Here is a 90,671-nt window from a genome sequence, read left to right on the forward strand (position 1 = left end):
CCCAGAACCTGGACGCCTCGGAAGTGGTCGTGCTGCCCGTGAGCATCGAGATCCGTGACACGACGTGCCGCCCCGCGAGCGGAACAACATAACTCATGCTGATTTTCGCATCACTGACACCCGAGGCAGCTATCAAGGGAAACCTTACGACGCCATTACATCGGCGCGGTTGATCGTCCTTGCTACCCGGCCGTAGCCATACGTTCACCTGTCACGGATTCCCACTGTGCCATGGGTGGGCATCCGTGGCCTCGATACCTGCGCGCTCGTCAACGTCCGACGACCCGCCGCAGCACGGCCTCGGCCGGGGGCCGACGTCGCGACGGATGGTCGCGACGGACAAGTGTGGCGGGTTGGGCGCGGTCTGGAGACCGTCAACCGTGCCTAGTACTCCAGTGACAGTGGCCGATGTGTGGTCTCTGTGTGGGGTGGCGGCGTGGCGTCCGAACGGGGGTGGCCACCCTGTGATCCTCCGTAGTTTGTGAGAACCAACAAAGAATCCGCGGTGGCCGCGGCGCGGAGTGTATCCGGGTCGGACGTGGCGGTGTGGGAGGCCGGTTTGGACCGAGGACCGGGATCGGTGCGCCGCGGCGGGGGTGCCCCGACGGCGGGGTTCGCGACGAAACCACTGCTGGCCCTGGACATGATCCGCCGGTTCTGGCTGGCTCATCGGGAGCTGGGCTGGGTCGCCGGTGACGAGGTGTACGGCGCGAACGCCGAGCTGCGGGACTGGTTGGAGGAGCAGATGATTCCGTTCAGTTCCAACGAAATCCGGCACGTCCTCGCCCTGTTCGGACAGACTGCTATCCCAGCAGCGATGATCACATGGTGGTCGGACTGGCGTCGTCGCCACCAGGCACGCGCCCGCCTCTACCACTTCCAAACCCGGATCCGAGCCAACCAGTCGGCCGTCGCCCGTGCCGCGACCACGTAAGGATCACTGTCACTGGAGTACGAGATGCCTGGCATGCCGAGGAGTTCCTCGCCCGCCGCCGCGCCGTCACCGACACCGACCTTCCGCTGCTAGATCGAGTCGCCGCGACGCTGATCCTGCTCTACTCCTACGCCTTGTCCGGTGGCCCCTGACAACCCCCGTGTCACAGCGTCGCTCCTGACAACAAGGAGCCCCTCGGCGTGACGCACCGTGACAGCTAACCCAAGAAGCGCTCGACTACAGACCACCCGATCAACGGTCGCTGCCAGTGTGGTCCCCCACGGACAGCCTCAACCCGGCGATGATCTGCGCCAGGTCGTCGAGGGACGCCACCGCGCACCGCGCCATCGGGCTGGCGGAGCGCTGCGAGTGGCTCCGGGGCATCCGGCCACGGAGCCTCTGGGAAAACCTGTTGGCGGATCACGGTGACCACTGCTAGCTTGCCGGAGGCCGTGCGAAAGAACGAGGAGGTGGTACCCGTGAACGCAGTATCGACATGGGTGCTCCCCTCCGGGGTCACGGTCGGGCGATAGGTCGTCCGGGAGCGCCGTTCACAAGCACTCCCGAAAGGCACGACCATGCGATTCACGTCTGAACAGCGCCTCGACGACGGTGTCCTCGAACGCGCATTCACCCTCGGCGAGATCCCCGGCATCCTGTGGACTCCCGCATCCGCATCCGCACCGGCCCCGCTGATCCTGCTCGGTCACCCCGGCGGACTGCACAAGATGTACCCCCGACTGGTGGCCCGGGCCCGGCGCTCCGCGGCGGACGGCTTCGCCGCGGCCACCATCGAGCTCCCCGGAAGCGGTGACCGGCCCCGTTCCGCCACCGCTGAGCAGGCCCGCGTCGACCTGCACCGGGCGCTGAAGGCCGGCGAGCCGGTCGACGAGGAGATCGTGGACCGGCTCGTCCTCCCGCTGGTCGAAAAGGCGGTCCCGGAATGGCAGGCCGCCCTGGACGCCTTCCTTTCGCTGCCCGAGATCGGCGGCCCGGTCGGGTACTCGGGGGGAGTGATCGCCATCGGGATCCGGCTGGCGGTGGTCGAGCCGCGCATCTCGGCCGCCGTTCTGTTCGCCGGGAGTTTCGTGCCCCACACCATGTTCGAGGAGGCCCGCCAGGTCACCATTCCGCTGCACGTCCTGCTGCAGTGGGACGACGAAGGAAACGACCGGCAGCTGGCCCTGGACCTGTTCGACGCCTTCGGCTCCAAGGAGAAGACGCTGCACGCCAATCTGGGCGGGCACACCGGCGTCCCGCAGTTCGCGGGGGACGCTGCGGCCCGGTTCTTCACCCGGCACCTGACGTGAGGCCCGGCCGTCCGGCCGGCAACAGACGATAGGAGCTGTCGGCCAGGATGCCGCTCATCGAGGACAGGTCCCGGCCCTCCTCGATGAGCGGTGGCCAGCAGATGCACGACCGCGCGGATATGCCCAACCTGCGTTGATCCCGAGCTACTCCCGGCGCCGCGGGCCGGACAGCACCTCGGTGGCCTGGTGCACGGCGGCCAGGCCCGGCTTGACGTAGCGCTGCACGCTGCGCAGCGACTTGTGCCCGGCCTTGTCCATGATCAAGTTGGCGGAGATGTTGGCGTCCCCGAGGTGGGTCGCTGAATCCTCGATGTTGAGGTGGAATTGCCAGCCGTGGACAGCGAGCGGCTGACCGACCGTATTTCGATCGGTGTGCTCGCCAGAATCGTTCCCCGGGATCTCGTCGATGAAGCGCTGGTGGAGACGAAACGGCAGGAACGGCGTACCAGGCTGCTGCCAGCCCGGGTCATGGTGTACTTCACGATTCGGGGTGGTCGGGGTGGTCCTCGATGAGTGGGTGGGGCCGGCCCTTCTGCCGTCACTGGACGTGCCGACCATCCTTGCGCGTCAGCTCGCCGAGCGGCTCGCCCCGGGCAACCGCCCGCGGCGCACCGCCGCTGCGTACCCCGGCCCCACCATCGACGCCGAAGGCGAGGACAACCCACTGCCGAACCCGTTCGCACTGGTCCTGGATCCATCGCGCACGGACGGTATTCGCATCCCGACCTTCGTCGGGAAGGCCCACGGCGACCTGCACATCGAGAACATCCTGATCCCGTCCTCACTGCGCAACGTCGACACGACGTATCAGCTGATCGACCTGTCGCGGTACGCGGCCGACGCCGTGCTCACCCGGGATCCCGTCCATCTGGTCCTGCACATCCTTGCCCGGAGACTGTCGGAGCTGTCCGCGGCGCAACGCACCGCCGTCATCGATCTGCTGCTCGACCCGGAGCAGGACGGAGACCTCGTGCCGCGGTGGCTGTTCCTGCTCATCGACCGGGTCCGATCGGCGGCGAAGGACTGGGCACGCCGGGCCGGTCTGGTCGACCTGTGGCGCGACCAGATCCCGCTGTCCCTGCTGGCCGTCGCCCTGACCTGCCTCGGACGGACATCCACCCGGCCGGGGACCGACGCAACCCGGGCGAGCGGCCCTGGACGCGGATGACCCGACCGGGTCCGCGTGCAGACTCGTCACCGTCCTGGTCGAGGCCTGTGCCGTGCCGGCCGCATTCGATCAGGCCTCCTCGGCCCACCTCGACCTGTCCAACCTGGCCGAGGCCGATGCCCGCAAGACGCTCCTGCGGCGGCTGGCTGGGCGCTGAGAGAAGGATTGACGTTTCCGGCCTGCACTGACTCCGGCGACCGACCCAGGGTGGCCGCCGCGGACAACGGAAAGGACAACGGAAAGTTGTGGAGGGTTGAGCACGGTCCGACGGCGTCAAACCATGCTCAACCCTCCACATTTCGCCGGCCCGCCGGAGCGACTGCTCCGGATTCGGGGTCGGGGTCGGCCGGGCCCGCCACGGACATCACCACCAGCAGCTGGTCCAGGGCGACGAGGTCGCCGGGCCGGACGAGTACTTCCTTGACGATCCCGGCGCCCGTCGCCGAGACGGTGTGCTCCATCTTCATGGCCTCGACGACGGCCAGCGACTGCCCGTCCGCCACGGTCATCCCCGGTTCGACCAACACCGCGGTCACCGTGCCCGGCATGGGGCTACGCGCCTGCCCGCCGGGCACCGGCCCGGCCCCGGTGCCCGCCACCGGAATCACCTCGGCCAGGCCCCACGCCCCACCGTCGCGGCCAAGCCAGAGGATCCCGTCGGCGGGCTCCCACGCGTAGGCCCACCGGGTGGTGACCGCACCGATCGTGACGAGCAGCTCGTCGCCGAGCTGACTGACCGATGCGGCGACCGGCGGCCCGTCGGCGATCCGGACCCGGGCCGCGTCGGGGGTGCCGCGCGCCGCGACCCGCAGCGTTGACACCGTCCGCTCCCCGCGTCCCGGCTCCACCCCATCCCCGTGGCCGTTCCCATCCCCGTGGATGTTCCCATCCCCGTGGATGTTCCCGGCCCCGCCCTCAACCCCGGCCCCGATCTCGGGTGGCGCGCTGCCACCAGGTTCGGCGCCGTCGGGGCCGCCGGACGGTACTGCCCCACCGGGCAGGGCGACCTCCCAGGTCAGCCACGCGGGCTCACCGGGCCGCCATCCGGAGGGGATGTCCCACGGGTCGACCACCGGACCGGCCGGTTGCAACGTCAGCAGCCTGGCCAGGGCGTATCCGAGGAACGCCTCGCCGGGCAGATCGTCCTGGGTGAGGGCGGCGAGATCACGTTCGACGAGACCGGTGTCGAGCCGCCCGGCGACGACGTCCGGATGGGCGAGCAGCGAGCGCAGGAAGCCGATGTTGGTCGTCACCCCGAGCAGGACCGTGCCGGCGAGCGCGGTGTCGAGGCGGGCGATCGCGGCGGCGCGGTCCGCGCCCCAGGCGATCACCTTGGCCAGCATAGGATCATACGTGGTGCTCACGATGTCCCCGGCCCCGATGCCGGCGTCGACGCGGATGGCCGGCCCGGCCGGTTCCCGGAAAGTCAGCACCCTACCGCCGGTCGGCAGGAATCCCCGCCCGGGGTCCTCGGCGTAGATCCGCGCCTCCACCGCGTGCCCGGTTAGGCGGATGTCGGCCTGACCGAAGCGCAACGGCTCCCCGGCCGCGATCCGGATCTGCTCGGCGACCAGGTCCACCCCCGTCACCAGCTCGGTGACCGGATGCTCGACCTGGAGCCGGGTGTTCATCTCCATGAAGTAAAACTCATCCGGCGCGTCGGCGGACAGGATGAACTCGACCGTGCCCGCTCCGACGTAGCCGACGGCGCTGGCGACGGCGACCGCCGCCCCCCCGAGCCGCTCCCTGGTCCGCGCGTCGAGCGCCGGCGCCGGCGCCTCTTCAACAATCTTCTGGTAGCGCCGTTGCAGGCTGCACTCCCGCTCACCCAGGTGGAGCACGCTGCCGTGCTCGTCGGCGAGGATCTGGACCTCGACGTGGCGGGGACGGGTGATGAACCGCTCCACGTACAGGGTGTCGTCCCCGAAGCCGGCGGCGGCCTCCCGGCGGGCCGACGCGATCGCCTCCGGCAGTCGGGCGGGCTCGCGGACGATGCGCATCCCCTTGCCACCACCCCCTGCCGAGGGTTTGAGCAGCACCGGATAGCCGATCTGACCGGCGGCCTCGGCGATCGCGGCATCGCTCATGCCCGGCGCCGACCGGCCCGGCACGACCGGCACCCCCACCTCCGCCACCGTCCGCCGCGCGGTGATCTTGTCGCCCATCACCTGCACCGCGGCAAGCGACGGTCCGATGAAGAGCACTCCGGCCGTCTCACAGGCCTGTACGAAGGCCGCGTTCTCGGCGAGGAAGCCATAACCGGGATGGACGGCCTCCGCCCCGGATACCCTCGCCGCCTCCAGCACGGCCTCGATGCTGAGGTAGCTCTCCTTCGCGGGCGCCGGGCCCAGCCGCACCGCGACATCCGCCTCCCGGACGTGCCGCGCCCCAGCGTCGGCGTCTGAGTAGACGGCGACGGACCGGATACCGAGATCGCGCAGTGTGCGGATCACCCGGACGGCGATTTCACCCCGGTTCGCGACGAGCACCGACGAGAACGTCAGACCCGACGTTCCCGGTGCCCTCGGCGGCACGACGCCCGCCGGCCGGGCCGGCGTGGAATGGCCATCCGGACCGTGGCCGGCACCGCCGCCGTGACCGGCGGAACCGGCGGAACCCGCGATGCCGGGATCGCCGCCTGCGTGATTCGTGGCGGACAGATCAGCCGTGGACACCCTTGATCCTCACGATTGGTTTCCTCACATCGGATGTTTCCGCACGCCAGGATGTCCCCCTCACATCCGGAAGACGCCGTAGCCCACCGGTTCCAGCGGAGCGTTCGCCGCCACCGACAGGCCCAGGCCCAGCACCATACGGGTGTCGGCCGGATCGATGACACCGTCGTCCCACAGCCGAGCGGTCGAATAGTACGGGCTGCCCTGCTCCGCGTACCGATTCAGGATCGGCGCCCGGAAGGCGACCTCGTCGGCCTCGCTCCAGGCGACCCCCGCGGCTTCCATCTGGTCCCGGCGCACGGTCGCCAGCACCGCCGCCGCCTGCTCCCCGCCCATCACCGAGACGCAGGCATTCGGCCACATCCACAGAAAGTGGGGCGAGAATGCCCGGCCGCACATCGAGTAGTTACCCGCGCCGAACGAACCGCCGATCACCACGGTGAACTTCGGCACCCGGGCACAGGCAACCGCGTTAACCATCTTCGCGCCATGCTTCGCGATGCCGCCGGCCTCGTACTCCCGACCCACCATGAAACCGGTGATGTTCTGCAGGAACACCAACGGGATACCGCGCTGATCGCAGAGCTCGATGAAATGGGTGCCCTTCAGCGCCGACTCGCCGAAGAGCACCCCGTTGTTCGCGACGATCCCCACGGGATGGCCATGGAGGCGGGCGGTCCCAGTGACCAGCGTCGTTCCGTACTCCTTCTTGAACTCCGCGAAACGGCTGCCGTCAACGATGCGCGCGATCACCTCTCGCACGTCATAGGGGGTACGCCCGTCCGTCGGTACCGCGGCGTACAGCCCGGCCGGGTCGACCGTCGGTGCCTCGGTCGGCTCCAGTTCCCACGGCCGCGGCCCGCGCGGCGCGAGGCCCGCGACGATGGAGCGCACAATCCGCAGCGCATGGGCGTCGTCCTCGGCCAGGTGGTCGGTCACCCCGGAGGTGCGGGAGTGCAGCAGCCCGCCGCCGAGATCCTCGGCCGACACCACCTCGCCGGTCGCGGCCTTCACGAGCGGCGGACCACCGAGGAAGATCGTCCCCTGATTCCTGACTATCACCGCCTCGTCGGCCATCGCGGGAACGTACGCGCCGCCCGCCGTGCACGAACCGAGCACCGCCGCGATCTGGGAGATTCCCAGCGAGGACATCCGGGCCTGGTTGAAGAAGATCCGCCCGAAATGCTCCCGATCCGGGAAGACCTGGTCCTGCAGCGGAAGAAACGCTCCCCCAGAGTCGACCAGATAGACACAGGGCAGCCGATTCTGTAGCGCCACCTCCTGGGCGCGCAGATGCTTCTTCACGGTCAACGGATAGTAGGTGCCACCCTTGACCGTGGCATCGTTGGCGACTACCATGCATTCCCGACCCGAGATCCGGCCAATGCCGGTGATGATGCCCGCCCCCGGAACCGGATCCTCGTAAAAGCCGTTCGCGGCGAGCGGGGAGAGCTCCAGAAAAGGACTCCCCCGGTCGAGCAGCGTGTCGACCCGGTCGCGGGGCAGGAGTTTGCCGCGAGCCACGTGGCGGGACCGCGCCTGCTCCGACCCGCCGACCGCCGCCACCGCCAACCGCTCCTGGAGATCGGTCACAGCGTGCCAATGCCTCTCGGCATTGCGCCGTCCCTGTTCACCCGCGGCATCGACCCGACTGGTCAGGACCGGCATGGCCGAGGACCGCCGGACCTCGTCGGACCGCCGACCCGCGATGGTTCCGGCGCGTGCTGCGCTCACAGTCACCCCCACGAGTGGACGTCGGGCCCCGAAACAACGCCCCCAAGTTAACGACCGCTAACCTCGTCGTCAAGGCAGACGGCGGCGGGGACCGTCGGGCAGACGGCCGATCCCCGTTGCCGTTGCCGGACCTTCACCCCTTCACCGACATTCACCCCTTCACCGACATTCACCCACGACCGAGACCAAGACCAGGATCCGGCGATCCGAAATACACCGGTTGCTCCCCGGTGGCTAACTTTAGCGATGCCTGACCGGTGGCGTCCGACCGGGACGGTCCGGCCACCCGACGGCACCGCGCAGGGCGCGGCGCCGTCGGGCCGGCGGGACTACCCGGCCCGCTCCCGGCCAGGCGGGCCCGAATCGGGAGTACGGCGCGCAGCCGTCACAGGTACATGCCGTGGCGGGCGTCCGTGGTGGTGGGCCGCGGCAGGCCCCGGCCGTCCCGCAGGGCGAACAGCTCCGCCAGCGTCATGCTCGACCGGACTCCCTCCGCGGAGCCCAGCCAGGACACCGCCTCGGTGTGTGGCAGGGCTCCCACCTCGATCTGGGCAAGACAGCGGCCGGGACGGACAACCGCGGGATGCATGCGCAGCAGATCCTCGTTCGTGGTCAGGGCGACCAACACCTCGCGGCCCTGCCCGACCAGACCATCGGTGAGGTTCAGCAGTCGAGAGAGCTGCTGGCCAGCCGCACCCCGGCCGTCCCCACGGATCAGGTCGTCGCAGTCCTCGATCACCAGCAGCCGCCACCGGTGGGCGGGTGGCTCGCCCATGCGGTCGGTCGCCGCGGCCTGGGCACCATGACTGTCCGCATCCCCGGACCCGGCATCGCCGCTGTCCGCATCCCCGGCCCACGCGATCCCGCCGTCGGTACCCCCGCCGTCGGTACCCCCGCCGTCGGTACCCCCGCCGTCGGTACCCCCGCCGTCGGCGCCGCGGGCGTCGGCGCTCTCCCCCTCCGGGTCCCCGTCGTCGTCGAAGCCGATCGCGACCTCCATCAGGTAGGCGGGATCGGCGAACAGCGCCTCGGGATCCAGGACGCAGTCGACCTGGCACCAGGATCGCCATTCGTTCGCCAGGGCCCGCAGCACGGTCGTCTTCCCGGTTCCCGCCGGACCATGCAGGAGGATCAGGCGGCCGACCACGTTGTCCCGGCGAACCGCCATGAGCCGGTCGAGCGGGCCCACGGCGGCCGACGCGTAGTTGGCGCGGATCGAAGCCCACGTCGTGGTGGCCGTCCGGCGGCTGGTCCGGATCGGACCACGTTGACTGGACAGATACCAGAAACCCATGTTGACGGCGTTGTCCGCACCGCTCTCGGCGACGGACGAGCGGAGCACGTCCTCGATCACCACCCGGGCGAGCTGTTCGCTCACCGCGGTGACGGTCACCTCACCACCCCCGCCGCGCCAGCGCACGGCTCGCACTGTCCAGCCCTCGCCGACCGCGAGACGTGAATCGCGGGACTCCTCGACAACCGCGCGCAGGACCCTTGCCCCTGACGGCAGCAGCGTGGCTCCCGGCCGGAGCCGGTCGACCCGGGCACTGCGGGCCCAGGGCTGCTCACCGGTTGTGAAAGGAGCCAGGGCGAGTGCGTCGACGACGTCGTAGGGCGTGTCCGAGTCGTCCAGGCCGACAACGAAAGGGAGCTTCATCCCTCCGCTCAGTGACTCGGAGACCATCCAGGACTTAGGCAGCGACGCCTTCTGATGTGGAACTGACACCTGTCCGATGGTCCCGGACAACTCAGCGCCCGGCCATCCCGTTGCGCGATTTACTCGGGCACATCGCGGGGGCCGTACACCGCCCGCGACCTGTCGCGTGCCTCCATCAGGGCCGATCCGAGGACGTTGCGGCCCGGCCAACCTCCCGGGGAATCTCCCGGCCCCACCAGCGGCGCGCCTACCTTAAGTAATCCATCAGCCACTCCAAGCTTCTTCCTGGGAGGTGGTCAGGATGCTAGGAGGGCTACTCATCCACCGTCGGCGCCGAAAGTCGGCGCAGCCGGAGCCGGACGACCATGCCGGCACCGGGGCCGGTACCGGGGCCGGTACCGCGGCCGGTAAGGGCGACGGTGACGCGAGGAAGCCCGGTGAAACGGGAACCGGTGCCACGGGAACCAGCGCCACGACGAGCGGGGGCGCCCGGCTGGGCCGGGGTCCGTTCGACGCGGTGGACGCGCCCGATGACGGCCGGGCGCGAGCGGATTTCGGAGCTCTCGTGGTGCCGCGGGTGAACGGCACCCGGATCCGGGTCTCGGCCTCCGGGCCGATGCCCACCCTGGCCGCGATGGACGGGACATCCGTCCTGGAGCTGTCCGTCCTCGCCGCCCCGCGCAGCGGCGGCCTGTGGGCGTCGATCCGCGAGGACCTGGTGCTCTCGGCACCGGAGGACACGGAATGGAACGACGAGGACGGGCCCTACGGCCCCGAGCTGCGCATGCCGCTCGACACGGCCGTCGGCCGCCTGCCCGCCCGCATCTTCGGCATCGAGGGGCCGCGGTGGATCCTCTGTGCGGTCATCACCGGTGCGGCCGCGGTCGACGTGACGGCGGCGCCGCTGCTGGAGGAGGTACTGGACGGGCTCGTCGTCGTCCGGGGGGACGCGGCGATGCCGGTGCGCGAGCCCATCCCCTTCGAACGTCCCGACAGATTCGACCGTCCCGACCGTCCCGACCGTCCCGACCGAACAACCGACACCGCCGCGGCCATTCCGGAGCAACCCCCGGAACGCAGGATCATGACGCTGGCGCTGCGGGGCGCCAACCGCGAGGCCCCCCCACCCGCGGCGTCGTGACCCGGCCCGTCCACCACCGGCCCGGCTCAGGCCCGTGGGGAGTCGGTGTACTCCACGAGGTCGACGAAGATCTGGGCTGCGGCCTGGTAGAGATCGGTCCGGAGATGTTCATGGGCAGCACGCGGAGCTATCCGGTCGACGGTCTTCAGCCCAACGCCGGAAGCAGACGTGCAACGGCGGCCGTTCAGAAATCGTCTGTAAACGGATTTATCAAGCCTGTTCACCATGCGGGAAGGATGGCGCGGTTCGGGTCGCCCGGGCCGGTCACCATCGGACCGGGGCTCCCCCGGAGAGCACCCGGCACGACGGGCGGAGGTGCGGAGTGTCGGCCACGCTAGCGCTGGGTCTGCTGCTGCAGGGGCTCGCCTTGGTCGTGGTGGTTCGCGGTCGGGGCCGGCACGCCGTGTCCAGTCTCGGGCTGATGTTCGTCGGTGCCGCCATCGTCTACCACGGGGTGACGGAGGTCCTGCAGGTCCTGGTGCCGTCCTACAGTGACAACCGGCTGTTGACCACGGAGTCCGACGTCGCGGCCTACACCGTTCTGGTCGGGTTCTCCCTGCTCGCGTTCGCTTTCGGTTATCGCTTCGCGACCCCGCGCACGCCGCCGTCCACCGGTTTCCGCCGGGAGGAAGTCTTGGACTTCTTCGACTGGCGGGTCCTGACTCCGCTGGCCCTGGCTGCGGTGGCCGTGACAGCGGTCGGCAGGAACACCTCGCCCGGCCACGCGGACCCCTCGACGGTCACCGGCAGTCCCTACCTCGTCAGCGGCTTCGCGACGCAGTTCCTGGTCGTCGGCCTCGCCCTGGGAAGCTTCGCCGTGCTCGTGCGGACGAAGGGCCGCGGATTCCTCCCGGTGCTCGGCGTCCAGTGTACGTTGCACACACTGGCGGGGCAGCGGCTGCCGGTGGCGATAGCCGCGGGCGCGGTGATCTACCTACTGTCCATCGTCGGGATTCCCATACGCCGACGGCAGCTCGTCTCGGTCGTCGCGCTCGTGGTTCTGGCCTACGTCGTCATCTACGGGGCACGCGCGGACGCGGGCCGGCAGGTGTTCGGGTACAGCGTGGGTCCCGGGCAGCGCCTGCAGGCCCTGGCCTCCGGTCTGACCCATCTGGAAGGCGGGATAAACCCGGGCGAGGTGGGAGACCTCGGGGTCCGCCTGGACGGGAACTCCTACCCGTCGATAATCCTGCGACGGCTCCGCGACGGTTCTCCGCCCATCGGTCCGGTAACCCTGTGGAACGACGTCAACATCGCCGTCCCGCGTTTTCTCAATCCCGACAAACTGAATTCCGACCTGGAGTCGCGTTCCCTCAAGACGCGCCTGTCCGACACCTACGGGATCACCAACGCGTTCGACCGCCTGCCCACCCAGCTCGGTGAGCTGCTGCCCATCGGCGGTCCGCCGTGGATGGTGACCCTCGCGGCTCTGGCAGGATTCGTCCTCGTCCGACTGGAGTACGCGCTGCGCGAATGTCGCCATCCAGCGGCTCTCCTGGGCCTGCTGGCGCTGGTGGCCGCGATCCTGCAGTACGAAGGCGGGATCGCGCTCTACACAATCAACGGCCGCGGTGTCCTGGCCATCGCGGCCGGACTGTTCGTGTGGCGGAAACGACGGATCTTCCGGCCCGCGACGGTTCGGGGGCTGACCACCCTACCGCCGCTGTACACCGGCACCCCGGCCACCGTCGCGCGGGCCGGCTCCGACGAGGACGGCACACCGACCAACCCGTCGCAGCCCGGCCCGTCGCCGGGTGACCCGGTGCGGACCGAGCCGGCGTCCGCTGGCAGGGACGAGGCCGCGGCGCAGGTCACGGCCTGCGGCCACGGCCCACGCCGCAACCGGTGAGGGGGTGGCGGCGCGGCGGCCGCGGTCTCTCTGACGTTCCGGAGGGCGGTGTCCGGCTTCCCGTCAGTGCGCGAGCAGCCGGATCGCGACGCCCAGCGACGCCCGTGCCGGAGCGTCCCCGAGGGGGCTCGCCGCCGCCGGCGTCCTGCTAGCGTGCCCGGTTGTGCCCAGCAGCATGCGCCGAGCGTCCGCCGCCCCCGCCGCCGAGCTGCCCGGAGACGTCCAGCTGCCCGGAGACAACCGGCGGGGGCCGGCGTGACCGTGCACTTCATCGGGGCCGGACCGGGCGCCGCCGACCTCATCACCGTCCGCGGCCGGAATCTGATCGCATCCTGCCCGGTCTGCCTGTACGCCGGCAGTCTCGTCCCGGTCGAGCTGCTGGCACACTGCCCGCCCGGGGCCCGTCTCGTCGACACCGCCCGGATGCCGTTGGACGACATCGTCGCGGAGCTGGTCGCGGCCGACGCCGCCGGTCACGACGTCGCCCGCCTGCACTCCGGCGACCCGTCGCTCTACAGCGCCGTCGCCGAGCAGATGCGCCGGCTCGACGCGGCCGGGATCGCCTACGACGTGACGCCGGGTGTCCCCGCCTTCGCCGCGGCGGCGGCGTCGCTGCGCCGGGAGCTGACGGTTCCCGGCGTCGCCCAGAGCGTGGTGCTGACCCGCACGGCCGTGCTGTCCAGTCCCATGCCGCCCGGCGAGGACCTCGCCACCCTCGGCCGGTCGGGGGCGACCCTCGTGCTGCACCTGGCCGTGCACCGTATCGAGACGCTCGTCGCCGAGCTCGTGCCGAACTACGGTACGGACTGCCCGGCAGCCGTCGTCGCCTGGGCCAGCCGGGCCGACGAGATCGTGTTGCGCGGCACGCTCGCCGACATCGCCGGTCGGGCGCGGGCCGCGGGGCTCACCAGGACGGCCGTGATCATCGTGGGTCGCGCCCTGGCCGCGGAGGGTTTCCGGGACAGCTACCTGTACTCCCGGGAACGCTTCGGACCGGACGGATGCGTGTCGTCCGTTCCCCCGGCCTCCCCGGTTTCCCAGGCCTCCCCGGCAAACGCCGCGCCGTGTGGCCCGGATCCCGCCCCTCGGGCTCGGTGACCGGGCGCCCCCGGGGCTCGGTGACCGGGGCACGCCGCCTGCTGCTGCTCGGCGGAACCGGGGAGGCGCGCCGCCTGGCGACCAGGCTCGGCTCCCCGGATCCCGCCGGCACGGAACGCATCGAGATCGTCTACTCGTTGGCCGGTCGAGTCCGCGAGCCTGCGCTGCCACCGTCTTGCCAAATCCGGATCGGCGGCTTCGGCGGGGCGGCGGGCCTGGCCGACTACCTGCGGGCCGAACGGATCGATGCGGTGGTCGACGCGACCCACCCGTTCGCCGCGACGATGACCACGCACGCCGCACAGGCCGCGCGCGCCACCGGCGTTCCGCTGCTCGTCCTGCGCCGGTCGAGCTGGCGCGAGCAGCCCGGCGACGACTGGCGCCGGGTCCCGTCGCTGGCCGGCGCGGTCGCCCTGCTCGACCGGTTCGTCCTACCCGGACCGCGCCCGCATTCCGATCCAGCCCCACGGGTGTTCCTGACCACCGGGCGAACCGACCTCGCCCTGTTCGCCGGCCTGCACCGGCCCTGGTTCCTGGCCCGGTCGGTCGAGCCGCCGACCGGCCCGGTACCGCCACGACTGACCGTCATCCTCGATCGTGGGCCGTTCGACGTCGCCGGGGAGACCGCCCTGCTGCGCCGGCACCGCGTCGACGTCCTCGTGACCAAGAACAGTGGCGGAACGATGACCGCGGCGAAGCTCGCCGCCGCCCGGGACCTCGGTCTGCCGGTCGTCATGGTCGACCGCCCGCCGCTGCCACCCGGGGTGGCCGCGGTCGACGATGTCGACGCCGCCGTGGCCTGGGTCGCACCACCATGGCCCAGGTGACCGGGGCCCAGGTGACCGGGGCCCAGGTGACCGGAGGCTAGGTGACCGGAGGCTAGGTGACCGGGTAACGACGTGGGGTGAACACGAGGTCCCGGCCGGGGCCACGGCGCACCACCCGGGTCGTCGACGAGCCGATGAGCAGCAGGCAGCGCATGTCGACCTCGGCCGGGTCGAACGCACCGAGGCTCGTCACGGTGATGCTCTCGGTGGGACCGCCGACATCCCGGCCGATAACCACCACCGTGTCCGAGGGGCGGTGTTCGAGCAGCACCTCGTGGGCCCGCTCCAGCTGATGGCGACGGGTACGGGAAGCCGGGTTGTACAGCGCCAGGACGAAGTCGCCCGCGGCCGCCGCCCGCAGCCGCCGCTCGATGACCTCCCACGGCTTGAGTCGGTCGGACAGCGACAGCACGCAGAAGTCGTGGCCGAGTGGCGCCCCGACCCGGCTCGCCACCGCCTGCGCGGCGGTCAGCCCGGGCACGACCCGCACCTCGACGCCCGCGAACCGCTCCGCCGCCGCGGCCTCGACGACGGCCGTGGCCATCGCGAAGACCCCGGGATCACCGGAGGAGACCACGGCGACGTTCGCGCCGCCGGCCGCCAGTTCGAGGGCGAGCTCGGCGCGCTCGGCCTCGACGGTGTTCCCCGAGGCGTGCCGGCGCTGGCGTGGATCGACCGGCACCCGGTCGAGGTAGGGGCCGTAGCCGATGAGGTCGTCGGCGGCGGCCAGCGCCTCGGCGGCCTGCGGCGTCAACCAGCCCGCGGCGCCCGGTCCGAGGCCCACCACGACGACCTCCCCCGCGCCGGGCGTGCCGCCGGTACCAACGGCGCCAGCCTTACCAACGGTGGGCGCCGTTGGTACCCAGCCCGCCTGCGACGCGCGCAGCGGCGCCGGATCGTCCGGCCCCCGGACCGGGCTCGGCAGTACCGCGAGCGAGAAGTACGGCACCGTGGCCGGGTCTACCGCACCGAGCGGGGCGATGCGCTGGCCGGAGGTGGTGGCCCGTTCCACGTACCAGGTGTCCGCGAGACGTCCCGCGGCGGTGAAGGCGTCCCGGACCCCCGGGAAGGTCCGTCCCATCTTGAGCACGACGGCGGTGTCCGTGCCGGCGATACGCTCGGCGAGGACCGTCGGCGGCAGCGTGCCCGGCAGCACGGTGAGGACTTCGTTGCCCTCGACCAGCGGCCGGCCGAGCACCGCGCACCCCGCCGACAGGGACGTCACCCCCGGCACGACCTCGGTCGGGTACCGGTCGGCGAGGCGCCGGTGCAGGTGGATGAACGAGCCGTAGAAGAACGGGTCACCCTCGCTGAGGACCACGACGTCCCGGCCGGCGTCGAGGTGGACGGCCAGCCGCTTGGCGCAGTCCTCGTAGAACTCGTCGATCGCGCCGCGGTAGCCACCGGGGTGGGAGGTCGTCTCGGTGGTGACCGGGTAGACCAGCGCCTCCTCGATCTGGTCGCCGCGCAGCTGGCTCGCGGCGACCGACCGGGCGATGCTGCGGCCGTGCCGGGCGCTGTGGTAGGCGATCACGTCGGCGTCACGGATCAGGCGGGCCGCCTTGAGGGTGACGAGCTCGGGATCCCCCGGTCCAACCCCGACTCCCCACAGCCGGCCCTTCGACGGCACCATTAATCCTCCTCGCTCGCGATCGCGTTGACCGCGGCGACCGCCATCGCGCTGCCGCCCCGCCGACCGTGCACGACGAGATACTCCAACCGGGCCGGATCATCCACGAGGGCCTGCTTGGACTCCGCGGCGCCGATGAACCCCACGGGCACGCCGAGCACCGCCGCCGGTCGCCCGGCTCCGGCCGCGACGAGTTCCAGCAGGCGGAACAGCGCTGTCGGAGCGTTCCCGACCGCCACCACGGAGCCGGCGAGTCGATCCGCCCACAGATCCACCGCCGCGGCGCTGCGGGTGGTGCCCAGCCGCTCGGCGAGCCGCGGCACCCGGGGATCACCGAGCAGGCAGAGAATCTCGTTCGCGGCGGGCAGCCGACGGCGGGTCACACCGGCCGCCACCATCTGCGCGTCACAGAGCACCGGGGCGCCGGCCAGCAACGCCGCGCGCGCCGCCGCGACCACGCCGGGGGTGAAAGCGAGATCGTCGACGAGATCCACCATTCCACAGGAGTGGATCATGCGGACCGCGACCCGGGCGACGTCACCGGGCAGTCGATCGAGACGCGCCTCGGCCCGGATCGTCGCGAACGACCGACGGTAGATCTCCGCGCCGTCGCGAACGTAGTCGTAACGTTGCACACCGCTCATGTCTGATGCGCCGTTCATGCCAGCCTCCTCGCCGACCTGACGGCCGCGGCCAGGTCCCGGTGACCGTCGACGGGGCTCGACGACACGACCGTCGCCTCACCGCCATCCGCTCCGACGGATGCGACGGCGGCGGCTCCGAGACCCGTCCGACGGATCCGGTAGCCGGACCCGGTCGCCACAACCTCCACCACCCGTCCTCCCGGTTGCCCGCAGCGCCGCTCGCAACCCGACCAGTGCACCGGCGCGAGGGCCGGGCCAACCGGGACGGGTGGGAGGGCTCGCGGCCTCCCGGCCGGGTGCGTCGGCGCCGACGGGTCGTCAGCTCGGATCCGCACGGACACCGCCGCGTCGCGGCGGACATCCGCCAACGCCCGGGCGCATCCCGGCCGACCGGCACAGCTCGTCACGCCGACCCAGGATGATGCCGGATCGACGACCAGGCCCGCGTCCGCCGCCGCCCTCGACCACCGGGTAGCCTCGGCCGGGTCGAGATCGCGGAGCACGACGGACCGCCACGGCGTCACAACCAGGACGCCGTCTTCGGCATCGCCCGCTCCGCCAGCACCGTCACCACCACCGGCCGCCGCGGCGGCGGTGAGCAGGTCGAGCTGGTCGGCGCTCAGCCGCCCCAGGGGGACGAGCACGGTCAACGCCCGGCGGCCATCACGCTGCGGATGCGGACCGGGCCACGCGCCGGCCCGAACGGTGGCGCTCCCAGCAGCCTGAGCGATTCCAGCGGCCTGGACGATCCCAACGACCCCGGCCTCGGTCGCGGCAGCCGCGAGCAGGCCGTCCTGTCCGCCCGGTCCGCCCGGCAACTCGGCGATCCGCCAGGCCGTCGCGGCGAGGAGCGCGGGTACGGCGACGTGGACGGGCAACCGCAGCGCGCGGGTCGCGCCCGCGACGGCCAGCAGCATCTCCCCGGAAGGCAGGGCGCGCAGCGCGAGGTCCGCGGGCAGCCCGGCCAGGTCCCCGCTGCCGTCGTCGACGGCGAACAGCAGCCGGCCGGGCAGCGCGGCGAGAGCCGGATCCGCGCACAGCCGGCGGTCCAGCTCGGCGACGACCGGCGCGATGTCCCGGCAGCCGGCCTCGCCGCGTCCGGACAGCGGCGAGCCCACGATGTTGCGGACCCGCTCGTGCGTCGTCGAGGGCAGCAGGCCAACCGCGCTCACCCGGGCGGCGAGCTCCTCGGCCGTGCCGTCGGCCAGGCCGCGTAGCTGCACGTTCGCCCGGGAGGTGAGCTCAAGGTGGCCGTCGGCGAACTCCCGCGCGCAGCCGGCGAGGGTCTTCGCCGCGGCGGCGGTCAGCCGGCCCCCGGGCAGCCGCAGCCGCGCGAGCGCGCCGTCCGCGGCCGGATGCGTCGTCAGCACACCGGGGCAGGCGTCGCGGACACGCTCCCGCGGACTGGTGGGCACCGGCGGAGCATACGTGCCGGACTCGGGCGATGCCGGTTGATCGTTTCTTTGTCACGACGACAGCGGAGTGCTTGACAACACCGCCCACCTCTCTGCGATCGTGACGGGGCCACGAGCGGCGAACGGCGAGGAAGTCCGGTGCGAATCCGGTGCGAATCCGGTGCGGTCCCGCCACCGTCACCGGGGAGTGCGCCCCAGGCACGGCCACCGACGCGGGGCGTGGACCCCCGGGAAAGGCATCACCATGTCGCCTGTGCAGACTCCTCCCACCGATCCGTCCGACGACCCTTCCGACGATCCGTCGACCGCGTTCGCCCGCGAAGCCGGGGAGACACCAGGAGCCGGGGAGACGGAGGTTGACGCGGTCGTCCTGCTGCTGTCGACGTCCGACACCGACCTACTCTCCGCGCGGGCGAGCGGAGCCAGCTACCGCCTCGCCAACCCGGCCCGGCTCTCCGTCGCCGATCTCCCGGCGCTGACCAGCGGTGCCGATGCGGTCGTGGTGCGCATCCTCGGCGGCCGGCGGACCTGGGAGGAGGGGCTCGACACGCTGCTCGCCGGCCCGCGCCCGGTGGTCGTGCTCGGTGGCGAACAGACCCCGGACGCGGAGCTCATGGCCGTCTCCACGGTGCCCGGCGGCATCTGTGCCGAGGCACACGCCTACCTAACCCAGGGCGGTCCGGCCAACCTCGGCGAGCTGCACCGATTCCTCGCCGACACCCTGCTACTGTCCGGTACCGGATTCGCCCCACCGGTGACCATCCCGGCCTGGGGGGTGCTCGACCGGGCCGCGGACGCATCAGCCAGCCGGGACGCATCAGCCACCCCGGACGCATCAGCCAGCCGGGACGTCCCGGACGTCCTCGCGGGGAACGCGGTGCGGCCGGTCGCGGTGCGGCCGGTCATCGGTGTCCTGTACTACCGCGCGCACCACGTCGCCGGGAACATCGCGTTCGTCGAGGCACTCTGTGCCGCGGTCGAGCGTGCCGGCGGGGATCCGCTGCCGGTGTACTGCGCGTCGCTGCGCGCCGCCGAACCCGAGTTGCTCGCCACCCTCGGGCGGGCGGACGCGCTGATCGTCACCGTGCTCGCCGCGGGTGGCAGCCAGCCGGCGCACTCCTGCGCCGGAGGCGACGACGAGGCGTGGGACGTCGGCGCGCTGGCCGCGCTGGACATCCCGATCCTGCAGGGACTGTGCCTGACCAGCGGCCGGGCGACGTGGGCGGAGTCGGACGACGGGCTGTCCCCGCTGGACGCGGCGACACAGGTGGCGATCCCCGAGTTCGACGGGCGCCTGATCACCGTGCCGTTCTCCTTCAAGGAGATCGATGCGGATGGGCTGACAAGCTACGTCGCCGACACCGAACGCGCCGACCGGGTGGCCGGCATCGCCGTCGCGCACGGCCGGCTGCGGCACGTCCCACCGGCCGAACGCCGGGTGGCGCTCATGCTCTCGGCCTACCCGACGAAGCACTCCCGGATCGGCAACGCGGTGGGCCTCGACACCCCGGCGAGCGTCGTGCGCCTGCTGCGGGCGATGCGCGCGGCTGGATACGACATCGGGCCCGACGACGGCCCGGACGCGCTGCCGGGGGTCACGGCCGAGGACGGTGACGCCCTGATCCACGCGATCATCGCCGCGGGCGGGCAGGATCCGGCCTGGCTGACCGAGGAGCAGCTCGCCGGCAACCCGGTCCGGATCAGCGCGGCGCGGTACCGGGCGTGGTTCGACACCCTGCCCGCCGACCTGCGGGAGAGCGTCGAACGGCATTGGGGGCCCGCGCCCGGCGAGCTGTACGTCGACCGGTCCGCGAATCCGGACGGGGAGATCGTGCTCGCCGCGCTGCAGGCCGGCAACATCGTGCTGTTGGTCCAGCCGCCACGCGGCTTCGGGGAGAACCCGGTCGCCATTTATCACGATCCCGGCCTGCCGCCGAGCCACCACTACCTCGCCGCCTACCGGTGGCTCGCCGGCGGCTCCGGCGGCTCCGATAGTTCCGGCGGCTTCGGCGCGCACGCCGTCGTCCATCTGGGTAAGCACGGGACGCTGGAGTGGCTGCCCGGCAAGACCGTGGGCATGTCCGCGTCCTGTCCGACCGACGCGGCGATCGGCAACCTGCCGTTGATCTACCCGTTCCTCGTCAACGACCCGGGCGAGGGCACGCAGGCGAAGCGCCGGGCGCACGCGACCCTGGTCGATCACCTGGTTCCGCCGATGGCCCGCGCGGAGAGCTACGGCGACCTGGCCCGCCTGGAACAGCTGCTCGACGAGCACGCCACCATCGCCGCCATGGATCCGGCGAAGCTGCCGGCCATCCGGGCGCAGATCTGGACGCTGATCCAGGCCGCCCGGCTCGATCACGACCTGGGACTGACCGACCGGCCGCACGACGCCGAGTTCGACGACTTCCTGCTGCACGTCGACGGGTGGCTGTGCGAGGTGAAGGACGCGCAGATCCGCGACGGCCTGCACGTGCTCGGCGAAGCACCGACCGGCGGGGCGCGGATCAACCTGGTGCTCGCGATGCTGCGGGCCCGGCAGATGTGGGGCGGGCGCGTCACCCTGCCGGGGCTGCGGGAGGCCCTCGGGCTCGTCGAGGACGACCGGGCGGCCCGCGGCACGGTCGACGCCGCCGAGGCGACGGCGCTCGCCCTGGTAACGGCGATGGAGGAACGCGCCTGGGACCCGTCGGCCGCATCCGACGTGGTGACGACCGTCCTCGTCCCCCCTCCCTCGCCAGCGACCATCCCCTTGCCCCCCTTGCCTATCCAGAGGGATAAACCGGACACAAAAGCCTCTGGAAAGGCAAGGAAAGTCCACGGCCCGGCAGGCATGGACGCGGACGCGGAGACCGACCCGGTCCGGGAGACGGTGGCGGCCGTGCTGCGGTTCGCCGCCACGGAGATCGTGCCGCGGCTCGCCCGGACCACCGACGAGGTCACCGCCGTGCTGCACGCCCTCGACGGCGGCTACGTCTCGGCCGGTCCCAGCGGCTCGCCGCTGCGGGGTCTGGTCAACGTGCTGCCCACCGGGCGGAACTTCTACTCGGTCGACCCGAAGGCCATCCCCAGCCGGCTCGCCTGGGAGACGGGCCAGGCAATGGCGACCTCCCTGCTCGATCGGTACCGGGCCGACACCGGCACCTGGCCCGAGTCGGTGGGCCTGTCCGCCTGGGGAACCAGCGCGATGCGCACCTCCGGCGACGACGTGGCCGAGGTGCTCGCCCTACTCGGCATCCGTCCGACCTGGGACGAAGCGTCGCGGCGGGTCAGCGGGCTCGAACCGATCGACCTCGCCGAGCTCGGCCGGCCCCGCATCGACGTCACCGTGCGCATCAGCGGCTTCTTCCGGGACGCGTTCCCGTACGTGGTGGCGATGCTCGACGACGCGGTCCGGCTCGCCGCCGGCCTCGACGAGACCGACGAGGACAACTTCGTGCGCGCCCATGCCCGTGCGGACCTCGCCGGGCACGGCGACGAACGGCGGGCCACCCTGCGTATCTTCGGCTCCCGGCCGGGGGCGTACGGCGCCGGGCTGCTGCCTCTGATCGACAGCCGGAACTGGCGCGATGACGCCGACCTCGCCGAGGTATACGCGACGTGGGGCGGCTACGCCTACGGCCGCGGGGTCGACGGCACCCCCGCCCGGGAGGACATGGAGTCGGCCTACCGGCGGATCGCCATCGCCGCGAAGAACGTCGACACCCGCGAGCACGACATCGCCGACTCCGACGACTACTTCCAGTACCACGGCGGCATGGTCGCAACCGTACGCGCGCTGACCGGCCGGGCGCCGGCTGCCTACATTGGCGACAGCACCCGGCCGGAGGCGGTCCGCACCCGAACGCTGTCCGAGGAGACCTCCCGGGTCTTCCGCGCCCGGGTGGTGAACCCGCGGTGGCTCGCGGCGATGCGCCGGCACGGCTACAAGGGGGCGTTCGAGATGGCCGCCACCGTCGACTACCTGTTCGGCTACGATGCCACCGCCGGCGTGGTCGCGGACTGGATGTACGAACGGCTCGCCACAACCTACGCACTGGACCCGGAGAACCAGAAGTTCTTCGCCGAGTCCAACCCCTGGGCGCTGCACGGCATCACCGAACGGCTGCTGGAGGCCGCGGCGCGCGGCCTGTGGGAGCACCCGGAGGCTGCGACCCTCGACGCGCTGCAGGAGCTGTACCTGCGTACCGAGGGCGACCTGGAGGACGGTCCCACCGGCGACGCCTGAGATCGCCGGGTCCGGCCGGTCCGGCCAAGTCGCAGGGCAGCAGGGCCGGCGGGCAGCAGGGCCGGCGGAGGACAGGTGGCGGGCCACCTCACGCGTCACGGCTCCCGTTCTCACGGCTCCCCCGCCACCATCGGGGAATCGGGCGGCGCGGCACCCGCCACCGCGGCGGACTCGACCGGGCCTCGCTATCCGTTGACGGATGACATGTCGGGATAGCGGGGGCCCGCCACGCCCGCCCCCGCCGCACCCAACCGCTCCGCCTCGGCGGCCGTCAACGTGATGCTGGTGGCTGCGACGTTGTACTCCAGGTAGCGGCGCCGCTTCGTGCCGGGGATCGGCACGACGTCGTCGCCCTGGTGGTGCACCCACGCCAGCGCGAGCTGCGCGGGGGTCACGTTCTTCTCCGCGGCAAGCTTCTCGATCTCGGCGAGCACGGCGAGGTTGGCGTCGAAGTTGTCGCCGTGCATCCGCGGCAGGTGCTGGCGGAAGTCGTCGGCGGCGAAGTCCGCGGCCGAGCGGAAGGTGCCGGTCAGGAAGCCACGCCCGAGCGGGCTGTAGGAGATGAACCCGATGCCGAGTTCCCGCAGGGTCGGCAGGATCTCGGCCTCCGGCTCGCGGGACCAGATCGAGTACTCGGTCTGCAGGGCCGTGATCAGGGCGACGGCGTGGGCACGACGGATGGTGGCCGGTGCCGCCTCCGAGAGCCCGAGGTAGCGCACCTTGCCGGCGCTGACCAACTCGGCCATCGCGCCGATGGTATCCTCGATCGGCGTCTTCGGGTCGACCCGGTGCTGGTAGTACAGGTCGATGTGGTCGACGCCGAGGCGACGCAGGGATGCGTCGCAGGCCGAGCGCACGTACTCCGGACGGCCGTTGATCCCCCGCGCCGTCGGGTCGGCGGGGTCACGGATGATGCCGAACTTGGTGGCCAGCACCACCTCGTCCCGGCGGCCGGCGATCGCCCGCCCCACGAGTTCCTCGTTGCGGTACGGGCCGTACATGTCCGCCGTGTCCAGCAGCGTCACCCCGAGGTCGAGCGCCCGGTGGATGGTGGCGACCGACTCGGCGTCGTCGCCAGCGCCGTAGAACTCCGACATTCCCATGCAGCCCAGACCCTGGACGGAGACCTCCAGGCCCTGGCTTCCTAGTGCGACCCTGCGCATCAGCGGACGACCCTCTCCTGGTAGATGTCCTGATAAATGCTGATTTTGACGTTGATGGCGGTGAGGTTGCGCTGCACCTCGTCGAGGCGCGCCAGGACCCGGCGGCGATGCTCGGTCAGCAGGGCGAGACGCTCCGCCTCGTTCCCCTCCCCGGCGCGCACCAGTTCGGCGTAGCGCGCCATCTCCCGGATCGGCATGCCGGTGAGCCGCAGCTTGGTCAGGAACGTGACCCAGCGGACGTCCTCGACGGTGTAGCGCCGATGGCTCGACGAGGCACGGGCGACCGGGTCCCGCATCAGCCCCGCCCGCTCGTAGTACCGCAGCGTGTGCGCGCTGACTCCGGTGGCCGCGGCGGCCTCGGCGATCGTGAGGGTCCCGGCGGCCTCTGGTGCACCCCCCGGACCGACCGCGAACGGATCAACGGACCGGTCGCATCCATCCGGGCGGACCGCCGGGTCCAACCGCGCGCACCAGCCCTGATCCGGCTCCGCCACCATGGCCGGAGACGGCGTCACGGCCGGAGGGGAGGACGTCACCGTGAGCGCCTCGATCGTGGCCATACGAAGACGTTAGGACTTGGAGTGCGCACGAAGTCAACGCGGCCCGCGGAAACTCGCTGTTCCGGATTCGCCGAATGCGTCATCGCGAACGGAGCGGGATGCGGCCGGCGGGACGGCATCCCAGCCGGCATCCCCGCCGTCGGGTTATCGCCGGGCACCGACCGGTAGCGGCCTCGTCTTGAGAGATCGCCACGAGCGATCCGGGTAACCGGGGCCTCCCGCCGCGATCCACCGCGCGAGCGTGCGCGGGTCAGGGGTGGAGCCGGTCAGCTCCCTGATCCGGACGCTCAGGGCCAGCAACGCCTCGGGGTGGTCGAGGTAGAGCCGGCGCTCCAGTCCCCCGGCCCGTCTGGCCAGCACCAGGGCCAGCCCCGCGAACGACTCCGCCCGCCCCGGACGGGCCTGCAGCTCCCGGCGGAACTCCTCGGCCGCGCGGCCGAGGTCTCCGCGCACGTAGAGCAGGTCTCCGAGGGTCGCGTTGACGGGCCAGGCCGCCGGATCGAGCCCGGCAGAACCAGCGAGCCCGGCGAACCGGTCGGGCATGGCGAACCGCAGCGAGGTCAGTGCCTGCCGGGCGTGGCGGTGCGGGCTGTACGGCTCGGTCTGGGGGACGAGGCGGGACGACGGCGCTACCGGCCGTCCGCAGGGCCGACCGGCAGCCCAGTCCCGCGCCCATCTCTCGATGTGGTCGCGGTCGGGCCGGCGGTTACGCAGCCGCCAGACGACGGCGACGTCGCGCAGCACGGTGGCGGCTGTGGTAGTGGCCGCGATCGGCAGGTCGGCGGCGATCCAGACGTCGATCCTGGCGCCCATGGCCGAGACGAACCGGCGGCCCGCCTCGGTGAGCCCGGCCGCATCCCGCAGCACGGGCAGCACCGCCGAGACCGCGTCCCGGCACCAGGCGAACTCGTACGCCGCGCCCAGATCCGACCCGGCGCCGTCCCGGGCCCACCGCCCCGCCCAGAAGGCCGCGATCTGGGCGAAGGCGAAGGCGCCGTGCAGCAGCGGGGCGAGTGGCCGGGGGTCGGGCCGCCAGGGAGCGTAGTGCACGGAGCCGTCGTGCGGGCCGACCAGGGGCGCAAGATCGCTCAGCATCTCCAGTCTGGTGTGCGCCGCCTCATGCACGACGGTGATGGCAAGCCACAGCGCGTCGGTCGGCGGGCTGACCATCAGCGCGCCGAGCGCGTCGATCACGGTGACGCCGGTGCCGGGCCGGTCCGGGACCTCACGCAACGGGACCAGCGCCGACAGGACCGCGGCGGCCTCCTCCGCCCGCACCCCGTCGTCGCCCGCGAGCACACTCCAGGCGCCGTCGAGCAGGCGCTGCCACCGGGCCGCCGCCTCGTCGCAGCGCGCGGCGACGGGCAGGGGAAGCGTGTCCGCGGCCCGGAACGGGTCGGTGTCCTCCAGCGTCAGTGCGATTCGGTGACCGTCGACAGTGCTCGACAGCATGCGCGCCGGAGTCCAGCCGTCACCACCGGCCGGTCCCCACCCGGCGCTGCCACGCAGCGTCACCCGCCGGTCGGACACGTGCGCGACGCCCCAACCGCTCGTGGCCCCCGACCCGACGACGCCCATCGTGGGGATCGACACCAGCCCGTCGATGATCCGCACCGGCACCCGGCACGGCATCCGGGCCCGCAGGGCGGCGGCCACCGCGATCCCACCCACATAACCGAGGCGGTCGAGGTCGGGTCCGGCCGACCCCTGCCAGCACCGCCGCAGGCTGCCGGCGAGCCAGGTCCCGATCGTCGGGTGCAGGAGCAGGTCGTGGACGGCGTCGCGGGCCCGCCGCTGAGCGTCCCCGAGCACCCGCAGCGCCTCATCTACGCAGGTGCGCGTCGCGTCGTCGAGGTCGGCGTTCTCAAGGCCGCGCAGCAACGCCCACAGCATCAGCATCCGTTTGCTGATCTGACCCCGCAGCAGCTCGCGCAGCGGTGCGGCACCCGGCGACCCGCCCGCCACGGCCTCGATGTCCCTCGGGGTGATCCGATGCCGGGCGACGGGTGGGGAGACCACCCGACGGGCGGATCCGGTAGGACGGACGAGCCGCCGAGAGGCGTGGGTCATGGCGCCACCCGACGTCATGGCGCCACCCGACGTCATGGCGCCACCCGACGTCATGGCGCCACCGGACGCGGGCCGTCCGCCCGAACAGGCGGCGACCCCGGGCAGACGCGGCGGCTTCGGGGGGTCGGTGCCGTCCGGCATCTCCCCGAAGGATGTGGTCCTGGGCAGGTAGTCGGTCAGGTCCAGATCCCCGCCCAGGGCCAGAGCTACGTCCCCGGGCAGCGGCCTGCCCGGGTGGCCGATCCAGGCGGCGATCCAGCGCTGCCATTCTCCCGAGGGTGGACCCGCGAGGGAGGCAAGCCGGTCGACGTCGACCTCGCAGAGATCCACCAGACCGGACGGCACGGGCATCAGATCGTGGGCCATGAATGTGGGGCCTCCCCACCAACGGGTACGCGTCGGCGCGACGCGGGGACCTGCTCGACGAAGAATACGCGAGGACATCGACAATGATCCCGTCCATCGACGGGATTCGCCTGGCGTCATCCGGCGCCTTTCAACAGCCGTACGAAGCCGTCAGTCGGCGGACGAGCAGCTGGAAGCGGCGGTCGGCTTCGGACACCCGACGCTGATCCAGGGTGACGCCCATCAGGAACTCGTCACGGCTGAGGCGATGAAAGTACAGCGCACCCTTCTCCACGTCGAGAACGGTGCGGGTCAATCGGCGGTTCAGGACCGATCGCAGCAGACCGTCGAGCAGATCGCTCAGGGCGAGGAACTTGGCGGCGACCTTGACGAGACCCTCCCGGCGGGCCTCCCGGCTCAGACCGACGAAGAATTCGTTGAGGTCGTCGTGGTCCATCAGGTCGGCGGCGCTCACCGTGCCGCCGCGCACCAGGGCCATGTACTGGAGGTCACCGGGCTTCAGGACGCTGACGGCCTGGGCCTGGAACTCCTCCTCCCGCGAGTCCCCGGCGGGTGACCAACGCCGTTTGATCAGCGATGCCCAGGGATTGGCGAACACCGGCGCCGACGGCCTCGGCAACGACACGAATGGATGAGAGCCGGTGTCCGGGCTACCGTCGGCGCGGGTGGGCGACGGAAGGAACGTGCCGTCCCCCCGGTGATAGCCGCCGTAGTTGGGGTCGCCGACCCCCCGGGCCGCCCGGATTTCCGTCGCGGTCCGCGAGAGCGTCAGGTCAGCGGACTCGATGGCGTCCGCGCCGAGGGAGACCCCGACGATGTACTGCCCCTCGTCGACGTCGAAGTAGAGCACCGCCCGGTCCTGCGCGGCGAAGACCGTCCGGATTAGCCGCCCGTTGGCGAGAGCGGCCAGCGAGGTGTTCAGCTCCGTCATCCGGTGGTTCAGCTGCCGGCCGATGATCTCGTAGTCCCGGCGGGCCCGTTCCACCGTGCGTGAACCACGGAAACAGTCGGCCAGCCGCGGATGGTGCAGAAGATCGGCCGACACCGTCGGCAATCCGTGGACGTAGTACTCGAGATACTGGGCACCCGTGACAGCCACCGTCCCGCGGAACTTCTGCCGGATGCCGTTGTATTCGTCGCCGACATGCGGCGCGGTGACGATGCGGGGTTCGACAACATCATCAGGAACAGTCACCATCAGCTCATCCTTCTGCCGCTCCCGGCGGGTGGCGGCCGACGCCGGACCGGAAACCCCGGTCCGGGCGGACCGGCCGCCGGCGGATTGCCACTGTGCACTCGTCGCTCGACCTCATCACGCTACTCAGATGCTGGAGATGTCGATGTCGACTTCTCGATGGCCACGCCCACCGCCGGCCTGCCGGCCGGTGAGGACCGCCAGGTTCTCCCGCATTATCGGGAGGTAGGGATGGCTGCTGTCCAGTGACATTTCGGATTCGCGCAACAGATCCTCGTCCAGCGCCCGGGCCGCCTCGGTCTCGCCGAGGGCCGCCAGGCTCGCGGCGTGGTTCACCCCGGCGGCCAGCGCGAACGGGTGGTGCTGGTAGAGCTCGTCGACCAGCGTGAGGTGGGCCTGCTCGGCCAGTGCGCGGGACTCCGCCAGCCGCCCGTCCGCGCGCAGGTAGATGGACAGATCCGAGCGGCAGATGTTCGTGAACGGATGCTCGGGGCCGTGGAGACGTTCGTACTCCCGCAGGCACGACTCGGCCTCGACGGACGCCCGGTGGTGCTCGCCCAGCGCGTGCAGGTGGCCGGCACGGCTCAGCAGGCAGGCCAGGGTGCCCAGGTCGGACGCCCCGTAGATCTCGGTGTAGCGCTCGAGCGTCTCACCGGCGAGGCGGCTCGCCGCGTCCGGGCTGCCCCGCAGGCGCAGGACGACCGCGAGATGCTTGTTGCAGCGCAGGGTCAGGTGCGTCGTCGCCCCCTCGATGCCGGCGAGGTTGGTCGCGGCCTCCCGCAGCAACCGCTCCGCCTGCTCCAGCTCGCCCAGCTCCCGATGGCAGATCCCGGCCCGCGCCTGCAGCCACCAGAACTGCGAGGTGCCCTCGGCCCCCGCCAGGCGTAGCCGCGCCATGGTGTCCAGGCTCAGGTGGAGCGCCTCGCGGGCCCGCCCGTCCAGGAAGGTGGACAGCGCGAGGTTGCTCGCGGCCATGAGGGTGTCGAGGTGGTTGTCGCCGAGCCGGTCGCGGAAACCGACCAGGGTGCTACTCTCCTCCGCGGCTGCCTCGGCGTACCGGCCGAGCTCCCGGATGTCGATGCCGTAACTCATCGCGGTGATCAATGTGTGGCGATGGAAAATGCCCAGGTGGCGGCGCTGGCGGGCGAGGGTGTCGGTGTTCAGGTCGTACGCCTCCTGGAACCGTCCCAGACCGCGGAGCACCATGGCCAGGTGGGCGGCCATCCGCAGGGTCAGCGGGTCGTCCGCTCCGAACAGGTCGCGCCATCTGCGCAACGCATCCTCGGCGATGCCGCGGCCCAACTCCAGCCGGCCGGACCGCCACATCACATACACCTGGGACACCAGCCACTGCCGAACCTTGGGTGCCGGGCTCTCCATCGCCTCGGAGGCCAGGATCTGACCCTCCAGCATCCGGTAGATCGGCCAGCCCGCGGCGGCCGAGGGCCGCGGAGCGGCCGCGGCGATGTCCGCGAAGATGCCGAGCACCGCCTCGCGGGCGGCGGTCCGCTCGGCGGGCTGCATCCGTTCGACGAGGAGCCGCTGCCAGCGCGCGGCGAGGCGGAACTGACCGTCGGGTACGGTGTCGACTTCGGCCAGCCGGGGCTTGCGGATCTCCGCCCACAGCTCGGGCAGCACGGTCGGGTCGGCGATCGCGTCGTCCCCCACCGCCTCGGCGAGATGGCGCAGCATCACCGGGGATTCCAGCAGGGCGAGCGGCACGCCCTGCGGGGCCAGGAAGGCACACAGTTCCAGCAGCCGGGCCGCCGCCCGCCGGGTCGCGCGGTCGCTGGTGCGCAGGGTCTCGAACGACACCGTCCAGGTTGCCTGCTCGGGTGCGACCCCGGCGAGCTGGGTGAGGTAGGCGTCGACGGCACGATCGTCAACCGGCACTCCCCGCCGGTCCTGGCGAAGCCGCCCGACCGCAGTGCGCAGGCCCGACGGCTGATGCCGTAGCCGCTCGGCGATCGTCGCCAGCCGGTCCTCACCGACCTCGGGCAGCCACCGGCGCAGGAACGCCCGGCTCTCGGCCGGGGTGAACGGGTCCACCCACAACGCGCCGGGTTCACTGTCCCAGGCCGGATCCGCCGAAGTCAGCAGGACATGGCCGTTGCCGGTCGGGACGGGCAACAGCCCGGCCAGCGTCCGCGGGTCGGCGGCGCCGTCGTAGACAAGCAGCCAGCGCGCCGAGGGGTCGCCTTGGCGCAGCGCGTCCAGGGCGACCCGTTCGAGCTGCTCGCTCGGGGAACGCTGCGCGTCCGGGACGTCGCTGCCGGGACGCAGCCGCTCGGCGAGGTCGCGCAGGCCCGCCCGGACCGAGGCGGCGTCACCCGCCGAGATCCAGTGCACGATGTCGTAGTCGGAGTCGAACCGGTGCGCGTACTCGGCCGCGATGGCGCTCTTCCCGACGCCGTCCGGGCCGAGCAGGGGACACAGCCCGCTCGGTCGGCCCCCCGGCAGCAGCCGGTCGCGCAGCTCGTCCAGCACCGCGTGCCGTCCGACGAACGGCTGGGCGAACCTGGCCGGCACCGACCAGAAGCGGGGCCGGCGGGCCGGGTACCGGGGTGCGACCACCCGCAGGTCGTCGAGTCGGGCCCGCGGAACGGGCAGCCCCAGCCCTTCGAGGACCACGACCCCCGCGTCCCGCTCGTTCCGCGCGGGCAGGGAGATGATCTCGGCTCCATGGTAGGCGGAGTCGAGCCGCATCGAACCCACCTCGACGACCACCACCCCCGCCCGCGAGCCGCGCTGGCGGATCCGGGTCTGGATCTGCTCGCGCACCAGGGACTCACCCGGGGTGTCCGGGCCCAGATGCGGTGATCCGATCACGATCAGTGACTCGACGGCGGGGAAGTCGGCGGGGGTCAGCGCCATCGGGGGCAGCGGTCGGATCCGCACCCCGGTGGCTCCCAGCACCGACACCAGCCAGTCCGCCCAGGGCCGGTCCTCGGGCGCCCCAAAGATCGCCACCGACCGCGGAGCGGGCGGTCCGTACTGCTCGAAGTCCCGCAGCACCCGCTCCCGATCCTGTGGCGGGACGGGGCGCGCATCGATCGGGGCGCCGGCAAGCTCTCCGGCGAGCATCCGGTAGGCGGCCTGGACGCCGAGCCGGCTGGCGGGATCCTCCTGGAAGGCCGCCAGGACCTCCTCGTAGGCGTAGACCGCCTTGTAGGGGATCTCCAGGCCGATCAGAAAGCTCCGCTGTGCCTCCGGGTCGGAACCGCACAGGTCGGCCAACACCGGGCGGAAGGCGTGGAACGCCGCGCGGCGGCGCAGTTCCTGCTTGCGCTGCTCGGTGTCCTCGACCCGCATCGGGACGGGCAGCACCCGGATGTCCCGCTTGCTGTTACGGATCTCGCGGGCCACCCCGGCGCCGCCGTCGATGGACTGGTTGTTCAGCGCGAATCCGATGACGACGGTGTCCGGCAGGAGCTGGGTGCAGACGCCGGCCGCGTCCGAGGTGCCGGTCCGGCTGTCGATGAGGACGTAGTCGTAGTCGGCGAACCGCATGCGCTCACGCAGCGCGGCGAAATACGCCCGGCCGTCGGCGTCCTCGAACAGCGTCGACCAGGGCACCGTGGCCACCAGCACCGCGCTCGTGGACGTCTGCCGGCCGGGACCGAGGAAGTCGATCCGTCCGACGCCCGGGAACCCGGGCCACTCGATGGTCTCGATGTTGTGCCGGAAGTCGCCGTGCAGGGCGATGATCTCGCGCACCGCGTCGGCGTCCGGCACGGAGGCCTGCTCCGCGGATGTCGACGGCGGCGCGTCCTGGAGCCGGTCGATCTCCCGGATGAAACCCTGGAGCATCTCGGTGACGCCGTCACTCGAGTCCAGCTCCCTGTTCTGCAGAAACGGGCGGAAATACCGGTGCAGGCCGGGAGACTCCAGATCCCAGTCGACGGTGAGAACCCGCTTACCCGAGGCGGCGAGCAGCCAGGCGACGTTCGCCAGTGCCATCGTGCGCCCCGAACCGCCCTTGTAGGAGTAGAAGGTGATGATCTGCGCCGGCCTGCCGGCGCGCCCGCCCGGCGTGTCGTGACCCGCCGGTTCCGGTGGTTGCCTGGAAAGTTCAGTCATCGTCATCGTCCAGTTCGGCGGCGCCGGCACGACGCAGGATGGGTCGACGGGTGTGCTCGGGATCGGCCATCCGCCATCGACGCTCCCGGCCACCGGCTCGGGCCGGAGCCATGGCCGCCGAAGCCATGGCCGCCGGGGTTGGAGCCGCCGGGGTTGGAGCCGTGCGAACCGTCGAGGCCAGGGGGACCAGGGGAGCCGGCGGGATCAGCAGCGTCGCGGAGCTGCCGGCAGACCAGCGGGTGCCCCGGCCCCGACCGGCCGACACCCAGTCCGTCCGCCCCGACCGCTCGACGAACTCCACGTCACGCGTGGACAGTGCCGGCGGCTCGTCGCCGCGGGCACGCACGATCAGTTCACTGACCCGTTCGGTCAACTGCTGGTACCAGACCGAGGCGGAACCGGTCCGGATCAGCTGCAACGCGCCGCTCGCCGTGTAGCCCGCGCCGAAGTCGCCGACAAGCATCCCCGCCTCCGCGATCTGAGCCGGCACGGGTACCGATCGGATGGACCAGGGAACACCGACCAGCGCCGGAGAGCTCCGACCGGTGAAATGGTGGTGCCACCGCAGCCGTTCCCGGAACAGCGACCACTCCAGCAGGCACTGGTGGTCGGTGAAGTAGGCGTCCGAGTACAGCGCCACCATCACCGGCGCCAGGAGCGCATCGGGATTGGACCGGCCCCCCGTCGCCGGCGAGGACTCCGCCGCGCCGGCCGCCTCGCCAGTGAACACCTCACGATAGCCGAGGCGCTCGTAAACCGCATTCTGTACATCTCCGAAGAAACGTTCGACATAGCTGCTGTCACCGCCGGCGAGCGCGTGATGGACCAGAAAGAACGGTGTCACAGGTCCCCCTCACGCCGTTTTTCGGCGCAGGGCCTCTGCCCTACCATCGCACCCGGGCCTCCCACGTCCACGGCAGCTCGCACAGGTCGGACCACATTCTTCACCGCGGGGATCCGGGTACGGCGGGACGGTCGCGGCGCGCTGCCGCCGGGTGCCGGCCGTGGGGTGTTCGTGCAGCTCATCACGGCTCCGTGCAGCTCACGGCTGATGGTGGAACGGGGAACGGACGAGCTCCGTCACCTCGGCGTCCAACGGCGGCAGCTGGTCGCGAGCGACATCCATGACCCGGTAGGCCAGCAGACTTACATACTCCGCGAAGGCGGCGGGATGGCGCATCAAATCCAGGACCGGAAGGTTGTCATACTGACGACCAAGCTCCATATGCGCGATGTGGAGTTCACGGGCCGCCTCGGGTACCTCGGCGTCCCGCCGCAGCCAGGGCACGGGAATGATCCCGGACGGCGGGTTCCCGCCCGGCTTGGTCGCCCGGCGGATACGTTCCTGAAAAACGCCGAACTCCCGGCCGCACCAGTCGCTCTCAAAGTAGTCGTCACACCACAGCGCGACCAGCACCGGAGCCGTGCGCACCGCGTCGCGCAGCGAGGTCGGCCAGTGCTCCCCGCCGCCCAGCCGGTCGGCGTCGAAGAATCCCGTCGGCCGGATCCGGCGCCGGACCTTGCGGCGCAGCTCCAGCTCGAGCTCCCGATGGAAGATGGCCACGCGATCCCGGTCGTCGCGGTGCGCGTGGCTGGTGAAGAAGTAGTAGGTCGGGGTGCCCGACGGCCCGTGGCTGGGCGGGGGTGAGGAGGGCACTCCAGACAGCAGCGGTGGCCAGGAGGGAAGCTGGTAGGCGGGCACCGGTGATGACATGCCGGGCAGCGCCGAGCCCGCGCCGCTCCAGTGGGATTGCAGCTCGGTCACCAAGCGCCGGAAGTCCACGACGGACCGGTCGTCGCGCGGCGCGACCAGGTCGAGGGCCTGCAGCAAGGCGTCGAGCATGCCGGGATCGGGCTGGCCGACCGCCTCGCTGACCAGCGTGGTCAGGCGGACCGCGACGACCGGGGAGGTCAGCGCGATCGTGCGACCGAGGATCCGTGTCAGCTCGTCGAACCAGTGGTCGAAACCGGCCAGGTCAGCGATGTACTCCACCCGCATCAGGGCCGCGACGAGCTCGTCGACCTCCCGGGGGGGCCAGCCGTGCTTGTTGATCACAGGAATCGATGGTGCCCGCGCCGCGTTGCGCCCTACCGGGTCACGTACCTCGCCTGCGACCATGACGGCGGCCCCGGCCCCGGCTGCGGCCCCGGACGCGGCCCCGGCGGGGGTTCCGGAACCACGCATCGCCTGGGCCCGGGACGACTGGTCACCGCCGGCGGCGTCCCGGACGGCCGGCGTCGGCCGCGACGCCGCCATCTCCAGCAGGCGCCGACACAGTTCCGGCGACACGACCGCCTCGCGGATCAGGTACCCGGCGATCTCCGCGAGCAGGGCGGGCCGGTGTCCGACCAACTCCCCCAGCTGGGCGGCGGTGGCCGGGTCGACCATCGGCGCCGCGCTGGTGAGCAGCATGACCGACTCGCGACGACGCAATGGCCCGATGGGCATCGTCCGGTCCCGCCAGGCGCCCACGGCGCGGTCGGCGATGATGATCACATGCGCCTCGCCGTCGGGCAGGAACTCCGCCACCTCGTCCGGACTGCCCACACCCGCGAAGATGACCAACCATCCCGCGGTGGACTCCGGCCCGGCGTCGGCCGCGCCCGGAGGGGGGCCGGGAAGTTCGGTGCGGGCCCGCTCGTAGAGCTCGCCGATCTGCCCGGGGACGGCGGCGGTCGTCGAGCAGTCCACCCACCACGAGACGTCGTAGCGCAGCTTGAACCGATGCTGGTACTCGCCGGCGAGCTCGGTCTCCCCGATGTCGGACTGGTCCCCCTCCGGCACCAGCACCACCCGCCGATGCCGGGTCAGGCCGTCCCAGATGCGTTCCAGCTCGTCGTCGCGACCGGCGAACAGCTCGTTCTCCCGGCGGCTGCGCCACACCGGGGGCGCATCGCCGGGCCGACGACCGGGCCGGGCGTAGGCGTTCATCGCCGGGCTCCCGCCCGTATCCCCGCCAGCAGTCCGTCGACCGCGGTCGGCTCGAACCGGCTCAGATCCAGCTTCGGCAGCGTCCGCAGCGGCTCGGGTAACGGTTCGCGGTCGATGACCGCCCGGATGACCTGATTCTCGAGCGGTCCCGCCAGCCCCAGCCGCTCCCACGCCTCGATCTCGGTCTCGCCGGGGTTCTCCGGGCGGGGCGGCCGGTAGTGCCGCGACAGCAGGGCCACGGTGACATCCGGCCGGCGCGCGGCGATGCGGTCAACCGTCTCGGCCAGCCGCTCACCTCTACTCTGCGCCCATCTGACCTGCACGACCCGGTGGGAGCCGCGGCGCAGCAGGTATTCGAGCCAGTCCGCCCACTCCTGGTCGGCGCCGACGTAGCTGATGGCGACCAGACGGGAGACCTCCGCCAGCGGCGTCTGCGGCGACGGTACGTCAGACGCCACCGGCGGCGTGGTTCGGCGGGAGGTGGTAGTCGGCGTGGGCACGGGGGGTGCCGTCCCGATCGAAGCCGCGCGCCGCGCCTCGTCGCCGTCGCCGTGGGTCCGGAAACCGGCTCTCCCGTTCCCGTTCACGTTCCCGTTCCCGTTCACGGACCCGGCCAGCGGAAGGAAGGGGGGCATCGCTTCCGACGGGTCCCCGGACGAGCCGGGGTGGGAGCCGAAGGCCGCGGCGGCGCGGCGCACCGCGAGGTCGGGCACCGGGTCCAGGGTGATCTGCTGGGCCGCGACGATCCGCGCCGCGAGCATGCGGACGAACCAGTAGTACCCGCCCGCCCCGAGCAGCATCTTGCGCATCATCCAGAGCAGGCCGCGCTGGCGATAGGTGTCGGGGAGTCCCGCGCTCGCGTCCGCGAGATCCCTCGTCGCGACCGCCGGGACGGGATCCTGCGTCGGACGCCACAGCACCCGGAGGAAACCGTCCTCCAGTCTGGTCGCACCGGCCTTGCTGAAATTTTCGATGCGCGAGTGGAAGACCTCCCACTCGCGCCCGCACCAGGCGTCCCTGAAAAAGGGATCGGAACAGAGCGCCACCATCACGCGGGTTCCGCCGGCGCCGGCGGCCAGGGCCAGGTCGGCGTCCATGCCGGGACGCGGACGGGTGTCCAGGATTCCGCCCACCGCGGAGCCGACCTGAACCCGCAGCTCGTACTCGAGATCGGCGTGAAAGCGCTGCACCCAGCGCCGATCCTCATCTGCCGCATAGGAGATGAAGAAGTAGTTCTTCATCGGGTACCCTCAAAAGCCAGCACCATGCGCCCCCGAACCTACCGTCACCCGGCGGACGGTGGCATCAGACGCTATCAGCCGACCGGCGGCATGGCGATGGCCACCCGCCCGGTTTCCTCAATGATCGTTCAACAACGATCGTTCAACACGGACGTGGCGGGTAGGCCGGTCCATCGAGCACGTCCCACGTTCCACGTCCCACGTTCTGTGGACGTCCACCGCCGGCCACCGGATGCCCCGGGCGGACCTCTCTGCTTTCCGTCAGATTTCCGTCAGCGCGTTTTCCCGGCGGCCTCCCTCAGCGCACTTCCCAGTGCTCGGGTTCGAGCCGAAGCCAACGATCAATCTCCGCTCGCCACCAGATCCGGGTCCCGCCCCAGGTGGCGGTGCGATTTACCACCGCGGCCGGGCTCGGCGCGGCCGGATCGATCCGGAGCCGATGGTCGACCGCCTGGCGGGTCAGACCCAGCGCCCGAGCGATGTCACCGGACCCGACAAGCAACGGTAGTCGATCCACGGTTGCCGACGTTAGCCAATTCGGGCCGGCCGATGCCGCCGGTGGCCGCGCTCCGTCCCCGGCCACGATCCTGGAGACTGCGCAACGATGCCGACACCAATCGGTCGGTGACCATTCCTCCCCAGTAGGCTACCGGTCGTCGGACACCCGTCGCCGCTCGCGACCAGCAGGACCGGCCGAGACCGGTCGGGACAGTCTCCTGGATGCACGCACCAGCGACACGCTCATGTGCTTGGGTAGTCACGTATCGCGAACATCGCACCGGCCGGGGCCGCCGGGCCGGAGAACGTCGTGGGATCGGAGAACCGTGGGCATTGACGTCGTCAAGGGTGGAAGCGTCGCGCTCACCGGAGCCACCGACGGCCTGACGCACATCACCGTCGGCCTCGGCTGGGATCCGAATGCTCCCGGATCGGAGGAGTTCGACCTGGACGCGAGCGCCATTGCCCTGCAGGCGGACGGGCGAGCTCCCAACCGCAGCTATTTCATCTACTACAACAACCTCAGTAGTCCGCGCGGCGAGATCGTGCACCGCGGTGACAACCTCACCGGTGAGGGTGCGGGCGACGACGAACAGATCGAGGTGCGTCTCGACCTGCTGTCCAGTGCAATAACGCGCATCGTCTTCCCGGTCAGCATCCATAACGCCGACTATCGACACCAGAGTTTCGGCGACGTGACCGACGCCTATATCCGGGTCGTCAACGCGTCGACCGATGACGAGCTGGTGCGGTACGACCTCACCACCGCCGCCGCGCGGGACACCTCGATGTTGTTCGGTGAGCTCTACCGGGATCAGGACGGCTGGCGCTTCCGGGCGCTCGGCCAGGGTGGGGTCAGCGGCCTGGCTGCGATCGCCCGCAGCTACGGCCTGGACGTCTGACGCGGCCTGGGCACCTCACGTGACCTGGGCACCTCACGTGACCTGGGCACCTGACGCGGCTTGAACGTCTGACACCGCCGGGCGCCGACAGGGGAATGGCGGGCGGCGCGGCCGCTGTCCCCGGCGCCGTGGGTGTACCGGGACGGACCGAACCGGCCTGGAAGATCAGCGTGGGATGGACGTGTGCTTGAACTCGTTCAACTCGGGCCAACCGGTCACCAGGTCGACGATGCGCTCCACCGCACGGATGGAACCCGCCGGGTCGGCACCGAGCGGCGCACGGTTCATCAGCCGGACGAACACGGCCTGATCACCGGCGATCCAGGTCGGCACGCCCCAGACGGTATGCGAGGCGACGTACTGCTCGTGCTCGGCGCGGACCTTGTCGAGAGCGCCATCGTCAACCCGGGCAAGCACCTCGTCGGCGGGCAGCCCCACCCCCGCGAGCGTCTCCTGGATGACCGCCCGGTCCTCCAGGTGACGGCCCTCGTCGTGACGCGCCGCGAACAGCGCCCGGTGGGCGGAGGGGAACAGATCCGGGTATTCGTCGCGGACGACGACGCCGGCCTGCAGGGCGAGGATCCCGGAGTCCTGCTCGGGCTTCTCCCAGACGGTGGGTTGCCCCTCCTCCACGTGCGCCTGCCCCAGCGAGAACGGGAGAAAGGTGACGTTCCAGTCGGCACCGGCCGCGAGACCAGTCAAAACGTGTTCATGTGCGTTGCGGGCGAACGGGCAACGGTAATCCCAGGTGATCGCGAAGGTGACAGAAGTCATGTCGCGGACAACACCGGGGCCGGTCCCGGTGTTCCAGCCAGCCCCGGTGTTCCAGCCAGCCCCGGCAGCCTGCTCAGCGGCAGCCTGCTCAGCGGGCACCGCGGCGCCGGCCTGATACCCGAGGCGGCGGAGGCTGCCGCGGCATCGGGTGGGGCGCCCGGCCGGGTGGATCGATCCCGGCCGGGTCCAGGCCCCGCCGCGCGGCGATCAGGCCACGCAGGTAGACCACGGTCGCGATGATCACGGTGATGTCGTCGATCAGGCCGATCGGCCCCAGCGGAATCTCCGGGACGGCGTCCACCGGGGAGATGACGTAGGCGAGGCCCGCCAGGGTCGCCACGAGGCCCCGCAACGGCAGCCGGTACTTCCGGACGGCGACCAGCGCGGCCACGGCCAGCGCCAGGACGATCATGACGAGAGCCCCGAGGGCGACGAGCAGCCCGATTCCGACGCTGTCACTCATCGCTGCCCACCACTCATCGCTGCCCGCTGTCGTTCATCGCTGTCCACTCCCGCAAGATCGGCTGGATCCGTCGGCTCATCGTGTCGTCCTCGAGGGATCGTCACCGATCCCTCGCGATGATCCTCGATCAGGATGCCCACCCGGCGCCATCTCGAACACCGGAACAGCATTTTCATCTGGCGGACACGCCGGTGGCCGCGCCGGTAGGCTTCGCCTTGTGTCCCGGACGGATTCCCCGGTTTCGCCCGGGCGGCTGCTGGCCGTCAGTGACGTGCATGTCGCCTACCCCGAGAACCGGCGGATGGTGGAGGACATCGCACCCGGATCATCCGACGACTGGCTGATCCTCGCCGGTGACGTCGCCGAGACGATCGCCGATATCGAGACGACGCTCAAGCAGCTCAGCGGGCGTTTCGCGAAGGTTGTCTGGGTGCCGGGGAATCACGAGCTGTGGACTCCCAAGCAGGACCCGGTGCAGCTGCGCGGCGAACAACGCTACCGGCATCTCGTGGAGATCGCCCGCGGGCTGGGCGTCGTCACCCCGGAGGACCCTTATCCGGTCTGGGAGGGCGCGGGCGGCCCCGTTGTCGTCGCGCCGTTGTTCGTGCTCTACGACTACACCTTTCGGCCCGCCGAAACGGCGACGAAGGAGGAGGCGCTGGCCCTGGCCCGGGAAAGCGGGATCGTATGCACCGACGAATGGGTGCTGCACCCGGACCCGTATCCCACCATCGACGCCTGGTGCCGGGCCCGGGTCGCGCAGACCCGGGCGCGCCTCGGCGACATAGATCCGACAATGCCAACGGTGCTCGTCAACCACTGGCCACTCGTCCGTCAGCCCACCGCGGTACTGCGGTACCCCACATTCGCGCTGTGGTGCGGCACCACGAGCACGGCCGACTGGCACACGCGGTTCCGGGCCAACGCTGTCGTCTACGGTCATCTGCACATTCCCCGCACCACCTGGTACGACGACGTCCGCTTTGAGGAGGTCTCGATGGGCTACCCTCGGGAACGCGCGGCGTGGGGCACGCCATGGTCCGGGCTACGGCAGATCCTGCCCTTCCCCGCACCGCCGGCCCGCCGGGACTGAGCGCGATGCCAGGATCGAGTTCCACGCCGGGATCGAGATTGGCGCCGGGGGCAGGCTCGGCGCCGCCGGGGGCGCCGGCTTCGACGTCAGGGACGGCTACCGGAGTAACGGGTACCGGAGTAAAGAGGGTGGATCCGCGCCTGCTCGCGAGCCTGCTGCCCGCCGCAGCCGTCGCCGTCGAGGCGTTTGAGGACGATCCCTCGGCTGTGCTGTTCCCCGAGGAGGCTGCGCTGCTGAGCCGCGCGGTCGACAAGAGGCGCCGCGAGTTCACCACCGCCCGGGTATGCGCGCATCGCGCGCTGGAGGGGCTCGGACTTCCGGCGGCGCCGATCCTGCCCGGTTCCCGCGGCGCACCCGGCTGGCCGGACGGAGTGGTGGGAAGCATCACCCACTGCGCCGGCTACCGGGCGGCCGCGGTGGCCCGGGCGGCGGAGGTCCACACCATCGGCATCGACGCCGAGCCGAACGAGCCCACACCCGGCGGGGTGCTGAAGGAGATCACCGTTCCCGCCGAGGCGGGCTGGCTCGCGGCCCTCACCCGCACCCGCCCGGCCGTCTGCTGGGACCGGCTGCTGTTCAGCGCCAAGGAGTCTGTCTACAAGGCGTGGTACCCGTTGGCGGAACGTTGGCTCGGCTTCGGGGACGCCGCCCTCGTGATCCACCCGGGCACCGCACCTATGGGCCCGCCGGCACCGAGCCCGGCCGCCCGGGGCACCTTCACCGCGAAACTCCTGGTGGCGGGACCACGGCTGGCCGGCGGTGAGCTGACCGGCTTCGGCGGTCGTTGGCTCTCGGCCCGCGGCCTGCTGGTCACCGCGATCACCGTGCCGCACCTGGACGGCATCCCCATGACGACGGCATCCCCCCAGACGCATCCTGCCTATCCAGAGGGATAAATCGGGCACGAAAGGCTCTGGAAAGACAAGGAACCGAATCCTGGTCAACGGCCGCCGCACGAACCCACCGGACGCGACGCTAGGCAGAGTCGTCCACGTCCACGACGATCTCCCCGCCCAGCACGAAGCCTCCGGACAGACGCAGGTCGTCACCGCTCCAGAACGGAAACGGCCTGCCCAGACCTCCACCGCCGCACGCAGGTCGTGCAACTGCACGCCGCGCTGATGCGTGCCCGCCCAGACGTCCGGCAACGATTTCCCCAGCTCGGCGTGCCACATCAGCGGCGGAAGATCGTCAACGACCACCGCCATGCCGACATGGTTCACCGGGCTGTTGGTCGTCGTCTGGATCGCCCGGTCCGCCGCCGTGCGGCCGCGGAACAGCCACAGGTCGCCGGTCCGCCTCAGTTCCAGGGCATCGGCCAGGCTGATCCGCGAATCAGGCATGCCGGTAGCATGCCGCAGCCGACGCCCCGCAAGCCGACGCTGATGGTTCGACTCCCACCTGACCGGGCTGGGGCTCGGGCTGGAGGCGAGCCGGGTCCGGTCGGAGCGTTCACGGCCCGTTCTGGAGGTCACGGACGGTGCAGCGGAGACCCGGAACGCGGTCGAGTCTCCGGTTGGCCGTGACAAGGTCGGCGTTCAGGGTTTCCGCGAGCGCGATGTAGGCGGCATCGTAGGGCCACATGTTGTGGCGTAGTTCCCAGATCCGGGGGAGGAGCGGGGCGTGGCCATAGCGTCGCAGGTTCATGCGACCAAGCAGTTCCAGGGCACGTGATGCTTCGCCCTCGGGCAGCTTCCCACCGCGGGCGAGGCCGCGCAGCGTCGAGGCGCATTCCAGGTCGACCGCGTGCGGCGCGGCGATCCGCTCCCGGGTGGCCAGGGCACGGACCACGTCGGCGACGTCATCCGTGCCGACCAGAAACTCCACCAGCGCGGAGGTGTCCAGGACGATCATCCACGGTCCGCGCGCATCCGCGCTATCGCGTCCACGACGTCGGTCGCGGTCACCGTGCCGCGGGAGGCGATCGATCGGGCCTGGTCCGCGGCTTCCTCGGCCGTGAGCGTCGCCGCCTCGCCCTCCAGCAGCTGCAGCACATACTGCTGCAATGACCGGCCCGCGCGCGCGGCACGGACCTTGAGGATGGTGAGGGTCTCCTCCGGCACCTCGCGGACATGAATCGTCGCCATGCAAGCATTTTAGTCCCACCGCAAGCGCCATGCCATCAGCGCAGCGGGACGGTGTTGAGCGCCCGGTGCAGGCTGCCGAACTGCTTGTGATGTTCGTCGAACGGCACCGCGACGGTCTGGATCCCGAACCGCGACAGCACCGGTTCGGTCCAGGGCGCACTCGCCGTGGATACCAGGGCGGCCGGCTCCGAGTGGAGGACCGATTCCGACCGGAGGACCGATTCCGGCGGCGCGAAGGCCGGCAGGAAGAACACCCCCGCGGCGAAGGCCGCGACCATGTCCGGTGCCAGCGGACAGACGGCGAGATTGATCGTTCGCAGGGCGTCGACCAGCGTCGTCTCCCGGCCGGCGACGCCGTCGCGTTCCACCACCGCCGGGGCGTGCAGCCGATCGGCGGCGACGAGGGCGATCCCCGGGCCGAGGCCGAGCCAGGAGTTCAGATGGGGCTGGCCGTCACGCCGCAGCTCGTCGCGGACCCGCACCACGTGACCGAAGCTGGCCAGCAGATGCGGACGCAACAGCCCCCAGACCGCCGGGCTGGTCCGCCAACCGGTGCCGAGGACGGCCACATCGCCGCAGCTCACCAGATCCCCGCCTTCCAGGAACAGCGGCTCCGGGACGCGGACCTCGGCCGATCGGCCCCGCAACCCGCGCAGCACGGCCGCCATGACGACCGTCTCGCGGGCCCGGTCCCGGCGCCGCAACCGGCCGACCGCGACCGCTTCACCGAGATCGACATAATGATCACGGGGAAACATCAACCCGGCCAGGGGACGCAGAGCGTAGCTCTCGTCCGCCTGGTCGGGACCGATCACGCCGCGGGCGGCGCCGGGGTCGAGCAGCAGCCGCGGCTGGCGCAGCACCACCGGCACCAGCGCCGGCGCCGACCAGTCGTGGAGCGCCTCGCGGGCGGCGGCCATTCGCAGGTCGTCCTCAGCGCTGACCGCGCGGACGGCGAGCTCGATCAAGACCTCCCGGGGCAGCGCCGCGAGGATCTCGGACGGGGCACAGGGACGGGCCCCGAGGTCGGCGAGCGCCGCTCGCACCGCGGCGGACTCGGCCGCGGCCCGGACCGGGTCGTAGGACGGACGGGGTGCCAGGAACACCGACGTCTCGGCCGGCTGCACCACCGTCGGATTCTGGATGAGAACCGTCGACCCGGTCATCCGGTAACCCCGGTCATCCGGTGACCAGGTCGCGACCGCGCCGGCCCGGCACCCCCGACACCGGCACCCCCGACACCGGCACCCCCGACACCATCACCCCCGCCGCGACGGCGGCACCCGCCACGGCGCGCCCTCGGCCCCCATCGGCCAACGAGGAGAAAGGCACGGAAAAGCGGAACACGGCCGCGGGGAGAGCGTGGAAGCAGCAGCCGCAGACAGATCGACGGCGATGTCCGTACTCACCCGCCGGACGCCGACCCACAGGCCAAGAATCATCTATCTGATTTCTCGCTGGTGCGTTCCACCTCGGCATTATGCGACCAGGACGCGGAGCCCGGGATAGCGCGGGTACGCGACGTGCCGATCGGGCAGGCGTTTACGTGTTCATAATCAGGGTGAGCGACGGCGGCAACGGAATTAGATCCGCATGACAGCCGCGCCGAACGGAGCCCCTGCCGCCGCCACGCGCACCAGCCCGGCGGCGCGTGCCGCCGTGGCCTCGGCATCCATCGGGGTCGGGCCGACCGCCAACACCTCGCCGATGCGGTCGCCCGACGAGCGCAGCGGCGGGATGGACGTGCCCGGGGTGACCGCCAGCGCCACCCGCCGCACCCCGGGCACCGCCCGCGCGACCTCGACGCCGTCGACCGCGTCGACCCGACCGGGTGAGGCACTCAGGAAGCGGATCGCCGCAGCGGCGCTCGCCACCGCGGCCGGCGCGGGCCGCCCCCCGGAAAGAATCTCCAGGTAGTCCGCGGCCAGCGAGGTTCCGTAGGCCAGGTCGATGAGTTCGACCAGACTGTCACCGGGGATCCGCCCGGCGCACTCGATGAGCACCGGGTCGTCCGGGCAGCGGGCGGTCAGCATCCATTCGGCGTGCAGGATGCCGTCCCGGAAGCCGATCGCCGCGATGAGACGCGTCAACGCGCGGCTCAGCACGGCGGTCCTGGCCGCGGGTCCGGGGGCCGGCACGACGTGCCCGGTCTCGACCGGGTGCCGCCCGGGCAGCACCCGCTTCGCCGTCACGTTGACGAAGCTCGGCACACCGTCGCGCACCAGCGCCTCCACGCTGAACTCCGCGCCGACCATCCGGCTCTCCACCAGGTAGCGCCAGTGCAACGGGCGGTTGGGAAGCGCGCCGTCGTCGAGGGCGGCGACCGTCGCCGACCAGATGGCCGCCAGGTCGAGCGGCCCGTCCTCCACCGCGTCGAGGATCTGCACGCCGAGGCTGCCGTGCCGGTTGGCGGGCTTGAGCACCACCGGGCTCTCCACCCCGAAGGCCGCGAGGTCATCCGGGCCGAAGACCTCCCGCCAGCGCGGGGTCGCGATGCCCGCCGCCGTCGCCGCCCGGCGCAGTTCGATCTTGTCCGACAGGCATCGGGCGGCCCCGACTCCCGCGCCCGGCAGGCCCAGTGCGGCCGCGGCCAAGGCCGCGGCGGGGACGCTGTACTCCAGGGCCGGGACGACGGCGGTAAAGGGTCCCCCGGTGGCCGCCGCGGCGAGCACGACGGGGAGGAAGTCCTCGCTCTGGTGGTAGGCCGCCGGGAGCAGGGCCGCCACGCAGGGCAGCTTCTCGACAGCCGGCCGCACCCGCCGCCGGTCGATCAGATCCGGGTCCTCGACGAGGGTGACACTGCCCGGCGGCAGCGCCGAACCCAGCTGGTTGAGCAACGCCTGCCCGAATCCGATCACCAGGACACGCACGGGACGGTCTCCTCTCTTGGCATCCTCCCCGCCCTCAAGGACGGAGCCTGCGCGCTACGTTTCCCGGTCACGTCGTCAGGCCTCGACCAGACCGCGGCCGCGGAACCCGGCGGCCGGCTGCCTCCACACGATCCTCGACGTCGAAGGGAAGGACATAGAAGGGAAGGACATCGGGGGAAAGAACGGACGCCGCATCGGCCGGTGACTCCGCGGGCGCGCCCGGTACCACTGCGGAGCCCCGGAGGAATGTGACATAAAAAGGAACCGCGACTTTGACCACGGCCACTCTGAACAATAATGGAAAAAATATCGTATAAATTTCTGAGATTTTCGGCAGGTCCGCCCCGGATCACTCATCCGGGGTTCGATCCGATAGCCCGGTGAAATTCGGAGTGGAACATTCGCCGTCCACCATTGAGATCCGTCAGGAGACGTTCCATCAGCATCACTCGGACGATGCTAACAGCCGCACACGACGGACGAGGCGGCAACCACGGAGCACCGGAAATGGTTACCCCTACTTAACATAGCGATCATGCGGCGGAGGGTGCCGTCGGGAGACCGGCCCACCAGGCTCGGGGCCGGTCGACTCCCCGGATCGGGACGCGCGGACTCCCGGCCCCCGCGGACTCCGGAAGACCAGAACCAGCAGCACGACGTCACGAATCGTTACGAATCGCCATGAGTCGTCACGTGTCATCACGCGACGAACTCGCCGACCAACCAGACGAGCACCATCGCGACGCCGGCGGCGAGCTCCACGACCACACCGACCCCGAAGGCGACGATCGCGGCCCAGGTCGTGCGGCCCGCCGCTCGCGCATCCCCCAGCCGCGCCAGCTCGGCCAGGTAGATCCCGACCACTCCACCGATCAGGAGCCCGACGACCGGCACCACAAAGAAGCCGATGATCGCGCACACCGCGCCGATGGCCAGGCTGGGCCACGGCACCCCCCGACCGGCCGTAGCCCGGGCCGGCAGGACGTACTTGGTGAGCGCCCCGATCACGAACAGCGCGGTCATGAGCGCCAGCACGATCCAACGGCCGACTCCCCCACCGTCCGCGATCACCCACCACAGACCCGCGCCCCAGACCAGGACGAGGCCCGGCAGTACCGGGAGGACGACGCCGACCAGGCCGACGGCCATCACCAGAGCGACAACTAGCAGCCCACCGGTACTTATGGCGCGACCTCCTTCACCGGCATCTCCCGATCTCCCGCGACGGTAGCGTTGCTTCCCACCGCCGCGGCAGCACTGTTCCCCGCCATATTGTTCTCCGCCATGCGCCGACCCACCTCGGCGAAGGCGGTGCGCAACTCGGCGGGGGCGAGCACCACGACCCCGTCCGCCAGGGCACACAGTTGGCTGAGCGCCACCTGGAGCCCCTCCGTCGCGAGCTCCACCTCCCGCCAGCCGTCGGCGTCAGGCGGGCCCGCCGCACGGCCTGCAGATGCAGGAGCAACGCGGTGAGTCGGCTCGATCGCACGTCTGGGAAGCCTAGCCGTGAACCAGGACCGCAGATGGCAGAGTTTTCAGGTCATGATGGCGCGGTGACGACATCCTGGCGCGACTTCGAGGCCGCACAACCCGCCCTCGCCGAGACCGCGCGCACCCGGTTCGCGGCATTCCGCCATCACATCCTGGCCACCGTGCGTGCCGACGGCTCCCCGCGCACGAGCGGAATCGAGACGAACTTCCGGTTCGGGGAGCTGTGGCTCGGGAGCATGCCGGATGCGCGCAAGTCCCGGGACCTGCGTCGCGACCCCCGGTTCGCCCTGGCCGCCAATCCCGGGCCGGGCCAGGACCTGGCCGGCGGCGACATCCGCGTCTCCGGGCGGGCCCGGTGGATCGACGATGAGGAGGTCCTGGCCTCCTTCGCCACCGAGGTCGGCCCGCCGACGCCGTTCGACCTCTTCCGCGTCGAGCTCACCGAGGTGGTCCGCACGAGCGTCGACGAGCCGGCCGGGGAGATCGTGCTGGCAAGCTGGCGACCGGGCTATCGAGGGGTGCGGGTGCAGCGCCGTGGCGACGGGCCGGTGCGCGAAACCTGGGCCGAGGAGTAGACCATCGCGAGCCGCGGGACGGCGTCAACATCGTTGACTATCATGATGCCATCGACGATGAGACCAACGATCCCACGCCACCCCGGTCCGACGACGAGAGCCCAGACTCCGAGGACAACCGGGAGGGTGACGCCGGCACGCACGATCCCGGCACCGATGATGACGAGCCAGAAGGCATCGGAACCGTCGACGCGGACACCGGTAGGCGGCGAGGTCGGCGGGTCGGTTCCCGGCGAACCCCACGGGGCACGCTGTCCCGGGAGGTGCTGCTGGCGGCAGCGATGGAGGTCGTGGACACGCACGGCGCGGGCGCGTTCAGCATGCGGGCCCTCGGCGCGTTCCTCGACGTGGATCCCACGGCGATGTACCGACATTTCGCGACGAAGAACGCGCTGCTCGACGCGCTGACGGACACGGTGATCCGCGGGGTGGAGGAGCTGCCGGAGACCGACGACCCCCGCCGGGACATCCGGGAAAACTTCCGTCAGCTCCGACGCTCCCTGCTGGCGCATCCGACCCTGGCGCCGCTGGTGCTGCGCCGCCCGCCCGGGGTGGGCGCCTACTGGGAGCGGGCTGATCACGCGGTCGCCCAGCTTCACCGCGCAGGCATGGATCCGGCCGACGCCGCCAACGTCTACCAGACGCTGCTCTTCTACACCCTCGGCCACACCCTCAGCGAGGCCCGCCAGCTCGCCCGGGCCGTGGAACGGGAGGGGGCCGGCGCCCGCGGCGGCCCGGTCGCGGCGGTACGCCCGCCGGCCGAACACCACCCGGATCTCTCCGATGCGGCACCCCATCTACGGGAGGAGAACGAGGCCCAGTTCCTCGCGGGCCTCGACCTCATCCTGCGCGATCTCCCCCGTTGACATCCTCTCCGCCCAAAGGGCGGAGATTCCCGCCGTCACGCGGGCGCTCACCGGCGGGGGCCGACCGGCGCGGGGCCGGGCTGTCATGCGCCGAGCTGGAGGCGTGGCCCGGCGAACGTCGCCATGATCTCATCAAAGGTTGCCTCCGGCCGGTAGCCGGCACCCGGCGCTTTTTCACCTCGCCGCCGGAGCGCGTCAAACTGCAAGGTCCACAGTTCGCTCTCCGTCGCCGGAAGCGCGACGACGACCGCATCGTCCTCGTCGTCCATCTGCCCGGTCAGCCAGGAGATCTGGTCCGACGGCAGCGCACAGACATACACCACCTCGCCCGCGGCGTTCGCCCGCACGGCGCGCAGTTGTTCCGCCTGACTGTCCACGCCCAAGGCCGCGCCCAGACGCTCGGCGACCAGCTGCCGTTCCCAGGCGTCGGCATCCTGCGCGATCCGGACGATGACACCGCGCACCTCCAGCTCAAGGTGGATCCGGAGGTTGACGTCGGGGTCCCCGTCGAAGTACCAGGCGATCAGGTCCGGCAACGCGGCACGCATCTCCTCGGCGGTCGTCTCGGCGGCCACCAGACCAGGACACTGCGGCGACCAGGCCGACCAGCAGGGGCCGTCCCGGCGAACCAGCACCGATACCACCTTAGACACTATCGATCACCTCCAAACGCCTCCTCGACCGTCAGCCCCACCTGCTTGACCAGTATCTGCCGGACGACCCCCGGCCCGACGGTGATCCGGTCATGAAAAGCAAGACGAAGTCGTGGACGTCCGTCCGCCTCCAGCCATCGATGAGCTGAACCGTCCTATTTTGTCACTCGATATCCCAATCGTCCAGGCACTCGCAGAAGCTGACGTGCCTTCAACGAGGGCAACTCCCCGGTCACGGAGAGCCGGCGGCCAGGAATGAAACCAGAAGAATCGCACGGATGGTCGTGCGGCGGATGACTTCATCTCGATACTCCACGTCGTGGTCAAGGACGGGACGTCTCCATGGTAGCCGAGAAGAGAAGCAGGACAATAAACTCGGGAAAATGGTGAAGGATATACCCTCGCTACCTACCTGACATCAAGTTCCGTGGACTCATCGCAGCAGGACGAATGTCGCATTCATATCGCTACATCCGGCAAGCCTGCCGGAGTTCCTGAGTACAGCCAGCGTGGCGGGTGGCTCGGGATGCGGCGTAGCGGGCACCGGACGCTTCCGGCCAGGTGCGTCGTTTCAGGTGCGTCGCTCCGGCCGTCCGTAGATGTCACAGCGAGGAGCGGGCCGCTACGTGCCGCGAGCGGCGGTCGACTCGAACGATCGCGAACGTCGACCGGCCAGCCCACTCCGCCGGACCGCACCACCTGCCACCATCACCCCGAACCGGGAAGATCATATCTAGTAATACACGGATTTCCGCTCGGAAATCGCCCACCTCGGCTGCACCACCGCACAGGGGCGGGCCTCTTCCGGAAGGCTTTCCCAGGGAGGATCCGTTATTCCGAAAATCCGAGGCACGAGAACCGACCGGCTTGGAACCGACCGTTCTGGAACCGACCGTTCTGGAACCGACCGTTCTGGAACCGAGCGTTCTGGAACCGAGTGCACCGAGCCGCCCTGGCGTGCTCCCCCGCGCAGGTTACCTGCCCACGCGCCTTGCTACGGTACAACCGTGCCCGCCGCCGCCCCGCTCGCTGCGCCGGCGCATCCCGGGCCTTCCCCAGGTTTGGCGTGGTGGGCCAGGACGGCATAACCCGCGCGAGTGCGGGAAAGGCCTGCGGACAGCGGTGACTTGCCCGTACGGAACGGCCCGGACGTACGGAACGGCCCGGACGTGCGGAACGGCCCGGACGTGCGGAACGGCCCGAACGGACCATTAGGACCGCAGGGCCACGAGAGCCAGACCACGAGAACGACGAGGATCGGAACGGCACATGAGGATGCTCGACGGGCGGTCGATGGCCGCCGAGATCGGCAGGTACGTGGTCGACGAGGCCGAGAGGCTGGCTGCGGCGGGAGTCACGCCGACCCTGGCGGTGGTCCTGCCGACCGCGGATCCGGCCGCGTATTCCTATGCCGAGATCATCGAACGGACCGCGGGCAAGGTCGGCGTGCGCTGTGTGCTGCATGAGCCGAAGGGCGAGCCGGCGGCGATCCTCGACACGATCGACACCGTCGCCGCCGATCCGACCGTGCACGGGATCATCGTCCAGACGCCGCTGCCAGACGGGCTGACCTCCCGCGAGGTCGGCGAGCACATTCCGACGGCCAAGGACGTCGACGGGATGAACCCGAGCAGTCTCGGCCGGCTCGCGCTGGGTCTGCCGAGCTTCGCGCCGGCCACCGCCGCCGCGGTGGTGGAGATCCTCACCCGGGCCCGCATCCCGATGTCCGGCGCCCGGGTATGCGTGATCGGCCGCGGCCCAGTGGTCGGCAAGCCGGTCTCGCTGCTGTTGCTCGCCGAGGACGCGACCGTGACGATCTGCCACTCCCGGACCAAGGGACTGGTGAGCATCGCCCACGAGGCCGACATCATCGTGTCCGCCACCGGCCATCCCCGCCTCGTCGGCGCCGGCTTCGTCCGCCCGGGTGCGGCCGTCATCGACGTCGGCACCGTCGTGACCGAGACCGGGCAGGTCGGTGACGTGGACGCCGCGGCCGTCTCGTCCGTGGCGGGCGCCCTCACCCCGGTGCCGGGCGGCGTGGGACCGGTCACCACGATGCTCCTGCTGCGCAACACGATCCGGGCGGCGCGCGCCGCCTGATCGGCACACCGGCCACCTGGCATCAGCGGGGCCCGCCGCCTCAGCGGAGCCCGCAGCGGCCTCAGACGGAGCTGTAGACCGGCCCGGCGAGCCGTACCCGGTTACGACCATCGGCCTTGGCCCGGTAGAGCGCGGAGTCCGCACGGGCGATGAGGCCGGCGAGGTCGCCGCGGGGGCCGTGATGTGTCGCGACTCCCACGGACACGGTCACCGACAGGGGAGGCCGGCCCTCCAGCCGGCAGTGGGTTCCGGCGACTTGGCGGCGGATCCGTTCCGCGACATCGGCCGCGTTCTCCAGCTCGACCTCGGTGAGCAGCACCACGAACTCCTCGCCCCCGAACCGTCCGACGAGATCCCGGGGGCGGGTCGCCGCCCGCAGCGCGTCCGCCACCGCGATCAGAATGACGTCCCCGATGAGATGACCAAACCTGTCATTGACCCGCTTGAAGTGGTCGATGTCGACCAGGAGCACCGACAGTGGACGCCCCACCTGGCAGGCCCGGTTGATCTCGCGTTCCGCGACCTGGCGCCAGTACGCCGGGTTGGCCAGCCGGGTCTTCGCGTCGGACCGCGCGGCATGCAGGAGCTCGGCGTGCAACAGGCTGCGTTGCAGCAGCAGGACGGGGGGTGTGATCGCCAGCATGAGCAACGGGTTCGCCGCCCACAGCACCGCGACCACGATCGACGAGCAGATCTCGGCGGCCTGCGCGGGCACGAGGTCGCGGCACGCATGCCGGAGCGGGGTCCGGGCGGGGATGACAGGTGACGGGACGACCCCGGTCCGGTCCGGCCGGTCCGGCCAGCCCGGCCGGGCTGGACCGGCCGCCACACCGGAGCACGAATCGAGGCTCTCCCGACCATCGGACGTCGCCATCCCCATCACGGTCAGCCTCATCCCCATCACGGTCAGCCTCGCCACAACCGGGTAAACCGCAACCGCGGCGAGGAAGGCCAGCACCGCGACGCCGGACCCGACGAGGTTGTCGACGGTGAACGGCCCTCGATCGGGGCTAAGCAGCAGATGGACGCTGGAGGCACAGAAGCCCGCGATGCCCAACGCCGCGGCGTGGAACACGCGCAGATGCGGCGGCTGTACTGGATCACGACGGCCGGCGAGCCAGCACAGCGGCAGGCTGACAACCGCCGGGTAGAACGGCGGCAGCAGGACCGCCGCCGCCACCGTCCAGGTGGACAGCAGGTCATGACGTCGGGCCCCGGGAACGGTCAGATCCTCACCCAGCCGTCCGGACGCCACCACGGCCAGCGCCCCGAGAACAACGAAGGTGGCGAAGGCCGCGAGGTCGGTCCATCGCGGACGCAGACCCGCCGCCGCGAACCCGGCCATGCTCAGCCAGCAGAAGACTACGATTAACCCCCGCCGCATCAACCCCCCGGGCGCGCGCCACAGCATCCAGCCGTGGCCGAGCAGGCGCAGCACGGCCAGGCGAGGGCCGGCCAGGCGAGGGCCCAACGGCGGAGGGCCGATCATCCAGGGGCCGACGGGTTCGGCGCTCGCGGGTGGGGCGGACGCTTCGCCTCGTGCCGCCCCGCGACCGGTCCGGGCAGTCGTGCCCGCTCCCCGCGTGGTCACCCCGCGGACTCGCCGCCAGCCACGCCGAAGGGTGCCCACCAGAACGGAACCCGCGCCCCGCGCCAGTCGTATGCGTAACGGCATTGGTGGATGGCCTTCCTCGTTCTTGTCCACGGCCGTACCCGGCCGGAACCGCCCGGTGAATCCAACCTGGTCGCTGCTACTTACGGTGAATCTTCGAGAACGAAGAGTACGAAGGCGCTTCGCCAATTCGCAACCGTCCGAATGCCGGTTCTTAGCCGTTCGCGGCGTCGCCGAGCCGTGTTTTCTCCCCGGCACGCGCGCGATAGTTGCCCAGGAAATGGCACCTGACCTGCGACGACGAATGCCGGGCCGAAGGAGGCGTCACGACGGGCCGCCCGGTCGCGTCGGCTGCGGGACACCGCCGAGAGACCACATCCGACACGCCCGGGAAACGGCACGTCCGCCGCCCGGAGACCAAGGACGGCCGAGGGAGGGACCGCCGAGGGACCAGCTCGATGCCCGCCGTCCGCTCCTGACACCTGGCGGCGGCGTAGGGACCGACGCGTCGGTAACGCGGACGAACCGGTGACGCGGACGAACCGGTAACGCGGACGAACCGGTGACGCGGCGATCAGATGGTACGGGCGACCGCCTCGACCATCGCGGCGGCCAGGGTGGCCACGTCGGCGGGGGAGATGATGAACGGCGGCATCGTGTAGACCAACCGTCCGAACGGGCGGACCCAGACCCCGAGATCCACCAACAGCGGCTGGATCACGGTCATGTCGACGGGCTCCCGCGTCTCGATCACTCCGATGGCGCCGAGTACCCGCACGTCGGCGACCCCGGGCAGGTCGGCGGCCGGGGCGAGCCCGGCGGAGAGCCCGGCGGAGATCTCGCGCACCCGAGCCTGCCAGGGCGAGGAGAGGAGCAGGTCGATGCTGGCGTTCGCGACCGCGCTCGCCAGGGGGTTGCCCATGAACGTGGGGCCGTGCATGAACGCGCCGGCCGGCGAGTCGCAGACGCCCGCCGCGACCTCGTCGGTGCACAGCGTCGCGGCCATGGACAGGTATCCACCGGTCATCGCCTTGCCCACGCACATGATGTCGGGGCTGATGCCGGCATGGTCGCAGCCGAACAGCTCGCCCGAGCGGCCGAACCCGACCGCGATCTCGTCGGCGATCAGCAGCACCCCGTAGTGGTCGCACAGCTCGCGCAGCCGCGCCAGCCAGCCCGGCGCATACCACCGCATGGCTCCGGTGCCCTGCACAACCGGCTCGCAGATGACCGCCGCGATCTCGTCGGCGTGCCCGGCCAACAGCCCCTCGATCTCGGCGACGTGAGCGTCCTCACACGGCTCGTCGAAGGCGCAGGCCGGGGCGGAGGCGAACAGATGGCGGGGCAGCAGGTGGCTGAACAGGTGATGCATGCCCGCGTCCGGATCACAGACCGCCATCGCGCCCGAGGTGTCGCCGTGGTAGCCGCGTCGGATGGTGAGCAGGCGCGTCCGGCCCGGCCGGCCCCGTCCGGTCCAGTACTGCAGCGCCATCTTGATCGCGACCTCGACGGCGACGGAACCCGAATCGCACGGGAAGACCCGCCGCAACGGATCCGGCGTGATCGCCACGAGGGTCTCGGCGAGGGCCACCGCCGGCTCATGGGTCAGACCGCCGAACATCACATGGGACATCGTCTCGAGCTGCCCGCGCACCGCCTCGTCGAGCACGGGATGCCGGTAGCCGTGAATCGCCGCCCACCACGACGACATCCCGTCGATCAATTCCCGGCCGTCGGTCAACGTCAGCCGGGTCCCCGCGGCGGATGCGACCGGGAAGAGCGGCGTGGAGCCGGACACCGAAGCATACGGATGCCAGACCACCCGCCGATCGCGGGCGACGAGGTCGCCCACGTCCGCCACCGGGGTCTGGGGCCGGGGGGTGAGCGCGGGCGGCGGGACGGCGATCGTCGAACGAGGGGTCACCTCCCCACTCTCGCCCACCCCGGTCGACGGCGGTGGCCTGGGTGGCGCTGGCCCGGGCCGATCGTCGTGCGTCTCACACAACTGCGGTCTCACACCACTGCGTCACCCGCCCGAGCTCGTCACCCGCCCGTCCTGCCCTCGAACCCCAACCCGACAGGAGTCCAACTCGCGGCTACCCCCACTCAGTCGGCGGCGTCGAGGACGGCGAGCGCGTCGACGAGGACGAGGAAGTCACGGGGCAGGTCGACGCACACGGTGGTCCGGGCCGGGAGGGGTCCTTGACCCAGGTCGCATAGAGCGTGTTGAACTCCTCGAGATGGGCGCTATTGGTCAAGCGGACGCGCATCATGATGATATCATCGAAGGTGACGTCGGCGGCGGCGACGCCAGGGGCACGACCGATGTCGTGCAGAAGCGCCGCAGCGACGACATCGGCATCCGCGCCAGACCGCCGTGCTTGCTCGGCGGTCTGGCGCGTGCTCCAGCTGGTTGACACCCTCGTCCTCGTACGGATTGCCTTCCAGCCCACGCAGTATCGCGAGGATGCCAGGAACTGTGAAGTGAGGTAGTGCGGATGGTTCGCCTTCCACGGTTCGCCGTCTCGGTCGACCGGCCCCTCGGCCAGGGTGAGGCCAAGTTTCCCAGCGGCGGCATCGCCCCGGTGTGATCTTCGCGGCGGAGGCAGAGGCCGACGACCCCTGGCTGATCGTCGGCCAGGAGTGCCAGGTAGGAGTAGTTGCCCAGGCGCATCGGGCAGGATGTCAGTGTGGTCATCCCGATTCACGACATCAATCCCCTGCGCCGCCGCCCGGTCGTGACCTGGCTGCTCATCGCGGCGAACGTGGTGATCTTCGTTTTCTTCGAACCGGTGGTCAGCTCGGTCGCCGGCACGGAGACGTCGGCGGCACAGAACATCTGTGAGCAGCAGCGGTTCTTTCAGGAGTGGGGTGCGATCCCGTGGGAACTGGTGCACAATGCGCAGCTCACCGCCGCGAACTCCGGCCAGATCGGGGTGGATGCGGCCGGCAACCCGGGATGCATCGTGGAATCACCGCCCAGCTTCGACAAGATCCCGGTGCTGTCGGTGCTGACCTCGATGTTCCTGCATGGAAGCTGGCTTCATCTGATCGGCAACATGCTGTTCCTCGGGGTCTTCGGCAACAACATTGAAGATCGCATGGGCAGGCTGCTCTACCCGCTGTTCTACCTGGTCTGCGGATACGCCGCCGGGTACGGCTTCGCCTTGTTGGAGGGTGGGTCGACGAACACCCTGATCGGCGCCTCCGGCGCGGTCGCCGGCGTGTTGGGGGCCTATCTGGTGCTCTTCCCACGGGCCCGCGTCATCGGCCTGGTCTCCGTCCTGTTCTTTCTGCCGTTCTGGCTGCCGGCCTGGATCGTCCTCGGTTTCTGGTTCGCGTTGCAGTACATCTACTTCACCGGATTCGGCGTCGCCGACGGCGGTACCGTGGCGTACGGAGCACATGTAGTCGGCTTCGCGGTCGGCGCGTTGCTCGTCATGCCGTTCATCAGCCGGCTGCGAGCCGCCGGCCCCGGGACGCCGCTCCGGGTGCCCCAACACGGCTGGATTCGCGGCACGGGGAACTCGTCGGCCCGCCACCGCCGCCCCTACTGAGCGATCCCGATCTTCCGCGGCCTGACCGTCGTGGCATCCCGCCGGCACCTGCCGGACGTGGACGCCGCGACGGCGGAAGCCGCCACGACGACAACGGCCGCCACGACGACAACGGCCGCCACGGCGGCGACCGTCACGACCGTCGAGTAGTCCCGAAGCCGCGAAGGCCCGCCCGGCGGTCAGGCACCCCAGCGGTCCGGCATCAGGACGCCGACGACCCGCCGACGATGGAGTCGGGGGTGGTGGAGTCGGCAGCCTCGGCCGCGGCGGCGTCGTCGCAGCCGCCCGTGTCGGCCGCGGATGCCACGGCCACGGCTTTCCCGGCGGGAACACGACGTCGCAACAGACCGCGCCGGGCTCGCGGACGGCCTGCGTCGGCCGACCTCCGGCCGGGCCGCTTCCGGCTACCCGTCACGACCGGCGCGTCCTCGGCCTCCGCTGCGGCCTCCGCCTCGGCCTCCGCTGCGGCCTCCGCTGCGGGCCTGACGGGCTGTTCCCCGGTTGTCGAGGCGACCTGCGCGGGCTGCGAGTCCACGGCGGGCTGCGAGTCCACGGCCGGCTGCGAGTCCACGGCCGGCTGCGAGTCCACGGCGGTCGAGAAGGCGGCCTCACCGGTCTCGACAGCCTCACCGGTCGCCTCGGGCAGGTCGGCCGGAGCGGCATCCTCCGCCTCCTCCGCGACCCGCACGTCGAGAGCGACCGTCCGCCAGTCCTCGAAGACCTCCTGAACGGCGAAATCCGCGGCGAGCAGGGCGTCACGGTAGCGAACGAGCTGCTCGTACGACAGGGTCGGATCCGGCTGCGGTCCCGTCACCACGGGGACCTCGGAGGCCGTCGCGGTGGCGCCCGCGACAACGGCCGTGGTCACCCGACAGGTAACGGACCCGGCGGAGTCGATCGTCTCCGTCAGCGTCCAGGAACGGCTGGCCGCCGCGGCGAGCCGCGGATCCGTGAGCGCCCCGCCGCCGGCCTGCTCCGTCAGAAGCGTCGCGATCCTCGCCGCGACCGTGGTGGTCGCCACGTCGCCCCTACCCCATCGCACGACCGCACGTCCTTTCCCTCGATCTCTGTCTGCCGCTACGCCGAAGACGCCCATGATCGGCCGACCCCGGAGAATGGCGCCGACGCCTGAGGGCGAGAACTGCATCTTGACGGACGGATCGGATGCGCTACGCAGCGGGGTGCTTTTTGCCACATGGCGGACATACGATACAAACACCGGACGGCCCCGATCGAGGTTCCCCTGCTACGGCCAACGGGCCGCAGCGCCGCGCCGGGGAGCAGGCGAAACCTCCGGGCTCGCGGACGGACTCTGCATCCGCCGTCGGCACGCCAATTGCGACCTGGCGTAATCACATCATGAAGTCGCTCGATTACACCTCACCGGACTTCGGCGGACGCCACCCGGACCTACCCTTTTCGGATGAGGCCGGAACCGGCGTTCACGGGTTCACCGAACGGCATCCGCCGAGACGCACGACACCGCTTCCGTGCGGTCGAGGTCACCGCCTCCAACAGCGAGCGTTATATTCTGCTTGCTGCAGGTGACAACAGCGACGGTCTTCTACGGCGTCAGGGTCGGGCGGAGTCAACGGTGTCAGACGAACTGGCGGACGGTTCCGGAGTCGGTGACGCACCGGGGCCTGCGTCGATCACCGGAACCATCCGGGTGTTCCTTCTCGACGACCACGAGGTGGTGCGTCGCGGGCTGCGGGATCTCCTCACCGACGAACCCGATGTGGAGGTGGTCGGGGAGGCCGGGCGGGCCGATGAGGCGGTCGCCCGGATCCTGGCTCTCCAGCCCCACGTCGCGGTGCTGGACGCACGCCTGGAGGACGGCAGCGGTATCGAGGTCTGCCGGCAGGTCCGGTCGAGCGATCCACGGATCGCCTGCCTCATCCTGACCTCGTTCGACGACGAGGAGGCGCTCTTCACAGCGATCATGGCGGGCGCGGCCGGCTACGTTCTCAAGCAGATCCGGGGAACCGCCCTCGTGGACGCGGTGCGCCAGGTGGCGGCGGGCAAGTCTCTGCTCGATCCCGCGGTGACGCCCCGGGTCCTGGTGCGGCTGCGGGAGGGACCGGCCGAGGACGAACGGCTCTCCGGGCTCACCGACCAGGAGCGGCGTATCCTCCGGCTGATCGCGGAGGGGCTCACCAACCGCCAGATCGCCAGCCGGATGTTCCTCGCCGAGAAGACCGTGAAGAACTACGTCTCCAGCATGCTGTCCAAGCTCGGGCTGGAGAGCCGGACCCAGGCCGCGGTGTTCGCCACCAGGCTGAACCCCTGAATCCCTGAGGCTCTTGAGGCCTCTGAGGCCCGGGGTTCCCCGCAGCCCCGCCGCACCCGCTAACCGAGGACGCCCCATCCCTCGCCGGAGTGCACGCGAAGCTCGGGCAACGGCGCGATCACTGGAACCTGCCAGGTCATGGTGGTGCCGATGCCGCCCGCTCCCGGGCCGAACTCCATCCGGCCGCCGAGGTCGAGCGCACGGTGTCGCAGGTTGGCCAGCCCGCTGCTGCGCGAGGCCTTGCCAGGGCCGCGGCCGTCGTCGCGCACCTCGACCAGGAGGTCGGCGTCGGTGACCCGCAGCAACACGTGGATCCGGGAGGCCCGCGCGTGGCGGGCGATGTTGGACAACGCCTCGCGCAGCGCCGCGAGCATGTGCGGGCGGATGGCCGCGGGGACCCCGCGGTCGATCGGTCCGTCCAGCCGGACCGTCGGGGTGATCCCCAGGGCCCGTTCGGCCTGGGCGATGACCGCTTGGATCTCGGCGCGCAGATCGGTCTCCTCAGCAGCGTTGGAGGTCAACGAGAAGATCGTCTGACGGATGTCGGAGATGGTCTGGTCAAGCTCGCCGGCGGCGGCGTCCAGCCGCTCGGCCGCCCGGCTGTCCACGGCCCGGGCGAGGCTCTGCAGGTGCAGACCGGTGGCGAACAACCGCTGGATCACGACATCGTGCAGGTCCCGAGCGATGCGGTCCCGTTCCTCGAAGACAGCCAGACGCTCCCGGTCGCGGTGCACCCGGGCCAGTTCGAGGGTGAGCGCGGCCTGCCCGGCGAAAGCCGCGGCCATCTCCAGGTCCAGACCACCGAAGGAGGCCGAACGCCCACCCGAGCCGAGGACAAGGATGCCCAGCGCCCGGCCACCCGCCATCAGCGGCACCACCATGCCGACCTTCACCGGGAGGTCGGCATGGTCCGCGCCGAACAGCGGACCGCCCGGGGAGTCGACGGGCACGAGCACGGCCCGGCCGGTGCGCATGGCCTCGTTCAGGCGGCGGTTGTCGGCGAAGACCCGGCCCCGCAGGTCGTCGTCCCCCTCCCCGTCGACAACCCCGACCACCAGGCCGACCTCGTCGGGGACGAGGATCGCGGCAAGCCGGGCCGCAGTCGCCTGACGGGCCCGCCGGGCCACGAGGTCGAGCGCCTTCTCGGGCTCCGCAACCGACAGCAGCGCGGTCGTGATCTCCGCGCTGGCCGAGAGCCAGGCCTGCCGGCGCCTGGTCTCCTCGTACAGCCGCGCGTTCTCGATCGCGAAACCGACCGCGGCCGCCAACGCGCACGCCAGGTCCTCGTCCTCCTGGGTGAACTCGCCGCCGCCGCGCTTCGCGCCGAGGAACAGCGTTCCGAACGCCGCGCCCCGCACCATGATCGGGACGTTGAGGAAGGTGTCGAACCGCGGGTGCCCGCTGGGAAACCCGATCGCGACGGGATGACGGGCGACGTCGGCCACCCGCAACGGCCGCGGGTGGCGCAGACTCTCCCCGATCAGGCCGCGCCCCTCGGGAAGCCTGCCGATCATGGTGGGCACCTCGTCAGGGAAGCCCACGTGGATAAGCTCCGAGATCTCCCCGTCGTCGCCGATCACCCCGAGGGCGCCGTACTTGGCCCCCACGAGCTGGCAGGCGGCCTGCGCGATCCGGCGCAGGGTGACCGGCAGGCTCAGTTCCCGGGCCACGTCGACGACCGCGTCGAGTAGGCCACGCATCCGGGTCTGCACGGACGCCACTTCGTTCACCTGCTCGGAGAGCTGGATCAGAAGCTGTTCGAGCCGCGCGCGATCGACATCGGGGACGGGTCCGCTCATCGGCCCAGGCCCTGGTCCAGGGCAATGACCGAACCTTCGTCCGGGTATCGACGGAATTCGACGAAAACCACCGCGCGTGGCACCTCATTTCCGGTCCCTCGCTCCAGCAGGGTGACGCGGGCGCCTGCCCAGGCGGAAGGATTGCCTGCCATGCAGGATATCCGGCAAACACCCACTCCGTGGAGCAGCGGGCGGAACGCCATGACGGGCACCGGCCGGGTCTCGGGAGGCCATAACGCGCCGGGCTACCTCCAACGTAGAGTATCGTTCATGGCAGTGCCCCACCTCTTCCTGCACCGCGACCGTGTGACGGACCTGAGCCGGGTCGTCAGCGCGGCGTGTACCGGGCGGGCCTGAGCCAGCGTCATCCTCCCGCGGCGCCACCGGCGGCGCCGGTGGCTCGTCGCCTGCCGTCCCTGGCTGGCTGATCGGCTGGTCCAGCTGGCAGTTCCGTCGCCCCGCCCCGACGATCCGTCGGCCGCGCGACGCCACGCTCAGCCCGTTCGCACCGTGATCTCCACCGCTTCGTGCCGTCGCGCTCCGTGCCTGCGTCGCGGCGGGCCAACGCCGGCAGGACATCACCATCGTGCTCATTCGACGCGGTGACCTGGCGCCTCAGTCTCGCGCGCGGCACCGCTTCTCCCCGCCCGGCCGTGTCCGGCAGTGTGCCGGCGAACGCCACCGGCACCACCCGCGTCCCGGCATCACCCGCGCCTTGGGAGTGACCCGTGCCCCTCCTCCACCCGGTCCTCATCGCCGACCCCACCCGCATCGCCGACCCCACCCGCCTCGCCGACCCCTTCGTGCCGGCCTCGTGCCTGAGCGATGAGCCGGGCCTCATCGACCTGGTGACCCTGTGCGAACTGACCGCCGCGCTCGCGGCGACACCCGAGGTCTGGCGTCCCGTCATCCGTCACCGTCCCGACCGCCGGTGGTACACCCGGCTGCTGCTCTCCGCGACCGTGGAGGTGTGGCTGATCGGCTGGTATCCGGGGCAGCAGACGGAGGTACACGATCACGGCGGCGCGCTGGGGGCGCTGACGGTCGCCGAGGGTTTCGTGGAGGAGGACCAGTACGACCGGAGCTGGACCAGCTCCCAGATGCACCGGCACGGGACCGGGGCCGTGGTCGGCTTCGACCCGACCCACATCCACCGGGTCGCCAACCGCGGCCGGCAGGTCGCGACGACGATCCACGCCTACTCCCCACCGGAACTGTCGATGCGGTTCGCGCCGGCGCCGGCCGATGGCGGCCGGGCGGAGGATCCGCGTGCCGTCGAGATCCCACCCGCGGCCGCGGCAGCCGCGACGGTCCTGGGCCCGGCCGTCACCATCGGCGCGGCCACCGCGCCGATGGAGGCGGGCAGGGGCGACCGCGGGGCTCCGACCCACGCGGTGGCCGGGAGCGGCGCATGACGGCAACCGAGCACGCCACAGCCACGCCACCGAGCCGGATTGACGCGATGCTCGCGGCGGCCCGGTCCCGGCTGCACCGACTCGAACCGGCGCAGGCCGCGCGTGCCCTGGCCGAGAACGGCGACGCGGTGCTGGTCGACATCCGACCCGCGGCGCAACGCGCCGCGGAGGGGGAGATCCCCGGCGCCGTCATAGTGGAGCGCAACGTCCTCGAATGGCGGTTCGACCCCACCAGCGACGCGTGCCTGCCACTGGCGACGGGGGACGATCTGCAGGTCATCGTGATCTGCTCAGAGGGTTACACCTCCAGCCTCGCAGCCGACTCGTTGCGACAGCTCGGCCTGTGGCGCGCCACCGACGTGATCGGCGGATTCCACGGCTGGGCGGCGACCGGACTCCCCACCTGCCCGGCCCGCTGACCGCCGCGACCCGCCGGCCCGGCCGAGGCCCCGACCGGCTTCGACCGGCTTCGACCGGGCCGGCGGGTTTACCCAGGGGGTCTACCCGGGGTCCCCCGGGGGATCCCGGTCGTGCCGGCCACGTCATCGCCGCCCCTGCACCCCGCAGAGGTCAGGGGCGCATGCAGCGGCAAAAGCATCGGATGTGGTTCTGCGCACATTTCTCTACCGAAATCATCCCCCGAGAACCGGGGTAAGCGGACCTTCGCGGGATCGTCACCCGTACGCAATCGAACCCGGGTACCGCTCCAACCTTGATCGACAATGCCCCGCCGACGCCCCTCCCGGGCCGCACCGGTCATCCGGCAACGATCTTCATACAGGCTGTTTCCGCTGTCCAGTAGCGCTTCCCCGCCCATCCGGCGGTACCCGGCGAGCCCGGACCCGGCCGCCGTGGCGACCGAGCCCGACCGACGGCAACACCGATCCCGCCCGACGGCAGTCATCTCGGAACGCGCACGGTGCGTGACCATCTACCTCGGCACACGCCGGTACGGAGCCCCGGACGTCCGCGTTCCGGAACCCTTGCTATCCGGTCGAGAGACGTCTACGTTCCTCGGTTAACGAGACGAGACGGGATCGTTTCCGAGCGGAGCTCCGGCCACGGTAGGCCAACCGAAAAGGCAGCGTCGACGGATTCCACCCGGAACGCCCGAGGGCTTCTCGGCTCGACCAGGTTGACCTGCCTGTCTGGGTGTAGGCAACACCGGATTCGGCGGTCTGGAAAAGCAGTGTGTCCGCCTTTGCAACGTCAGCAGGAGACGGTATGCCCAGTCAGCCCAGCGTGCTACCCGCTCGAAGCTTCGCCACGCTCAGCTCCCTGTCCGCCGCGTGTCACCACGTGTCCGGCGGTGCACGATGAGCGCCGGCGTCCCGGTTCTTCCCGGCCGTGATCTGCCGCCACAGCCGTTCGGAGCTGGTTGGCCCGCCTACTGGCGCCAGGAAGCGGCCTGCCGCGACGGCGACCCGGACGCATTCTTCCCGCCGGACGGCCGCAACACGAAAGCCCGGGCCGCGGCCGAGAGGCGGGCCCGCAAGATCTGCTCCGACTGCCCGGTGCAGCGCCCATGCCTGGCCACCGCGATCTTCTGTCAGGAAGAGCACGGGGTGTGGGGCGGCCTGACCTCGGACGAGCGTGCTTCCGTCGTCCCCCGCGGGCGGCTGAGCGCGGACGACGCCCTGGTCTTCGCCGACCGGCTGCTGCTGTCCGTGTCGGTCGCGAGCTGAGCGGACCGCGCCCGGTGACCCCGGGCGCGTCCCGCAGCGATGATCGCCCCCCTGGTCACGCGGTGGCTCCTCACGCCGGCCGATCTGCCCGGATATCGGCGGCGATGATCAGGATCATGGTTCCAGACGACTCGGCCGCGACGCCCTCGCTATCCGGTCGGGCCATATCTCATTGACGGACCCGGCCCATCCTGGGCAGTCTGCATGTCATCACCTCACGCCGCGGGGCGTGCGGCGCGGCGGCGCGGGGACCGGACGCGGGAGGGCGCGGTGGGCACGGGTATGGCTCCCGGCGGGACCGGATTCGACGATCCGGGCGGTGGCGGCAAGAAACCCCGGGCCGTGCTGCCACAGACAGACCCTGGGAAATTCACCGGAAAATTCTTTTCCCTGAATATCATACTTTATATCGAACCAGCCCTGCAGGGTCCTGCTCGCCGTTCCGCGCCCGCCACGCCAGGTACGGATTCCCGGCAACTCCGGCTGGAACGGCAATTCCGGCTGGAACGCGACGGACGTCGCGCCGTCGATTTCCTCCCCGTACGGCGGAGAGTTCGCTCGTGAAACCACGGCGGCGCCTTCTTCTGCTGCGGCACGCAAAGTCGGACTGGGCCGAAGGGTCAATCCACGACGCCGATCGACCGCTGTCCGGATCGGGCCGGCGGGGCTGCGAGCTCATCTCGCGCTATCTCACGGACAACAAGCTCGCGCCCGACCTCATTCTGTGCTCCTCCGCGCTGCGGACCCGGCAGACCGTCGAGGGCCTCGCGGATGCGCTCCCCCCGAACGTCCCGGTCCTGACCGAGGACCGGCTCTATCTGGCCGAGGCGCAGGACCTGCTGGACCGGCTGCGTGAGATCGACGACGGAGTGCCCAGCGTGATGCTCGTCGGGCACAATCCCGGTATCCACACGCTGGCCGTGGCCCTGCTGCCCCCGGCCGAGCGATACCGGATCTCCACGTTTCCGACGGCGGCACTCGCCATCCAGGATCTGACCGTTACGCGCTGGGCGGAGCTGGGTCAGGACTCGGCCCGGCTCGTCTCCTTCGTCACGCCGCGGGGCCTGCGGGAGGCCGTCGGACCGGCAGGGGCCCCGAAACCCGGCCCGCCGGCCTGAGTCGGGAACGCCGCCGACCTGAGCTCGGCCGGCGGCCGAGCGCCGCGGCGCGGCAGCCCGATGAACTGGTAGGTGCCGCGCCAGGCCTCGTGAACCAGATCGGCACTGCACTCAGTAGGCCTGCTCCATGATCTTGGATGCGAGGGCGAAGACGCCGCCAACGACCAGCAGTGCGCCAGCCGCGATCCACAACGGCACCGAGGCGAGCGGGAGGGCGAACGTCCCGACAACAAAGCCTACGATGATCAGAAGTACCGCGGCCCACGAACCCGTGTTGGCCTTGTGGTGACCGGTCTCACTAGCCACGTCCACTCCCGTCCGTCCTCATCGGGGCCGCCCGGCGACCCGATGCACATCGTTTTCCGGTGCGAGACTACCCGCGATCGGCATGTCCGATCCCGGATGGCGATGTACCTTTGCCCAATCTCGCCATTCTGCCCGATCTTGCCATTCCCTTCCCGCGCCGGGAGCCCGGTCACCCGAATCCGGCGACCCGCCGCAAGTCCACCAACTGGTCGTCGAGCCAGCGCCGCACGTCGTGGGTGCGGACCTGTCTGGCTGCCGCGGCGAGCCGACGATGGCGCTCCTCCATCGGCATCGTCAGCGCGGTGTACAGGGCGTCGGCCATCTGCTGCACGTCGAAGGGGTGCAGGGTAACGGCGAACTCGCCCAGCTCCTCGTGCGCCCCGGCCATCTCCGACAGCGCCAGCACGCCGCCACGCCGGTTGACGACCGCGACCTCCTTCGCGACCAGGTTCATCCCGTCGGCGATCGCGTTGACGATCAGAACGTCACAGATGGAGTAGGCCGCCACGGCGAGCGGGAAGTCCTCGACCATCCGCAGGTCGATCGGCTGGCGCCCCTCCTTGGTATGCCGGGCGTTGATCTCCGCGACGACCGCGCCGATCAGGGCGATGTAGTCGGCGTACTCCGGCACGTCGGTGCGGCTGGGCTGCAGCAGCGCCAGGAAGCTGACCTTGCCCACCAGCTCCGGATGCTGATCGAGTAGGGTGCCGAAGGCCAGAAAGCCACGCACGACGTTCTTGCTGGGGTCGGTGCGGTCCACCCGCAGGATGAGCTGACGGTCATCGTCGAGGAAGATGTAGCGCAGCATCGCCACATGCGCCGCCACCTCCTCGGAGGCCTGCGTAGCGTCCAGCGCCGCCGGGTCGACCGAGATCGGGTGGTACCGGGCGCGGACCACCCGATCCGCCACCGTCACCGTCAGCTGCTCCAGGTCGATCGGCAGGCCGAGCAGCTCCTGGGCGCACAGGACGAAGTTGCGGGCGTAGCGCCGGGTATGGAAACCGACCACATCACTACCGAGCAGCCCGCGCAGTAGTCGCTCCCGGATGTCGGCGGGCAGGATGCGCCACTCGTCCGGCCCCGGCCAGGGAATGTGGATGAAATGCGTGAGCACCGCATCCGGGCACTGCTCCCGCACCCAGTCAGCCACGAGGTAGAAGTGGTAGTCCTGCAGCAGGACGAGCGCCTTGCCACCCCGCGCGCGCACCTCGTCAACCACCGCGTCGGCGTAGGCCCGGTTGACCGCCGCGTAGCCGTTCTCGAAGGCGTCGTGCTCGGCCCGGGTGAACACCGGTGACAGCGATCGGCCGTAGAGGCCGTGCTGGATGAACCACAGGACCGGGTTGGACCACACGCTGTAGAAGTCGGCGTAGGCGGTCGGATCGGTAACGACGAGCCGGACCCGGATGGCGGGGCCGTCCGGGTCGCCCTCCACGAGCCGGGGCGAGGGATAGGTCTGGACGAGGATGGAGCTCCCGGCGCTCTCCCCGGCGACGGCGACGTCCTCCTCGCTGGCTGCGCCGCACACCCACACCGCGTCGTCGAGATGCTCGGCGAGTCCGGACAGGGCCGAGACGAGGCCGCCCGCCCCCCTGGTGACGGTACGACCGGTGGCGTCCCGGTCGAACCTGACCGGACCGCGATTGGACAGCAGCACGAGCGGCAGGTCGAGCGACAGGTCGAGCGGGTTGAAGTCCGACACGGCGGATGCGGCCTCCTGGTCACGGGCGGTACTCGGCGTCCGGCACCGCTGAACCCGAGCGCCCGAGCGCACGGGGACAATCCGGACTGTAGTAAGCCCGGCTTTCGGATGCACCGCGTTGCAACGCGGCTAGGACGTTGTTACCCAGACCTTCATCTGGTTACTGCTCTCACCCGAAAGGTGTCCTCCTGTAATCAGATGCCCCGGCAAGCCGCAACGGGGAGATCCCGTCCCACGTCGGGAGGCGTGCCGTGCCTCACCCCAGCCGTCTACAGACCGTCCCGGTAGTCCCGAACCTCCTGCACGGCCGATCCCAACGACGCCAGCGACGTCTGCAATGTGTCGCGTGTCTCCACCAGCGCGCTGGTCAACTGTTCGACCGCACGGTGCTCACTGCCGTCGGTCGCCGCGATCACCATCGCCTGCGCCTCCTCGATCATGCTCAGCGCGCCCTCCAACTGCCCGGCCACCTCCTCGGTGCGCCGGAACGCCTCGTCGAGCTGCGCCTTGACGTCGGCGATCGTGCCTGACACCCGTCCTCATCCCTTCCTGGAACCACCGCTTCTGGAACCACCGCTCTTCGATGCGCCGGCCGAAGCCTGCCCGCCGCCGAGGCCGAGACCGAAGCGGACCGCCACCGCGAGCGCGGCCAGCGACGCGATCACCCCGACCGGTTCCATCGGGGCGAGCCGGAACGTAGCCAGCACCATCACCGCGGCCGTGCCCGCTCCCAGGGTGCCCGCCCGCAACACCGCCTTCGCCCCATCCTCGCCGCCGGCCCCGAGGGCGACCAGAACGGCGGCGGCCACTGTCGACCCGACCAGGCATGGCAGCGCGGGCGCGGCGACGAAGGCCCGCAGAAGTCCGACGATCCCGAGGATGAGCAGGCAGGCGAGGGCCGTCAGCAGCCCGGCCGACGCCGGGCCGGTGCCCTTGGAGACGGCCCGCAGCTCGGCGGCCTTGCTCATCGCGTCCAGGCAGAGCTCGTATGCCTGGCGCGGCGCGGTCCGCGGGTCCACCTGCGCGGCGGACGGCTCGTGCGGGCCGCCGGCGCGGCCATCCCGCGCAGCCCGGCCCGCCCCCAGCGGCAGGCCATCCGACCGGTGCCGCTGCCGCGCGAGCCCCCGTCCCGTGCGGTCGGCCTCCCGTCCGGCCTGTGCCAATGATCGGCCCCGCCGATCGCCCGGTTCGGCCGGGACGTACCCGCCCCCGTCGCGGTAGAGGCCGCGATCCGCCGTCCCCTTCTTCGCCAGGCCGACCCGCGGGACGGCGGCAGCCGCTTCGGCCGAGGCGTCGCCGGCCGCCGAGCGCAGCTGGTCGAGCTCGGTGAGCCCATACTGGGCGAGGGGCTCGGCGACCTGGTCCCAGACACTGCGGACCCTGGCCCGGATGTCCTGGGCGGCGTCCCGGTGCCGACGCGCGGCCGCCCGGCCGTCCTGCCGTCGGTCGCGGGCGTCGCGGCCGGCCCGGGCCCGGGCCTCGTCGGACGCACCGAGCAGGCGCCGGTACTGCATCGCCGCCTTGGCCGGATCGTCAAGATCCGGGTCGCCAAGGCCCGCGTCGCCAAGGCCCGCGTCGCCGAACAGGTCGGCGAGATCGGACGCATCCACCGGCACAGATCCAGCCACGATCCCGTTCCGTCCTCTCCCGGCGCCTGCTCGGCCGTCGATCCCCACGTCGCCGACAGCCGCCACGTCGCCGACAGCCGCCACGTCGCCGTCGCTTCCCGTCCCGTCGTCGGTCCGCATCGGACTACCCCTGATCCAACGGCGCGAACGGCACCACGGTGCGCGGTTCGGCCTGGACGTGCCGGTCGAACAGGAGCGCCCGATTCGGCATGGTCCCACCGGTCACTGACCGGTGTCCGGCCAGGACGAACAGGTCGCTGCCGGGTACCCCGGCCGCCACCCACGCGGCGATGTCGTCCCGGTTACCCGGACCGAGGTCCTCGGCCAGCCGGGACACTCCCCGCCACCAGCCCAGCAGGTGCACGCGCTGCGCCGGTCCCCGGCGGGTGAGCGTGCGCAGGTCGTCCAGTCCGGTGCGACGGGTCACCGGGTCACGCGCCTCCAGCCCGGCCCGGCCGGCGTCCATCGCAAAGACGACGACGAGCCGCAGCGGCGGCGCGACCGGGCCCACGCTGCCGGTGAGTGCGGACTCCTCCCGGACACGGGTCTCGTCGGCGGCACCGGCCAGCACCGACCGCAGGCCGGTGACATCGGCGACCCGAACGGGATGCCCGGCCCGGCGCACGCGCGCCGCGAGCACCTCCGCGGCGGCGAGCGCCATCGGCTCCGCGACGATGATCTCGACCACGAGTCCACCGGCCGGGACCTGCGCGGCGACGCTGGCCGCCGCCGCCTGCAGGATGCCGACCGCCTCCCGACGCAGCGGACCGAGCACGGCGAGATGCCGGCCGGGCAGCGCGGCGAGCCGTACCCCGACCGCGGGCGGCGCGAGGTCCAGGGGCACGCCAACCAGCGCGAGGGGATCGACATCGTTCTCGGCACCGTCCCCTGAGCCGCTCCCGGAACCGCAAGCACGCCCCGGCGACGCACCGCCCGCCAGCAGGCTCGGACCGGTTTCGCCACCGTCGCCGATGATCGCTTCGGCCGCAACCGCCTCGACGGCCGTCGGCGCCGGACGCCCGTCCAACGCCTGGTAGATCGGGTTGTCGTCAAGAACCGCGGGGGCGTGACCAGCAAAGACCCGCGGGGGCCTCGCATTCGGCACACTGCGCGCGGTCGTGGCCGCCAGCCGCCCACGCAGCACGCCTATCGCCGCCGGATCCGGGAAGGCGACCCGGACGAGTTCGTTGCCCGCAGGATGGCCGTTGCGCCGGTTGACGATAGCCTCCCCGACGCCCGAGAGCGCGCCGGCAGCCTCGTTCGCCGTGGACAGCAGGACCCGTGACTCCGAGATCGAGGTACGCAGCGCCACGCGCAACGCGAACTGCCCGAAGATCGAACCACGCTTCCCGGCGGTGGCATCGAGCGCGTCGATACCGGACAGCGTCTGGCTGGCGAGCAGCAGATGGACCCCGTAGGCGCGGCCCTGGCGGGCCAGGACCTCCAGGTGCGCGACGGCCTCCCGCGCCACCGAGTCCATCGGGGTGAGCATCACCTGGAACTCGTCGACCACGACGATGATCCGCGGCCAGGCCGAGCTCCGGTCGGCCGCCCGCAGGCCTCGCAGGTCGCGGGCGCCGACCGCGCGCATCGCCACGGCGCGGCGGCGCATCTGTTCACGGACCGCCCGCAGCACCGCGACGCCGAACTCGCGATCGCTCTCGATGCCGACGGTGTCGGCGTGCGGCAGGTAGAACGGGTCCGTCGGACCGGCGGCAAACTGGGCGAACTCCAGCCCCTCCTTGAAGTCGAGCAGATGGAAGCGGACCTGGTCGGGCCCGTAACGCGCGGCGATCCCGTAGATCACGTCGAGGAGCAACGTCGACTTGCCCGACCCGGCCTGGCCGCCGACGAGGGCGTGCACGGTGTCGTCGTCGAAGGTGAACCCCACCGGCCCGTCGGGGCCCTGCGCCACCTCGACACCCACCCCGGCTGCGCTGTCGAACTCCCACAGGCCGCGGGGCAGCATGTCGCTGATGGCGGGCGGGCGGGCGGCCTCCCGGGTGGCCGCCGCGGCGACCTGAGCCGCGACCGCTGCGACCAGCATGGAGTGCGGCGGCGGGTCCAGCTCGACCCGCAGCAGACCGGTCAGCGACGTGCGCCAGCCTCCCGCGGCGGCCCCGCGCCATCCCGGCCGATCGGCGAGGAGCTCGACCGCGGTGAACACCACCGACCTCGGCAGGGGTTCCGTCACCGAGTCCTCGTCCTCGTCGGCTCCCAGACCGCTGACGTCGGGATCCAGCGGCGTCACCGCATCGGGATCGTCCCGCGAGCCGCCCAGGACCGGCTCCACGCCGGACGGCCGGACCTCCACGATGGAGATCACCACCACCCCGCAGGACGGGCCCTGGGCCGCGATGGCGGCGAGCGCCCGCGCGCCCTCGTCGTGCAGCCGGGGCTCACCAAGCAGCACCAGGACGCGCCAGGGCTCCGAACGCGGAAGCCCGGCCTCCTCCCGCTCCCGCAACGAGTCGAACCGGCCACCGAGCCGGTCCACGGTGATTCTTCCCACCTCCGCCGACAGCTCCGCGAGGACCTCCTCGAGCCGGGCCCGCGTCGTGAGCGTGGGGGTGGCCACACCGGCGGCACGCAGCGGCGCAAAGCCGGCGAGCCCGGCACCGAACTCGTGGGGATCGTAGACGACGAGTCGGACCCACCCGGCCGGCGCCGCGGCGAGGACGCGGGTCAGCAGGCCACGCACGAGGTCGACCGCGGCGGGCCGGCTGGACCGGGTCGTCTCGATCCGCAGGTTCAGGCCGTCCAGCAGCGGGATGGCCAGTGGCACCGTCCGGTGCTGCGCCGTGGGATCGTCGGGCGGCACGATGACCTGACCGACCTGCCACAGAGCGGGCCGGAAACGAGCCCGGTCGCCGACCGGGGCGACGCCGAAGGGACCGTGCCGCCAGTCGGGCGCCGCCCAGGACGCGCCGGCGAATCCACGCGCCCGGGAACGGGCGATCACGGCGGCCCGGGCGAGCTCCCCGGCAACGTCGAGCCGCCCCGCGCCGGACTCACCGGGGCCACCGGCCTTCCCCGAGGCACCGGCCTTCCCGGAAGCACCGGAGCCCACCTCGGTCTCGATCCGGTCCGCCTGCTCATCCAGCCGGTCGGCGAGCGCCAGTGCCGCCCCCAGCGAGGACTGGATGCCGGCCACGAGCGTGCGCGCCCGCCGGGTACCCGACACGTCGACCTCCCCACACTGTGTGTTGCCGTGCTCGGCGTCGAGCCCCCCGACGACCATGACACGTCCGACGGAGCAAACATCCCAGAACGCGCCGACCGGCCGAACTGGCCTGCCGGCGCGACGGTCTGGACACAGGGACATCGCCGGACGAAAGCATGCGACGACATCGGCGACGTTATCGGTACAACCACCCGCCGCCTGGCCGTTCCGGACGACGGCGACGCCGGGACCACCCGAGCGGGCCACCCCCGACCGGCACCAAACCAACGGCGCCGCGCGTGTTCAATGATCCGTCGGGGCAACCGTCCCGGTCAGGTAAGCCAGCGCACCGATCGAAGGGGCGAAGGTCGGCGATGAGCAGGTGGAAAGGGAACGTCGGTGACGGACGCGGCTGACACGGCTGACACGGCGGGCCGCACGGAGACGGCGGGTCCGGCAGGTACAGCGGCGAAACAGCGACCGCTCGCCGTCATCGACGTCGACGGGGTGGTGGCCGACGTCCGACACCGATTGCGCTTCCTGCGCGCCAGTCCCAGCGACTGGGAGGCGTTCTTCGCGGCGGCGCCCGCCGATCCCCCCCTGGCCGAAGGGGTGGAACTGGCCCGCAAGCTGGCCCGAGACCACGAGGTGGTATGGCTGACCGGCCGGCCGGAGCGTTCCAGAGAGGCGACGCGGCGCTGGCTGACCGAGCAGGATCTGCCGCCGGGTGAGCTGCGGATGCGTCCGGACGCCGACCGTCGGCCGGCTCGGGTGTTCAAACGCGCCGAACTTCGCGAGCTCGGCGCCGGCCGTCGGGTCGCCGTCGTGGTCGACGACGACCCCGCCGTGGTGGACCTGCTGCGCGCCGACGGCTGGCCGGTCCTGCGGGCCGAATGGCTCGCCTACGAGGCGACGCTGGGCAACGCCCAGGAGACCGAGGGCCGCACCTGACCATGAGCCGCCTCGGCGATGTCGGGTACGGCCCGCGTCCGGCGGTCGGGCCCGCCGGTCAGCGCGAGGCCGACCGCCGGTACACGCGCGCGGCGAACGGCCCGAACACCACCAACAGACCCAGACACCAGGCGAGGGACTGCAGGAGGACGGAGACGACCGGACCGCCGAGGAACAACGCCCGCACGGCGTCGACGGTCACCGTCACCGGCTGATGCCGGGCGAACGCCTGCAGCCAGCCCGGCATGGTCTCCACCCGGGCGAAGGCCGAGCTGGCGAAGACCAGCGGGAAAATCCAGATGAATCCCGCCGACTGCGCCGCCTCCGCGCTACTCACCGACAGCCCGATGACGGCGGACAGCCAGGAGAAGGCGTACGAGAACAACAGCATCAGCCCGAACCCGGCCAGCGCCGCCGGCACCGTGGTCTCCCCGAACCGGAATCCCACGGCCAGACCTACCAGAAGCATCACCACGACGATGAAGACGTTGCGGGCGAGATCGGCCAGGGTACGGCCGGTGAGCAGCGCCGACCGGCTCATGGGAAGGGAACGGAACCGGTCGATCAGGCCCCGCTGACGGTCCTCCGCCAGCCCCACGCCGGTCAACATCGACCCGAAGATCACCGTCTGTAGGAAGATGCCCGGCATCAGGTAGTCCACGTACTTGACCCCGTCACCCACGTTGATCGCGCCACCGAAGACGTAGGTGAACAGCAGGACGAACATGACCGGCTGGATGGTCGCGAAGATGACGAGCTCGGGTATCCGCCAGGTCTGGATCAGATTGCGCCGGCACATCACCCACGCGTCAGCGACGGCCCACGACAGCCGCCCGCGCCCCGCCGGAGTCAGCTCGATGGTGCTCATATGGTCACCATGTCCTTGTCATCCTTGTCATCCTTGTCATCCCGGTCGTCCTTGTCATCCCGGTCATCCCGGTCATCCCGGTCATCAGGGTCGCCGGTGTCGCCACGGCCGTCGCCGCCCGCACGTGCGGGCGGCGTCTCGCTGCCGGCCGAAGCACGCCCGGTCATGGCGAGGAAGACGTCGTCCAGCGACGGCCGGTGCAGGGCGACGTCGGAAATCGGCACCCCCAGCTCGTCGAGACCCCGGACCACATCGGACAGCACGCTCGCGCCCGGTACCGGCACACTGACCCGACGCGTCTCCCCGTCGGCCGTCGCCGCGCCGGATCCGAACCGGGCGAGCACCGCTTGGGCGGCCTGGACATCCTCGGCGGCGTCACCACCGACGACGATGTCCAGCCGGTCGCCACCGACCTGCGACTTCAGCTCGTTCGGGGTACCCCGCGCGATGACCCGGCCGCCGTCGACCACCGAGATCCGGTGGGCCAGCCGGTCGGCCTCCTCCAGGTACTGCGTCGTGAGCAGGACCGTCGTGCCGTCCCGCACCAGATCGGCGATCACCCTCCACATCGCCGAGCGGCTGCGGGGATCCAGTCCGGTGGTCGGCTCGTCGAGGAACAGCACCGCCGGGTTGATGATCAGACTGGCCGCGAGATCGAGCCGCCGCCGCATCCCGCCCGAGTAGGTACGCGCCTGCCGACCGGCCGACTCGGCGAGCTCGAACCGCTCGAGCAGCTCGACCGCGCGGGCCCGCGCGACGCGGCTGCGCAGACGGTAGAGCCGCCCGAACATCTCCAGGTTCTCCAGCCCGGTGAGCCGCTCGTCGACCGCCGCGTACTGGCCGGTCAGACCGATCCGGGCACGCAGCGCGTCCGCCTGCCGGACGACGTCCAGACCGAGGACCCTGGCCTGGCCGCCGTCCGGGCGCAGCAGGGTCGACAGGATGCGTACCGCCGTCGTCTTGCCGACTACCGAAGTAACATATTCCTCGCAGATACGGGTGCCCCCGCAGACGTGCGACCGTCTCGGGGGCGTGATCGAGATGGGGTCTCGATGTCTGGGAGCGTACGCGCCGAGGGTGAGCGGCGGGGGTCGGCGGCTCGGCGGGGCGGTCGTCGTCCTGGGGTGGGGGTGGAGCGTCCGGCGGAAGAGGGGTCGGTGTGGGCGTACCGGCGGATCTCTGATGATCGGACGGGGCGGATGGCGGGGGTCGGCCGGCAGGGCAAGGACATCACGCGGGAGGCCGGTCGGCAGGGGCATCCGGGTCCGATTCATTTCGAGACGGACAATGATATTGGTGCGTCGGAGCACTCGGCGCCGAAGCGTCGGGTGGGGTACGAGAAGATCCTTGAGGCGGTGAAGGCGGGCAAGGTCACGGATCTGTGGGTGTGGCATCCGGATCGGCTGTACCGTATTCCGCTGGAGTTCGAGGAGCTGGTTCCTGTTCTTCGTGCGCACGGGGTGCGGTTGTGGAGCGTACACGGTGGGCGTATTGACATCACGAACCCGGAAGGTGTTCTGCTGGCCCGCTCCCTGTCGATGATCAACGCTTTTTTTGTGGAGCACATGCGGGAGCAGGTGTTGGGTGCGAGTCTGGAGCGGGCGGAACAGGGCCGGGCGAATGGTGGTAACCGGTCGTACGGCTGGCGGTATGTGGGCGGTTCGGGTCTGCTGGCGCCGATCGAACGTGAGCAGAAAGTGATAGCCGAGATGACCCGGCGGATTCTGCGGTCGGGTGACGGTGATTCGTGCCGAGCCATCGCGTTGGATCTACGGAAGCGGAAGGTGAGGACCGCGGTTCGCTATCGCACGCTGCGGGTGGACGAGGGTCAGCTGGTGAGCCTGGAGAAGGCGGAGTGGACGGGGGAACGGGTCCGCAACGTCGTGTTGCGTGCGGCGAACGCGGGCCTGCGGGTGCATCACGGGGAGCTGCACCGTGCGCAGTGGGGTCGGATGATCCGGCTTCCGGACGGGTCCGAGGAGTGGGGTGCGGCGGTGACCGTGTCGGAGTGGGAGGCGGTGTGCGCGATTCTGAACGATCCGAAGCGGCGGACGACGTCCACCGCTCCGGCGGAGCGGTATCTGTTGACGGGTATCGCGAGGTGCGCCGATGGCCACGTGTTCCGGAGTGCGGGCATGAGGAAGGGCAGGCGGGTGTATGGGTGCCGGTTCATGGGTGAGGACAACAAGGAGCATGACCACCTGATCCGGCAGGCTGAGAAGACCGAGGATCTGGTGTACGCGGTGTTGTGTGGTACGCCGTCGACACCGGGCCTGTTGGCGCGGGAGGGTCTGCGGATGCGCACCGAGGACTCCGGTCAGGCTCTGCTCATCGACGCGCGCACGAAGCGGGACAGTCTTCAGGCGAGGTTGGAACGGTTTGAGGATGCCCTCGCCGGATTCCCGGACGAGGAACTGAAGGTGATGAGCCGTTCGGGTCTTACCCGGAATATCAAGCGGATTCGCGCCGAGTTGGAGGAAACGAACCACACGATCGAGTTGCACGCGGTGCCGGATGTGTTGGACGGTGTCAGCCACGACATCACCGAAGCGGATTTCCGGGCGCTGCCGATGGAACGGCAACGCGCGATCCTGCGACGGGTGTTGACGATCACGATTCACCCGACGCCTCGGGGCACGCGGTTCAACCCGGACGCGATCGTCATCGGACCGAGGTACGCGCCGGCCCCCTGAGCGCGGGCCGCACGCAGTCGAGGCGGGGGGCACCATAGGGCGCCACCCGCCTCGACTGTGCGGTGCGTCTACTCCTCTCGGGTGAGCATGGTCTCCAGCGCGTACCGGTGCTCGTCCGGTAGCGGTGGGAACCGTGCCAGCGTCTCCCGTACGTAGCGGTCAAGCGGACCGGGCGGGTCCGACTGCGACGGTGCGGGAGACGGGGTGAGGGTGTCGTCGGCGGGGGTGCTGTCGGGGGTGGGGCGGGGTGGCCACGGGGACGGGGCGGGGTCGTCGGGTGCGGCCGGAGCGGACGTGCGCGGTCCTCCTGTCCTCCACGGGCGTCGGGTCGCGGGCGGGGGGTCTACGGCGGGTTTCGGCGGGTGCGCCTCCTGTTCTCCGGCCGGGCCGGTGGGTGGGTTCTGGTCCGCCGCGCTGTCAGATCGTCATAGGCACTCCTGTTCTCGGGCGGGCTGCGGTGTCAGGCGACGAGGGGCAGGTGGGGGCCGGGTGGTGGTGTGGTGCCGTGGCGGGCGTCGGCCCACAGGCTCGTTGCGGCGGGGTGGGCGAGGTCGAGGAGGCGGCGGCGGCCGGTCGAGCCCAGGGGAAGCCATACGGGACCGGCGGGGCTGTGCCCGCCTGCGGCGATGAGGTCGGCGGCGGTGGTCGCGACCGGATAGCCCCGGGGCTGTGCTGCTTTGTGGTGCAGGTTGGTCTCGCGGGCGGTGCTGGGCAGGTGCAGCAGTACGCTCATGCCGAAATGGCGGTGGGTGTCGTAGGCGGTGAGCTTGTCGAGCAGCCGGCCCAGCGGTTCGGTGCCGGTATCGTGTTCGAGCAGGAAACTCACCGCGTGGGACGACTCGGCCCAGCGGCCGTAGGCGTCGGGGTGGACCCCGACGATCCGGAACCTGTCGGCTTGGGGCAGAAGCGTGTGGGTCGTAGGCTCGGAGTACCAGCTCAGCAGCCGGGCCCCGGGCCGGGGCGCTGCGTCGGCCGTCAAGGCGGTGAACAGCCCGTTGACGCCGAGGAGATGATCAAGCTGGCGGCTGCGCGCGAGACGCGCTATGGACAGATCGTGCGCGGCGCGGGTCGGTGGCCGTTCGGCGCGGGCGGCGGCCAGCAGCACCACCGCCGGATAGCCCAGCGTGTAGCGCCAGGGCTGTGAACCGGGCCGTACGCAGGCCCTGAATCTCGCGAGCACGCCGCGCTGCGTCAGTTGCAGAAGTCGACGTTGGGCGCGGTCGAGACTTGGGAACAGCAAGTCGGCGACCTGCTCGGCTGTCAGGACACGATGGGCCTCAAGAACATCCAGCAGATACAGATCACGGGCTGTCAGCGAGCCCAGCAAACGCACCGGGTCCGGACCGCGCCGGGCCGCCGATGATGGGGAAATACGAACCTCCAGGGCGGAGTCTGGGCAGGAACGCTGGCGCGGACAGGCCGGCTGACCTGCGCCAGCACCGCACCACGGCTATCGGTCTGACCCCCCGCTTCTCAGGCCGGTCCATACCGTCCAGGAACGTCCGTACACGTGCTCTGACGTCCACTTTCGGTCGCTGGAGTACCCCTCTGGCGGCCCGCGTTGCCACACGCACTGCCACACATCCGCCGCCTCCGAGAGGGCCAGCGACACCCCCGTCGCGCCTTCGCCGCACCCCTGTGTGGCAACCGGTGTGGCAGCGGGCAGGGCGGAGCGGACAGCCCCACCCGAGCGATCAGCCAGCGCCTGGCAGCCGACCACGGTCATGCGGGGTCCTCGATGAACCCCGAAGCGGCAACAGCCGCGGCCGCGCCGGACGGTCGTAGCGGCAACGGACCAGGCAGCTCCGCCGTCCGCGGCGTCACCGTGACGGCCGGAGCGCAGAATCAGCCAGCGGGCGGACATCGTCGGCACCGACAGACCCTCCTGCCGCCAGCGCCGGATCGTCACACGGACATACCCGGCTGCGAGGGCGGCCAGCCGTCGACGCGTGAGCCGGTCGGCCAGGAGGTGGTGGATCACATTCCGGTGCGAGGCCAGGGTCGCGGGCCGCCAGTGGTGCGGCGCCGCGAGGAAACCCTCGAGCAGCTCGCCCACCGTCATGCGGCCACTGACCGTCATGACGTCCAGCCGGGTGCTGCGGACCTCGGCTAAGGGCGGTTCCAGCCGCGGCTATTGTACTGAGAAATGTAGGTCAGAGCCTGCTGATACGGGGAGTCAACCGGGCCATTGGAATCAACCGCTCGGTCCGAGCCTGGTAATTTCCGTAAAACTCGGCCAGCTGGGTCGCCTGACCCCAGAGTGCGTGGCGGTCTTCCTCGTCCGCGATTGTGATGTCCACGTCGAAACGGTCTCCGCCGATCTCGACGGTGGCCGTTTTCGCCGCCCGCAGATTACGGAACCACAGGGGTTCCGCGGGCGCCCCGCCGAGGGAGCCACTCACTACGTAGTCTCCATTGTTGATGAAGTAGACAACTGGTTTCGTGCGAAGACGGCCCGACTTGCGTCCCGCGACGGTCAGAAGGAGTAGCGGCCTGCCCATCATGCTCTTCCACACCCGCCCTCTGGAGGCGCGGTAGATCCGCACGTTCAACGTGGTAATGACCCGCGTAAAGGTTCGTTCCGCAATGTTCGTCATCGTGTGCCCTTCCAGTCGGTGCTGGCGTTCATACCGATGGTTCGCCGAGCCAGCGTCCAAGCCCCGCCCGCAGGCCCGGCGCGTCGGGGGCGTCGGACGCCCAGCCGACGTGACCGTCCGGGCGTATAAGTACGGCCGCAGGCAGCCGTCCGGCAGAGCGGACATGCACACTGCACAGGTGGTCCGGCCAGAACGCTGCGGCGCTGCTCGCCCACTGGCCGTCCAGGGAGCGGTCCAGGAAGACCGGCTTGCCCGCGGCCAGCAGACTGAAAACCGAGGTGCGCTCACCCGTCGCCTCGGTGAGGTCCGTCTGAGGGAGACGGCGGCCGATCAGCGGGTGGGCGCCCTTGCCGTAGCGCATATGGGTGCCGGCCATCTCGGTGACCACGCCACGCTGAAGGTAGGGGAGGTAGAGAAGCTGCTTGACCGCCCACCGGGCAGCACGCAGCAGCGGCCCGCGCGCAGTGTTGAACCTGAAGACATTCTCGGTCTGCCTGAGAATCTTGGCAGCCAGCGGCCGCAGTTCGGCATCGTAAGTGTCCAGAAGACCGGGTGGGGCCCAGCCCTGGACGGTCGCGGCGAGCTTCCAGCCCAGGTTGACCGCGTCCTGGATGCCGAGGTTGAGCCCCTGTCCACCTGCCGGCGTGTGAACGTGCGCCGCGTCGCCGGCGAGTAGCACGCGCCCCACACGGTATCGCTCCACGAGACGCTGCTCGCTTCGGAAACGGTTGAGCCAGCGAGGGCTATGGATACCCAGGTCCACACCGAGGATCTCGACCGCGCTGCGGCGGATCTCGTCCAGGGTCACCGGCTCCGAGACAGGCACCTGCATGCGCAGGTGGTCCTGGATCATCAGCCGGAAATGACCGTCGGGGAACGGCATCACCGCCACCATTCCCCGCTCGGTGTGACGGGCGAACACCTGCTCGTCAGGAATGTGCCGCAGCTTGACGTCGGCGATGATGGCGGAGAACTGGGACGGCGTGCCGGGAAAGTCCAAACCGAGCAGACGGCGCACGGTGCTCTTCGAGCCGTCGCAGCCGACCAGATAGTCTGCCCGCTCGGTATGCTCTCCCTGGGCACCCCGGACCCGGACGCTCACCCCATCGGCGTCCGGTTCGATCCCGATCACCTCCGTGTTGCGCTCGATGATCGTGCCACGTTTGAGGGCCCAGGTCTCCAGGGCCTCTTCCGTGTTCACCTGCGGAAGAATCAGCATGTACGGGTGCGGCCCGTCGATATACCTGGTCATGTCGATGCCGCGGTTCTTTGAGCCGAGTGAGATAATGTGAGACCTGAGCCCCCGGGAAAGGAACTCGTCCACCTCCCCGCGCATGTCGAGGATCTCCAGACACCGCGGGGTCAGCGCGAAAGCCCGGGAATGCGGATAACGATCGGAGCGCTGTTCTAGGATCCGGCAGGGGAGGCCGGCGAGGCCGAGTTCGGCCGCCAGTGTAAGCCCGGCAGGTCCCGCGCCGACGATGAGAACCGTCACGATGCTTCCTTCCGCCGCGGGGTGCGGTCCGGTCGGGCAACTAGCCGCACGAAGCCGTCCGGCTCGGCCGTGATGCTGAGCGGACGCAGACCCGAGGCCCAGGTAAGGTCGGCGATGTCCGACTCGGAGTGATGCCGGACCATCCGGCCGTTCAATCGCAGCAACAGGCCGATCAGGTGGCCGGGGGGCGCATGCTCGACTACGACAATCAGACCATCGGGCGACAGGACGCGTCCGGCCTCGCGCAGCGCCTGTTCGTGGTCCGCCCAGTGGTTGAAGGCGGTCGTGCTCACCACCAGATCGACACTGCCGTCGGCCAGCGGCAGCCGTTCCGCCGTCGCGACCCACAGGTCGGCCTGCGGCAGCCGCCGGCGGGCAACCTCGATCATCCGTTGCGCCGGATCGACGCCCACCAGCCGCGCCTGCGGCCATGAGCGCGATACGCTGCCGAGCAGCGCCCCAGTGCCGCACCCGACGTCCACGACAGCCGCCGGCTTCATGACACGCTCGGTGACTGCGGCGACGGCCAGCTGGTGGGCGAGGCCGCAGGTCGCCCCATGGCGTTTGTCATAAGTCTCGGCGGACGCGTTGAACGCCGCAACGAATCCTGAGTCCTTCACTGGGCGCCCGTTCACGCCAACTCGACCGACCCACGAACCGTCCCGCTCAGGACAGCCCGATGATTGTCTCGACCCGCCCTGGAAACGGTGACGGGTAGCCCGTCGTCGGGAACGAGCGAAATTTTTATTTTGTGGTTGACCCTTGTGCCGTCCACAATGGAAAGTCGGTAACGCTGCAGGATGATGCTAAGCACGATCTTCATTTCCAAGAGCGCAAAGGAACGCCCCAGGCAGCTGTGCGGCCCGGCGCCAAAAGGCAGATACCCGTACGAGTCCGGCTTCGCGGTCTCCCACCGGTCGGGGCGGAAGCTGAGCGGTTCGAAGAACACTTCCGGAAGCCGATGCGTCACATAGGGGCTGAAGAAGAGCGTCGTCCCCTCGGGTATACCGTAGGAACCCAGGTGGCAGTCCTCAGCCGCGTAGCGCAGGCCCATTGATGCAGGTGGGAAGAGCCGCAGGCTCTCTTTAATCACTCGATCGAGCAACGGCAGCCTGTCGAGATCATCGGGTTCCGGCGCCGTGCCGTGCAGCACCGCGTCCAGCTCGTCCTGCAGGTCATTGCGGACGTGCGGATGCTGATCGAGCATCAGCAGCGTCCACGTCAACGACGAGGCGATGCTGTCATGGCAGAATGAGGTGTATCCCTCGCCCACCAGCTCGTCCTCGGTGAGGCCCTGGCCGTGATCATCCCGAGCAGCAATGAGCATTGAGATGATGTCGTCGCCAGGGTTCTCCCGCTTAGTCCTGATGATTTCGCGTAGCGCGTCATCCAGGTGCTCGGCCGCACGCAGTGTGCGCCGGTAGGACGTGCCCGGCAGGTCCAAGGGGAACAGCAGCGTCATGGGCCTCGTCGCCGACGCTAGCAGTCGCTCGATCAGACCGTTGATCCGGTCCACGTCCTCCGTGGCGGAGAGGTCGAACAGCGTCCGCATTCCCAGCCTGAGCATAAGCCGGGACAGATCCCGGTCGATCCGCCGTACCTCACCCGGCCGGAAGCGGGCGAGTTCCTCCACGGTCACCTCGACGATGGCGCGGTGGTGCCGGGCCACAGCACGCGAGTGGAACGCCGGCTGCATCAGGGTCCGGTGCCTGCGGTGCGGTTCGCCGTTCAGCTTGAGCAGCCCCCGAGTCAGCCGCGCCATTGCCGAGCGGGGCGGCATCCTGAGCTCCCGAAAAGCGTCCGCGATAAAGGTCTGCGGATTACCGAACAACTCGCGCTGGTACTCCGGCCCGAAGACGAAAACATGTGTGGGGTGCCGGGGCGTGCTGGTGCTGATCGCTCCATAGCGCCTGTGCATGGCCGCAAAGAAGGCGAGCGGATCCGCGAGCATTCGCAATGCGCGCAACTGCCAACTAAGCAGCGGGAGCTGCGGCGGACCCGGCATTCGAGGCGTTGAGATCGCGGTACCCACGTACCCTCCCAGAACCGAGGCTCAGTTGTCAAGTATTTACTATATGTCATGACAGATCGGATGACAAGCTTTGTAATTCCGCTTGTGGCAACTCGGCTCGTGGGCGGTCCGCGGCGACTAGGGGCGAGAGTCTGACTGCCACGCCGCTGCCCCTCCGTACTGGGATCGCCTCCCGGCCTGCTACCGCCCGTATCGGTCAGCCGCGGCGACGTTGACGTCAGTCGCCACGGCCGGCCCGCGCCTTTGGGCACCCCGTGCCCCTGGCGTGACCGAACCTGCGCATGTCGGACGCCCGGCGCATGACAGCAGCCGGTGGTGGACGGACGTACGGTCTGTGAGGCCGCCGCAGTCGAGGCGGCGGACCGACTGCGACAGCCTGGTTCCGACGCCGGCGCCAACCAGCTGGAACTGGCGGCCAACGGATGTCGGGCGACTCCAAGAGCTCCGAGGGCGATCGAAAGAGGATCTTCGCCGTGCCGTGCGGTTGCCGTGTGGCCTGGGGCCACGGGGGAGCAGATGTAAGGGGGCCGTTGGCTCCCTCCGTGGGGATCCGCTGGGTAAACTCTGTTTCGTGGGACACCACACACCAGTCCTAGTTGAGTGACAGACCTCTCAACATGCCTCACAGAGTGGCGTAATCGCGTGAGTAATACGGTGCGACGGCCCAATGAGAGCGCCCAGGTGCAGTCGTTCGGCGCACGCCTACGGCAGCTGCGCAGCGAGCGTGGTCTGCGCCAGCTCGACCTCGTCGGCGACAACATCTCGGCCAGTTACATCTCGCTGCTGGAAGCCGGCCGCCGCGTGCCGACCGACCGCGTGATCCACCACCTGAGCGAGCAACTCGGCTGCAGCCCGGACGATCTGCGGATTCCGACCGAGGACACGTCTCTCAGGTCTGCCGCCGTCCAGATGAAGCTGGCCCGCGCGGCGCTGCTGGTGGACGCGATCAGTGAGGCCGAGTCCTGGTACCGGCGCGTGCGCGTGGAGCACCAGGATAATCACGAGGTGAGCCAGGAGGTCGAGTTCGGGCTCGCCCGGGCGGCCGAGCTCGCCGGGCGCCCGGCGGAGGCCGCCGAGCGTTACCAGCGGTGCCGGCCCGCCGATGCGGATCTTTCTTACCCGCACCAACTCGGCGTAGCGCTGGGGCTGGTGCGGTCGCTGGCACGCTGCGGCGACGCAGATGGTGCACTGATCGCCGCCGACCACGCGCTGCGGCAGATCAGCGAGGTCGGGCTGGCCGTCTCCGACGTGGCAGTGGAAGTCCGCGCGGTGCTCGCTTCTGTGCTGTGCAAACGCGGCGACTACGCCAGCGCGCAGCGGCCCATCGCCGAGGCATTGGAGATCGTTCCCGCGATCGCGGACCACCGCGCCCTCGCCGACACGTACTGGCGCGCGGGGATGGCTGCCTACGAGACCGGGCGGATCGGGCTCTCGCTCGAGCTCGCCGGCTGGATCACCGACGCCGACGCCCACGACTACGGACATACCCTCGGCATGCTGCGTGCGGTCTACGGTGGCCTGTTGCTGCGCCAAACTCCGCCCGATCCGGAGAAGGCCCGGGAGATGCTGGAACTGGCGGTGACCGACCTGGACGCCGCGGGAACGGTCGCCGAGGCCATGCACTGCCGCAGCGACTTGATCCGGGCGCTGATCATGCTCGATCGGTGGCAGGATGCGCGGACCCTCGCGGACGAGGCTCTGGCCCATACCGCCACGCCGCCCGTCGAACGGACTCGCGCCCGTCTGCTGCGGGCGACCGCGCTGTCCCTGCTCGGCGATCTCGACGGCGCGCGCGCCGACTGCGTGTCGGTCCACATGGACCTGCAGGCGCAGCCGACGGGGTCACAGACCTCGCAGCTCTGGTCGCAGCTGGGCGAGGTCCTGACCCAGCTCGGCGACACCGAGGGCGCCATTCACGCGTACCGCTGCGCCATCAACGGCCTCAGCGTCGACGTGCCGCCCACGCTGCTGCCGTCCAGCCCCCGGCGCGGCGGCACCCGGCAGTCGGCCAACGGCACGCCGCGGCGCCCGCTCGAGTCGGGGAGTTGAGGGCGCCGCCGGGCGAGTCCCACATACGCAAGACGGCGCCGGAGGCCCGTGTCCAGACCTACGGCGCCGTCAGCTGAACTGCTCAGCTGGTGCGCACCGACTTTGGCCGCATATCCACCCAGGTCTCGTCGATGTACGCTAGGCAGTCGCGCCGCGGTCCCTGGAAGCCGCCATCCCGCCAGCCGTCCGGTACGTCGCGGTCAAGCGGCCAGAGTGAATACTGCTCCTCGTCGTTGACGACCACCCGGCACGGGTAGGTCTCGTCGTCGGACAGGAAACCTGACATCGGTCCTCCTTTGTCGCCCTGATGTCGTTGCGGAAAGCAGATCGTCAGCGCTTGACAGCGATCGTCAGCCCATCGCCGTACGGAAGCAGGCTCAGGTCAATGCGCTCGTCAAAATGGAGGCTCTCGTTGAACGCGCGCAGCGCGACGGCGTCTGGGTCGGCAGGATGCTCGGCCACGACCAGGCCAGACCACAGCACATTGTCGAAGGCCACGGTCCCGCCCGGGCGCAGCAGCTCCAGCGCCGCTTCGTAATAGGCCTGGTAGGAGACCTTGTCGGCGTCGACGAAGGCGAAGTCGAACGTGCCGGCCTGTCCGTCCGCCAGCAGTTGCTGCAGGGATTCCCGCGCGTCCCCGATCCGCAGATCGACCTTGTCGCTCACGTCCGCCCGCGCGAGGTACTTCATGGCAATGGTGGTCCACACCCGGCTGCTGTCGCAGGCCACCACGCGCCCGTCCGCCGGGAGTGCCAGGGTGGTGCTCAGCAGGCTGTACCCAGTGAAGACGCCCACCTCCAGCGTGCGGCGCGCGCCGAGCGCGCGGACCAGCGTCGCCAAGAACTGGCCCTGCTCCGCCGAGACCTGCATGCTCGCCAGCGGCAGGTGGGCCGTCTCCTCGCGCAGCTCACGCAAGAGCAGAGTATCGCGCAGCGAAACGCCGCGAACGTATGTCTGAAGGTCGTCGGAAAGCTCGATCTGGGTCAACATTTCTACCTCCAGCGGGAACGCGGCGCGCTCACTCAGGGACCTGCTGCAGACGCACGCGCTTGTAATGCGCGAGTACGCCCACCGCCGACTGCTTGGACTTCGGCGTCATCAGGAGGCTGCCAGCCTCGTCGCCGACAAACCGCGCGCAGACGAAGCGATGCGCGTCATAAGTGGCCGCGTACGCCTCCCTGAACCTGGCCCGCAGCGGGACGAGAGCGGGGTCCAGCCCGGCCAGCAGCCGCCCAGACTCGGCAAGGCGTCGGATCAGGTACTCGTGGTCACGCCAGTGAAGACCACTCAACCCGGCCGGAGCGACCGGCGGTGTCAGCGTCGGCCGCACCAGGTTTTCGTACTCCTCGGGGGTGAAGTCTCCGGCGAACCGCAGCGCTGACTCCGAGGCAAGCATCAGCGTGACTGCGAGTTCCAGCGCGGTCATGGCCTGGTCCGCCGCGGCCCGCTTCACAGCATCGGCCAGTTCGTCCACGGCGACGATCAGGCCCTGAATGTAAACCATGAAGATGCGGTGGCCGCGAATCCAGCGCCGTAGCGCATCCGATGAGCCGGCGCCGGCCCGCAACGGGACTGGCCGGTGGCCACCCAAGACTGTCGCATCGAAGCCCGTGAGATGCGCCAGCAGGGCTGCGAAGCCCTCCCGTAGCCGGGTCCATTGAGCGGCGTCGAGGCCGCTGCCGCTGCGTAGCACGTCGTCCAGCAGCACCTCATAACCCGTGAGCACTGTGTGCACCAGCAGCCGGTGGCGGTCACCGTCGACCCGGACGATGGCGAATGCACCGTCGTTGTCGCGGTTGCCGGTGGACTCGGCGGCGTCCGGGCCGCCTTCGACGGTGCCGGCGGGCAGCGGCACCAGGGCGAGCGCCTCGCGCACGGCGGCGAGCACCGTCCCTTCGCTCTCCTGGAGCGTGGCCGCGAGCGTGGCGCTCACATCGGGCACGGCGGCCAGCATCAACTCACGCGTCGCGGCCGGGCTGGGGAGGTGCTCGGGACGCAGCAGCCGAAAGACCGGTTCGGCGGTCATCAGCGGCTCGCCGCGCCCTCGGCCCTGAGCGACCGGCCGGCCGGCAGGAAGTCGACGTCGACCAGGTAGTCGAGGCAGCGATGCGCCATCTCCTCCGTCATCGGAGGGCACGTGACCCCAGTGCCGGCAAGTGCGTCGAGCACGTTGCGGCACTCCTCATCGGGTCTGAGCTCGCCTATGAAAGCGGGATCCAGCGACGGCTGCGGCGCGGCCTCAGCATCACGGATCAGCGGCACCAGCGGATACAGGGAGTGGTCCAGGCCCACCTCCATCGCCCGCCGGCGCGCCTCTTCAAACGGCACGATGTCGAAGTCGTAGCCATACGACTTGATCCACTCGCAGAACCGCCGGATCGAGACGGGCGCCGGGTTGAACAGATGGAAGAAGCGACCGATCGCGGCAGGATTCCGAGAGATCCGAACGATCGCCTCGGCTACGTAGTCGACCGGGACCGTGTCGAAGATTCGCGGGTAGTCCGGCAGGATACGCATCGGCAGGTAGCCCCGCAGCGCCACCAGCAGATAGTCGCTAGTCTGCGTGGCGCCGGTGCGGCTGTGCGACATGATCAGCCCCGGCCGGTAGATGCTGACCGGGACTCCTCGTTCCTGGGCCAGGTATATCGACTTCTCCGCCACCCACTTGCTGCCCGTGTAGCCGCCCGGCACCTCCACCGGGCTCAGCAGCGGCGCCTCGTCCTCGACGAACGGACGGGGCGTGTGGGTGGCGAGCAGGACGTCGATGGTCGATACGTAGTGCACCGCCTTCACCTGCGTGGTGCAGGCCAGCCGCAGCACCTCGTGGGTACCGCGGACGTTGGGGCCGCGCAGCGCCGAGTATGGATAGACGAAGTTGACCAGCGCGCCGTTGTGGAGGATGACGTCGACCTGCCGGGCCAGGTCCGCCCAGCGGGCCTCGTCCAGGCCGAGCCGAGGCAGCGCCAGGTCCCCGGGGAGAGCCTGGATCCGGCCGCGGAACTCCTCGTCCCAGATGAGGTACTGCCGCATCGATTCCTCGATCCGGCGGAACGCGGCCTTACCGTCCGGCGCCCGAACCAGGCAGAGCACGTCTGCCTCGGTCTGACGCAGCAGCTGCTCTAGGAGGAAGGCCCCGAGGTAGCCGGTCGCGCCGGTCAACAGCACCACCCGAGGGTCGTGGTGGCGGCCGGCGGGCAGGCCGGCGGCGTCGACGTCGTCGCTGAGCAGCGCGTCCTCGTCGAGCCGAGTGGCATGCTGCTGGGACATGACTCCTTCCACTCCGAAGCGGTTGTAGACCTCGATGACCGAGGAGACACCAGCCACGGTCGGCACCCGAAAGAACTGGTGGACCGGAATCTGCAGCTGGTATTGGGCCAACAGCCGGGAGGCCAGCCGAGCCACCATGATCGAGGTTCCGCCGATCTCGAAGAAGTCATCGTCAAGACCGATCTCCTCGACGCCGAGCACGGCGGCGAACGCCCGCGCGACGTCCATCTCGAGCGGGGTGCGCGGGGCTGTGCGGGCGCCGGTCGGCTCAGGCGCCGCGGGGGGCTCGGGAAACGCCCGACGGTCGACCTTCCCGTTGACTGTCAACGGCAGCGCGTCGAGCTGGACCCAGACCGAAGGCACCATGTATGAAGGCAGCATGTCGCCCACGAACGCGGCCAGGCTCGCCGGGGTCGGCGCGCCGCCCCGCGGCTCGGGCACGACATACGCGACGAGCCGGCTGCCGTTCTGTCCATCCGGGCGCGCGACGACCGCCGCCTCGCGCACCTGGCTCGACATGCTGACCACCGACTCGATCTCGGCAAGCTCCACCCGGAATCCTCGCACCTTGACCTGCTGGTCGGTCCGGCCCAGGAACTCGATCGCGCCGTCCGTGCGCCATCGGCCCATATCACCGGTGCGGTAGAGCCGCCCTCCAGGCTTGGAAGAAAAGACGTCAGGCAGGAACCGGTCTGCGGTCAGGCCCGGCCGGCGGTGGTAGCCACGGGCCAGACCGACGCCGGCCACACAGATCTCCCCCGGCACGCCCGGTGGCACCAGCTGACCGTCCAGGTCGAGCAGGTATACCCGGAGGTTGTCGACGGGCCGACCAATCGGCGCCGCCTGCGGGTCCGTGGTCCGGGGGCATTCCCAGTAGGTCGCGTCGATGGTGGTCTCGGTGGGACCGTAGAGGTTGGCGACCGACGCACTGAGGCGTTGGAACACCGCCTGCTGGAGCCCGCCTGTGAGCGGCTCCGCGCCCGACAGCAGATGGCGCAGCGAGGTGCACTCCCCCATCTCCGGTTCCTGCATCAGCACCGCATTGGCCGAGGGCACCGCGCCGTAGAGCACGATCTGCCGCTCGTGGATCAGCCGGACGAGTGCGCGCGCGTCGAACTGCTGCGCGGGGGGACTGATCACGCATTCAGCGCCGACGATCAGCGGCCAGAAGGTCGCCCACACCGAGGGGTCGAAGCTGAACGGGTGGTTCTGCAGGACACGCTCGCCGGGCCGCAGCGGCCAGGTGCGCTGACGCCAGGTGAGGTTGTTGACAATTCCCCTGTGCGTCACCAGTACGCCCTTGGGCAGCCCCGAGGATCCCGAGGTGTAGATGAGGTAAGCCAGCGACCCGCCGCTGACGCCGACCTCGGGGCGCGTGCGCGGCTGGTCGATAATGTCGCCCCACGTCGCGTCCAGGAGGACGGTGTGCGCCTGATGCGACGGTAGCCGGTCCACCAGAGCGGTCTCGGTGAGCAGCACCCGGGTGTCGCTGTCGGCGAGCAGGTAGCCGAGACGCTCCGCCGGGTACTGCGGGTCCAGCGGCACGTAGGCCGCGCCGGCCTTGAGGACACCGAGCATGGCAACGACCATCTGCGCGGACCTGCGCAGGCAGAGCGCGACCACGGTCTCCGCGGTGACCCCGAGCGTCAGCAGATAGTGCGCGAGCTGGTTCGCCCGCTCGTCTAGGTCCTGGTAGCGCAGCTCCTCCTCCTGGTCGCTGACCGCCACCGACCGCGGCGTCCGCGAGGCCTGCTCGGCCACCAGCTCCGCGAGGGACCGGTTTCTCGGATAGTCGTGGTCCGTAGCGTTCCAGGTCGAGGTGATCAGCGCCGCTTCCGCGTCGTCCGTGAGCGACACTGTGGCGAGCGGCGCCTCCGGCCGTCGCGCAATCCTGCGAAGCAGCGTCCGCAGATGAACCAGCAGGCGCTCAGCGGTCGAGCCGTCAAACAGGTCCTCGTTGTAGGTGAGCCGGAGGGAGCGGCCGGTCGGGCCGCCGACGGTGGTCAAGGCGAGGTCGAAAGGGCTGGTGTCGGCCGCCGACGGCACCGGGCTAATGGTGAGCCCGGGCACCGTCATCGGCTCAATGGCCTCACGCGCCGTGAAGAGCACCTGGAACAACGGTGTTCGGCTGAGGTCCCGGACCGGGTTCACCGTGTCCACGACCCGGCTGAACGGGATCCTGGTGTGCGGCGCCACGTCCGCCCGGATCTCCCGCACACCGTCGACCAGTTGGCCGCCGGTCAGCTCCGCAAACAGCAGCGTGCGCATCACCGCGGTGCCGGCTCGGGGGCCGAAGGCACCGGCCGGGCCGGGCATGCGGACGCCGATCGTGACGTCATCCTGCTGGGCGTATCGACCGAGCAGGGCCTGGAAGCCCGCGAGGATCACCGTGTCGACGTCGGTGCCGTACCGGTGGGCCAGCGCGACGAGGGCGTCGACCAGCTCGCGTGGCAGCTCCTGGTGCAGGGTTCCACAGCGGTGCGTCTTCAGCTTAGGCCGGGCGCGGTCCGCCGGCAGCCGAAGCGCCGGTACACCGTCGAGCACGCGCGTCCAGAAGTCCAGCGATCGCTCGGCCTCGCGGCCCGCCAGCCAGGTCTGCTCGGCCTCGACGGCGACCGCGAAGTCGTCGGCGGGAAGCTGCGCGTCCTCGCCAGCGAGGAGAGCACGGTACCCGTCGAACAGAGCCCGGCACAAGAGGTCGGGTGCCCACTCATCCGCGATCGTCTGGTGCAGCGCGATGGCAAGGAGGTGGGTGGTCTCGTCCAGCCTGCCCAGGGTGAGCCTACCGAGCGGCCCGCGCGTGACGTCGACCGACTGGGTAAGCTCCGCGGCGCAGACCGCGTCGAAGCGCGCCTTGCGCCGCGCCTCGTCCTCGCCCGCCAGCTCGACGACGACCAGGGGGATCTCGGAATAACCGCCGACGACCCGCACTGGGCGGCCACCGAACTCTGCGAACGTGCTGCGCAGCAGGTCGTAGTGAGCACTGACCTCGGCCAACGCCTGCTGCAACGCCGCCAGGTCCAGCGCCCCGGCCAGCCGATAGACCCCCAGCACCATGCCGGGCGCCTGGCGGTCGAGTTCGTGCAGCATCCAGGTCCGCTGTTGGTCGGCGAGCAGTCCAGAAGCCGTACCGCCATCTAGCGAGAGGCGTTCGGCCAGCGCTCGGCGTACGGCTTCCCGAGCTGACGGGTCCTCGATCGTCATTCGTCTGCTCCTCTCGCTGGCGCCGTCAACGACGGGTCGACCAGCATCGCTTCGAATTCGCCTACGGGCAGCCGTGCCAGGTCGTCCAGCAGGCTGTCCTGCATGCTCATAACCGCCTCGCTCGCCACCGCCGTGCCCAGGCCGCGCTCGACGCTCGCCGCGACTGCCTCCACCGTCGAGTCCAGGAACACGTCGCGAATCGGGACGTCAATCCCAAAGAGCGCGTGGAGCTCGTCGACCATGCGGGCTACCAGCAGGGAATGACCACCCAGATCAAAGAAGTTGTCTCGCAACCCCACCCGCTCGACACCGAGCAGCTCCTCCCACACCAGCGCCACGCGACGCTGAACGACCGAGGCCGGCGCCACAAACCGCGCCACCACACCTCGCGCCGCCCCCGCATCCGGCAACGCCCCGCGATCCACCTTGCCGTTCGGCGTCAACGGCAACCGCTCCAACGCCACCCAGCCAGACGGCACCATGTACTCAGGCAATCGCCCCCGACAGAAATCCCGCAAAGAACCGGCCAGACCCTCACCATTCACACCGTCAACCGGCACCACATACCCCACCAGCCGCGCCGCCGGTCCAGCCCCCACCACCGACACCACCCCCGCACGCACCCCCGCGTGCGCCCGCACCACCGACTCCACCTCACCCAGCTCGATACGAAAACCCCGCACCTTCACCTGGTGATCAATACGGCCCACGAACTCCAAACACCCATCCGAACGCCACCGCACCACATCACCCGTCCGATACAACCGGCCCCCACCACCAAACACATCCGGCAGGAATCGCTCCGCCGTCAACGACGCACGACCCCAATACCCCCATGCCACCCCCGCGCCACCGATAAACAATTCACCACACACCCCCACCGGCACTGGCGCCAAACCCCCATCCAGCACGAACACCCGCGTATTCGCCACCGGCCGGCCCACCGACACA

68 protein-coding genes and 3 pseudogenes are annotated in these 90,671 nt (G+C 70.6%); 24 read left to right on the forward strand and 47 right to left on the reverse strand.

Going from position 1 to position 90,671, the window contains the following annotated elements; translation table 11 throughout:
• Positions 1 to 560 precede the first annotated feature (560 nt).
• The 4 genes and pseudogenes from BMG523DRAFT_RS10935 to BMG523DRAFT_RS10950 form a co-directional block, all read left to right on the forward strand.
• Positions 561 to 934 (forward strand): annotated as a pseudogene (locus BMG523DRAFT_RS10935) (transposase); the annotation flags it as partial.
• Positions 935 to 1,512: 578 nt separating this feature from the next.
• Positions 1,513 to 2,244: a dienelactone hydrolase family protein gene (locus BMG523DRAFT_RS10940; RefSeq protein ID WP_011435969.1), complete on the forward strand. Its 732-nt coding sequence runs from the start codon at positions 1,513 to 1,515 to the stop codon at positions 2,242 to 2,244.
• A gap of 303 nt (positions 2,245 to 2,547) precedes the next feature.
• Positions 2,548 to 2,730 (forward strand): annotated as a pseudogene (locus tag BMG523DRAFT_RS10945) (transposase domain-containing protein); the annotation flags it as partial.
• A gap of 4 nt (positions 2,731 to 2,734) precedes the next feature.
• The gene (locus BMG523DRAFT_RS10950; RefSeq protein WP_235463066.1) at positions 2,735 to 3,412 is read left to right on the forward strand and encodes a hypothetical protein; all 678 of its coding nucleotides are present in this window, start codon (positions 2,735 to 2,737) and stop codon (positions 3,410 to 3,412) included.
• Positions 3,413 to 3,696: 284 nt separating this feature from the next.
• Here the strand turns inward: BMG523DRAFT_RS10950 and BMG523DRAFT_RS10955 are convergent, their stop codons facing one another.
• The 3 genes from BMG523DRAFT_RS10955 to BMG523DRAFT_RS10965 form a co-directional block, all read right to left on the reverse strand.
• Positions 3,697 to 5,946, reverse strand: a complete 2,250-nt coding sequence (locus BMG523DRAFT_RS10955; RefSeq protein WP_235463081.1) for a biotin carboxylase N-terminal domain-containing protein — start codon at positions 5,944 to 5,946, stop codon at positions 3,697 to 3,699.
• Between the two features lie 201 nt (positions 5,947 to 6,147).
• Positions 6,148 to 7,755, reverse strand: coding sequence for a carboxyl transferase domain-containing protein (locus BMG523DRAFT_RS10960; RefSeq protein WP_023840478.1), 1,608 nt, complete (start codon positions 7,753 to 7,755; stop codon positions 6,148 to 6,150).
• A 451-nt stretch (positions 7,756 to 8,206) separates the two neighbouring features.
• Positions 8,207 to 9,547 carry a DUF5925 domain-containing protein gene (locus BMG523DRAFT_RS10965; protein ID WP_035941288.1) on the reverse strand — a complete coding sequence of 447 codons (1,341 nt, stop codon included), beginning with the start codon at positions 9,545 to 9,547 and terminating at the stop codon, positions 8,207 to 8,209.
• A gap of 232 nt (positions 9,548 to 9,779) precedes the next feature.
• On the opposite strand from BMG523DRAFT_RS10965, the gene BMG523DRAFT_RS10970 reads away from it, so the two are divergent.
• From BMG523DRAFT_RS10970 to BMG523DRAFT_RS10990, 4 genes are all read left to right on the forward strand, one after another.
• Positions 9,780 to 10,619 carry a DUF3710 domain-containing protein gene (locus BMG523DRAFT_RS10970; RefSeq protein WP_134350938.1) on the forward strand — a complete coding sequence of 280 codons (840 nt, stop codon included), beginning with the start codon at positions 9,780 to 9,782 and terminating at the stop codon, positions 10,617 to 10,619.
• Positions 10,620 to 10,941: 322 nt separating this feature from the next.
• Positions 10,942 to 12,468, forward strand: a complete 1,527-nt coding sequence (locus BMG523DRAFT_RS10980; RefSeq protein ID WP_011435963.1) for a hypothetical protein — start codon at positions 10,942 to 10,944, stop codon at positions 12,466 to 12,468.
• Between the two features lie 255 nt (positions 12,469 to 12,723).
• Entirely contained in the window at positions 12,724 to 13,566 is an 843-nt protein-coding gene (gene cobM, locus BMG523DRAFT_RS10985) for a precorrin-4 C(11)-methyltransferase (RefSeq protein WP_011435962.1), read from the forward strand.
• 20 nt (positions 13,567 to 13,586) lie between these two features.
• Positions 13,587 to 14,393, forward strand: coding sequence for a cobalt-precorrin-6A reductase (locus tag BMG523DRAFT_RS10990; protein ID WP_011435961.1), 807 nt, complete (start codon positions 13,587 to 13,589; stop codon positions 14,391 to 14,393).
• Between the two features lie 52 nt (positions 14,394 to 14,445).
• On the opposite strand, the gene BMG523DRAFT_RS10995 is transcribed toward BMG523DRAFT_RS10990, so the two are convergent.
• Genes BMG523DRAFT_RS10995 through BMG523DRAFT_RS11005 form a run of 3 tightly spaced genes read right to left on the reverse strand, consistent with a single transcriptional unit; the run spans position 14,446 to position 18,082 of the window.
• Positions 14,446 to 16,026: a precorrin-2 C(20)-methyltransferase gene (locus BMG523DRAFT_RS10995; RefSeq protein WP_023840482.1), complete on the reverse strand. Its 1,581-nt coding sequence runs from the start codon at positions 16,024 to 16,026 to the stop codon at positions 14,446 to 14,448.
• The gene (locus tag BMG523DRAFT_RS11000) at positions 16,026 to 16,685 is read right to left on the reverse strand and encodes a precorrin-8X methylmutase (protein WP_051623831.1); all 660 of its coding nucleotides are present in this window, start codon (positions 16,683 to 16,685) and stop codon (positions 16,026 to 16,028) included. The genes BMG523DRAFT_RS10995 and BMG523DRAFT_RS11000 overlap by 1 nt, the downstream gene beginning before the upstream one ends.
• A complete protein-coding gene (locus tag BMG523DRAFT_RS11005; protein WP_043591071.1) occupies positions 16,682 to 18,082 on the reverse strand; it encodes a nitrite reductase in 1,401 nt (466 codons plus the stop codon). The genes BMG523DRAFT_RS11000 and BMG523DRAFT_RS11005 overlap by 4 nt, the downstream gene beginning before the upstream one ends.
• A 244-nt stretch (positions 18,083 to 18,326) precedes the next feature.
• Between BMG523DRAFT_RS11005 and cobN the strand changes: the two genes are divergently transcribed.
• Positions 18,327 to 22,310, forward strand: a complete 3,984-nt coding sequence (gene cobN, locus BMG523DRAFT_RS11010; protein WP_235463067.1) for a cobaltochelatase subunit CobN — start codon at positions 18,327 to 18,329, stop codon at positions 22,308 to 22,310.
• A 185-nt stretch (positions 22,311 to 22,495) separates the two neighbouring features.
• On the opposite strand, the gene BMG523DRAFT_RS11015 is transcribed toward cobN, so the two are convergent.
• The 9 genes from BMG523DRAFT_RS11015 to BMG523DRAFT_RS11055 form a co-directional block, all read right to left on the reverse strand.
• Entirely contained in the window at positions 22,496 to 23,473 is a 978-nt protein-coding gene (locus tag BMG523DRAFT_RS11015) for an aldo/keto reductase (RefSeq protein ID WP_011435956.1), read from the reverse strand.
• A complete protein-coding gene (locus BMG523DRAFT_RS11020) occupies positions 23,473 to 24,033 on the reverse strand; it encodes a MerR family transcriptional regulator (protein ID WP_235463071.1) in 561 nt (186 codons plus the stop codon). The genes BMG523DRAFT_RS11015 and BMG523DRAFT_RS11020 overlap by 1 nt, the downstream gene beginning before the upstream one ends.
• Before the next feature lie 144 nt (positions 24,034 to 24,177).
• A complete protein-coding gene (locus BMG523DRAFT_RS11025) occupies positions 24,178 to 26,469 on the reverse strand; it encodes an HEXXH motif domain-containing protein (protein ID WP_043591073.1) in 2,292 nt (763 codons plus the stop codon).
• Positions 26,470 to 26,599: 130 nt separating this feature from the next.
• Entirely contained in the window at positions 26,600 to 27,667 is a 1,068-nt protein-coding gene (locus BMG523DRAFT_RS11030; RefSeq protein WP_043591074.1) for a hypothetical protein, read from the reverse strand.
• A gap of 123 nt (positions 27,668 to 27,790) precedes the next feature.
• The gene (fxsT, locus tag BMG523DRAFT_RS11035; protein WP_051623840.1) at positions 27,791 to 31,744 is read right to left on the reverse strand and encodes an FxSxx-COOH system tetratricopeptide repeat protein; all 3,954 of its coding nucleotides are present in this window, start codon (positions 31,742 to 31,744) and stop codon (positions 27,791 to 27,793) included.
• A complete protein-coding gene (locus BMG523DRAFT_RS11040) occupies positions 31,737 to 32,588 on the reverse strand; it encodes a hypothetical protein (RefSeq protein ID WP_035910626.1) in 852 nt (283 codons plus the stop codon). The genes fxsT and BMG523DRAFT_RS11040 overlap by 8 nt, the downstream gene beginning before the upstream one ends.
• Before the next feature lie 198 nt (positions 32,589 to 32,786).
• On the reverse strand, positions 32,787 to 34,676 hold the full coding sequence (locus tag BMG523DRAFT_RS11045) for a toll/interleukin-1 receptor domain-containing protein (protein ID WP_043591076.1): 1,890 nt from the start codon (positions 34,674 to 34,676) through the stop codon (positions 32,787 to 32,789).
• Entirely contained in the window at positions 34,673 to 35,917 is a 1,245-nt protein-coding gene (locus tag BMG523DRAFT_RS11050) for a toll/interleukin-1 receptor domain-containing protein (protein ID WP_011435949.1), read from the reverse strand. The genes BMG523DRAFT_RS11045 and BMG523DRAFT_RS11050 overlap by 4 nt, the downstream gene beginning before the upstream one ends.
• A gap of 298 nt (positions 35,918 to 36,215) precedes the next feature.
• On the reverse strand, positions 36,216 to 36,434 hold the full coding sequence (locus tag BMG523DRAFT_RS11055) for a hypothetical protein (RefSeq protein WP_035730521.1): 219 nt from the start codon (positions 36,432 to 36,434) through the stop codon (positions 36,216 to 36,218).
• 307 nt (positions 36,435 to 36,741) lie between these two features.
• Here BMG523DRAFT_RS11055 and BMG523DRAFT_RS11060 point away from each other — a divergent pair, with 307 nt between their 5' ends.
• The gene (locus BMG523DRAFT_RS11060; protein WP_023840490.1) at positions 36,742 to 37,317 is read left to right on the forward strand and encodes a TerD family protein; all 576 of its coding nucleotides are present in this window, start codon (positions 36,742 to 36,744) and stop codon (positions 37,315 to 37,317) included.
• Between the two features lie 165 nt (positions 37,318 to 37,482).
• Here the strand turns inward: BMG523DRAFT_RS11060 and BMG523DRAFT_RS11065 are convergent, their stop codons facing one another.
• Both BMG523DRAFT_RS11065 and BMG523DRAFT_RS11070 read right to left on the reverse strand, forming a co-directional pair.
• Positions 37,483 to 38,091 carry a DsbA family protein gene (locus BMG523DRAFT_RS11065; protein WP_011435946.1) on the reverse strand — a complete coding sequence of 203 codons (609 nt, stop codon included), beginning with the start codon at positions 38,089 to 38,091 and terminating at the stop codon, positions 37,483 to 37,485.
• Positions 38,092 to 38,179: 88 nt separating this feature from the next.
• Complete coding sequence (locus BMG523DRAFT_RS11070; RefSeq protein ID WP_011435945.1) at positions 38,180 to 38,554, reverse strand: YkvA family protein; 375 nt, start codon at positions 38,552 to 38,554, stop codon at positions 38,180 to 38,182.
• A gap of 217 nt (positions 38,555 to 38,771) precedes the next feature.
• Between BMG523DRAFT_RS11070 and BMG523DRAFT_RS11075 the strand changes: the two genes are divergently transcribed.
• Together BMG523DRAFT_RS11075 and BMG523DRAFT_RS11080 are read left to right on the forward strand one after the other, a co-directional pair.
• Positions 38,772 to 39,647, forward strand: a complete 876-nt coding sequence (locus BMG523DRAFT_RS11075; protein WP_043591078.1) for a metallophosphoesterase — start codon at positions 38,772 to 38,774, stop codon at positions 39,645 to 39,647.
• Between the two features lie 140 nt (positions 39,648 to 39,787).
• On the forward strand, positions 39,788 to 40,543 hold the full coding sequence (locus BMG523DRAFT_RS11080) for a 4'-phosphopantetheinyl transferase (RefSeq protein WP_049761059.1): 756 nt from the start codon (positions 39,788 to 39,790) through the stop codon (positions 40,541 to 40,543).
• Between the two features lie 165 nt (positions 40,544 to 40,708).
• On the opposite strand, the pseudogene BMG523DRAFT_RS27335 reads toward BMG523DRAFT_RS11080, so the two are convergent.
• From BMG523DRAFT_RS27335 to BMG523DRAFT_RS23005, 7 genes and pseudogenes are all read right to left on the reverse strand, one after another.
• A pseudogene (locus tag BMG523DRAFT_RS27335) lies at positions 40,709 to 40,990 on the reverse strand (hypothetical protein); the annotation flags it as partial.
• Positions 40,991 to 41,099: 109 nt separating this feature from the next.
• Positions 41,100 to 41,501, reverse strand: a complete 402-nt coding sequence (locus BMG523DRAFT_RS11085) for a type II toxin-antitoxin system VapC family toxin (RefSeq protein WP_043591080.1) — start codon at positions 41,499 to 41,501, stop codon at positions 41,100 to 41,102.
• Positions 41,498 to 41,734, reverse strand: a complete 237-nt coding sequence (locus BMG523DRAFT_RS11090) for a hypothetical protein (RefSeq protein WP_011435940.1) — start codon at positions 41,732 to 41,734, stop codon at positions 41,498 to 41,500. The genes BMG523DRAFT_RS11085 and BMG523DRAFT_RS11090 overlap by 4 nt, the downstream gene beginning before the upstream one ends.
• Before the next feature lie 35 nt (positions 41,735 to 41,769).
• Positions 41,770 to 42,900 (reverse strand): arginine deiminase family protein, encoded by a 1,131-nt coding sequence (locus tag BMG523DRAFT_RS11095; RefSeq protein ID WP_043591082.1) that lies wholly within the window; start codon positions 42,898 to 42,900, stop codon positions 41,770 to 41,772.
• Between the two features lie 417 nt (positions 42,901 to 43,317).
• The gene (locus BMG523DRAFT_RS11100) at positions 43,318 to 44,604 is read right to left on the reverse strand and encodes an ATP-grasp domain-containing protein (protein ID WP_051623832.1); all 1,287 of its coding nucleotides are present in this window, start codon (positions 44,602 to 44,604) and stop codon (positions 43,318 to 43,320) included.
• Positions 44,605 to 45,303: 699 nt separating this feature from the next.
• A complete protein-coding gene (locus tag BMG523DRAFT_RS11105; RefSeq protein WP_083494794.1) occupies positions 45,304 to 45,753 on the reverse strand; it encodes a DUF456 domain-containing protein in 450 nt (149 codons plus the stop codon).
• A 32-nt stretch (positions 45,754 to 45,785) separates the two neighbouring features.
• Positions 45,786 to 46,127 (reverse strand): WYL domain-containing protein, encoded by a 342-nt coding sequence (locus tag BMG523DRAFT_RS23005; RefSeq protein WP_083494795.1) that lies wholly within the window; start codon positions 46,125 to 46,127, stop codon positions 45,786 to 45,788.
• Between BMG523DRAFT_RS23005 and BMG523DRAFT_RS11110 the strand changes: the two genes are divergently transcribed.
• Positions 46,128 to 46,670, forward strand: a complete 543-nt coding sequence (locus BMG523DRAFT_RS11110; protein ID WP_043591084.1) for a pyridoxamine 5'-phosphate oxidase family protein — start codon at positions 46,128 to 46,130, stop codon at positions 46,668 to 46,670.
• A 263-nt stretch (positions 46,671 to 46,933) separates the two neighbouring features.
• Entirely contained in the window at positions 46,934 to 47,536 is a 603-nt protein-coding gene (locus BMG523DRAFT_RS11115; RefSeq protein WP_011435934.1) for a TetR/AcrR family transcriptional regulator, read from the forward strand.
• A gap of 83 nt (positions 47,537 to 47,619) precedes the next feature.
• On the opposite strand, the gene BMG523DRAFT_RS11120 is transcribed toward BMG523DRAFT_RS11115, so the two are convergent.
• Entirely contained in the window at positions 47,620 to 48,189 is a 570-nt protein-coding gene (locus BMG523DRAFT_RS11120; RefSeq protein WP_043591086.1) for a hypothetical protein, read from the reverse strand.
• A gap of 1,269 nt (positions 48,190 to 49,458) precedes the next feature.
• Between BMG523DRAFT_RS11120 and BMG523DRAFT_RS11125 the strand changes: the two genes are divergently transcribed.
• Positions 49,459 to 50,289, forward strand: coding sequence for a bifunctional 5,10-methylenetetrahydrofolate dehydrogenase/5,10-methenyltetrahydrofolate cyclohydrolase (locus tag BMG523DRAFT_RS11125; protein ID WP_043591088.1), 831 nt, complete (start codon positions 49,459 to 49,461; stop codon positions 50,287 to 50,289).
• 61 nt (positions 50,290 to 50,350) lie between these two features.
• On the opposite strand, the gene BMG523DRAFT_RS11130 is transcribed toward BMG523DRAFT_RS11125, so the two are convergent.
• From BMG523DRAFT_RS11130 to BMG523DRAFT_RS25270, 3 genes are all read right to left on the reverse strand, one after another.
• Complete coding sequence (locus tag BMG523DRAFT_RS11130; RefSeq protein WP_235463075.1) at positions 50,351 to 51,760, reverse strand: GGDEF domain-containing protein; 1,410 nt, start codon at positions 51,758 to 51,760, stop codon at positions 50,351 to 50,353.
• Between the two features lie 715 nt (positions 51,761 to 52,475).
• On the reverse strand, positions 52,476 to 53,762 hold the full coding sequence (gene bioA, locus BMG523DRAFT_RS11135; RefSeq protein WP_051623841.1) for an adenosylmethionine--8-amino-7-oxononanoate transaminase: 1,287 nt from the start codon (positions 53,760 to 53,762) through the stop codon (positions 52,476 to 52,478).
• Positions 53,763 to 53,997: 235 nt separating this feature from the next.
• Entirely contained in the window at positions 53,998 to 54,321 is a 324-nt protein-coding gene (locus tag BMG523DRAFT_RS25270; protein WP_043591091.1) for a RidA family protein, read from the reverse strand.
• Positions 54,322 to 54,591: 270 nt separating this feature from the next.
• Here BMG523DRAFT_RS25270 and BMG523DRAFT_RS11145 point away from each other — a divergent pair, with 270 nt between their 5' ends.
• Positions 54,592 to 55,458: a rhomboid family intramembrane serine protease gene (locus BMG523DRAFT_RS11145; protein WP_035910646.1), complete on the forward strand. Its 867-nt coding sequence runs from the start codon at positions 54,592 to 54,594 to the stop codon at positions 55,456 to 55,458.
• A gap of 202 nt (positions 55,459 to 55,660) precedes the next feature.
• On the opposite strand, the gene BMG523DRAFT_RS11150 is transcribed toward BMG523DRAFT_RS11145, so the two are convergent.
• On the reverse strand, positions 55,661 to 56,479 hold the full coding sequence (locus BMG523DRAFT_RS11150; RefSeq protein ID WP_043591094.1) for a hypothetical protein: 819 nt from the start codon (positions 56,477 to 56,479) through the stop codon (positions 55,661 to 55,663).
• A 585-nt stretch (positions 56,480 to 57,064) separates the two neighbouring features.
• Here BMG523DRAFT_RS11150 and BMG523DRAFT_RS11155 point away from each other — a divergent pair.
• Positions 57,065 to 57,748 carry a response regulator transcription factor gene (locus BMG523DRAFT_RS11155; protein WP_049761058.1) on the forward strand — a complete coding sequence of 228 codons (684 nt, stop codon included), beginning with the start codon at positions 57,065 to 57,067 and terminating at the stop codon, positions 57,746 to 57,748.
• A gap of 59 nt (positions 57,749 to 57,807) precedes the next feature.
• On the opposite strand, the gene BMG523DRAFT_RS11160 is transcribed toward BMG523DRAFT_RS11155, so the two are convergent.
• The gene (locus tag BMG523DRAFT_RS11160; RefSeq protein WP_011435925.1) at positions 57,808 to 59,547 is read right to left on the reverse strand and encodes a GAF domain-containing sensor histidine kinase; all 1,740 of its coding nucleotides are present in this window, start codon (positions 59,545 to 59,547) and stop codon (positions 57,808 to 57,810) included.
• A 728-nt stretch (positions 59,548 to 60,275) separates the two neighbouring features.
• Between BMG523DRAFT_RS11160 and BMG523DRAFT_RS11165 the strand changes: the two genes are divergently transcribed.
• From BMG523DRAFT_RS11165 to BMG523DRAFT_RS11180, 4 genes are all read left to right on the forward strand, one after another.
• Positions 60,276 to 60,962 (forward strand): cysteine dioxygenase family protein, encoded by a 687-nt coding sequence (locus BMG523DRAFT_RS11165; RefSeq protein ID WP_011435923.1) that lies wholly within the window; start codon positions 60,276 to 60,278, stop codon positions 60,960 to 60,962.
• Positions 60,963 to 61,009: 47 nt separating this feature from the next.
• On the forward strand, positions 61,010 to 61,381 hold the full coding sequence (locus BMG523DRAFT_RS11170; RefSeq protein ID WP_035941325.1) for a rhodanese-like domain-containing protein: 372 nt from the start codon (positions 61,010 to 61,012) through the stop codon (positions 61,379 to 61,381).
• An 897-nt stretch (positions 61,382 to 62,278) separates the two neighbouring features.
• Positions 62,279 to 62,647 (forward strand): WhiB family transcriptional regulator, encoded by a 369-nt coding sequence (locus tag BMG523DRAFT_RS11175; RefSeq protein WP_011435921.1) that lies wholly within the window; start codon positions 62,279 to 62,281, stop codon positions 62,645 to 62,647.
• A gap of 560 nt (positions 62,648 to 63,207) precedes the next feature.
• A complete protein-coding gene (locus BMG523DRAFT_RS11180) occupies positions 63,208 to 63,765 on the forward strand; it encodes a histidine phosphatase family protein (RefSeq protein WP_011435919.1) in 558 nt (185 codons plus the stop codon).
• Positions 63,766 to 63,876: 111 nt separating this feature from the next.
• Here BMG523DRAFT_RS11180 and BMG523DRAFT_RS11185 read toward each other — a convergent pair whose 3' ends face one another.
• From BMG523DRAFT_RS11185 to BMG523DRAFT_RS11205, 5 genes are all read right to left on the reverse strand, one after another.
• The gene (locus BMG523DRAFT_RS11185; protein WP_023840511.1) at positions 63,877 to 64,077 is read right to left on the reverse strand and encodes a hypothetical protein; all 201 of its coding nucleotides are present in this window, start codon (positions 64,075 to 64,077) and stop codon (positions 63,877 to 63,879) included.
• Positions 64,078 to 64,240: 163 nt separating this feature from the next.
• Positions 64,241 to 65,773 carry a trehalose-6-phosphate synthase gene (locus BMG523DRAFT_RS11190; RefSeq protein ID WP_011435918.1) on the reverse strand — a complete coding sequence of 511 codons (1,533 nt, stop codon included), beginning with the start codon at positions 65,771 to 65,773 and terminating at the stop codon, positions 64,241 to 64,243.
• A 269-nt stretch (positions 65,774 to 66,042) separates the two neighbouring features.
• Positions 66,043 to 66,306 (reverse strand): hypothetical protein, encoded by a 264-nt coding sequence (locus tag BMG523DRAFT_RS11195; protein WP_011435917.1) that lies wholly within the window; start codon positions 66,304 to 66,306, stop codon positions 66,043 to 66,045.
• A gap of 6 nt (positions 66,307 to 66,312) precedes the next feature.
• Complete coding sequence (locus tag BMG523DRAFT_RS11200) at positions 66,313 to 67,521, reverse strand: hypothetical protein (protein ID WP_043591095.1); 1,209 nt, start codon at positions 67,519 to 67,521, stop codon at positions 66,313 to 66,315.
• A 4-nt stretch (positions 67,522 to 67,525) separates the two neighbouring features.
• Positions 67,526 to 70,642 carry an FtsK/SpoIIIE domain-containing protein gene (locus BMG523DRAFT_RS11205; RefSeq protein ID WP_235463076.1) on the reverse strand — a complete coding sequence of 1,039 codons (3,117 nt, stop codon included), beginning with the start codon at positions 70,640 to 70,642 and terminating at the stop codon, positions 67,526 to 67,528.
• Between the two features lie 321 nt (positions 70,643 to 70,963).
• Here BMG523DRAFT_RS11205 and BMG523DRAFT_RS11210 point away from each other — a divergent pair, with 321 nt between their 5' ends.
• Positions 70,964 to 71,515 carry a hypothetical protein gene (locus BMG523DRAFT_RS11210; RefSeq protein ID WP_083494797.1) on the forward strand — a complete coding sequence of 184 codons (552 nt, stop codon included), beginning with the start codon at positions 70,964 to 70,966 and terminating at the stop codon, positions 71,513 to 71,515.
• 58 nt (positions 71,516 to 71,573) lie between these two features.
• On the opposite strand, the gene BMG523DRAFT_RS11215 is transcribed toward BMG523DRAFT_RS11210, so the two are convergent.
• Positions 71,574 to 72,383 (reverse strand): ABC transporter permease, encoded by an 810-nt coding sequence (locus BMG523DRAFT_RS11215; RefSeq protein ID WP_011435913.1) that lies wholly within the window; start codon positions 72,381 to 72,383, stop codon positions 71,574 to 71,576.
• Positions 72,380 to 73,642 carry an ATP-binding cassette domain-containing protein gene (locus BMG523DRAFT_RS11220; protein ID WP_235463080.1) on the reverse strand — a complete coding sequence of 421 codons (1,263 nt, stop codon included), beginning with the start codon at positions 73,640 to 73,642 and terminating at the stop codon, positions 72,380 to 72,382. The genes BMG523DRAFT_RS11215 and BMG523DRAFT_RS11220 overlap by 4 nt, the downstream gene beginning before the upstream one ends.
• Between BMG523DRAFT_RS11220 and BMG523DRAFT_RS24445 the strand changes: the two genes are divergently transcribed.
• Entirely contained in the window at positions 73,583 to 75,076 is a 1,494-nt protein-coding gene (locus tag BMG523DRAFT_RS24445) for a recombinase family protein (RefSeq protein WP_160323713.1), read from the forward strand. The two genes, BMG523DRAFT_RS11220 and BMG523DRAFT_RS24445, sit on opposite strands and share 60 nt — an antisense overlap.
• A gap of 460 nt (positions 75,077 to 75,536) precedes the next feature.
• On the opposite strand, the gene BMG523DRAFT_RS11230 is transcribed toward BMG523DRAFT_RS24445, so the two are convergent.
• From BMG523DRAFT_RS11230 to BMG523DRAFT_RS11255, 5 genes are all read right to left on the reverse strand, one after another.
• The gene (locus BMG523DRAFT_RS11230) at positions 75,537 to 76,409 is read right to left on the reverse strand and encodes a replication-relaxation family protein (RefSeq protein WP_051623833.1); all 873 of its coding nucleotides are present in this window, start codon (positions 76,407 to 76,409) and stop codon (positions 75,537 to 75,539) included.
• A gap of 820 nt (positions 76,410 to 77,229) precedes the next feature.
• Positions 77,230 to 77,673 (reverse strand): nitroreductase/quinone reductase family protein, encoded by a 444-nt coding sequence (locus BMG523DRAFT_RS11240; RefSeq protein WP_051623834.1) that lies wholly within the window; start codon positions 77,671 to 77,673, stop codon positions 77,230 to 77,232.
• Positions 77,674 to 77,701: 28 nt separating this feature from the next.
• A complete protein-coding gene (locus BMG523DRAFT_RS11245) occupies positions 77,702 to 79,168 on the reverse strand; it encodes an FAD-dependent monooxygenase (RefSeq protein ID WP_051623835.1) in 1,467 nt (488 codons plus the stop codon).
• On the reverse strand, positions 79,165 to 79,788 hold the full coding sequence (locus tag BMG523DRAFT_RS11250) for a class I SAM-dependent methyltransferase (RefSeq protein ID WP_051623836.1): 624 nt from the start codon (positions 79,786 to 79,788) through the stop codon (positions 79,165 to 79,167). Before BMG523DRAFT_RS11250 ends, BMG523DRAFT_RS11245 begins: the two co-directional genes overlap by 4 nt.
• A gap of 11 nt (positions 79,789 to 79,799) precedes the next feature.
• Complete coding sequence (locus BMG523DRAFT_RS11255; protein WP_200923105.1) at positions 79,800 to 81,200, reverse strand: cytochrome P450; 1,401 nt, start codon at positions 81,198 to 81,200, stop codon at positions 79,800 to 79,802.
• 654 nt (positions 81,201 to 81,854) lie between these two features.
• Here BMG523DRAFT_RS11255 and BMG523DRAFT_RS11260 point away from each other — a divergent pair.
• A complete protein-coding gene (locus BMG523DRAFT_RS11260) occupies positions 81,855 to 83,249 on the forward strand; it encodes a helix-turn-helix transcriptional regulator (protein ID WP_055726054.1) in 1,395 nt (464 codons plus the stop codon).
• Between the two features lie 82 nt (positions 83,250 to 83,331).
• Here BMG523DRAFT_RS11260 and BMG523DRAFT_RS11265 read toward each other — a convergent pair whose 3' ends face one another.
• The 5 genes from BMG523DRAFT_RS11265 to BMG523DRAFT_RS11285 all read right to left on the reverse strand — a co-directional run.
• On the reverse strand, positions 83,332 to 83,535 hold the full coding sequence (locus tag BMG523DRAFT_RS11265) for an MbtH family protein (RefSeq protein ID WP_051623837.1): 204 nt from the start codon (positions 83,533 to 83,535) through the stop codon (positions 83,332 to 83,334).
• A 44-nt stretch (positions 83,536 to 83,579) separates the two neighbouring features.
• Positions 83,580 to 84,239, reverse strand: a complete 660-nt coding sequence (locus BMG523DRAFT_RS11270; RefSeq protein ID WP_043591104.1) for a class I SAM-dependent methyltransferase — start codon at positions 84,237 to 84,239, stop codon at positions 83,580 to 83,582.
• 28 nt (positions 84,240 to 84,267) lie between these two features.
• Entirely contained in the window at positions 84,268 to 85,275 is a 1,008-nt protein-coding gene (locus BMG523DRAFT_RS11275; RefSeq protein ID WP_051623838.1) for a hypothetical protein, read from the reverse strand.
• Positions 85,275 to 89,720: an amino acid adenylation domain-containing protein gene (locus BMG523DRAFT_RS11280; protein WP_051623839.1), complete on the reverse strand. Its 4,446-nt coding sequence runs from the start codon at positions 89,718 to 89,720 to the stop codon at positions 85,275 to 85,277. Before BMG523DRAFT_RS11280 ends, BMG523DRAFT_RS11275 begins: the two co-directional genes overlap by 1 nt.
• A partial coding sequence (locus BMG523DRAFT_RS11285) for a phosphopantetheine-binding protein (protein ID WP_152987848.1) occupies positions 89,717 to 90,671 on the reverse strand: 955 nt, incomplete at its 5' end. The genes BMG523DRAFT_RS11285 and BMG523DRAFT_RS11280, both read right to left, overlap by 4 nt.

Origin of the sequence: Frankia sp. BMG5.23 (assembly GCF_000685765.2) — a bacterium.
Classification (GTDB): Bacteria; Actinomycetota; Actinomycetes; order Frankiales; family Frankiaceae; genus Frankia; species Frankia casuarinae.

Bases quoted from the DNA above. Each gene is read 5' to 3' on its own strand.
- BMG523DRAFT_RS11170 (WP_035941325.1), top strand. From the start codon at position 61,010: ATGCTCGCGGCGGCCCGGTCCCGGCTGCACCGACTCGAACCGGCGCAG.
- BMG523DRAFT_RS11240 (WP_051623834.1), bottom strand. From the start codon at position 77,673: ATGACGAACATTGCGGAACGAACCTTTACGCGGGTCATTACCACGTTG.
- BMG523DRAFT_RS11030 (WP_043591074.1), bottom strand. From the start codon at position 27,667: ATGGTGACTGTTCCTGATGATGTTGTCGAACCCCGCATCGTCACCGCG.
- BMG523DRAFT_RS10960 (WP_023840478.1), bottom strand. From the start codon at position 7,755: ATGCCGGTCCTGACCAGTCGGGTCGATGCCGCGGGTGAACAGGGACGG.
- BMG523DRAFT_RS11065 (WP_011435946.1), bottom strand. From the start codon at position 38,091: ATGACTTCTGTCACCTTCGCGATCACCTGGGATTACCGTTGCCCGTTC.
- BMG523DRAFT_RS11000 (WP_051623831.1), bottom strand. From the start codon at position 16,685: ATGAACGGCGCATCAGACATGAGCGGTGTGCAACGTTACGACTACGTT.
- BMG523DRAFT_RS24445 (WP_160323713.1), top strand. From the start codon at position 73,583: ATGGCGGGGGTCGGCCGGCAGGGCAAGGACATCACGCGGGAGGCCGGT.
- BMG523DRAFT_RS11215 (WP_011435913.1), bottom strand. From the start codon at position 72,383: ATGAGCACCATCGAGCTGACTCCGGCGGGGCGCGGGCGGCTGTCGTGG.
- BMG523DRAFT_RS11200 (WP_043591095.1), bottom strand. From the start codon at position 67,521: ATGCGGACCGACGACGGGACGGGAAGCGACGGCGACGTGGCGGCTGTC.
- BMG523DRAFT_RS11050 (WP_011435949.1), bottom strand. From the start codon at position 35,917: ATGAAGAACTACTTCTTCATCTCCTATGCGGCAGATGAGGATCGGCGC.
- BMG523DRAFT_RS11020 (WP_235463071.1), bottom strand. From the start codon at position 24,033: ATGGCCACGATCGAGGCGCTCACGGTGACGTCCTCCCCTCCGGCCGTG.
- BMG523DRAFT_RS11110 (WP_043591084.1), top strand. From the start codon at position 46,128: ATGGCAGAGTTTTCAGGTCATGATGGCGCGGTGACGACATCCTGGCGC.
- BMG523DRAFT_RS10995 (WP_023840482.1), bottom strand. From the start codon at position 16,026: ATGGTGCCGTCGAAGGGCCGGCTGTGGGGAGTCGGGGTTGGACCGGGG.
- BMG523DRAFT_RS11280 (WP_051623839.1), bottom strand. From the start codon at position 89,720: ATGACGATCGAGGACCCGTCAGCTCGGGAAGCCGTACGCCGAGCGCTG.
- BMG523DRAFT_RS11205 (WP_235463076.1), bottom strand. From the start codon at position 70,642: ATGGTCGTCGGGGGGCTCGACGCCGAGCACGGCAACACACAGTGTGGG.
- BMG523DRAFT_RS10970 (WP_134350938.1), top strand. From the start codon at position 9,780: ATGCTAGGAGGGCTACTCATCCACCGTCGGCGCCGAAAGTCGGCGCAG.
- BMG523DRAFT_RS11125 (WP_043591088.1), top strand. From the start codon at position 49,459: ATGAGGATGCTCGACGGGCGGTCGATGGCCGCCGAGATCGGCAGGTAC.
- BMG523DRAFT_RS11090 (WP_011435940.1), bottom strand. From the start codon at position 41,734: ATGGCGACGATTCATGTCCGCGAGGTGCCGGAGGAGACCCTCACCATC.
- BMG523DRAFT_RS11265 (WP_051623837.1), bottom strand. From the start codon at position 83,535: ATGTCAGGTTTCCTGTCCGACGACGAGACCTACCCGTGCCGGGTGGTC.
- BMG523DRAFT_RS11025 (WP_043591073.1), bottom strand. From the start codon at position 26,469: ATGGCCCACGATCTGATGCCCGTGCCGTCCGGTCTGGTGGATCTCTGC.
- BMG523DRAFT_RS11270 (WP_043591104.1), bottom strand. From the start codon at position 84,239: ATGTTGACCCAGATCGAGCTTTCCGACGACCTTCAGACATACGTTCGC.
- BMG523DRAFT_RS11015 (WP_011435956.1), bottom strand. From the start codon at position 23,473: ATGCGCAGGGTCGCACTAGGAAGCCAGGGCCTGGAGGTCTCCGTCCAG.
- cobN (WP_235463067.1), top strand. From the start codon at position 18,327: ATGTCGCCTGTGCAGACTCCTCCCACCGATCCGTCCGACGACCCTTCC.
- BMG523DRAFT_RS11070 (WP_011435945.1), bottom strand. From the start codon at position 38,554: ATGAGTGACAGCGTCGGAATCGGGCTGCTCGTCGCCCTCGGGGCTCTC.
- BMG523DRAFT_RS11085 (WP_043591080.1), bottom strand. From the start codon at position 41,501: ATGATCGTCCTGGACACCTCCGCGCTGGTGGAGTTTCTGGTCGGCACG.
- BMG523DRAFT_RS11175 (WP_011435921.1), top strand. From the start codon at position 62,279: ATGAGCGCCGGCGTCCCGGTTCTTCCCGGCCGTGATCTGCCGCCACAG.
- fxsT (WP_051623840.1), bottom strand. From the start codon at position 31,744: ATGACTGAACTTTCCAGGCAACCACCGGAACCGGCGGGTCACGACACG.
- BMG523DRAFT_RS11275 (WP_051623838.1), bottom strand. From the start codon at position 85,275: ATGACCGCCGAACCGGTCTTTCGGCTGCTGCGTCCCGAGCACCTCCCC.
- BMG523DRAFT_RS10940 (WP_011435969.1), top strand. From the start codon at position 1,513: ATGCGATTCACGTCTGAACAGCGCCTCGACGACGGTGTCCTCGAACGC.
- BMG523DRAFT_RS11095 (WP_043591082.1), bottom strand. From the start codon at position 42,900: ATGACCGGGTCGACGGTTCTCATCCAGAATCCGACGGTGGTGCAGCCG.
- BMG523DRAFT_RS11045 (WP_043591076.1), bottom strand. From the start codon at position 34,676: ATGAACGCCTACGCCCGGCCCGGTCGTCGGCCCGGCGATGCGCCCCCG.
- BMG523DRAFT_RS11220 (WP_235463080.1), bottom strand. From the start codon at position 73,642: ATGCCCCTGCCGACCGGCCTCCCGCGTGATGTCCTTGCCCTGCCGGCC.
- BMG523DRAFT_RS11160 (WP_011435925.1), bottom strand. From the start codon at position 59,547: ATGAGCGGACCCGTCCCCGATGTCGATCGCGCGCGGCTCGAACAGCTT.
- BMG523DRAFT_RS11105 (WP_083494794.1), bottom strand. From the start codon at position 45,753: ATGGCCGTCGGCCTGGTCGGCGTCGTCCTCCCGGTACTGCCGGGCCTC.